Below are 115,343 nucleotides of genomic sequence, written 5' to 3'. Positions count from 1 at the left end.
GGATGGACGAGTGCATCGACATCGTCCGCGGGCTGACGGCGGGCGGGTATTTCGAGTTCCACGGGCAGTTCTTCGATCTTCCACCCATCAAGATCGCCCCGGTGCCGAGCGAGCCTATCCCGATTCTCGTCGGTGGGCACAGCAAGGCGGCCCTGCGGCGCGCGGCGCAGCGGGGCGACGGCTGGATGCACGCCGGCGGCGACCCGGTGGAGCTGGATCGGTTGCTCGGCGAGCTCGACGCGCTGCGCGCGGAGTACGGCACGCGCAAGGATTTCGAGGTGCATGTGATCTCGATGGACGGGTTCACGGTGGACGGGGTGAAGCGGCTGGAGGACAAGGGCGTCACCGATGTGATCGTCGGTTTCCGCTACCCCTATACCCGGGAGCCGGACACCGAGAGCTTGGAGACCAAGATCTCGCATCTGTCGCGGTTCGCGGAGAAGGTGATCGCCCGGCTGGGTTGACCGACTCGACGGGCCGGGCGGGCTCGCTGCCCGGCACCACCGGATGTGCCGTCGGGCCGGTGCGCGATGATCATCGTTAGTACGGGAAAGGAAAACGATGACCACCACCGCGCCCTACGCCTTCGACAGCGACACCGCGAGCACCTCGATCGGCGACCATGTCTACGAACTGGAGCTGACCGACCGCTGGAACACCCCTGCGGGCACCGCCAACGGCGGTTATCTGCTGGCGGTCTGTCTGCAGGCGTTGCGCGGTGAGGTGCCGCAGCCCGATCTTCTGTCGGTGTCGGCGCACTACCTGCGCCCCGGCACGCCGGGTCCGGCGCGGGTGGTGACCGAGACGGCGCGGATCGGGCGGCGGACCGGGACCGGCGCGGCGACGCTGTTGCGCGACGACAAGGAGATCATCCGGGTGCTTGCCACGTTCTCCGATCTGGCGGCGGCCGAAGGGCAGACGATCGAGCTCGGTGTCGCACCGGAGTTGCCTGCCCCGCAGGACTGTGTCGACCCGGTCGCGGGGCGGAACAAGGTCGCCAAGACGGGGATCGGTGAGCGGGTCGAGTTCCGGATGCCGGCGTTGCGCGGCTTCTGGGGCGGCGAGCTGGGCCGGGCGACGACCTGGGAGTTCTGGATGCGCTTCACCGACGGTCGCGACGCGGACCCGATCGCGCTCGCGGCGCTGGTCGATGCCGCTCCCCCGGTCATCTTCGATCATGGTGTCCGCGCTTCGTCGACCATCGAGTTGACCGCGCACATCCGCAGGCGTCCCGCGCCCGGGTGGCTGGCCTGCCGGGTGACCACCAAGCATCTGGTGAACGGCTTCCACGAGGAGGATTTCGAACTCTGGGACAGCACAGGCGTTCTGGTCGCCCAGTCCCGGCAGCTTGCTATCGTGCCGTGAGCCGGTCGGGGGCTCGGCGCGGCAGCGCGGGCGTCGAATGCCGTGGTCAGCGCGTCGTCGTGCCCTAGTGTTGGCCCATGACTGACTCTCCGATCGCGGATCTGTCGACGGCGGACAAGGCGGCACTCGGTAGCGGGGCGGATTTCTGGACCACGAAGTCCGTGGGGGAGATCGAGTCGGTCACGATGACCGACGGTCCGCACGGCGTGCGCAGACAGGTCGGCGCCACCGACCATCTCGGCCTGTCCGAGAGCCTGCCCGCGACGTGTTTCCCGCCCGCGGTCGGGCTGGCGCAGGGCTGGGACGCCGAGTTGGTGCGCCGGGTCGCGGTGGCGTTGGGGCACGAGGCGCGGGCGGCGGCGGTGGATGTGTTGCTCGGGCCGGGGGTGAACATCAAGCGCGATCCGCGGGGCGGTCGGAATTTCGAGTATTACTCCGAGGACCCGCTGCTCACCGGGGTGCTGGGGGCGGCGTGGGTGCAGGGGTTGCAGAGCACCGGGGTGGGGGCGTCGTTGAAGCATTTCGCGGCCAACAATGCCGAGCACGATCGGATGCGGTCGAGTTCGGATGTCGACGCGCGGCCGTTGCGGGAGATCTATCTGCGAGCGTTCGCGCATATCGTGCGGACGGCGCGGCCGTGGACGGTGATGTGCTCCTACAACCGGATCAACGGGGTGCACGCTTGCGAGGACCGGTGGCTGCTGACCGAGGTGTTGCGTGGCGAGTGGGGCTTCGACGGGGTGGTCGTCAGCGACTGGGGCGCGGTCACCGATCGGGTGCGGGCGGTGCGGGCCGGGCTGGATCTGGAGATGCCCGGTAGCGGGGGCGCCTCCGATGCGCGGGTCGTCTCGGCGGTCGAGGCGGGTGTGCTTGACCCGGCGGATCTGGATCGGGCGGCGGAGCGGATGGCGGTGCTGGCCGAGCGGGTGCGGCAGGGCAGGCAACTCCACGTCCCGGAGGTGGACGTGGCGGCTCATCACGCGCTGGCGCGGGAGGTGGCGGGGCGGTGCGTGGTGTTGCTGAAGAACGATCGTGAGTTGTTGCCGTTGTCGGCGGGTAGTGCGCTGGCGGTGGTGGGTGAGTTTGCCGAGTCGCCGCGCTATCAGGGTGGTGGCAGTTCGCATGTGAACGCGGCGCGGCTGGATGTGCCGTTGGAGGAGATCCGCGCTCATGCGGGGCCGGGGTCGGTCACCTATGCGCGCGGTTTCACCACCGATGGGACCGGGGACGCGGACGCGTTGCGGGTCGAGGCGGTGGCGGTGGCTTCCGAAGCGGCCGTGGCGGTGGTGTTTCTGGGGTTGGCGGCGAATCAGGAGTCGGAGGGGTTCGATCGCACCGACATCGAGTTGCCCGCCGATCAGTTGCGGCTGCTGACCGAGGTGGTCCGGGTGCAGCCGCGAACGGTGGTGGTGCTCGCGCACGGCGGGATGTTGCGGCTCGAGCCCGTGGCAGCGCAGGCACAGGCGATTCTGGATGGCGGACTGCTGGGGCAGGCAGGTGGCGGTGGTCTGGCGGATGTGTTGTTCGGGGTGGTGAATCCGTCGGGGCGGCTGGCGGAGACCGCGCCCAGGCGTCTGCAGGACACTCCGGCGTTCCTGAACTTCCCCGGCGAGCATTCGCGAGTGCGCTACGGCGAGGGGCTGTTCGTCGGCTATCGGTGGTACGACGCGCGCGAGATGGAAGTGTGTTTCCCGTTCGGACACGGGTTGTCCTACACCTCCTTCGACTACAGCGAGTTGACGGTGGATTCGGATGCGGTGGGCTGGGTGGTGGAGGTGACCGTCACCAATACCGGTTCCTGGGACGGCCGGGAGGTCGTTCAGGTCTATGTCGGACTGCCGGGGTCGTCGGTGGTGCGACCGGTGCGGGTGCTGGCCGGGTTCGCGACCGTGGACGTGGCGGCGGGGACGAGCGTGCGGGTGGCGGTGCCCATTCGGCGCGAGGATCTGGCGTATTGGGATCCGCGCCTGGATCGGTGGGTGGTCGAGGGCGGTGAGTACGAGGTGTTCGTCGGGGCGTCGAGCCGTGATCTGCGTGGCAGAGCGCGCGTGCCGGTCGCCGGCGACGAGGTGCGGGTGCCGGTGACGCTGGATTCCACGCTGGGTGAGGCGCTGGCCGATCCGAAGGCGGCCGAAGCGCTGGGCAAGGTCGCGGCGGGGATGGGAGCGATGCTCGGCGGCGGTAGCGCTCTCGGTGTCGACTTGCTGCGGATGTTGGAGTCGATTCCGTTGCGCAGGCTGGCCAATTTCGGGGTGGACGCCGAGGAACTCGACCGGCTGCTGGCCGAGTCGTGATCCGGTGATGGCGGAGGGTCGGCGGCGGCCGCGTCAGCGTCGGTCACGAGACACCGTGGCCACACTGCTGGAGGCGGCCGCGCAGATGTTCTCGCGGGAGGGGCTGTCGACGACGACGAACCGGATCGCCGAACGTGCCGGGTTGTCGGTGGGCACGCTGTATCAGTACTTCCCGAACAAGCAGGCGCTGTTGCGGGCGCTGGCGCGGCGGCACGTCGGCGAGGTGACAGTCGTATTGGAGGTGGTGTTCGCCGAGTTGCGGGCTACCGAGCCCGGGTTCGAGGAGTCGGTGCGGGCGATCATCGAGGCCGTGGTGGAGGTGCATCGGGATCGGCCCGGGTTGCACGCGCTGTTGCATCGGGTGGTCACGCCGCTGGTGCCGGTGGAGGTCGAGGAGATGCGGGTGTTGGAGAATCGGCTGGTCACGGAGGTCGCGTTCCATCTGGACCGGTGCGGGCGCGGCGAGCCGGAAGTGGACCACACCGCGCGCACCGTGGTGCATCTGGTCGACGCGCATCTGCATCGGGTGTCGATGGTTCATCGGCTCGATGTGGAGGAGTTGGTGGCGCTGGTCGACCGACTGACCCGGTGACCGCTCAGGGGATGGTCGCGGCGGCGACCGCGCGCAGGGTGTCGAGCATTCGGGTGAGACCGGGTTCCTCGATCGGGAAGTGGCCGCAGTTCTCCAGCATGATCGCTTCGTGCGGGGCGGCGATGCGGGCGAGGAATCGCAGGCTCAGCTCCGGGGGTGTCCATCGGTCCGCGGCGGGGTGGACGAGGGTGACCGGGGTGGTGGTGGTCTCCGGTGGGGTGTGCTGGAAGGTCAGGTAGTCGTGGAGGAAGCCCAAGGGCACTCGCACGCCGCCGCCCTTGGGGTCGCGGGCGCAGTGGCGGGACAGGGCTGGGTCGGCACTCATGTTCGCCATGTCGGCGAGCCAGCGCACGGGGAGTCGGAGGTCTGCGGCGGGGCCGAGGGCGCGCATGAGGGTCGGGGCGTGCTCTCCGATCCAGGACCAGCGGGCCGCGGCCCGGCGGGCAGCGGGATCGGCGGGGTCGAGCAGGCAGGTGGCGACGACGTGGGCGACCCGTCCACTGCGGGCTGCGGCTTCGTAGGCGAGCATGCCGCCCATGCTGGCGCCGAGCAGAATCAGGGGACGGTCGTCGTTGTCGGTTTCGGCACGGACGAAGGCGGTGAGCAGGTCTATCCAGTCGCGATAGCGGACCTTGCGGGGTGCGAGCTCACGGGTGTCGCCGTAGAGGGGCAGGTCGATGGCGAGGATTTCGGCTTCGTTCCGCTCGGAGAGTGCCAGGTACGGCCACATCAGTCCGGCGTGCCCGCCGGCGCCGTGCACGGCCAGTGCGCGGAGGGGGGCCGTCGGGCTGCTTCGCCGGGCGATGTGGATGTCGGCTCCGCGCCACGACCAGAAGGTGGACTCCGGTGCGGGGAGCGTTTCGTAGCGGTAGGGGGCAGGAAAGAACTGTGCGTAGGACAGGTGATCCATGCCTTCGAGCCTGCGGCGACACGAGCCGGTGCACAACTCGCGTTCGACGGGTGGCGGCCCGCCGGTCCCGTGTGCGTCTACCTGGGGGTTCTCGGTTCCGGCTCGGTTGTCCGTGAGATTGCTCGAGTTTCGCACCCTCCAGGTGTCGGATCGGCTGGTGGGCATCACATCGACGGTGGCCTGGTGAGCGGGCGGGTGCGCGGCGCGAACGTGTGTCGCGCCGGGCGCGGCGTGCGAGGGGCTCGGCGGTGGTGAGCGGTAGGCTCGCGCCGGTGAAGGCGCATACCGAGGATCCGAGGAGCAGCACCGGCCACAGCGACCGATCCGACAGCGCGCCCGCTCTCCAGTCTCACGCCGAAATCGACGGCACCGCACAGGAATTCCTTGCCGCTGCGGGCGAGACCTGGGCTGATCTGGCTACTCTCGACCCGCGTTCGCGGCGGATCGTCGACGCCGCACGCGACAGCTTCGCGGAGGTGGGGTTCGAGGAGACCACCATGGTCGGCATCGCCGAACTCGCCGGGGTCGGGGTTGCCACGGTGTATCGGCGGTTCGGGACCAAGTCGGCGCTGGTGCGTTTCGCGCTGATGGCCGAGTCGCAGCGCGTCGGGGTGATCATGGCCGAGGCGGTGCATCGGTCGGTGGGGCCGGTGAGTGCGCTGGCGGAGATGTTCGCGGCCTTCGTCAGCGAGGCCCGCTCGCCTCGCCTGCTGACCCGCAGTCTGCGGGTGTCCTCGGCCGCGGGTGAGCTGACCAGCTTCCTCACCGGCGACGAGTTCATCGCGCAGGGGCGGACGCTGGTGGCCCGGTTCCTCTCGCACTGGCAGCGGCGAGGCGAACTGGGGTACTTCGACACCGAGGTGGTCGCCGAACTGTTCGTCCGGCTGACCATGTCGTTCATCTCCAACCCGCGCGGGGTGCTGCCGCTGGACGACGCCGCGGCGGCCAAGCAGTTCGCACGCCGATTCCTGGCGCCGCTGCTGTTCCCGCACCCCGGCAGTCGCTGAGGTCGGCGCGGGGAGCGCGCGTTGTCCCGGTCGGTGACGAAGATGTGTTAGCGAGGCGCCTACCGGGCTATTCATCAGGCATTGCGGCGGGGGCGGTGTCGGCTTCGCGTACTCGTCGGGCCGACACCGGCAGAACGAGCCGGGTATCGCGGGAAAGCGTGCCCGGCTCGGCAATATTCGCACTACTCTGAGTTACAGGTACCGGTAACCGAACGGGAGGTCGCGTGCCCAGCACCACCGACGATGCGGTCGTACAACTCCTCGCCCAGGAAGGCGGCGGCGCCGCACTGGACCAGGTCTTCGCCATGACCGGGGCCGCGGGCGTGATCGGCGCGCTGTTGCTGTGGATCGGCTACCTGCACCGCACCCGGCGCATCACCTGGCTGGGATCGGTGGCCGACCGGCTGGGCGAGAGCATGAACCGGCCCGGCTGGGTGGCCCTGCCGTTGCTGCTGTTCCTGCTGACCATCGTCACCGCGCTCATCGGCTTCATCTGGGACGTCAGCCTGCACATCGGCAACGGCCGTGACGAGGGGCCGCTGGCAAACCCCGCGCACTACTTCATCCTCGTCGGCCTGTTCTTCCTCTTCACCGCGGGCATGACCGCGATCGTGCTGCCGCTGGACGAGAAGCCCGGGCCGGCGGCCGTGCGGATCACCCGCACCTGGCACGCGCCCGTCGGCGGCATCCTGCTCGCGGCGACGGGTCTGTACGCGCTGATCGGCTTCCCGCTCGACGACATCTGGCACCGCATCTTCGGCCAGGACGTCACGCTGTGGGGACCCACCCATCTCATGCTCATCGGCGGTGCGGGACTGTCCCTGGTCGCGGTGCTGCTGCTGGAGTACGAGGGCAGCCGCAACAAGCCCCGCCCCGACGAGCCCGACCTGTGGCGTGTGCGCGTCCAGCGCGTCTTCGCCTTCGGCGGTCTGCTCATCGGCCTGTCGGTCTTCCAGGTCGAATACGACTTCGGCGTCCAGCAGTTCCCGCTGGTGCTGCAACCGCTGCTCATCACCGCCGCCGCCACCGTCACCCTGGTCGCCGCCCGGATCGTCCTCGGTCGCGGCGGCACCCTGGCGGTGGTCGCGTTCGCGATGGTGGTTCGGGGACTGGTCGCCTACCTCGTCGCCGGACCGATCATCGATGCCCCGCGCAATGTCTTCCCCCTGTATCTCGGGGCCGCGGTCGTGGTCGAACTCCTCGCGCTGCTGCCGCTGCACCGCAACCGGATCTGGTGGGGCGCGCTGGCCGGCTTCGGGATCGCCACGGTCGGTCTGTGGATCGAATCGCGCTGGGTAGAGGCGGTCTATCTCAATCCGTGGCCGACGGCGATGTGGCCGGAACTGCTCGCCATGGCCGTACCGACCGGAATTCTCGGCGGCGTGGTCGGCGGAATGCTCGGTGTGGTGCTGCGCGGCGAGCAGCTTCCCCGGCCCCCCGTGCGGCGCGCGGTCATGGTTGCCGCGGTCCTCGTGCTGGGCGCCGCGACCGCCAACGGACTGATGGTCAGCGTGCCCGAGAATGCCTCGGCCACGGTCGCCCTGCGCGACACGACACCGGTGGGCGGCGGACGCGCGGTCGTGGCCGATGTCCGCCTGCAACCGGCCGACCTGGTGAGCGAGGACCCCGAGTGGGTGCAGATCCTGGCCTGGCAGGGCGGTGTCGGCGCCGACGACGCGGGGAGCGGACTGGTCATCGACCAACTCACCCGCGTCGGCGAGGGCCACTACCTGTCCACCCGCCCGGTCCCGGTGGACGGGACCTGGAAGACCATCCTGCGCGTGCACGACGGCCGCACCTACACCGCGCTGCCGATCTACATGGCCGCCGATCCCGGCATCGGCGCCGAGGAGACGCCCGCGCTGGCCGAATTCCAGCGTCAGTTCATCCCCGAGATCTCTGTGCTGCAACGCGAACGCTCCTTCGACCATCCGGCCTGGCTGTTCGCCGCGGCCTCGCTGGTGGTGCTGCTGTGCAGCCTGGCGTTGGTCTGGGGGTTGTCGTGGGGTGCGGCGCGGATCAACGACCGGTATCTCGCCGTCTCGTCACCCGGGGGAACCGAGCCGGCCGGTACCCCGGCGAGTGCCCGTACCGGCGGCCCCGGAGGCGGCACGGACGAGGCCGAACTGTCCGCGTCGGACCACTCCGGAGCCAGGCACCGCAGGTCCGGTGACAGCGGGGCGGGCGAGCGGTGACCGCCGGCCTCCCCGAGGTCGACCTGCTCGCCGACCACTCGGTGCTGCTGGCGATCCCCGCGTTCCTCCCCGCGATCGCGCTGGTCGCCGTCATCGTGGTGATCGCCGTGCGTGACCGCCGCGCCGAGGCCAGGGAGCACGGCGAGACCACCCGCGACGATTCTCCGCGCGAACGAGAGGAGAACCGATGACCCGCAGGTCCGGCCGATTCACACCGGCCCGATCCGCGCCGGCGGCACTCGTCCTCGCCGCACTCGTCACCGCGACATGCCTGCTCGCCGGCTGCGGCGGCGACAGTTCCTCGGCCGAGGAGTCCGCCCTCGCCGAGGCCACGGCCGCCGATCACAGCGAGGACGCCGTGACCGTCGACATCCGGATCGCGGGCGGCACGGTCACCCCGGTCAACGCGCAGGCCGAGGCGCACGTGGGCCGGCCGGTCACCCTCGTGGTCGACAGCGACGTCGACGACGAGGTGCACGTCCACGGCACGCCCGAACACACCTTCACGGTGCGGGCGGGCACGGACCAGCGCTTCACCTTCGCTGTCGATGTGCCCGGACGAGTGGATGTCGAACTGCACCGGGCGAACGTGACGGTCACGACCATCTACGTGCGCCCTTGACCCTGCTCGCCCACGGCATCGGCGGAGCCGCCGATCTGCCCATCCCGTTCGCCTATGCCGTCATCGGCGCAGCCTGGGCACTGACGTTCTCCTTCGCGATCCTCGCCGTCGCCTGGCGGGAACCGCGCCTGGACCCGGACTCACCCGGCATCGCCCTCCCCCGAGCGCTTCGCGCCTTCTGCGACCGCACCGCCGTACGCACGATCCTCGGAACGCTCGGCGTACTGGTCACAGCGTCGGCACTGGTGATCGGGCTGTTCGGAGATCAGGATCCGGCTCGCAACGCGCTGCCCGGCATGGTCTACATCTATCTGTGGGTCGGCGTGATGATCGCGTCGCTGGTCGTGGGCCCGGTGTGGAAGATCGTCTCGCCGGTGCGGGCGATCCACCGGCTGGGTTGCCGGATCGCCGGTCGCGACCCCGCGGCCGGGCTGGTGGCCTACCCGGCGTCGTGGGGGATGCGGCCCGCCGCGCTGGGATTGCTGAGTTTCGTGTGGCTCGAATTGGCCTCGCCCGAACCGGGTTCGGTGTTCGCCGTGACGTTGTGGCTGCTCGGTTATGTCGTGGTGGGTCTGGCGGGCCTGACGGTGTTCGGGACGGTGTGGGCCGAGCGCGGCGATCCACTGGAGGTCTACAGCTCCGTGATGGCGCGGCTGAGTCCGATGGCACGGCGGACGTCCGGGACGCTGGTTCTGCGGTCCCCGCTGAACAATCTGGCGGGCACCCCGGCGGTAGCGGGCATGGTCGCGGTGACCGCGACACTGCTCGGATCGACCGCGTTCGACAGCCTCTCGGCCTCGGTGGGCTGGCGCGATCTGGTGCTCGACCTCGGCGGCACGTCGATTCCGGCGCGGACGCTGATCCACACGGCGGGTCTGCTGGCGATCATCGGGATCGTGGCCGGGGTGTTCACCCTCGCCGCCCGCGCAACCGGCGGCGTGTCCCGCGACGAGCGCGGGCTGCTGCCGATCCGATTGGCGCACAGCCTGATCCCGGTCGTCGCCGGTTACGTCGTCGCGCACTACCTGAGCTTTCTGGTGGAAAAGGGACAGGCGACGTTGATCCTGCTGGCCGACCCGTTCGGTCTCGGCTGGTCGCTGCCCGGCCTCGGCGGCTGGGACGTGCAGTACGTGCTGTCCACCCATCCGGCGGCTCTGGGGTCGATCAAGGTGGCGGCGGTGCTGGCCGGGCACATCCTGGGCGTCACCGCCGCGCACGACCGGTGCCTGGAGCTGTTGCCTCCCCGACACCGGCTGACCGGTCAGCTCGCGTTGATGCTGACGATGGTCGGATTCACTTTCACGGGCCTGTATCTGCTGTTCTGACCCGTTCGGCACGTGGGATCTCGCACATCGGCACGCCCGCGAAACGAACATCGACTCCCCGACCGGGGATCAGTGCGCCGCGGGTGCGGTGATCAGCGGGATCTGCGCGGCGGTCAGGATGCCCGGCGCCGCGGCGACCACCGCGGGCACCGCGTTCACGATCCGCATGGCGGTGCCGACCAGGGTGGCGTAGTTGTGGTCGCCGTTGCGGCTGGAGGCCACCAGATCCAGCGCGTAGGACGGCTCGCCGGTGATCCGCACCTGGTAGCAGCCCTCCGGGTGGGTGGGCTGCGGCCACTGCGGGCACAGGTCCGAGCGCAGCCGGGTGACATGCTCGAGCACCGTGACCGCTCGGTCTCCCACCATGCCGCGCACCTCGAAGCGCAGTGCGGCGGCGCTGCCCGCCGCGATGTGCCCGGTCGCGATGTCGAAGGACTCCGGCGCGGGCGCGCGCTCGTAGGTTTCGGTGACCGCGTCCAGTTCGACCCCGATCCCGGCGGCCAGCTGGCGCACCACGCTGCCCCAGGCCAGCGAGAGCACGCCGGGCTGCAACAGCACGGGTGTCTCCTCCAGCGGACGGCCGAAGCCCATGATGTCCATCATGACCGCGCGGTTGTCATAGCTGGCGTAGTCGACGATCTCCAGGCAACGCACCTGCTCCACCGACAGGCAGGTGCCGGTGAGTGCCAGCGGCAGCAGGTCGTTGGCGAAACCGGGATCGATGCCGTTGACCCACAGCGTGGATCCGCCCGCGGCCGCGGCTTCCTCGACAGGACGCAGCAGTTCGTCCGGCAGCACGCCGTAGGGGTACTGGAAGAAGACCGGCGCGCAGGCCACCACATCGATTCCGGCACGCAGGATGCTCGCGAGTTCCTGCACCGCCTCGAACAGGCGGTTGTCGGTCATGACGCAGTAGACGACGCAGTCCGGTCGCGCCGCGAGCAGCGCGTCGGTGTCGGTCGTCGCCGCGACGCCGACCGGGTCGGGTAGGCCGGCCAGGGTGGCGGCGTCCACCCCGGCCTTGGCATCGGAGCTGACCCGCACGCCGACGAGGTCGAGGTCGGGGTGGACGAGGATGCCGGCCAGGGCGTGCCGCCCCACATTGCCGGTACCGAAGAGTGCTACGCGAATTGTCATGTCACAGATCCGGGATCGGGAGTTCGAGGTTGGGTGCGATCAGTCCGCCGTCGGCCTCCAACACCTTGCCGGTGAGGTAGGCGCCCGCGGGCGAGGCCAGGTAGACGGCGGCCGCGGCGATGTCCTCCGGGGCGCCGAGCCTGCGCAGCGGAGTGCGCTTTTCGAGCTCGCCACGCATCCCGGGATCGTCGGCGACGATCTCGAGGGCCGAGGTGTGGATGGCGCCGGGCGCGATGGCGTTCACCCGGATTCGCGGGTTCAGGTCCAGCGCGGCCAGCCGGGTGTAATGCGCGAGCGCGGCCTTCGCGGTGCCGTAGGCGGCGAAGGCGCGGCCGGGGAGTCTGCCCATGGCCGAGGTGATGTTGATGATCGACCCGCTGCCCGCGCCGGCCAGGATGTGCGGCACGGCGGCGCGGGTGAGCGCGTGCGCGGTGCCGACATTGAAGTCGAACGCCGCCGTCAGGGCCTTCGGGGTCAGATCCAGCAGCGGAGTGGGCGGGGCTCCGCCGACGTTGTTGACCACGATGTCCAGCCGGCCGAACCGGGCGGCCGCGGCGTCGGCGAGCGCGGCCACAGCGTCCAGATCGCGCAGATCCGCCGCGACCACGTGGGCCTGCCTGCCTGCCTCGGTGACCTGCTGGGCCACTGCCTGCAACTGGTCCTCGGTGCGTGCCGAGATCAGCACGTCCGCACCCGCCTCCGCGAAGGCGAGGGCGATGGCGGCACCCAGACCGCGGCCCGCACCGGTGACGACGGCGACCTTGCCGTCCAACCGGAACCGATCGAGAATCATGCCCCTCCTCGGTGTCGATAACACTGATGTCGAATATTCGACAGATGATTGACTAATATTCGACATGGTACGAACCAATGCGTGCGAAACACAAGGGATCGCGCGCAATTCGCCTCCGGAGGTCACCGTGGATCGCTCGCCCTCGCCACCCACCCGGCGGGTGCTGGATGTGCTCACCCTGCTGGCCGACGCCCACGAACCGCTGCCGGTGGCCGCGGTGGCCGACCGGCTCGGGCTGGCCCGCGCCACGGTGACCGCCATCCTGGCCGAACTGGACGCTGCGGGCTGGGCACAGCGCGACGCCGAACGCCGCTACCGGCTCGGGCCCGCCCCCGCGGCACTGCTCGGCGGCCCTGCGCCGGAGGGCCCCCCGAAAGCCGCGGTCGCCGACGCGCTCGCCACCCTGGTGGCCCGCACCGGCGCCGGCGCCACCCTGAGCCGGGTGGACAGCGACGGCCTCACAGTGCTGGCGGTGCGCCACGGACCGAACCGCGACATCACCGGAGTTCCCCTGGGACATCGCATTCCGGTCCGCTACCCGGCGGGCGCGGCGGTACTGCCGTGGCGTCCGGAGGCCGAACTGCGGCGCTGGCTGGCCGGCGCGCCGGATGCCGCACGATCGGGCGCCGCCGCCCTGCCCGCGCTGGTCCGGGAGCGCGGGGTCGCGGTGTTCGGACCGCGCCCCGAAGACGCCGATACCGTGGAACTGCTGGCCGATCTGCTCACCGCGCTAGGACCGCAGATGCTCGAGCCGCGCTTGCGCACCCGGACCCTGCGTAGCCTGAGCGAGCTCACCGCGCGGCCGTACACCGCCGACGACCTGGACTCACCGGATCCGCTGCCGCTCAGCTACCTGGCGGCGCCGGTGTTCGACGAAGGTGTGGCGACGCACGAGGTGCAATTGGGGCCGTTGCGCTCGGCGGCGACGCGCGCGGAGCGCGACGAGTACGTGGCGGCGACCACGGCCGCGGCGCAACAGATCAGCGCGGCAATCGCATCCTGAGCATCGGCCACCCCGATCCCGGCGATCGATCCGGTCGCAGTCGCAGTCGCCCCCTGGAGCGATGAATTCTCCCCACGCGCGCCGTCCACAGTGACATGAAGACCACACATGTTCTGGAAATCGCTGCGGTCGACCTCGTCTACGACGTGCGAGGCCCGCTGCCCACCGCGGATGGGCTCCCACCGCTGATGATGATCGGCCAGCCCATGGACGCCACGGGCTTCCGAGCCCTGGCCGACCGATTCCCCGATCGCACCGTCGTCACCTACGACCCGCGTGGGCTCGGCCGCAGCAAGCGCAAGGACGACCGGATCGACCATACGCCGTCGACGCAGGCCGAGGATGTGCACGAGGTCATCGCGGCCCTCGGCGCGGGTCCTGTGGAGATGTTCGCCAGCAGCGGCGGCGCGGTCACCGCACTGGCTCTGGTGGCCGCCCACCCGGGCGACGTGACGACACTGGTGGCACACGAGCCGCCGATGCTCCCGCTGCTCCCCGACGCCGCGGCCGCCGAGCGCGCCTTCGCCGAGGTACGCGATGCCTACCAGGCCAAGGGCTTCGGTGCCGGAATGGCCGCCTTCCTCGTGATGACATCGTGGCAGGGCGAGTTCACCGAGGACTATTTCGCCCAGCCTGCCGCGGATCCGGCCATGTTCGGGATGCCGACGGAGGACGACGGCTCCCGTGACGACCCGCTGTTGTCCGACCGCTCCCGCGCTGTGAGCGGCTACCACCCCGACATCGCGGCGCTGGCCGCGGCGCCGACCCGGGTGGTGATCGCGGTCGGCGAGGAAACCGGGAACACCCTGACCGCTCGGACCTCGCACGCGGCCGCCGCGCTGCTCGGACAGCAGGCCACCGTGTTCCCCAGCCACCACGGCGGTTTCATGGACGGCGAGTTCGGCTATCCGGGGCAGCCCGACGCGTTTGCCCGGACTCTGCGAGAGGTACTGAGCGCGGCCCGCTGACCGCTGGGCCGGCCCAGATCGGCCGACGGACCGAGTTCAGCCGTGTTCGGTCAGGTCACGATGGTGTCCGAACACGGGCCGGTCACCACCGTCGACCGGCCCGGTCACGCTCGGCCCGGGAATACGCACTCACGGCGTCTTCGTTGCCGTTCGCGTGGCAGACCTGCTGTTCGACGCCTGAGCCGACGCCTCCTCGACCAGCTCGGCCGGGGTGGCGGGCGCCTCGGCCAGTTCCACTTCGATGTCGGTGATCGCCTCGTCCTGTACCTGCGGGCGGTCTCCTGCCTGCGGGCGCATCGGATCGTCGGCGGGATCGATGTCGATCGTGGTGCGCAGCGGGCGGTTCGGCAGCACCAGCGTCGCGAGCAATGCGACGAAGGTGGCGACCGCGGCGAACAGGAACAGCCGTCCCGTGGCGTCACCGTAGGCGGCCCGGATGACCGCGAGTACCGGTTCGGGCAGTGCCTTCATATCGAGGTTGCCGCCACCGGAGGAACCCGCGGGCACCCCCAGCTTCGCCAGGCCGTCGGCCGAGAGGTCCGCGACGCGGGTCGCCAGCACCGAACCCAGCACCGACACACCGATCGCGCCGCCGAAGGTCCGGAAGAAGGCGACACTGCTCGAGGCCGCACCGATGTTCTGCACGCTGACGGTGTTCTGCACGGCCAGCACGAGATTCTGCATCATCATGCCGGTGCCCATGCCGACGATGGTGATGTAGATGCCCACCAGCCACAGGTCGGTGGCGTGGTCGATGGTCGCCAGCAGCGAGAAGCCCACCACCATGAGCGCCGCGCCCGCGATCACGAAGCCCTTCCACTTGCCGAAGCGGGTGATCAGCTGACCGGATACCACCGAGGCGACCAGCATGCCGCCCACCATCGGGATGGTCAGGATGCCCGCGACGGTCGGCGAGTAGGCCCGCGCGGTCTGGTAGTACTGCCCCAGGAAGGTGGTGGCGCCGAACATGCCGATGCCGACGGCGATGGAGGCGATGATGGCCAGGCCGGTGGTCCGCTCGGTGACGATCTTCAGCGGGATGATCGGGGCCTTCGCCCGCGATTCCACCCACACCGTGGCAGCCAGCAGCAGCAGGCCCGCACCGACGTAGAGCGCGGTCTCCTTCGACACCCAGCCGTAGTAGCCCGCCTTACCCGCGAACGACACCCAGATCAGCAGCACCGACACACCCGCGGTGAGCAGCGTCGCGCCCAGCCAGTCGATAGAGACGTCCTGCTTGCGCTCGGTGGGCAGCCGCAGCGTGCGTTGCAGCAGCAACAGCGCGATCACGGCCAGCGGCACGCAGACGAAGAAGGTCCAGCGCCAGCCCAGCGGGCTGTCGACGATCACGCCGCCCAGGATCGGGCCGCCGGACATCGACACGGCCATGACCGCGCCCATGTAGCCGGAGTAGCGGCCGCGCTCACGCGGGGCGACGATCGAGCCGATGATGGCGACCACCAACGCGGTCAGACCGCCCATGCCGATGCCCTGGATCACCCGGGCCACCAGCAACAGATCGACATTGTGCGCGCAGCCCGCCAACACCGAACCCGCCACGAAGATGACGATCGAGGACTGGACGAGCAGCTTCTTGTTGAACAGGTCGGCGAGCTTGCCCCAGATCGGGGTCGAGGCCGCGTTCGCCAGCAGCGCCGTGGTGATCACCCAGGCGTAGGCGGTCTGCGAACCCTGCAGATCGCCGATGATGGTCGGCAGCGCGTTCGCGACGATGGTGGTGCTGAGCAACGCGGTGAAAAGCGCGGCCAGCAGACCCGTCATCGCCTCGAGCACTTCGCGATGGGTCATCGCGGCGGGATCGGATCGTCTCACCGTCTCCACTGAACTAGACATCTACTTCCTGACTTTCTTTCGTCACCGGCCTGCCCTCGCCCGCGAGGGTGCGGTGTGCGTGCTCTGTCTGTGCGTGCTCGAACTGCGCATACTCGGTCAACGAGGTTCTGAGCTTGTGCATCGCCGCGCAGGCGCGTTCCGCGTCGGCCTCGTCCCATTCGGCGAGAATCGCTTGCAGCCCCTGCGCACGGGAGGCGCTGATGCGCGCGAGCAGCGCGCGCCCGGAGTCGGTGACCCGGATCAGGGTGGCGCGTCCGTCACTGGGATCGGGCGAACGCGCGATATAGCCCGCGGCGACCAGTTCGGTGACGTGCCTGCTCAGCGCGGAGGCACTGATGCACAGATCGACCGCCAGATCGCCCTGCCGACACGATTCGCGAGCATCGAGGGTGCCGAGCACCCCGATCGCACCGGGTAGCAGCATGCTCTCGTCGGGATGCGTCAGCGCACCCCGTACAGCCCGGCCGATCAGATAGAACTCCTTGATCAGATTCCGGGCTGTTTCGGTCGACACCGACATCGGTGACCTCCACGGATTGATTGGTTGCAGTAAGCAACTATATTTTAGTTGCTTTCGCTAATCAAATAGTTCATAACGGACATCACACGACCGCCCCGTCGCTCATTGAGCGACGGGGCGGCGACAAGCAGAAAGGCGGCGGGCGAGGCCGGCGCGCCGGTCAGCGACCGGTGAATCGGGGCGGGCGCTTGTCGAGCATCGCGGCGACCGCCTCGTGATGATCCTCGGTGGTGTGCGCGATCGCCTGCATGGCCGCGGACAGCTCCAGCAGCGACTCGAGGCGCTGATGCTGCCCCTCACGGATCAGTCGCTTGGTCATCCGCAACACGTGCGGCGGGTTCACCGCGACCCGCGCGGCCAGCGCCAGAGCGGTGGCGAGCAACTCCTCCCCCGGCACCACCCGAGACACCAGACCCCATTCGAGCGCGGTGGCCGCGTCGATGGCATCACCGGTGAAGGCCATCTCACTGGCCCTGGCCATGCCGATCGCGCGCGGCAGCAACCAGGCGCCGCCGTCGCCGGGGATCAGCCCGACCTTGACGAAGCTCTCCGCGAAGACGGCTTTGTCGGCGGCGATGCGCATGTCGCACATCAGCGCGAGATCACAGCCCGCGCCGATGGCCGGGCCGTTGACCGCGGCGATGGTCGGGATCTCACAGTCGTACAACGCCTTCGGGATGCGCTGGATGCCGTGCCGATAGCCGGGACGCAGATCGGCAGGCCCGCCGCCGAACATGCCCGCGCGATCACGCATGTGCTTGATGTTGCCGCCGGAGGAGAACGCCGGGCCCGCGCCGGTGAGGATCGCCACCCGCACCTCCGGGTCGGCCTCGGCCGTGGCGATCGCCGCCTCCAGCGCCTCGATCGTCTCCGGCTCGGAGATCGGATTGCGCGCGGACGGATTGTTCAACGTCCACACCACGATCGCGCCGTGACGTTTGACGAGGACGGGCTCATTCATGGGCACCCCTACCGGTTCGGCCTGCCTGCGGATACGCGCCCGGCGACCGGCGCTCCCGGCCCCGCGGCCGCGTCAGGATAACGCGCAGGCGCCGTGTCACCCGGTCGCATGGGCCTCACCAGGGCTGCTCGGCGTCCGGCGACTCGGTGTGGTCATCCGCGGAGCCGGCACGAACATCCGGGCGCGGCCAGGGGCGCTGATCCAAGCGCTCGAGCCCGGTGTTGAACCGGCGCAGGTAGTCGGCGAAGGCCGCGACGTCCTCCGGGGACCAGTCCGCGAGGGCGCGACCCAACGCCCGGATATTGCGCGCCCGCACCTCCTCGAGCCGGGCCGTGCCCTCGTCGGTGATGCGGAACTTGCGGGCCAGCCCGCCGTCGGGGTCGGGAATCCGCTCGATCAGGCCCGCACCCATCATGGCGGTGGTCTGGCGGTGCAGAGTGGAGGTGTCCAGGCCGAACGCGTCGCTGAGCTCGCCGACCGACATCGGCCCCTGCATCCGCACCCGATGCAGCACGATGTAGGCGCTGCGATCGAGCAGGCCGCCCCGGCGCGAGATGCCGGCCAGGCTGTGGCGACCGAGCAGCATCGTCTCGAACTCGACCGCATCGGTGGGCGCGCCCGTGGATGTACCGGCCGCCGCATGCCCCACCACCCTGCCGCCTCTCCCCTCGGCGTCGTTGCTCGCGTGATCGCTCACGGCGTCGTCCGACACCGCGCCGTCCTCGCTCGGGCCGCCTCCCATCTGCACCTTCCCTGCCGTGTCGTATCCGGATGTATCGTCGCGCACCACACCGCCGCGCGTCGCGCTTTCCTGCTGCGCGCCACCGGGGTTCGAGTATCTCGCTCTCGGTCCACACACCTCCGCCGCGTTCCCGCCGAGCGGACCGGCAGACGACCGGGGCCCGCGCGAGCCACGACGCACGAGCGCCAGGCCGGCCGAGATTACGCCCGCTGCCCCCGGTTACGCCATTCACCAGCCATTTTGCACTATGCAATTCGTGTGTATCCTGCATCGGTCGCGTCTACGCGCACGCTCGGCTCGTCGTGAGGAGATCCCGGTGCCCCCAGCAACCCACGGGCGCAGCGAATTCGTCGTCGCCGCGCTCGCCGCGGGCGGGATCGTCGCCGCGCTGATGCAGACCCTGGTCGTGCCCCTCATCGGTGAACTGCCACGCATCCTGAACACCTCCGCGTCCAACGCCTCGTGGGTGATCACGGTGACCCTGCTGGTCGGCGCGGTGGCCACACCGATCACCGGTCGCCTCGGCGATCTCTACGGCAAGAAGCGCTTGCTGCTGATCTGTGCGATCCCGCTGTTCATCGGCCCCCTGGTATGCGCGGCCTCCTCGTCGGTGCTGCCGATGATCGTCGGCCGCGGACTGCAGGGCATCGGCGCGGGCATCATCCCGCTGGGCATCAGCGTCATGCGCGACGCACTGCCCGCCGAACGCCTGGGCAGCTCCATCGCGGTGATGAGCGCCTCGCTGGGGATCGGCGGCGCGCTCGGCCTGCCGATCTCGGCCGCGGTCGTGCAGTACACCAGCTGGCGGATCATGTTCCTCGGCGTCGCTGTGCTGGTCGCGATCGTCGCCGCGGGTGTGTGGTTCCTGGTGCCGAACGCGGAGCCGAAGGGCATCGGCGGTTTCGACCCGCTCGGCGCGCTCGGCATCGGCATCACCCTGGTGTGCCTGCTGCTGGCGGTGTCCAAGGGCGGCGACTGGGGCTGGACCGGCACCGTCACCCTGAGCCTGTTCGCGGTCGCCGCCGTAGCCCTGGTCTGCTGGCTGTGGTGGGAACTGCGCCTGGACGACCCGCTGATCGACCTGCGGGTCGCCGCGCGACGCCCGGTCCTGCTGACCAATGTCGCCTCGGTCGTGATCGGCTTCGGCATGTACGCGCAAGCGCTGATCCTGCCGCAACTGCTGCAGCTGCCCACCGCGACCGGATACGGGCTCGGGCAGTCCATGCCGGCGATGGGTCTGTGGATGTTCCCCGGTGGTCTGGTCATGATGGCCGTCTCGCCGATCGGCGCCCGCGTCTCGGCGCGCTACGGCCCGAAGATCACCCTCATCGCAGGCAGCCTGGTGATCGCGCTCGGCTACGGCATCTCGATGTTCCTCATGGGCTCCGCGCCCGGCCTGCTGGTGGTGACATGCGTGTCCAGCGCGGGCGTCGGCCTGGCCTACGGCGCGATGCCCGCTTTGATCATGTCCTCGGTGCCGCTGTCGGAGACCGCCTCGGCCAACAGCGTCAACACCCTCATGCGCTCGATCGGCACCACCACCTCGGCCGCGGTGATCGGCGTGGTACTCGCGCAGATGACCACGCAGTTCGCCGGGCACACCATCCCGACCGAGGCCGGCTTCCGCACCGGTCTGCTGCTCGGCTGCGGTGTCGCCGTGGTCGCGGCGCTGGTCGCCGTGGGAATCCCCAGCCGTCGCGCGACCGTAGCGGCCGCCCCTGCGCACACCGGCGAACCCGCTCCCAGCCGGGCCTGACGACGCGCCCGCCCTCGGTTCAACGTTTCGCCAACCCTCGCCGGGCATAGTGAGCCGCATCACGGTCACGCACCGTGGATGCATCCGGACTCAGCGAGGAGTGACCCGCCATGATCTATGCCAAGCCGGGAACCGAGGGCAGCGTCGCCGACTACGCCGCCCGCTACGACAACTTCATCGGCGGCGACTGGAAGCCGCCGGTGGAGGGACGCTACTTCGAGAATTCCTCGCCGGTCGACGGTCAGGTGTTCACCGAGGTCGCCCGTTCCTCGGCCGCCGACGTCGAGCTGGCTCTCGACGCCGCGCACGGCGCCGCCGACGCCTGGGGAGCCACCTCGGCGAGCGAGCGCGCCAACATCCTCAACAAGATCGCCGACCGGATCGAGGCCAACCTCGAATCCCTCGCCGTGGCCGAGACCTGGGAGAACGGCAAGCCGGTCCGCGAGACCCTGGCCGCCGACCTGCCGCTGGCCGTCGATCACTTCCGGTACTTCGCCGGAGCGGTGCGCGCCCAGGAAGGCGGCATCAGCGAGGTCGACAGCGACACGATCGCCTACCACTTCCACGAGCCGCTCGGCGTGGTCGGCCAGATCATCCCGTGGAACTTCCCGATCCTGATGGCCACCTGGAAGCTGGCCCCGGCGCTGGCCGCCGGTAACGCGGTGGTGCTCAAGCCCGCCGAGCAGACCCCGGCCTCCATCCTGAAGGTCGTCGAATTGATCGCCGACCTGCTGCCGCCCGGCGTGCTCAACGTGGTCAACGGTTTCGGTATCGAGACCGGCAAGCCGCTGGCGTCGAGCCCGCGAGTGGCGAAGGTCGCCTTCACCGGCGAGACCACCACGGGCAGGCTGATCATGCAGTACGCCAGTGAGAACATCATCCCGGTCACCCTCGAGCTCGGCGGCAAGAGCCCCAACATCTTCCTGCCCGACGTGACCGCCGCCGACGACGCCTACCTCGACAAGGCCGTCGAAGGTTTCGTGATGTTCGCGCTCAACCAGGGCGAGGTCTGCACCTGTCCCTCGCGCGCGCTGATCCACTCCTCCATCTACGACGAGTTCATGGCCCGCTGCGTCGAGCGCACCAAGGCCATCGTCAGCGGAAACCCGCTCGACGACGCCACCATGATCGGTGCCCAGGCCAGCAACGACCAGTACGAGAAGATCCTGTCCTACATCGACATCGGCCGCCAGGAAGGGGCGGAGATCCTCACCGGCGGCGGGCCGCGCAAGGTCGACAACCTCGAGGGCGGCTACTACGTCGAGCCGACCATTTTCAAGGGCCGCAACGACATGCGCATCTTCCAGGAGGAGATCTTCGGCCCGGTCGTCTCGGTCACCACCTTCGACACCGTCGAGGAGGCCATCTCGATCGCCAACGACACCCTCTACGGCCTGGGCGCGGGCGTGTGGACGCGCGACATGAACACCGCCTACCGGCTCGGACGCGCCATCAAGGCAGGCCGGGTGTGGACCAACTGCTACCACGCCTACCCCGCGCACGCGGCCTTCGGCGGCTACAAGAAGTCCGGCATCGGCCGGGAGAACCACAAGATGATGCTCGACCACTACCAGCAGACCAAGAACCTGCTGGTGAGCTACTCGCCGGACAAGCTCGGATTCTTCTGATGCCCGAACGCATCGAGCGGGTCGCGTTGACCGAGGCCGCGACCGAACTGCTGACGCGGCTGACCGCACAGCACGGCCCGCTCATGTTCCACCAGTCCGGCGGATGCTGCGACGGCAGCGCGCCGATGTGCTACCCGCGCGGAGAGTTCCGCGTCGGCGCCTCCGACGTGCTGCTCGGTGAGGTGGGCGGCGACATCCCGTTCTGGATGAGCGCCGACCAGTACGAGTACTGGAAACACACCCATCTCACCGTCGACGTGGTGCCCGGCCGCGGCAGCGGATTCTCGGTGGAGGCGCCCGAGGGTGTGCGCTTCCTCCTGCGCTCGCGGCTGCTCACCGACGACGAGGTCGAACATCTGGCGGACCAGCCGCCGTCCACCGGCGCGGGTTACGTGGCCGGCTGAGCGCTCAGCGCCGGCGGACCACCGTGATCGGGCACTCCACGGTGTGGATCAGCGCGTTGCTGGTCGAGCCGAGCAGCATGCCGGTGAAGCCGCCGCGGCCGTGACTGCCCACCACCACCTGCTGCGCGTCCGCGGAGGCGTCCAGCATCGAACGCACCGGACGGTTCGCCACCACGATCCGGCGAACCTCCACATCCGGGTAACGTTCGGCGTACCCCGCCAGCCGTTCCGCCAGCAGCGCCTCCTCGTCGGCGGCGATGGCCTCCCAGTCGACGATGCCGAGCTCCAGGCTGTTGGTGTCGCTCCAGGAATGCAGCGCGATCAGCCCGACGCCGCGCCTGCTCGCCTCCTCGAAGGCGTAATCGACCGCGTCCACGCTGTTCTCGGTGCCGTCGACACCCACCAGGATCGGCTTGCCCGCCCACTGGTCGGCGCCCGCCGCGGTCTCGTGCACGACGGTGACCGGGCACTGCGCGTGCCGGGTCACCGCGGTGCTCACCGAACCGAGCAGCCCGCGCCGGAACGCCCCGAGCCCCCGTGAGCCGACCACGATCATCCTGACCCGCTCCGAGTAGGCCAGCAGCGAGGGAATGATGAAGTCGAACGTCGCCTCGGTGGTGATCTTCAGGTCGGCCGGGGCGGATACCGCGAGCTGCCCGCGCACCTCGGCGACCAGGCGCTCACCTTCGGCCTGCAGCAACTCCAGCTCGGTCACCGGCAGGGTGAGGCCGGTACCGTAGCCGGTGCTCACCGCCACCGAGGTGAGCAGATGCAGCGTGCTGCCGTGCAGCGCCGCCTCGGCCGCGGCCCACACCGCCGCCTGGCGCGAACTCTCCGAACCGTCCACCGCGGCGACAACCACCGGTTCGATCGACTTCTCCCGTGTCTCGGCCACCTCGGGTCCCTTCCGTTCCAACGTGTCTGTCCGGGAAACGTCCCGGCCGTGTCCTGCCAGCATGCCCCATCTCGGCCCCGCCGTCGGGCAGCGCCCCGAAGCGAATCACACCGGCGGCACCCACGGCTCACGGCCCGACGAACACCACGGACCAGTGTGCGCAATGCACAGGCAACAGTAATGCAATCGGTCGGCAACCGGCTTCTGATGATCTCTGCGAATGTACGAATCCTGCTGCAGCCCATACGATATCGCGCACGTGCTCAGAGCCCGCTACGGTCTGCCGGTCGACCTCGAAAGCCACCGGCCGACGCTCGTCTGCGGGGCACGCGTCGGGGCGATCGACATCCCCGCGCAGATGGCTGTCCCGGTACTCGACGCACTGACGACCGCCGCGACGACCGAAGAGATATCCGCGCCGGTGATCCGCAATCCGCGTGACACCGTGTGGACTTTCCTGATCCGGCCGGTCGGCCCGATCACCGCGGCACAGCAGCGACACCTCGCCGAATGCGGGATCACCGTGCGGGCGCGCGGACGCCGGGTGATCCTGCCGGTCACCGACAGCGGATTCGGATGGCGCTGGGTCGGCGAACCCACTCCCGGCCGACTGCGGCTACCCCAGCGGGCGACGATCCTGGCAACGATCGATCGGATGGGCGGCGCCGACGAGGATCGCCGCCCACCCGATCACGTCAGGCTCCGTGCTTGCGGCGGCGGAACTCCTCGGCGATGAGACGCAGACACGTATCGTGCTCGGTCTCACCGGGATGAGCCTCGCGCCGCAGCCGCAACATGGCCTGCGGCAAACCGATGCCCAGCTCACTCGACAGCCGCACGGCATCGACCTTCGGCATTTCTGATCCTCCACGAACTTGTTTGAATTAGAACAGCAACCGTCTCTTCGTACCCGAGAGCGACCTCGGCGAACCCTCGAAAACATCTCGATCACATGAAGGTCGTTCGCGGGCCGGGCGGCAGGAGCGAGGAGAGTCTACGACCACGCCGAAACCCTTCCGCACCGGCCCGTCCCCAAGGGCGACAGCGTTTCCCGAAACCGCCCGATCGCCCGCGGGGGCACCATAGAGGGATGGGTGAGATTCGCATCGGAACCTCGGGCTGGGTGTACCCGCCCTGGCGCGGCGTGTTCTATCCCGAAGGCCTACCGCACAAGAACGAATTGGCCTATTTGGCCGAACGCTTGGACAGCGTCGAGATCAACGGATCGTTCTATTCCCTGCAGCGACCGTCGAGTTACCGACGCTGGGCCGAGCAGACCCCACCGGATTTCCGCTTCGCCGTCAAGGGAAGCCGCTTCATCACCCACATGAAACGCCTGCGCGACGGCCAGGGCCCACTCGCCAACTTCCTCGCCTCCGGCGTCCTGGCCCTCGAGGAGAAGCTCGGCCCCATCCTGTGGCAACTGCCGCCGACCTTCCGCTACGACCCCGCGGCGCTCGCCGGCTTCTTTCGAGCCCTGCCGCGCAGCACCGCGCACGCCGCCGAGATCGCCACCCATCACGACCACCGCGTGGAACACCCGTACACCACCGTCGGCGCCGATCGTCCGATGCGGCACGCGCTGGAGATCAGGCACCCCAGCTTCGAGACCACGCAATTCTGCGATCTGTTGCGCGAGCACCGGATCGGCCTCGTGGTAGCCGACACAGCGGGCGAATACCCCCTCATCGAAGAGGTCACCGCCGATTTCGTCTACGTGCGACTACACGGTCACGAGGAGCTGTACGTCAGCGGATACACCGAGGAAGGGCTGGACATGTGGGCCCGCAAGATCGAGCACTGGGCCGAGAACAACGACGTGTACGCCTATTTCGACAACGACGCCAAGGTGATGGCGCCCCGCGACGCGCTCGCCCTCCGGGAACGACTCGCCGGTTGACAGGCCCCTCCCCTTCCTTGCTCGGTTGGACGGTGTTCGCGGCGACGGTTCTCGCCCACACCGGGCTGGAAATACATAGTTGGATGGCAATATCTCCATATCGGCACTAAATATGAGTCATTGCGGTGACTCACCCTGGTAACTACTCCGCAATCGCCCTCGCCTACCTTGCGAAGGGCGGGTGAACGAACTCGCGCCAACGAGAAGGGACCTCGCCGTGGACCTCGCACACATGCCGCGCTCGTTCGGAGCCACCCTGCCCGACTGGGTGTTCGACGAGCTGGCCCACTCCCCTACCCCACTGCGCACCGACGCGGAGCGCATGGACTTGGCGCTGCGACTGGCCGCGCGCAACCCCCTCGAGGGTTCCGGCGGACCGTTCGCCGCGCTCGTCGTCGACTCTCCCACCGGCGAGATCGTGGCCGCGGGCGTGAATCTCGTCCTGTCCAGTGGGCTTTCCGCCGCGCACGCCGAAGTCACCGCGCTCTCGCTCGCTCAGACCCGCGTCGGCGACTGGGATCTCGGGGCCGCGGGCGCCCCCGACCGCGAGCTCGTCGTGAACTGGCGACCGTGTGCCCAGTGCTACGGGGCGGTCCTGTGGTCGGGCGTGAAACGCCTGGTCATCGCCGGGGAAGGCCCCGAGGTGGAGCAGCTCACCGGCTTCGACGAAGGCCCGATGCGCGAGGACTGGGCCGAACAGTTGCGCCGCCGCGGCATCGAGGTCGTCGTCGGCGTGCAACGCGAGCAGGCCGTGTCGATGTTCGCCGATTACGGGCGCATGGCACTCGAACGCGGCCTCACCGTCTACAACGCCCGCGGCGGCGTCTGATCGCCTACGGCGATCAGGTCCAGAGCACCGCGATCATGACGTTGACGATGCCGAGGCCGCCCGCGGCGTGGGTCATCCAGGGAACGTCCTTGCCCTTCTTGGCGTCCGCGTGTCCGATCTCGGCGAAGGCGGCGACCACGAGGGAGATGACCAACTTGGTGCCGATCTTGGCCATGTCGGGGTCCTTGCCGAGCGAGTCGATCGACTCGGCCAAGCCGACGAGGATCACGCCGGTGACGATCTGAAGGCGCGCGCCCCACACCATCACCTCGTTCACCTTGGGCTGCCCGGCGGCATAACCGCCGATCAACGCCGCGAGGCCGAGGAAGTGGGTGACGACGATCAAGTTGTAGACGACATCCATGGGACCAGAGACTAATGGATCACCACCGTGTCTACTACGTTCAGTAGTGAATTCGTCGCGTCGTTTCGGTGACCAACGGATCGAGCACGACAAGGCCTGAGGCGCAGCAGGATACCTCGGCGCGGTAGCCTGCCTCGGTGCCGGCCGGGGACCGTTCGCCGGACGTCGAGTTGCCGAGGAAGTGGCCGATGCTTCGCCTGAAGACACGTCTGGCTTCGCTCGCGGCCGCGCTGTTCACGGTGGCCGGGCCGGGACCGGCTGCGGCCGCGCCTGCCCTGCCCGCCGTACCCGATGTGGGACCGGCGGGGACCGCGATGATGCACGGTGATCTCGCCTCCACCGATTCCACTCCACATCCGGGTCCGGGGCCCGGCGCCCGGCCGGCGGCGTGGTCGATCCCCGGCGGCGTGTGCGGCGCGACCTTCCTGACCTCCGAGGGCCGGCCGGTGTCGCTGTGCACCGCCGTCGTGGGGCGCGACCCGCTCACGGTGGTCGCGCCCACGGTCGTGATGTTCGACCCGGTCTCGGCGCAACCCGTCGCATCGCTGCAACTGACCAAAGGTGGCCTGCTGGGCGGGATCTACGGCTATCTCGACAGCCGCGACCGGGTGGTGGTCGCCGACGGATCGGGAGCGATCGTGCGGGTCGCGCACCATCGGGATGCCGATGGCGGGACGAGGCTGTTCGTGGACGGACGCATCGACCTGGCCGCGCACCTTTCCGCCGATGACACGGTCACCGGCGTGGCCCCGGATTACCAGGGCCGAATCTGGTTCGCCACGACCGGCGGCGTGATCGGGACCGTCGACGCGGACGGCCGGATCGGCCGCACCCGATTGCCCGACGGGGAGAAACTCACCAACGGCCTGAGCATTCGCCCCGGGGGCGCCTCGGTGCTGACCAGCCGCGCGCTCTACGAGATGGCCGCCGACGACACGGGTGTCCCGCAGATCGTGTGGCGGCGGGACTACGACGCGGGAACCACCCGCAAGCCCGGTCAGCTCGCCGCCGGATCGGGCACCACCCCGACCTATTTCGGGCCGGACGGCGACGGCTGGGTGGCGATCGTCGACGACGCCGAGCCGCCCCAGCTGATCGTCCACCGCACCACCGACGGATCGATCGTGTGCCGTATGCCGGCGTTCGGCAGGTCCGGACAGGGCACCGAGAATTCGCCGATGGCGTGGGGGAACTCGCTGATCGTTCCCAGCACCTACGGTTTCGGCTATCCCCCGAACGCTACCGACGGACCCAGCGATCCGCCGCACGCCGTCTTCACCGGCGGTATGACGCGCATCGATGTCTCCGAGAGCGGTTGCGGGCGGGTGTGGGAAAGCGACGACCGGATGGCCACTCTGCCGAAGCTCTCCCGCGCCGACGGATCGATCCACGCGCTGGCCTATGGTCCGATTCCCGCGCAGGGCGGTGTGCAGCAGGTCGGACCGATCTACTACAGCGCTGTCGATTTCGACACCGGGCAGCGGCGCGCACACGAGCAGGTGGGTTTCGCGCCGCTCGACGAACCGTTGCAGCTCACCGGCACGATCGGATCCGACGGGTCGTTCTGGCAGGGCACCTTCGGGCGGATGCTGAAGATCGTGCCGGAGCGTTCCGTGGGAGCGTCGCAGAGCGCGGGGTGAGCATCGCGGCCATCGCCTCCTTCCCCTGTGCGTGCTCCTCGGGTTGTCCCCGCGGGCGGGCGAGGGGTCAGTCCGCGCCGAGAGCGGCGGCGATCAGCGGCCAGGAGCGGCGGAAGTCCTCCGCCCAGTAGGCCCAGGTGTGCGTGCCGCTGGGACGCAGTTCGAGCGTGGCCGGAATGTTCAACGCGCGCAGCCGGTCCGACAACTGGCGAGCACAGTCGGCGGCGATGGTTTCCAGCGCTCCGCCGATCACCAGTTGGTCGGCGAATTTCTGTGGGTCGCCGTCGGTTCCGGGCGCGTCGAGGGTGTCGTGTTCGCCCGGCAGGCCGGAACCGGCGGACAGATACACGGCGGTGCCGCGCAACTCCTCGGCACGCAAGTAGGGGTCGTTGGCTGCCCACCGGGGGTCCTGTGGCGGTCCCCAGAGGTTGTCCGGGTCGCCACCGCGGATGCGGACCACAGTGTTCACGATCGCGCGTCCGCGCATGTCGCTGGTTCTGGCGCAGCCGCTGTAGGCGCCGATCGCCCGGTAGAGGCCCGGTGCGCCCATGGCGAGCTGGAAGACCGAGGTTCCGGCCATCGAGATTCCCGCGATCGCATTGGCTCCGTTGCCGTGGAAGGCGCTGTCGACGAGCGGCGGCAGTTCTCGGGTCAGGAATGTCGCCCACCGTTGGACGCCCAGCGCCGGGTCCTCGGCGTGCCAGTCGGCGAAATAGCTGGCCTCACCGCCGAGCGGCATCACCAGGTTGACCTGCTCATCGGCGAGAAACGTTGTCACATCGGTCTTCTCGAACCAGTTGCCGCCGTCTTCGCCGCCGGAGATCCCGTTGAGCAGATACACCGTCGGTGCGGGAAGCCGCGGGTCGGGGGCGCTGCGGACACGCACCCGGACGCCGGTGTCCATCGCCGCGGAGTACACGTCGAGTTCGTACTCGCGGCCGGAGTCGAGCACGGTCGCCCGGGAGATGTGCGCGGAAGCTGTTCCGGCGTCGCGACGGACGCCGGAATCGACGGTGTCGGTCGGGCCCGCGACGGCGGGCGTCCCCGTCCCGAACACCACCCCGAGGGCGACGGTGAGAGCCAGGAGCATGCGAACGCGAGGGTCGACCACCCGTCGGAATGTAACGCACCCCGTCCCGGCGCACGAGCGTTCCGGTAGGACCCGGAGTCAGCGCACCACGACCATCGGGCATGCCACGATGTGCAGCAGCGCATTGCTGGTGGAGCCGAGCTGCATGCCGGCGAACCCGCCTCGGCCGCGACTTCCGACGACCAGCAACTGCGCCTGTCTCGCGGCCTCGCGCAGGGCGCGGACCGGGCGGTCGGACACCACGATCCGACGAATCGTCACCTCCGGATAGTCCTGTCCGTACCCGGCCATTCGCTCGGCCAGCACCGCCTCCTCCGCGGTCCGGATCGCCTCCCAGTCGGCTGGAAGGGCGACGGTGCTGGTGTCGCACCAGGAGTGCACCGCGACCAGTTCGACCTCGCGGCGAGCGGCTTCCTCGATGGCGAAATCCACCGCCGCCACACTGTGCGGGCTGCCGTCCACGCCGACGACCACCGGCGCCCGGTGCAAGGCCTCGTCGTCGACGGACCGGTCGGGGATCACCGCCACCGGGCACTTCGCGTGCCGCACCACCGCCGTCGTCACGGATCCGAGCAGGCCGGGCAGGTACGCGCCCGTCCCCCGGCTGCCCAGCGCGATCATGCGCGCCGTGGCCGAGCGCTCCAGCAGGGTGGGGATCACCAGGTCCGCGCAGACCTCGGTGCTGATGTCCAGCTCGGCGTCCACCGCCTCGCGCGCGATCCGCGCGGCCGCGGCGACCAGGCCCTCGCCGTCCACGCGCAGGCGTTCCCGATCGGCCGCCGACAGGAGGCGCGCCGGTCCCGCGCAGTCGTCGATCGAGTTGAGCACGCGCAAAGGGGCGTCGTGTAGTGCGGCGGTCACCGCGGCCCAGGCGGCCGCCTGCCGCGAACTCGGTGAGCCGTCCACCGCCACCAGGATCGGCGCGTGCCCCGGAGTCTCCCGTGCGCTCATACCTTCTCCCATCACGGCTCCTCATCGAACTCGCCTGCTCGCTCGGCCGGGTCGATCGGCTCGGTCCCGCCGGTAGGTCTGGTCACCCCGGGGCCTGTGGTCGAGTCTGCCGCAGTCCGGGGTGTGGCTGCCAGGGACCTCCCCCTTCCCACGATCCGGATCCGATTCCGCCGACCGAGGTTTCGCCGCACCGTTCGCGGCTAGATTCCGGACATGTCCATCGACTGCTCGAGCGTCGTCCCCGGTTCCCGTGACGAGGTCTTCGCCTGGCACGCCAGGCCGGGCGCTTTCACCCGGCTGGCGCCGCCCTGGCAGCCGGTCACACCGATCGCCGAAGCGGATTCACTCGCCGACGGTCGCGCCGTGCTCGGGCTGCCCGGCGGATTGCGCTGGGTGGCCGAGCACGACCCCACCGGCTACGACCCGCCGCGGCGGTTCGTGGATGCCGTGGCCGCCGACGGACTCGCCTCGGCACCGGTCGCACGGTTGCTGCACTGGCGGCACATCCACGAGTTCGAGCAGGTCGACGCCGACCACACCCGCGTGATCGACCGCGTCGACACCTCGATCCCGGCCGTCGCGCTGCGCTCGATGTTCGACTACCGCTACCGCCAGCTCAGCGGCGACCTGCTCGCCCATCGCCGGGCGTCCGAGCACGGCCTCGCCCCGCTGACGGTCGCGGTCACCGGCGCGTCCGGACTGGTCGGCACCGCGCTCTGCGCGTTCCTCGGCACCGGCGGGCATCGGGTGCTGCGCCTGGTACGTCACACCCCGAGCGGTCCCGGCGAACGCCGCTGGGATCCCGATGCCCCCGATGCCGGCCTGCTCGACGGCGTGGACGCGGTGGTGCACCTGGCGGGCGCGACCATCGCGGGGCGCTTCACCGAGGAACACAAACGTGCCGTCGCCGACAGCCGGATCGAGCCCACCCGCGCCCTCGCCGAGCTCGCCGCCCGTACCGGCGTGTCCCGCTTCGTCAGCGCCTCGGCCATCGGCTACTACGGCTACGACCGGGGACAGGAGACCCTCACCGAGGACGCCGAGCGCGGCCACGGTTTCCTCGCCGATCTCGTCACCGACTGGGAAGCGGCGACCCGTCCCGCCGAGGAGGCGGGAATCCGCACGGTGCGGGTCCGCACGGGCATCGTCCTCTCGCCACGCGGCGGCACCCTGCGCCTGCTGCGACCGCTGTTCGGCGCCGGTCTGGGCGGGCGGATCGGCAGCGGCGAGCAGTGGTTCTCCTGGATCGGGCTCGACGACATGGTCGACATCTACCACCGTGCCCTCTGGGACGACACGCTGTCCGGACCGGTCAATGCGGTCGCCCCGAACCCGGTGCGCAACAGCGAGTTCACCCGTGTGCTGGCACGGGTCATGCATCGCCCGGCCCTGCTCCCGGTGCCCGGCTTCGGACCCGCGCTGCTGTTGGGCACTGAAGGCGCGCGCGAGCTCGCCGCCGCCGATCAGCGCGTGCTGCCCAGCCGGCTGGTCGCCGCCGGGCACTCGTTCCGGCATCCGGAACTCGAGGACGCGCTGCGTCACATGCTCGGTCGAACGGGGAGCTGAGACAGAGCCCGACCTCACCCCGCCCGATCTACGACGCCGGGTAGTATGCATGGCGTGCGGACGGCGGTTCACGAGGGAGCAGCGGCGGCGCGCGGTGCGCTCGTCGGGGCGGCCGCCGGAGCCGTCAGCCTGGCTGCCCATCCGCTCGGCGGCGGGACCGTTCATCTCTCGCAGGCGGCGCTCGTCCAATTGATCGGCGCGTGCGCGGCCGTCGGTGTCGCCGCGGGGTCGCGGCGGGGCCGGGTCGGCCGGGTCGAACTGGTGGCGTTGCTGGCCGCCGGGCAGGGCATCGGTCACGCGGCACTGACCGTCGGCCACCCGCATTCCGCGCACCTGACGCCCGCCATGGTGGTCGCCCATCTGGTGGCGATGCTGTGCGCGGCGCTGCTGATCCGGGGGGCGGAGGCCGGACTTCTCGCGGCCGCGTCCAGCGTGCGCCGCGCCTTGGCCGCGCTTGCCGGCGTGTTTCGGTGGCAGTACGCGCCGGTCGTGCTCGTCGGCGCGGAGCCGGCGGTCCGATCCGGGCGGTTGCTGTCCGGTGGAGCGGGGACCCGCGGACCTCCGCGGCGACGTTGAGTTCTTCTCGATGAAGGACGAGGCCGCCGGCGCGTCGTAGTGGCCGGATCGTGCGCCCGTCTTCATGCCATCGACGCCCGTTGCGCGTCGTCACCTTTCACGGATGCCCTCACCGGCGCCTGCGCGGTCCTGCCACGCGGGACGCCAGCGCCCCTGCCACGCGGGACGCCTGTGCGTCGTGCCACACCTGAACTCGAACGGAGTCCCCTCCCATGATCAAGCGATCCCTGCACCGTCGCGTCGCCGGCCTCGCCGTCGTCGCGATCGCCCCCTTTCTGCTCAACGCCTGCTCCGGCGACAGCTCGCCCGCCGATACCCCCGCGGCCGAGGAAGTCACCATCGAGGACCAGTGGATCAAGGCCGCCGACAGCGGTATGTCCGCCGCTTTCGGCGTGCTCACCAATGCCGGCGACAGCGAACTGACCATCGTGTCGGCCACCAGCCCGGCCTCCGAACGCGTGGAACTCCACGAGGTCGTGGTGGACGCGTCCGGCGTCACCACCATGCGCGAGAAGGACGGCGGCTTCGTCGTGCCCGCGGGCAGCACCTTGACGCTGGCGCCCGGTCGCGAACACATCATGTTCATGGGCCTCAACGGCCCGCTGCGCACCGGTTCGGAAGTGCCGGTGACGCTGTCCTTCGGCGACGGCTCGACCACGACGTTCACCGCGCAGGTCCGCGACTTCGCGGGCAACCAGGAGAATTACGTGCCCAATTCCGGTCACGGCGCCCCGGCGGCTCCGGCGACCCCTGATGACGGTGCCTGAGCGCGAACAGGCGCGGGGCTGGTCACGACGGCGGCTGCTGGGAGCGGGCGCCGTCGCGGCAGGTGCGGCAGGCGCTGCCGGGCTCGGGGCGGGAGCTCTCGCGCGCGGAAGCAGCGAGAGCGCGGCGCCCTCGGCTGCGGCGACCGAACCGTTCCACGGCGAGCACCAAGCCGGGATCGCCACCCGGCCGCAGCGTCATGCCACCTTCCTGGCCGTCGACCTGCGCCCCGGCCTCGACCGCGACGACATCATCGGCCTGCTGAAGATCTGGACGGTCGATGCCGCTCGCCTGACCGGGGGCGAACCCGCCCTCGCCGACACCGAACCGGAACTGGCGGCCCGCCCCGCGCGGCTCACCATCACGGTCGGTTTCGGCCCGGGGGTGTTCACCGCCGCCGGGCTCGATCACCACCGGCCCGCCTGGTTGGGACCACTGCCGCCGTTCTCCATCGACCGGCTCGATCCGGCGTGGTGCGACGGCGACCTGCTCCTCCAGGTCTGCGCCGAGGAAGCCACCACCGTCGCCCACGCGGTCCGGGTGCTCTCCCGCAGCGTCACCTCCCTGGTCACCGTGCGCTGGGTGCAACGCGGCTTCCGCGACGCCGAGCCCGGCCGGACCCCACGCAATCTCATGGGGCAAGTCGACGGAACGGTCAACCCCGCGCCCGGCGTGGAATTCGACCGGCTGGTGTGGGACGACGGTTCGGCGACCCCGTGGCTGGCAGGCGGCACCTCACTGGTGCTGCGCCGCATCGCGATGAACCTCGACACCTGGGACCAGATCGACCCGGCCGGACGCGAACTCACCATCGGCCGCACGCTCGCCACCGGCGCCCCGCTGACCGGCACGAACGAGTTCGACGACCCCGACCTGGCCGCTGTCGACTCGTTAGGCATCCCGGTCATTCCACCGTCGTCACACGTCGCACGTGCCAGGCGCACCCACCCCGGCGAGCAGTTCCTGCGACGCGGCTACAACTACGACGACGCGCCCGGCCCGGGCCAGATCTCCAACTCCGGCCAGCTGTTCACCGCCTACCAGCGCGACCTGCACACCCAATTTCTCCCCGTGCAGGCACGCCTGGCGGAGTTCGACGCCCTCAACGAGTGGACGACCCCCATCGGGTCCGCGGTGTTCGCACTGCCTCCGGGCGTGCGAGAGCCGGGCGGGTACCTCGGACAGACCCTCTTCGAGACCTGACCGAGGCGGGTGGTCGGCACCTCTCCTCACCGCCCGGCCACCCCGCGCGCTCGGCTCTGCCGTCTGTCGATGGGCGGCTCCGGTCCGATCCGGTGACGAATCGGACCGATCATCGTCGACTGCTGTGCGCGGCGACGCCGCACCGACGCGCTCGGCCGGGACCGGTCCGAGGCAGGTCAGCTGCCGATCGGAGTTCGGGGTGCGAGCAATTCGGCCGCCCCGCGGCACCAGCCGTCGAGCACCCGCGCGACGGGTTCGACGGCGGTGACCAACCCGACGCCCTGCCCCGCGTCGACCGGCAGCACCCGGGGATCGTCGGCGGCGATCCCGGCACGCAGGGTGTCCCGGGCGCCCGCGTCGGCGCGCAAGGCGTCTTCGTGTCCGGTCCAGGCGGTGACGAAATCGTTGCGCAGCACCCGCGACGGGAAATGGGCAGGCCACGGGTAGCCCAGGGCGACGTCGACAGCGGTGGTCACCACGGTGTCGGCGCCGTCGGCGGCGAGCATCGCCTGGCGACCGGTGGCCGACAGCGAGGATTCGGCGCACGCCGCCAGGGCGGTGCCGATCCACGCGCCGCCCGCACCGGCGGCGAGCACCGCGGCCAGGCTCGCGGCGGAACCGATCCCACCCGCGGCCAGCACCGGGATGTCGACGGCGGCGAGCACCGCGTCCAGCAGCGGCACGGTGGCCATCTCGATCGCGCCGTGTCCGCCGCCCTCGAGCCCGCGGGCGACGAGGACCTCGACTCCGGCGTCGGCGGCACGACGGGCGTGGTCGGCGGTGAACACCTGGGTCGCGGTGCGGATGCCGTGCTCCCGTACGCGCGCGGCCCAGGACAGGTCCTCGCCGAAGGAGATCGCGATCAGCGCGGGGCGGGCAGCGATGGCAATCTCCAGCAACTCGGGGCGACGAGCGACGACCCAGTCGACGAGGCCGATGCCGAACGGGCCGGTGACCGGCTCGGTGTGGGCGAGTTCGCGGCGCAGGGCATCGCCTGTCGCGGCGCTGCCCATGCCGATCATGCCGAGTCCGCCCGCCGCGGTGACCGCCGCGGCCAGCCGGCCTCCGGCCACCCCGCCCATGGGTGCGTTCACGACCGGAACGCGCAGGCCGAGCGCACGCGACCACGGCGTGACGAGGGCCGGTTCGACGGCGGAGCCTGGCGGGAACTGTGCGGTCTCATCAGCGATCGGCATGGCTCCATGCCAACACAGCCGGGATCGACCGAGGTGAGCGGGTCCGACTGCCCCCAGCGGCACCGCGAATGTGTGACAGAACACGAATCCGGGTTCACTTTCGGCTATTGTCCTGTACCAGAGCAACCGCTCGACGGGACATCGACGACGCCGGCCCGGCCGTGCTTCGTCGTATCCCGGCTAGGCCAGGCGGTCACGGCAACGGACCGCTCGTTCCTGCGAGGAGCAGCATGTATCCCGGCGCACACGTCGACCGTTTCCCGGACAAGCCCGCGGTGGTCATGGCCGAATCCGGCGAGACGCTGACCTATCGGGAGCTGGAGGACAACTCGATCCGGCTCGCGCGGCACCTGCGCGAAGCGGGGCTGCGCAAGGGCGACCACCTGGCGCTGGTGTCGGGCAACGACCCGAAGATCTACGAGGTCTACTGGGCCGCATTGCGATCCGGGCTTTACATCACCGCCGTCAACTGGCACCTGTCCCCCGCCGAGATCGCCTACATCGTCGACGATTGCGGAGCGAAGGCGCTGATCGTGTCGGCCGATCTGTCCGAGGCCGCGCAGGCGATCGTCGAGCAGACCCCGAAGGTCGAACTCCGCATCGCCTACGGCGGCGAGGTCCCCGGCCACACCTGCTACGAAGACGCGCTGGCCGCGTCCTCGGCCGAGCCGATGGAAGACCAGCCGCGCGGCACCGACATGCTGTACTCCTCGGGCACCACCGGCAGGCCGAAGGGCATCAAACAGCCGCTGCCGGAACGCCAGGTCGGCGACGCACCCGGCGACACCTACACCGCGATCTTCGGTCCGATGTACGGATTCGACACCGAGACCGTGTACCTCTCGCCCGCGCCGCTGTATCACGCCGCGCCGCTGCGGTTCGGCGGCGTCGTGCACGCCCTGGGCGGCACGCTGGTCGTGATGGAGAAGTTCGATGCCGAGAAGGCGCTGGCGACCATCGAGAAGTTCTCGGTGACCCACAGCCAGTGGGTGCCGACCATGTTCGTGCGCATGCTCAAGCTCGACGAGTCGGTGCGCAACCGCTACGACGTGTCCAGCCTGAAGGTGGCCGTGCACGCCGCGGCGCCGTGCCCGGTCGAGGTCAAGCGCGCGATGATCGACTGGTGGGGCCCGGTGCTGCACGAGTACTACGCCTCCACCGAGGCCAACGGCGTCACCTTCATCGACAGCGAGCAGTGGCTGCGCAAGCAGGGTTCGGTCGGCAGGGCGGGCCTCGGCGTCATCCGCATCTGCGGAGACGACGGTGCGGAGCTGCCGGTCGGCGAGATCGGCACCGTGTACTTCGAGCGCGAGGTGGCGCCGTTCGCCTACCACAACGATCCGGCCAAGACCGCCGAGGCGGCTCACCCGGAGCATCCGACGTGGACCACCACCGGCGACATCGGCTACGTCGATGACGAGGGCTACCTGTTCCTCACCGATCGCAAGGCTTTCATGATCATCTCCGGCGGCGTGAACATCTACCCGCAGGAGATCGAGGACGCGCTCGCGCTGCACCCGAAGGTGTTGGACGTGGCCGTGATCGGCGTGCCCGACGAGGAGATGGGTGAGTCGGTGAAGGCGGTCGTGCAGGCGGCGCCCGGCGTCGAGACCGGACCGGAGCTGGCGAGCGAACTGCGCGATTTCCTGCGTGAGCGGATCGCCCACTACAAGGTCCCCCGCAGCTTCGACTTCGCCGAGGATCTGCCGCGCACACCCACCGGCAAGCTGGTCAAGGGCAAGCTGCGCGCCCAGTACGTCTGAGAGTCCCCCGCTCGGGAGCGGCGTCTGCCGGACGCGGCTCCCGAGCCCTTCTCCCGCACTTCGCGTTACACGGGATTCGGTGGCACCCGAAGCGCGTCGTCGAGCCTCTTGGCGTCCCTGCGGACCCCGATCGCGGTGACGATCTCGGTCACACCGAGCACGATCAGCCAGATACCAGCCACCAGGGTCAGGGTGGCGATCGAACTGACCGGCCAGATCACCAGGATCACGCCGGCGATGATGGTCAGCACACCGAACAGGCCCTGCCAGCCGCGCCCCGGCAGGGTGGGCTCGGACACCACGGCCACCATCAGCGCGACGCCGCGGAACAGCCAGCCGATGCCGATCCACAGGCCCAGCAGCAGGATCGAGGTCAGCTCGTCGCGGAAACAGAACACGCCGACCACGATCGAGAGTGCGCCGCTGAGGAAGTACAGCACCCGCATGCCCGCGGTCTTGGTCGCACCGAAGGCCGACACCAACTGCAGCGCACCGGAGACCACCAGATAGATGCCGAACAGGATGCCGGCCACCAGCAGCGTCTTACCGGGCCACACGAGTACGACGATGCCCACGAGCACCGAGATCACACCGGTCACGAGAATCGCCTGCCACGCCGATCTGGCAAGCGTCTGGACCGGCCCGTCCACCACGTTTTCGGTTGTCATGGCAAGATGCTATTCCCGGTCCGCGGGATTTCCGCGGACCTTCGGCGGCACGTCAGGTGCGGGCTGTTCTCTACCGCCCCGGTCTCTACCGCCCCTGGGCGTTGATGTTCACCATCCAGCCGATACCGAAACGGTCCAGGCACATACCGAACTCGTCGCCCCACATCTGCTTCTCCAGCGGGACCGTGACGACACCACCGGCGCTGAGCTTGTCCCACCAGCCGCGCAGTTCGTCGGCGTCCGCACCGCTGAGGCTGATCGTGACCCTGCTGCCTTCGGAGAACTCCATGTCCGGCGGGGTGTCGGAGGCCATCACAGTGAACCCGTCGGGGGTCTCGAGCCGGCCGTGCATCACCAGCGACCCGAGATCACCCGGCGCGTCCCCGGCCTCGCCGAAGGTGTGGATGCTCAGGTCTCCGCCGAGGACATCTCGGTAGAACTCGAGCGCTTGCCTGGCCTCGGTGCGGAAGCTGATATAGGGGTTGAGTTTGCTCACCATGAGAACACTCCTCGTCGTGTGAATTTCCGGCTGGGAGTACATCTAGCGGGGAGAACACCGGCCCGTACGGCCCGAACAGACGATACTGCGCGCGGCGCGCAGTGGGATCGATAACGCCACACCCCCACAACGTTTATCGCCGCGACGCCAGGGGAAGTCCTCATCCAGTGACTCTCGCCGCGTGCGCCGAAGCCGGCCGCGGGTGGACGAGTCGGGGACCACGGACCGAAGGCTGCTAGGAGAGACGAAGGTGGCGGAACTACTCGTGCTTCAGGCACGCGGGCTGGGCGCTCTGCTCACCGCGGTCCCGGCGCTGCGCGCGCTGCGGAGAGCCGAGCCGAGTCACCGCATCGTGCTGGCCGCGCCACAACGGCTCAAGCCGATCGTCGACCTCATCTCCTCGGTCGACGCCCTGCTGCCGACCTCGTCGCCCGACGTACTGCGCTGGGATGCCCCCGCGCCCGCGCTCGCGGTGAACCTGCACGGACCGGGCCCGGAGAGTATCGCCGCCTTGACACGGACCGGCGCGAACCGGGTCCTCACCTACCGTCACCCCGCCTCGCCCGAGGTCGACGGTCCGCGGTGGCAGCCCGACGTGCACTACACCGAGCGCTGGTGTCATCTGCTCGAGTACGACGGCATCGTCGCCGACCGCCGCAATCTCGGGTTGGTGCCGCCGGTCGCCACGACCAGCCATCGCGACTGCGTCGTCGTCCATGTCGGTGCGGGCGCGCCCGCACGCCGCTGGCCTGCCGAGCGCTTCGCCGCAGTCGTGCGGCATCTGCTGGTCCAAGGCCGGGACGTGGTGCTCACCGGCGACGAGTTCGAACGCGACATCGCCCTCGGCGTCGCCGCCCGCGCCGGGCTGGCCAAGGACCGGGTGCTGGCGGGGACCCAGAACCTCATCGAACTCGCCGCGACCGTCGCCGAGGCCTCGCTGGTCGTCAGCGGCGACACCGGCATCGCGCATCTGGCGACCGCCTTCGGCACCCGCACCGTGCTGCTGTTCGGTCCGACCCCGCCACGCTGCGCCGGACCCCCGCCGCACCTGCTCGGCAGGCACGCGGTGCTGTGGGCGGGCCGGCACGGCGACCCCCTCGCCGACACCCCCGACCCCGGCCTGCTCGCCATCGAGGTGCCCGAGGTGGTGGACGCCGTCGACCAGCAACTCACCCGCCGCACCTGGCCCGGCACCGCCTCCGCGCCCCGGCGCCCCGCAGGCTGTCGCCGAGTCGGCTGACCGGCCCGCAGTTCATTCTGGCCCGAGTTCGGGCTTCGCCTCCGCGAGCGCCGCCGAATAGGCCGCCAGCGCACTCGGCCAGAATTGCTCGAGATAGTCGCGGACATCCCCCAGCCCCCTCGGATCCAAGCTGTACATCCGGCGATTGCCGAGCGGACGCCGCATGACCAGCCGCGCGGCACGCAGGACTTTCAAATGCTGGGACACCGCCGAGCTGCTCACCCGCGCGATGGCCGCGAGTTCGCCGACCGAGTGCGGGCCGAGCGCGAGCGTCTCGAACAGGGCCCGCCGGGTGGGGTCGGCGAGCGCCTCGAGGGCGCGAACTCCGTTAGTCAGCACTTCAACAGTCTGCTCACCCCGGCGCGATTCTTCAAGATCGCCCTATTACAGCATCGGCCCAGGTTGTCAATGCAGCCACGGCGTGCCTTAACCACTTCGTTATCCGATGTGGCCGCCTTTGCGGCGTTGTGAAGGTAACCACAGGATTGCGGGCGGCGGCGAGACCTGTCGTACGTTCATCGGCATGTCCGTGACCGATTTGTTATCAACCTTCCGGCCGAGCACCGCCCGATCGCGTCGTCGTGTCACGGGCCGTGCGCTGGCCCTGACCGCCGCCCTCGGCGTGTCGCTCACCGTCGTCAACGCGGTCGGACCGGACGAGACCGGCACCGCCTCGGCCGCCGCGATCGCCGACACCAACCGCGAGGTCGTCGACGCCGAGGGGAACATGGTCGAGTTCACCGCCTTCACCCCGCGCGAAGCCCAGATGCCGCAGATCGTGCCCGAGGCCGTGCTGTGGGAACAGCACCGCCTCGCTGTCGAAGCGGCGCGGCCGAAGACCGTCCGCCCGGTCGCGGGCGTGCTCACCTCGACTTTCGGCGCGCGCTGGGGCGCCATGCACGCCGGCCTCGACTTCGGCGACCCGATCGGCGCCCCCATCGCGGCGGTCACCGACGGCGTCGTCATCGAGGCGGGCCCGGCCAGCGGATTCGGGCTGTGGGTCCGCGTCCAACAGGACGACGGCACCGTCGGCGTCTACGGCCACATGAACGACATCCTGGTCTCCGTCGGCCAGCCGGTCCGCGCGGGCGACGTGATCGCCACCGTGGGCAATCGCGGTTACTCCACCGGCCCGCACCTGCACTTCGAGGTGCACGTGCCCGGCATCGGCCCGATCGACCCGGCCGGCTGGCTGGGCGCGCGCGGCATCGACGTGCACCACTGAGGTGGTCATCCACCGGCGACGCGCTCTCCGCTAGCGCAGTCGTTCCGCCTCCCGGGTGAGTTTCATCAGCGTGACGCTCAGCTCGTGCAGTTCGTCGGTGCCGGCTCCCTCCTCGATCGCCGTCGCGATGTCCTCGGCGGCACAGCGGGCCGCGAACCAGCGGTCGGCCAGATCGGCGGCCTCCTGAGCACTGAGGATCACCGAATCCTCCGGAATGCCGGTACCTTTCACGCTGTTGCGGTGCTCGTAGGCACGCTGCCTGCACGATTGACGGCAATAGCGGCGCCGGCGTCCCGACTCGGACTCCACGATCTCCCGCCCGCACCACAGGCAGGCCAGCAAGCGCCGCGTCATGGGCCATGAGACTAGTGCGTCACACGCGGATTCGCGCGCGGACCCCATCACCGGTGTCCGCGACGGCACGTGTCGGCGACGGCCGCGAGCAGCCCCGGCCCTGCCACCGACTAGGATGGAACGGTTCTCCGATCGCCGGATCGGGAACGAAGACGCGGATTCGGGCGTTGTCCTTACAGGCATACACAGGGACACTCGGACATACAGGGAGAGGCACACCATGGCAGATCGCGTACTCCGGGGCAGTCGGCTCGGAGCGGTGAGCTACGAGACCGACCGCGACCACGACCTCGCTCCGCGCCGCATCGCCAGGTACCGGACCGACAACGGCGAAGAGTTCGACGTTCCCTTCGCCGACGACGCGGAGATCCCGCCCACCTGGCTGTGCCGCAACGGCCAGGAAGGCGCCCTGCTCGAAGGCAGCACTCAGGAAGCCAAGAAGGTCAAGCCGCCGCGCACCCACTGGGACATGCTGCTCGAGCGCCGCAGCAAGGAAGAGCTCGAGGAGTTGCTCAAGGAGCGCCTCGACCTGCTCAAGACCCGCCGCCGCGGCTGACCCTTCGCGACGAACCGAGAAAGGCCGTTCCCCCGACTCCGGGGGAACGGCCTTTCTCGTACGCGCGAAAGCTGTGCGGCTCTAACGGCTGGCGACCTTGCGGTAGCGCAGCAGGGCCAGCGGCATGGCGACCGCCAGGATCGCCACCGAGCACAGCACGGCGTACTCGACGCAGTGCTCGGCGGGCCAGCCGGTGGGCTGGGCGAAGAACGGCGGCGCACCGTTCTCGAAGAGCTTCCGCCCCGACGCGGCCACCGCCGTGATCGGATTCCATTCCGCGATCACCCGAAGCGGACCGGGCAGCGCGGCGGCGGAGATGAACGCCGAGGAGATGAAGGTCAGCGGGAACAGCCAGATCAGACCCGCGCTCTGGGCCACCTCCACATTGGGTGAGAGCAGCCCGGTCAGCGCGCCGACCCAGGACATGGCGAAGGCGAACAGCAGAATGATGCCGAAGGCCAGTGCCGCGTCGGCGATCGAGCCGTTGATGCGCCAGCCGACGATGTAGCCGCAACCGACCATGACCGCCAAGCTGAGGACGCTGACCACCAGGTCGGACAGGGTACGGCCCATCAGCACCGCCATCCGCGACATCGGCAGCGCGCGCATCCGGTCGATGATGCCCTTCTGCAGGTCGCCTGCCAGGCCGACGGTGGTGAAGGCGGCGCTGAAGGCGACGGTCTGGGTGAAGATGCCCGCGAGCAGGAACTCCCGATACTGGCTGCCGCCCAGGGAGGCGCCGAAGATGTAGGCGAACAGGAACACGAACATCAGCGGCTGGATGGTGGCGGTGACCAGCAGGGTCGGTACCCGCAGGATGGTCAGCAGATTGCGGTGCGCGACGATGGCGCTGTCCCTGACGAACCGGAATCTCGGCGAGTATTCCACCGCCACCGGGCTTTTCGTCGGGGGTGTGGGCGCGATGTCGTCCGGGGCCAGTTCGGCGGCGGTGGTCACGACAGGATCTCCTCGGGGACGTCGTCGGTTTCCGGTTCGGCATCGCCGGTGGCGGGGCTGCCGGTGAGGGACAGGAACACGTCGTCGAGACTGGGCCGGTGCACGCTCGCGTCGAGCACGCACACGCCCGCATCGTCGAGCCTGCGCAGTGCCTCGACCATGGTCCGGGTGCCGTCGCCGACCACCACCGAGACCTCCTCGCCGCCGGGTTCGTGCCGGGGCTCGCCCAGCCCGACCTCGCCGAGCACGGTCAGCGCGGGCGTCGCGTCCTGGCCCGCTGCCAGGGTCACGGTGAGCCGGTCACCGCCGATGGCGGACTTCAGCTCCTCCGCCGAACCGCGCGCGATGACCCGGCCGTGGTCGATCACCACGATCCGGTCGGCCAGCACGTCGGCTTCCTCGAGGTACTGGGTGGTGAGCAGGACGGTGGTGCCGTCCTCGACGAGTTCGCCGATGACCCGCCACATGTCGAGCCTGCCGCGCGGGTCCAGGCCGGTGGTCGGCTCGTCGAGCACCACCACCGGCGGCCGGGTGACCAGCGCGCCCGCCAGATCGAGGCGGCGCGCCATACCACCGGAGTAGGTGCCCGCCCTGCGGTCGGCGGCCTCCTCGAGGCCGAGTTCGGCCAGCAGCATCCTGGCGCGCTCGGTGGACTCCTGCCTGCTCATGCCGTAGAGCCGGGCGACCATGCGCAGATTCTCGAAGCCGGTGAGATTGGCGTCGATCGCCGCGTACTGGCCGGACAGGCCGATGCGGGGCCGGGCCGCGGCAGGATCGCGCAGCACGTCGACACCCGCCACGCGCACCGTGCCCGCGCTGGGGCGCAGCAGGGTGGTGACGATCCGGACGGTGGTGGTCTTGCCCGCGCCGTTGGGACCGAGCAGGCCCATCACCGTGCCGGCCGGGATCTCCAGGTCGACCCCGTCGAGCACGCGCGTCTTGCCGTAGTTCTTGACCAGTCCGCGCACTTCCACAGCCATGCTCATCTGCGCCCGCCTTCGTCCCGGCGCACGCCGGTGGCCTCACTCACCAGAGTTCTCCTTCGTCGGAATCACTGCTCGGTCGGAATCACTGCTCGGTCGGGCCCGTAGCCGTCCAGATGACCGCGCAGCAGCGGGCCGATCCGGTCGAGCGCTTCGGGGGTGGTCATCGCCGCGTGCGAGCACGGCACCGCGTGCTCGTGCACCCGGCCGGCGACGAACGGCTGCCAGGCCGCCGCGCGACGGTCGGGGTCGGCGAGGTTGATCTCGTCGGCGGCGGCGTGGAAGAACACCAGATCACCGTCGAAGACGCGGGGCCGGAAACCGTGCGCGAGCACCGTGCCGGTGGCGTACTCGCGGAACAGACCGCGCAGCTGGTCGTCGGTGAGCGCCGCGAACGGTCCCGGCTGAGCTCGCAGCAGTCGCGTCGCCTGGTCGGCGTCGAGGTCGGGGCCCGCCTGGTCGCCGAGGTCGACGCCGAACTCGGCGAGGATCTCGGCCGCCGAGGGCATCGCCCGGTCCAGCCAGCGATCGGTCAGCCGGTGGCTGTCGAGCATGGCCAGGGTCGCCACCTCGTCGCCGTCTTCGCGCAGGCGCACGGCGATCTCGTGGGCGATGAGACCGCCCAGCGACCAGCCGGCCAGATGGTAAGGGCCCTGCGGCTGCATCGAGCGGATGACGGCGACGTAGTGCTCGGCCGCCTCGTCCATCGACGTGAACCCCGCGGTCCCGGTGACGTGCGGGGATTGCAGACCGAACACCGGCAGGTCCGAGGGCAGGTGGGCGAGCAGCCCGGCGTAGCACCAGGACAATCCGACACCGGGCGGCACGCAGAACAGCGCGGGCCTGGCGCCGCCGGAACGCAACGGCAGCACCGGCGCCAGCGCCGCGGTGACCGCGGCGGCGGGATCGGCGTCGGACAGCTTGGCCGCCACCGCCGCGGGAGTGGCGTCGGCGAACATGACCTGCACCGGCATGTCGATGCCCAGGGCGCGCAGTTCCGCGACGACCTTGGTGGCCAGCAGCGAGTTGCCGCCGAGTTCGAAGAACCCGTCGTCCACGCCGACCCGCTCGACGCCGAGCACCGAGGCGTAGGCCGCGCACAGGGCCGCTTCGACGGCCGTACCGGGCGCCCGGTACTCGACCGCTCCGGTGAACACCGGCTCCGGCAGCCGTGTGCGGTCCATCTTGCCGGTGGGACCGAGCGGCACCTCGTCGATGAGCATGATCGCTTGCGGGACCATGTAATTGGGCACGAGCGCCGCCGTGTGCGCGGTCAGTTCCCTGGCGGTGACCTCGTTGCCGGGGTGCGGTTTCACATACGTCACCAGCGCGGTGCTGCCCGCCGCGGTCTTGTGCCCGAAGGTCGTCGACATCGCCACCGCCGGATGCTTGGCCAGCGCGGCGTCGATCTCGCCGAGTTCGATGCGGAAACCGCGGATCTTGACCTGATCGTCCACCCGCCCGATGTATTCGACGTCGCCGGGCGAGGCGGGCCGCCAGCGCACCAGATCGCCGGTGCGGTACATCCGCTCACCGGGCTTGCCGTAGGGGTTGGCCACGAACCGCTGCGCGGTCAGGCCGGGCTGGTTCAGGTAGCCGCGAGCCAGGGCGTTGCCGGACAGGTGCAGTTCGCCGGTCACGCCGACCGGGCAGGGGTGCAGTCGCCGGTCGAGAATGCTCGCGCCGACACCGCGGATCGGACCGCCGATGGTGATCGGGCCGTGCGGGATCAGCGGCTGCGACATCAGCGTGACGATGGTGGTCTCGGTCGGCCCGTACACGTTGTGGAGGTTGCGGCCCACGGACCACCGGTTGGCCATGTCCGGCGGCAGTGCCTCCCCGCCGGCCAGCACGTGCCGCAGGTCGGTGATCCGCTCCGGGTCCACGGTGCCCAGCGCGGAGGTGGTGATGAACGCGTGGGTGATCTCCTCCTCGACGAGAGTGCGGGTCAGCTCCGTCCCGCCGACCACACCGGTCGGTGCGATCACCAGGGTGGCCGCGCCACCGAGAGCGAACAGCAGGTCCAGCATCACCGCGTCGAAGCTGGGGGTCGCGAAGTTGAGCACCCGGTCGGCGGGGCGCACGTCGTACCGCTGCGCGCATTCGGCCGCGAAATTCGACAGACCGCCGTGGGAGACCACCACGCCCTTGGGCTTGCCGGTCGAACCGGAGGTGTAGATGACGTAGGCCGGGTTGTCCATGCGCAGCGGACCGCGCCGGTCGCGCTGCGTGATCGGGGCCGGTGAGGCGGCCAGCACCGCGGTACGGAAATCGTTGTCGTCCAGCAGGATCCAGCCCGACTCGGCGGGCAGGGCCGCGCGGCTCTCGGCGAGCGTGAGACCGAGCGCGGCGCCGGAGTCGGCCAGCATGTGCGCGATCCGGTCGGGCGGGTACAGCGGATCGACCGGAACGAAGGCCGCACCCGCCTTGGCCACCGCCAGCATGGCGGCGATCGCCTCGACCGATCGGGTGAACCCCAGGGCCACCAGAGTCTCCGGTCCGGCGCCTGCCTCGATCAGCACCCGTGCCAGTCGGTTGGTCCAACGGTCCAGCGCCTCGTAGGTGACCTCGGTGCCGTCGCTGCACAACGCCACCGCGAGCGGGTCGTGCGCGGCCGCCGCGGCGAACACCTCGGGGAAGGTGATCGGCCGGTCGGCCGCGGCGCCGCGCACCTCCGCCAGGCCGGACCATTCGACCGGGTCGAGCAGCTGCAGGTCGCCGACGTGGGTGGCCGGGCCGGTGGCGATTCCCGCGATCAGCCTGCGCAGGCGCTTGCCGAGCGCACGGGCCGTCGACTCGTCGAACAGATCGCCGGCGTAGGTCACCGCGAGGGTGATTCCGTCGGGTTCGCGCAGCGGGGTGTGCGACTCGGTGAGGGTGAACTGCAGGTCGAACTTGGCGATTCCGGTGTCGATGTCCTCGGCCTCGATGCGCAGGCCGGGCAGTTCCAGTACCCGTACCGGATGGTCGCGCACCGAGAGCATCACCTGGAACAGCGGGTGATGCGATTGTGAGCGCGCCGGGTTGAGCACCTCCACCAGCCGCTCGAACGGCAGGTCGGCGTGGGCGAAGGCGTCGAGGTCGGTCTCGCGGACCTCGCGCAGCAGGTCGGTGAAGCGCGCGTCGGGATCGATCCGGGTGCGCAGCACGAGAGTGTTGACGAACATGCCGATCATCCGGTCCAGCGCCGGATGGCCCCGTCCGGCGATGGCGGTGCCGACGGTGATGTCGTCGGCGCCGGTCATCCGGTGCAGCAGCACCGCGAGCGCCGCGTGCAGGATCATGAACATGCTGACGTTGTTGGCCACGGCCACCCGGTGCAGTTCACGGTGGGTGAACGCGTCGATCGCGCATTCGACGGTGCCGCCCCGATAGGACGGGACCGGCGGGCGCGGCCGGTCGGCGGGCACCGACAGCAGCTCCGGGCTGCCGTCGAGGGTGCGCGCCCAGTAGTCGAGCTGACGGCTCAGCGGCGAGGACGGATCGTCCTCGGTGCCGAGCGTGTCCTGTTGCCACAGCGTGTAATCCGCGTATTGCAGCTCCGGCTCGGGCCAGTCGGCCTCGCGTCCGGCGCAGGCCGCGCGATAGGCCGCGGCGACGTCGGCGGCCAGCGGTTCCAGCGACCAGCCGTCGATGGCGATGTGGTGCACCACGAGCACCAGCACGTTCCGGGTGGCCGTGGCGGGGGTGGCCACTGCCAGTTCCGCCGCGTCGGCGAGGGTGATCAGCGCCGCGCGCAACGGCGGGGCCACGGCCAGGTCGAAGCCGCCCGCCGCGAACCCCCGCACGGTGGCGGCCACCTCGTCCTCGGTGACCGTGGCGGTGTAGAGCGTGACGGCGGCCTCGGCGGGGTCGAGCACCACCTGGACAGGCCCGCCGTCGATCTCCGGGTACACCGTGCGCAGCGACTCGTGGCGGCGTTGCACCTCGTGCAGTGCCGCGACCAGCGCGGGCAGTTCGAGCTTGCCGTGCAGCCGCAACACGACCGGGACGTTGTAGGCGCCCGCGGTGCCCTCGGCTCCGGGCGCGCCCGCGTTGAACCGGTCCAGGAACCACAGCCTGCGCTGGGCGGCCGAGAGCGGGATACGCTCGGGCCGTTCGCGTTTGCCGGGTGCGGGCCGTTCCTGTCCCGGTTCGGAACCGATGCGGGCGTCGAGAGCGGTGGCCAGCCCGGCGACGGTCGGTGCGGCGAAGACGCCGCGCACCTCCAGCCGGACGCCGGTGGCCGCGGCCAGCCTCGCGACCAGCTGGGTGGCCAGCAGCGAGGTGCCGCCGATCTCGAAGAAGTTGTCGTCGGCGCGGATACCTTCGGTGCCGAGCAGGTCGCCCATTACCGCGGCGACCAGGCGTTCGGTGCCGGTCTCGGGTTCGCGGCCCGCGCTCGCGGCGAGCAGGACCGGTTCCGGCAGGGCGGCGCGGTCCAATTTGCCCACCGGGGTGAGCGGGATCTCGTCGAGCACCGTGATGCTCGCGGGCACCATGTGCCCGGGCAGGTGTTCGGCGACGTGGGCGCGGACCTGCGCCACATCCAGGTCGGTGTCGCCGCCCACCGGGTGCACGAACGACACCAGCCGGTCGGCCCCGTTGATCCGGCGCACCTCGGTGTGCGCGAATCGGATCCGGGGATGGGTGGTGAGCGTGGCGTCGATCTCGCCGAGCTCGATGCGGAACCCGCGCATCTTCACCTGGAAGTCGCTTCGGCCCAGATAGACCAGCGACTGCTCGGCCGTCCAGCGAACCACGTCGCCGGTGCGGTACATGCGGGTGCCGGGCGCGCCGTACGGGTCGGCGACGAATCGGGAGGCGGTGAGCCCGAAGCGGTCCAGATAGCCTGCCGCCACGCCGGGACCGCCGAGATAGAGCTCGCCCGCGACGCCGACCGGCACCGGTCGCAACCGTTCGTCCAGCACGACGGCGTGCGCGCCGCGCACCAGCGTGCCGATGGTGATCTGCTCCCCCGCCACCAGCGGCGCGGAAATGGTTGCCACGATGGTCGTCTCGGTGGGGCCGTAGGCGTTGAGCATCCGCCGTCCGTGCGCCCAGCGCGCCACCAATTCGGGACCGAGCGCCTCGCCGCCGACCATCAGATCGCGCAGATCCGGCAGAGCCCACCGGTCGCGGTCGATGGTCGCCATGGCGGCGGTGGTGATGAAGGCGTGGGTGACGCGCTCGCGCTCGAGCAGTTCGGCCAGTTCGTCGCCGCCGTAGATCTGCGGCGGGCAGATGACCATGGTGGCGGCCGGGCCAAGCGCCATCAGCAGGTCGAGCACGGAGGCGTCGAAGCTCGGAGTGGCGAAATGCAGGATGCGCGAGGTGCCGTCGCTGCCCATCCGGTCGCGCAGTTCGTCGGCGAAGTCCGCCAGCCCGGCCTGGGTGACCGCGACGCCCTTGGGGGTGCCGGTGGAACCGGAGGTGTAGACGAGGTAGGCGAGGTCCGCGCCGAGAGTCGGCCGGGTCTGCTCGTCCCCGGCGATCGGGTGGCTGGGGTACCCGTCCAGCTCGGCGCGCGAGCGCGGGTCGTCGAGCAGCAGCCAGCCGGTCGGGGCGCAGTCCCGCAATTCGCGGGCGTGAGCGGTGGTGGTGAGGCCGAACGTGCTGCCGGAGTCGGTGAGCATGTAGCGCACCCGATCGGCGGGGTAGTTCGGGTCCACCGGCACGAACGCCGCGCCGGATTTGGCGACGGCCAGCATGGTGAGCACGGAATCGATCGAGCGGGTCAGCCCGAGCGCGACCCGGTCCCCCGGGCCGAGTCCGCGGGCGATCAGCGCGCGAGCCAGGCGGTTGGCGCGCCGATCCACCTCGGCGTAGGTCAGCTCGATCCCGTCCACGACCGAGACGAGCGCGACGCGGGTCCCACCGCGGCGCACCGCGTCGGCGAAATACGCCGCCAGTGTGCACACCTCGCGCGTCGTCGCGCCGCCCGGCGCCGCCGGCACACCCACGTCCCGGAGCGCGACCGCACCGGCATCGGCACCGGCCGCGAGGTCACCGGAGTCGGCATCGGTGAACTCGGCATCGGTGAACTCGGCAGGGGTGACCTCGGCAGGGGTGAACTCGGCACCGGTGAACTCGGTATCGACGAACTCGGCGCCGAGCAGCGGAGCGTCCGCGATCCCGGCGGTGCGTGCCCCCCACGCCGGGCTGAAGTGGAGGCGCTCGATGTCGGTTCGGACGTCGATGTCGCGGATCAGTACCTGCGGGTCTGCGCAGACGGCGGCCAGTACGCGTTGGAAACGGCCGGCCAGGGTGTGGACGGTCTCGGCGTCGAAGAGTTCGGTGGCGTAGACGAAGGCGAAGGCGGGATCGGTGCCCGCGCCGGCGGTGACCCGCAGCTCGAGGTCGAATTTGACGGCCGCGATGTCGAGTTCCTCGGCCCGTAGTTCCAGGCCGGGCAGCCGCAGCGCGGGCGCGGGGCCGTCCTGGACGGTCAGGGCCACCTGCACGACCGGTCGCTGCGCGCCGGAGCCCGCGGCCCGGCCGATCTCCTCCACAACCCGCTCGAACGGCACGTCGGCGTTGGCGATGGCGGCCAGCTCGTTGTCGCGATCCGCGCGCACCAGCTCGGCGAAGGACGCGTCCGGGTTCACCTGTGAGCGCAGCACCAGGGTGTTGACGAACATGCCGACCAGCTCGTCCAGCGCGGTGTCGGTGCGGCCGGCCACGGGGGTGCCGATCACGATGTCCCGCCCGCCGGTGACCGCGCGCAGCAGCACGGCCAGCGCCGACCGCATCAGCATGAACAGGCTCACCCCCTGTTCCCGCGCCATGGCGGCCGACGCGGCGCGTAGATCCTCCGGCACGGTGAATTCCACTGTGCCGGAACGATAGTGGCCGTCCTCCGGTCGTGGGCGGTCGTACGGCAGCGGCAGTTCTTCCGGCAATTCGGCGAGCTCTTCACGCCAGTAGGCCAGCTGGGCGCCCGCCGCGCTGGTGGGATCGGAGGCGTCACCGAGGCAGGCGCGCTGCCACAGCCCGAAGTCGGCGTACTGCACCGGAAGCGGCGTCCACGCCGGAGCGATGCCGTCGCGGCGAGCCTGGTAGGCGGTGACCAGGTCGCGGGTCAGCGGCGCCAGCGACCAGCCGTCGGCGGCGATGTGGTGCAGCACGATGCCGAGCAGGTAGCGGTCGGCTCCGGTGCGCAGCAGCATGATGCGCAGCGGGGTGTCGGTGGCCAGGTCGAAGCCGGTGCGGGCGAAGGCGGTCAGGCGTTCGCCCGCGGTGTCGGGATGGGCGTCGGCGAACCGGGTCTCGGGCAGGGCGTCGGCGGCACCGAGCACCACCTGGTGGGCTCCCGCGCCGTCTTCCGGGTACACCGTGCGCAGCACCTCGTGCCGTTCGATGATGTCGGTGAGCGCGGCGCGCAGGGCGCCGAGGTCGAGCGGCCCGTCGATCCGCAAGGTGAAAGCGATGTTGTAGGCGCTGGATTCGGGTGCGTACCGGTTCAGGAACCACAGCCGTTGCTGGGGCAGCGACAGCGGCAGGCGGGCCGGGCGCGGATCGGCCGCGGTCAGCGGAATCCGATGGGTGCGCGGGGCGGTGGCCAGCCGGGCGGCGACGTCCGCGACGGTGGGGGCTTCGAAGATCTCGCGCACCGGCAGTTCCGCGCCGAACTCGGCGTGCAGTGCGGCGGTCAGCCGGGTGGCCAGCAGTGAGGTGCCGCCGAGGTCGAAGAAGCTGTCCTCCGCGCCGGGCACCGGACGGCCGAGCACCTGCTCGAAGACCGCCGCCACCCGGCGTTCGGCATCGGTGCGCGGGGCCCGGGTCGGTCCGGCCGCGGTGAATTCCGGGGCGGGCAGCGCTTTGCGGTCCAGCTTGCCCGAGGGCGTCGTCGGCACCTGGTCGAGCACCACGATCGCCGCGGGCACCATGTAGCCGGGCAGCCGGTCGCGGACGGTGGCCCGGACGTCGGCGGCGTCGAGGGGTGCGCCGCCGGGTTCGCCTGTCACATAGGCGGCCAGGCGCGGGTGACCGTGTTCGTCGGTGTGTACCACGGTGAGCGCGAAGGCGACGCCGAGATGGGCGCGCAGCGCGTGGTCGATCTCGTGCAGTTCGATGCGGAAACCGCGGATTTTGACCTGGTCGTCGGCGCGGCCGAGGAAGCGCAGCGCGCCCGCGGCGTCGGTGACCACCAGATCGCCGGTGCGGTACATGCGTTCGCCGCGCCTGCCGAGCGGATTGGCCGGGAAGCGTTGCGCGGTCAGGCCGTTGCGGCCCAGATAGCAGCGGGCCAGGCCGGGGCCGGACAGGTAGAGCTCGCCCGGCGTGCCCGGCGGGACCGGCCGCAGCCGGGCGTCGAGCACGAACAGCCGCATCCCGCGCACCGGCCTGCCCAGCGGCACCGGCTGCCCGGCGGCCATCGGATCCGACGCGGTCGCGGCCACCGTGGCCTCGGACGGGCCGTACATGTTGTGCATGCGGTGGCGGGCGGTCCAGGTGGTGACCAGGTCCTGCGAGCATGCCTCGCCGCCGACGACGACCGTCGAGAGATCGGGCAGATCCTCCGCGGGCACCGTGGCCAGCGCCGCCGGGGTGACGAAGGCGTGCGTCACCCGCTCGGCGCGCAGCAGATCGGCCAGTTCCCGGCCGCCGTAGATGCCCGCGGGCGCGATGACCATCGTCGCGCCCGCCGCGAAGGCGAGCAGCAGCTCGAGCACCGAGGCGTCGAAACTCGGGGAGGAGAAATGCAGCGTGCGTGACCCCACGGCGATACCGAACAGGTGGACCTGCTCGTGCGCGAGCGAGGCCAGTCCCGCGTGCGTGACCACCACGGCCTTCGGCGTGCCGGTCGACCCGGAGGTGTAGATGAGGTACGCCGGGTGCGCGACCCGCAGCGGGAGCAGCCGATCGGCGTCGGTGAGCGGGTGGGCGGAGTGACGGGCGCATTCGGCCGTGAACTCCGCCGAGCCGAGCACCAGCCAGTCGGATGCGGTCCGCGCGTGCCTGCCACGCGCGGCCGTGGGCCAGGCGGGCAGAGCCGTCACGGATTCCGACAGGGTCAGGCCGAGCAGCGCGCCGGAATCGGCGAGCATGTGGGCGATGCGTTCGGGCGGGTAGCCGGGGTCGACGGGCACATAGGCCGCACCGGTCTTGGCCACGGCCCAGATGGCGGTGATCGCGTCGAGTCCGCGGGGCATGGCGACCGCGACGACCGTCTCCGGCGCCGCCCCGTGCGCGATGAGCGCGCGGGCCAAGCGGTTGGAGCGTGCGTCGAGCTCGGCGTAGCTGGTGCTGCGATATTCGGGATATTCGGAATACTCGGGATATTCGGGATATTCGGGATTTTCGGCCCGCGGCTCGAGGTGGCGCACGGCGACGGCGTCGGGCACCCGCTCGGCGGTCTCGGACAGCAAGCGCGCCAGGGTGGTCGGCGGGTCCGCCGGGGCCGCGGTCAGTGGCGCGAGGTTGGCGAACTCGCGTGCGTCGAGCAGTTCGATGTCACCGACCGGCACAGCGGGCGCGGCCGAGGCGGTTTCCAGCACGGTGACGAACCGGCGCGCGAACGCCTCGACCGTGTCGTGGTCGAACACGTCGGTGGCGTAGACGAATTCGGCGTCCAGCGAACCGTCGGGCCGTCCGTCGTGCACCTCCAGATGCAGGTCGAACTTGGCGATGTCGGCGGCCACCTCGAGGACTTCGGCGGTGACCCCGGGCAGCTCGATCCGCAGCTCGGGCGTGTGGTCGTAGGACAGCATCACCTGGAACAGCGGATGCCTGCCGGTGGAGCGTTCCGGGTTGACCGCCTCGACGAGCCGCTCGAACGGCACGTCGGCGTTGGCGAAGGCGTCGAGATCTACGTCGCGCACGACCTCGAGCACCCGCTCGAACCCGGCGGCCTGGTCCACCTCGGTGCGCAGCACCAGCGTGTTCACGAACATGCCGACCAGCTCGTCGAGCGCCGGATCCGAGCGGCCCGCGATCGGGGTGCCGATGGCGATATCGGTGCTCGCGCACAACCGCGACAACAGCGTCGCCAGCGCGGCGTGCAGGACCATGAACAGGCTGACCCCGCGGCCGGCGGCGAGTTCGTACGCGGCGGAGCGGATGTCGGCAGCGATGGCGAACCGGACCCGGGCGGCCCCGGCCTGCCTGCGCAGCGGGCGCGGGCGGTCCAGCGGCAGGTCGAGCTGGTCGGGCAGGCCGTCCAGCGCGGACCGCCAGTACGCCAGCTGACGATTCAGCCCGCTGCCCGCGTCGCCCTCGGCGCCCAGCAGCGCGTGCTGCCAGAGCGTGAAGTCGGCGTACTGCACCGGAAGCGGCGTCCACTGCGGCGCACTGCCCTGGGATCGCGCCGTGACCGCGGCCATCAGGTCGCGGGCGAGAGGGGCGATCGACCAGCCGTCACCGCTGATGTGGTGCAGCACGATCAGGAAGACGTGCTGACGGGGGCCGGTCGACCACAACGCCACCCGCACCGGCGCCTGGTTGCGCAGATCGAAACCGTACCCGGCGAATTCGGCGGCCAACGCGGTGACGTCGGCACCGGAGGCGTCGATCGGGTCGAGGGTGAGCGGGATGTCCTCGGCCCGGTGGATCAACTGGTAGGGACCGTCCGGTCCCTCCGGGAAGGTGGTGCGCAGGCTCTCGTGCCGGTCGATGACATCGATCAGACCGGCACGCAGCGCGGCCTGGTCGAGCGGTCCGTCCAGACGAAGTCCCAGCGGCATGTTGTAGGCGGCCGCGTGCTCGGCGAACCGGTTCAGGATCCACAGCCGCTGCTGGGCGGGCGAGAGCGGGATGTGCGCCGGGCGGCTGACCGGTGCCAGACGCGGCGGCGCCTCCTCCGGCACGCCGTCGGCGAAGCGCTCGGCCAAGGCGGCCACGGTGGGAGATTCGAACAGGTCGCGGATGGTCGGTCCGAGGCCGAGTTCGGCGGTGATCCGGGCGACCGCGCGGGCCGCGCTCAGCGAATTGCCGCCGAGCTCGAAGAATCCGTCCGCCACACCGACGTCGTCGAGACCGAGCACGTCGGCGAAGATCTCCGCCAGCATCTGCTCGGTCGCCGTCCGTGGCCGGGTCTCGGCGGTCGAACGCACCGGACGTTCCGGCGGCGCGGGCAGCGCCTTGCGATCGATCTTGCCGTTGGCGTTGAGCGGCAGCTCGGCCAACTGCACCAGCACGGACGGCACCATGTAGCCGGGCAGGGCGCGGCGCAGTCCGGCGAGGATGTCGTCGGTGTCGAGCACGGGGACGGCGGCGTCCTGGGAAGCGACGAGGTAGGCGACGAGTTCGTCGCCGCTGCGGCCGGGACGCGCGACGCACACCGCGCGCGCGATCCGGCTGTCGTCGAGCAGCACGGCCTCGATCTCGCCCAGTTCCAGTCGCTGGCCGCGGATCTTCACCTGGAAGTCGGTGCGGCCCAGGTAGTCCAGCGCGCCGGGCGCGCCGGGCCCGGTGTCCTGGCGCCAACGCGCCAGGTCCCCGGTGCGATACATCCGGGCACCGGGGACGAAGGGATCGGCGACGAAACGGTCTGCGGTGAGCACGGGTCTGCCCAGGTAGCCGCGGGCCAGCTGCACGCCGGCCAGGTACAGCTCGCCGGTGACGCCGGGTGGGACGGGACGCAGGTGCGGGTCGAGCACATAGGTACGGGTGTTCCAGATGGGCGAGCCGATCGGCACGGTCGCGATGCCCGGTGGGCACGGCCAGGCGGTCACGTCGACGGCGGCCTCGGTCGGCCCGTACAGGTTGTGCAGGTAGGGACCGGTGTCACGACCCGCGCCGAGCGCGGCGTGGAAGGCGGTGACCGTGGCGGCGGGCAACGCTTCCCCACTGCAGAACACCCGCCGCAGTACCCGGCAATCGCGCACGTCGGTGTCGGTGACGAACACCGAGAGCATGGACGGTACGAAGTGAGCCGTGGTGACGCGCTTCTCGGTGATGACGCGGGCCAGGTAGGATGGATCGCGGTGACCGTCGGGCGCGGCCACGACGAGGCGCGCGCCGACCTGGAGGGGCCAGAAGAATTCCCACACCGAGACGTCGAAGGTGGCCGGAGTCTTCTGCAGGACGGCATCGGTCTCGTCGAGTGGGTATTCGTGCTGCATCCAGCGCAGCCGGTTGACGATGGCTGCGTGGCTGATGCCCACGCCCTTGGGCTTGCCGGTGGAACCGGAGGTGAACAGCACGTAGGCCAGATGCTGCGGGTGCAGCGGCGCCGTCCGCTCCGCGTCGGTGATCGGGGACGGGTCGTAGCGCGTCGAGGCCGCCGCGTCGACGCGCAGGACGGGGGTGCGGGCGGGCGGCTCCAGATCGTCGCCGCCGGCGACCAGCACGCAGACCGGTGCGGCTTGATCGAGGATGCCGTCGCGGCGCTCGGCGGGGTGATCCGGGTCCAGCGGCAGGTAGACCGCACCGGTCTTGACGATCGCGTACATGCCGACCACCAGGTCGATGCCGCGCGGCAGGCACAGCGCGACCACGGTCTCCGGACCGGCGCCGCGCTCGATCAGCAGCCGGGCCAGGCGATTGGTCCGCTGGTCGAACTCGGCGTAGGTGAGGGTGGTGTCCTCGAAGTCGAGGGCGATCGCTTCGGGGCACCGCGCGGCGCACTCGGTGAACAGCGAGACCAGAGTGGCCTCCGGCACCGCGACCTCGGTGTCGTTCCAGGCCCGCACCACCAGATCGCGTTCCCCCGCGGTGATCGCCTGCAGTTCGCGTACCGTCGCGTCGCGAGCGGCGGTCAGGAAGCGAGCCAGGTAGTCCAGGAAGCGCTCGTGATGCGCGGTGACCTCACGCTCGGCGTAGAGCAGCCGGTTGGCCTCGAAGTCGAGGTGGGTGCCGCCTTCACCGTTGTAGATGTTGACCGACAGGTCCTCGACCGGGCCGGTGGACAGCACGTGCAGTTCCCCGGCCAGGCTGCCGAAGCGCAGTTCGTTGTTGAACAGCATGATGTTGACCATCGGGCCGAAGAACCCGCGGGTGTTGGCCGAGTAGCCGCAATCGCGGCGGATGTCCTCGTGCCGGTACCGCTGGTGGCGTAGCGCGCCGGTGATCTCCAGTTCGGCCGCGCGCACGATGTCGCCGACGGTGGTGGCGGCGCCGAAACCGAACCGCAGCGGCACCACGTTCGACAGCACGCCCGCCGAGCGCCGCAGGGCGACGGTGGTGCGGGCGGCGACCGGGAGGCTGAGCACCACGTCCGGATCGCCGGTCACCGAGTGCACATAGCCGGCGAGGGCGGCGACCAGCAGCGTCGAGGTGGTGGACCCGAGCTCGTCGGCCGCGCTGCCGAGCGCGGCGGCCAACTCGTCGGCGAGCAGCCCCTGGGCCAGCCGCCTGCCCGGATCCGGCATCGGACCCGCCGCGACCGTGGACAGGCTGATCGGCTCACCGGCGCCTTGCATGTGCTCGCTCCAGTAGGCGCGGTCACGGTCGTGCCTGCTGGTCCGGTGGTAGGCGCACTCCTCGGCGTAGATCTCGGCCAGCGAGGTCGCGCGCGAGACGCTGGGTTCGGTGTGGTTCTCCAGCGCGGTGTAGATCTCGGCGGTACGCGCCACACCGGACATCGCCGCGTAGCCGTCGATCAGGATGTGGTGGGCGCGGGCATACCAGAGATACTGGCTGTCGCCGATACGCAGGATGATGTTCGTGACCAGCGGGTCGTTCTCGATGTCGATCGGTGAGGCGGCGTGTTCGCTCATCCAGCGCATCGCCGCCGCGCGGGGATCGGGCCGGTCGCGCAGATCCACCCGCCCCCAGCCGGGCCTGCGGGACGGGTCGACGACCTGCCGGGGCGTCCCATCGATCTCGACCACCCGCAGGTAGGCCGACTGGTTCTCCGCGCCGCATCGCTCGACCGCGTAGAGCAGCCTGCCGACATCGAGATCGCCGTGGATCTCGACGTACTGCGCGATCGTCAGCGGTACGTCGGGACGAATGCGCTGGGCATACCAGAGCGCGGTCTGCGCAGGTGAGAGATCGAACAGCCGATCGGAGAGATCCCGGTCCGAGAGCTGCCGGGCCAAGCCACTCGAATTGCAGTCGACGCGATCGGTGGCCAACGAACTCATCAATCACTCCATTCTTCCGCGGCTGACTCCGAGGCCCCCGAGCATCGGACGGCCCTCGCACGCACGCGTGGAGGGCCGCAGGACGTGATACACGCCTTGGATTCGGAGCCCGTACGCGGGCGGATTGCCGAGAGGCCCAAATTGTCGGTCGTTCGCACGACTCGAAGCAGACTGCGCCAGCGATGAATTCAGGGCCGATCCGTCGGCCGATTCGCCGTAAGTTGTTGCGCAGCAGGAACTACCGGACGAACATCGTCGCTCGACGGCGACATCGGCCGAGAAAACCGACGGCCGACCGACGGCTGTTCACCCGAAATCAGACACCGCCGGGCAAACCTGGCGCGCATCGGTGCCGCAGGCACCCTCTTCCGTGTCAGGCGGATTTCGCGCCCTGATCGGGGCTGCCGGTGCGCTCCGCGATGTTGTTCCGGCGACGGAGGGCGACAGCGAACAGGACCGCGCCTGCGGTCAGTGCCACGGCGAGCAGTTCGGGGAGGCCGCCGAGCCGGGTGGCCGGGGTCGTCTCCGAACGCAGCGGCAGGGTGGCTACCAGGGCTGCGGGCACGAACAGCTCGCTGGACTGCTCGATCGCGCCGTCGGCGGTGACGATGGCGCTGACTCCGGAAGTGGCGGCGACGACCAGCGCGCGGCCGTGTTCGACCGCCCGCACCCGCGACATGGCCAGCTGCTGATAGGTCATCTCGCTGTCGCCGAAGGTGGCGTTGTTGGTGGGCACGGTGAGCAGCTGCGCCCCCGAGGCCAGCGAATCGCGGAACGCCCGGTCGAAAGCGACCTCGTAGCAGGTGGCCACGCCGATCTGCGCGCCCCCGGCCCGGACGGTGCCGTCACCATCGCCCGGCACGAAATATCCGGCGCGATCGGCGTATTCGGAGAACAGCCGGAAGAACGAGCGCATCGGCAGGTACTCGCCGAAGGGCTGGACGATCTTCTTGTCGTGACGTTCCCGCGGCCCGGCCGCGCCGTCCCACACGATGACCGAATTCGTCGTGGTGCGATCGCCGTTGATCAGCACCGCGCCGACCAGGATGGGCGCGCCGATGCGCTCGGAGGCCCTGGTGATGAGTTCGGCCGCGTCGGCATTGCGCAGCGGGTCGATGTCGGAGGAGTTCTCCGGCCAGACGACCACCTCGGGGCGGCGCATCTCGCCCGCGTCGACCTGATCGGCCAGCTCCTCGGTGCGACGCACGTGGTTGTCGAGGACGGCGCGACGCTGGGCGTTGAAGTCCAGACCCAGTCGCGGCACGCTGCCCTGGACGGCGGCGACCGTGATCGAATCGTCCCCGTCGGCCGCCTCGGGCAGCGCGGATCGCAGCAACAGCCCCGCCCCGGGCAGCGCGACGACCAGCACGGCGATCAGCGCCGCACGGCGCTGCCATCCCCGGCGTCCGGCGGCCGACTCCTGCCCCGCGGCGGCCCGGCCGCGCACCGGGGGCGCCAGATCCCGCGCGAGCGCGACCAACGCGCACCCGACCAACGCGACGACGAACCCGATCAGCGGCGCGCCGCCCACCGCGGCCCACGCCAGGAACCACCCGTCGGCCTGCCCGAATGCCAGCCGCCCCCAGGGAAATCCGCCGAACGGAAAGCTCGACCGCATCCATTCGACGCTCACCCACGCCAGCGCCACCCACACCGGCCACCCCGGCAGCCGAGCGAGCAACCGCGTCAGCACGCCGAACACGCCGATATAGCCGGCACAGACGGCCGACAGCGCCAGCCACGGGACCGGCCCCACGTAGATCCCGGTCCACGGCAGCAGCGGCAGAAAGAACCCAAGTCCCGTCAGAAACCCGTAGCCGAAGCCGCCGCGCAGCCGCGCACCGCCGCGCAGTACCGCGACGAGCACCGCGATCCCCACCGGCGCGAGGAGCCAGTACGGGCGCGGCGGGAAGCTGCCGAATATCAGCAGACCGGCCACGATCGCCGCGACCGATTTCCACAGCACGGGCCATCGCGACAGCGTCGCCCACACCGGGCTTCTGCCCGAATCCGCGCCATCAGCCTGTGCCGCGCTCTCGCCCGCGTCCACAGCACCCGTGACGGCGCCTGCTCGTCCTCGGCTCTCGTGCGTACTCGCCGCCGCGCCGACCCCCGCATTCGCCGCCGCCGCGCCATGGCCTGCGCCTGCCCCTGCCGGACGCCCGCCCCCATCGGCAGCGGTCGTGTCCGCGCTCGCTTGCGCCGTGCGCGGTCTCTCCGCACCGGCCGCATGCGCATCCGGCGAACTCGTGCGGGCATACGCCGCTACCGGTGCGGCACTGTCCGGCGCCGGGCGCGCGGACGCGGTGGGCTCCGCAGCGCCCCTCGCCGGGTTCCCGCGAGCGTCCGCTTCCCGGCGCTGTTCACCCATGTTCATGCCTCGTAGATGGTGACGCCCGCGCGAACCGTGCGCAGGCAGCGCGGCAGCGGCGAATCGGCGTCCAGCGCGGGCAGGCCCGGCACCCGGGAGCGCGGGTCGGTGGACCAGCGCTGCACCGAGGCGGTGGAGGCGGCGACCACCAGTTCGTCGGCCTCCCAGACGGCGTAGTCGGCGGGTGCGCCGGGGACCAGGGTGCCCGCGACGCCGTCCCTGACGCCGCCCGCGCGCCAGGCGCCCCTGGTGGCCGCGGCGAACGCGGCGCGCGGGGAGATCCCGTGTTCGGGGGTGCGATGCAGGGCCGCCGCGCGGACCGCCGCCCACGGATTCATGTCGGTGACCGGGGCGTCGGAGCCGATGGCCAGCGAGATCCCGGCCGAGGCCATCGCGGCGTAGGGGTTGAGACCGGCGGCGCGCTTGTCGCCGAGGCGAGCGGCGTACATGCCGTCCGGTCCGCCCCAGGCAGCGTCGAAAGCAGGCTGCACGGAGGCGATCACGCCCCAGCGGGCAAGCTTCTCGATCTGCTCGGCATCGATCATCTCGGCGTGTTCGACGCGGTGGCCGCGCGCGGCCACCGCGGGGCCGCCCAGCGTTCGGACCGCCTGCTCGAATCCGGCGACGACGGCGTCCATACCCGCGTCACCGATGACGTGGAATCCGGCCTGGATACCCGCCTCGGTGCACGCGCGCACATGCGCACCGATCGCGTCGGCGTCCAGATAGCTCGCGCCGGTGCCCGGCGCGTCGGTATAGGGCTCGCGCAGCCACGCGGTGCGCGAGCCGAGAGAGCCGTCGACGAACAGATCCCCGCCGAGCGCGTGCGCACCGGTGGCCACGAGCAGTTCGCGGGCCTGGCCTGCCGTGCGCACCGCTTCGCCCCAGTACGCCCGCACCGCCACGCCGTGCTCGAAGTCGAGCAGTTCGCGCAGATCGTCCGGACCCGCGATCTCCGGGCCCGCGCATTCGTGCACCGCGACGATGCCGTGCGCGGCCGCCGCGTCGAGGGCGGCGCGGCGGGCGCGGTCACGGCGGGCGCGATCGAGGCCGGCCAGGGCGGCGGCGCGCACCAGATGATGCGCTCGGGCGCGCAGCGGCTCACCCGGTGTGTAGCCGGGTGTCGCGGGCGGCACCGCGTCCAGCAGGGCGGTGGAGACGGCGGCGGAGTGGGCGTCCACCCGGGACAGATACACCCGCTTCCCCGCGCCCGCGGCGGCGTCGAGTTCCTCGGCGGAGGGGGCGCGGCGTTCCGGCCAGCGGGTCTCGTCCCAGCCCGAACCCAGGACGGTCGTCTCCGAGTGCGCGGCGGCGAACTCGGCGACCGCGCGCAGGCACTCGGCCAGCGAGCGGGTGCCCGACAGATCGAGCCCGGTCAGGCGCAGGCCGTAGGCGGTGAGGTGGATGTGCGGCTCCACGAAGGCGGGGGCCACGAAGGCGCCGTCCAGATCGATGATCTCCGCGTCCGGGTGCAGCGCCCGCCCCGGCTGCTCGGCGCCCAGCCACACCACCGTGCCGTCGGTGACCGCCATGGCGGTCGCGTCCGGGGAACTCGAGCTGTAGAAGCGGCCACCGATGAGCAACTGGGTTCGCACGGCTGTCCAGTCTGCCGTATGGCCCGCGGCCACCGTGTTCCGGTCGGCGCCTGGCAGGCGTGACCGGTGTCCTCAGGCCGGGTCGATGGCGCGAGGGCCGACGCCGTGACCGTCGTCGTACCACTGTCGCACGACCATCCCGTCCACCACATCGCCGTCCGTATCGATCACCACGCCCCGATAGCGGGTCTGTCCGACCAGCCCGCCGACCCTGCGAGCGGCGAGGGCGGTCACCGCCGGCCGTACCAGCGCACGGGTGAACGGGACCAGCAGGAGCAGCCCCGCCACCGAGGTCACCAGGCCGGGCACGAACATGAGCACCGCGCCCAGCGCCACCAGCACGCCGTCCGCGACCGCGGTCCCCGGCCTCACCTCACCCCGGCCCACCCGCCGGAACTGCTCGAACACCCGTCGGCCCTGCGCGCCCACCAGCGCCATGCCGATCGCGGAGCCCGCGATGAGCAACAGGATGGTCGCGACGACGCCGATCCACTGGGCGACGGCCACCAGGGCGGCGATCTCGACGACGACGTAGAGCACGAACAACAGGGCGGGCATGGGCGGTCCTTCCGTTCTGGTCACCCTCGGCAGCGACGCGCTGCCCGGTGACCGCTGACTACTTCAACGGGCACCGGCCCGTCCTGGTTCCCGCACGTGCGGATGAGCGACACGCCCGGTAGCCCTGCCGGGGCGGTCGGCAGGTCCTATCGTGGGGGGCATGACTGCTGAGGCGCGCAGCACCGGCGGGGCCGGAGAGCCTCCGGTCCGGCTCTCGCAGGAGCTCACGGCGCTGCCGGATCTGCGGCACGGCCGCCCCCGCGCCGGGCCCGAGCGCGTGCGGCGTCCGGTGTATGTGGATCTGCTGCCGCCGTGCAACGCACGCTGCCCGGCCGGTGAGAACATCCAGGCCTGGCTGGCGCACGCGAAGGCAGGCCGGTTCGAGCAGGCCTGGCGGCAGCTGGTGGACGACAATCCGTTCGCCGCCATCCACGGCCGCGTGTGCTACCACCCGTGCGAATCCGTGTGCAACCGCGGCCGTCTCGACGAGGCGGTATCCATCCATGCGGTCGAACGCTTCCTCGGCGACCAGGCCCGCGAGCACGGCTGGACGTTCACCCCGCCGCCGGTCCGCAGCGGCCGTCGCGTCCTGGTGGTCGGCGCGGGCCCCAGCGGCTTGTCGGCCGCCTATCATCTCGCGCGCCGCGGCCACGACGTCGAAATCCGTGATGCCGGAGCCGAACCCGGCGGAATGATGCGCTACGGCATCCCCGCCTACCGGCTGCCCCGGGACGTGCTCGACACCGAGATCGGGCGTCTCGCCGCCCTGGGCGTGCGCTTCACGCTCGATCACCGGGTCGAAGATCTCGCCGCCGAACGGGACGAGGGCGGTTTCGCCGCGGCGTTCGTCGCCGTGGGCGCGCATCTGTCCAAACGCGTCGACATCCCCGACTGCGACGCCGCGACGATGGTCGACGCGGTGTCGTTCCTCCGTCGCGTCGCGTCCGGCGAGCGGCCCGACGTGGGCACGCATGTGGCGGTCTACGGCGGCGGGAACACCGCCATGGATGCCGCCCGGGTCGCCCGCCGTCTCGGCGCGCAGGACACCGTCATCCTCTACCGACGCACCCGCGATCAGATGCCCGCCCACGCGGAGGAGGCCGAGGACGCCGAACGCGAAGGCGTACGGATCAATTGGCTGCGGACGATCACCGCGTTCGACGGCCCTGAACTGCAGGTGGAGGTCATGGAACTCGACGAGTCCGGTCGTCCCCGGCCGACCGGACGCCTCGAGACTCTGACCGCGGACACGGTGATCATGGCGATCGGGCAGCAGACCGAGTCGACGTTCCTGCGGACGCTGCCCGGCGTCGAGTTCGACCGTGACGACAGCGTGCGGGTGAACGAGTCGCTGATGACCGGATGCCCCGGCATCTTCGCCGGCGGCGACATGGTGCCCGGCGAACGCACCGTGACCGCGGGGGTCGGGCACGGCAAGAAGGCCGCCCACCATATCGACGCCTGGCTGCGTGGCACGTCCGACGCCCGGCCTGCCAAGCATCCGATCGCGACATTCGATCAGCTGCACCTGTGGTACTTCACCGACGCCGACCGGCGTGCCCAGCCCGAACTGCCCGCCGAGCAGCGCACGGCCGGGTTCGACGAGGTGGTCGGCGGTCTCTCGCCGCAGGCCGCGACATTCGAGGCGGGCCGGTGCCTGTCGTGCGGGAACTGTTTCGAATGCGACGGTTGCCTCGGGGCGTGCCCGGAGGATGCGATCGTGAAACTCGGCGCAGGCCACGGCTACCGCTACGACTACGACAAGTGCACCGGCTGCGCGGAGTGCTTCGAGCAGTGCCCGGTCCATGCCATCGAGATGTTCCCGGAGCCGACATGACACGTGCGACGGTCGACGGCAACGAGGCCACCGCCTCGGTGGCCTACCGGCTCAACGAGGTGTGCTGTATCTATCCGATCACGCCCTCGTCGACGATGGCAGAGCTCGCCGACGAATGGTCCAGCGCCGGACGGCCCAATCTGTGGGGCACGGTGCCGACCGTGGTGGAGATGCAGAGCGAGGGCGGGGCGGCGGGCGCGCTGCACGGCGCCCTGCAGGGTGGGGCGCTGGCGACGACGTTCACCGCCTCACAGGGCCTGCTGCTGATGATTCCGAACATGTACAAGATCGCCGGCGAGCTGACCTCGGCGGTCATGCACGTCGCGGCCCGGTCCCTGGCCACGCAGGGACTGTCGATCTTCGGCGACCATTCCGACGTGATGGCGGTGCGCCAGACCGGATTCGCCCTGCTCGCTTCGGCCTCGGTGCAGGAGGCCCACGATCTGGCGCTGGTGGCGCAGGCCGCCACCCTGCGCACCCGGGTGCCGTTCCTGCACTTCTTCGACGGCTTCCGCACCTCGCACGAACTCAACACCATCGAGACCCTCTCCGACGGCGACCTGCGTGCCCTGGTGCCCGAGGGGCTCGTCCGCGATCACCGTGGACGCGCGCTGTCGCCGCAACGCCCTTTCATCCGGGGCACCGCCCAGAACCCGGACACCTACTTCCAGGCGCGGGAGACGGTCAACCCGTTCTATGCCCGGGTTCCGGCGGTGGTCGACGAACTGATGGCCCAGCTCGGGCAGCGCACCGGACGCGACATGCGCGTCGTCGACTACACCGGCCATCCCGAGGCGGAGCGGGTGCTGGTGCTGATGGGCTCGGGAGCGCAGACCGCCGCCGAAACGGTGCGTGTGCTCGCCGAGTCCGGGGAGAAGGTCGGGGCGGTGCAGGTGCGGCTGTATCGGCCGTTTCCCGCCGAAGCGCTGCTCGCCGCCCTGCCCGCGACGGTGCGCACGATCGGGGTGCTCGACCGCACCAAGGAACCGGGCTCGTTCGGGGAGCCGCTGTATCTCGATGTCGTCGCCGCCCTGGCCGAGGCGTACGCCACCGGGCGGCGGGCGCATCTGCCGCGGGTCTGCGGCGGCCGTTACGGGCTCTCGTCGAAGGAGTTCACCCCCGCCATGGTGGCCGGGGTGTTCGCCGAACTCGCTCGCGAGCACCCGCGCAGCCGGTTCACCGTCGGCATCGACGACGACGTGTCGGGCACGAGCATCGTCTACGATCCCGGGTTCGATCTCGAGGCCGACGACACGGTGCGGGCGGTGTTCTTCGGTCTCGGCTCCGACGGCACCGTCGGCGCCAACAAGAACACCGTCAAGATCCTGGGCGCGCGGGAAGACCTGCACGCCCAGGCCTACTTCGTCTACGACTCCAAGAAGTCCGGCTCACAGACCGTCTCGCACCTGCGTTTCGGGCCACGCCCGATCCGGGCGCCGTATCTGATCGGCCGGGCCGATTTCGTGGGCTGCCACCAGTTCCGGTTTCTCGAGAAGGTCGACGTGCTCGGCCGCGCCGCGGACGGCGCCTCGCTGCTGCTGAACTGCCGGTATCCGGCCGACAAGGTGTGGGACGCCCTGCCGCGGCAGGTCCAGCGGCAGATCCTCGACAAGCGCCTGACCGTCTACGCGGTCGACGCCGGCCGCATCGCCCGCCGGGTCGGCTTGGCCGGGCGGATCAACGTGGTGCTGCAGACCTGCTTCTTCGCGATCTCGAACGTGCTCCCCCGGGCGGAGGCGCTCGCCCGGATCAAGGACGCCGTCGCCGCCACCTATGCCGACCACGGCGCCGACGTGGTGCGGCGCGAACTCGAGGCGGTCGATCTGGCCGTCGAATCCCTGCACCGGATCGCCGTCCCGGACCGGGTGAGCAGCACCGCCGTGCCCGCCCCGCTCGTGCCCGACGACGCGCCCGAATTCGTGCGCACCGTGACCGCGGAGATGATGGCGGGCCGCGGCGACGCGTTGCCCGTCAGCGCGTTGCCGGTCGACGGCAGCTACCCCAGCGGAACCACTGCCTACGAGAAGCGCAACATCTCCGAACTCGTCGCCGCCTGGGATCCGGACACCTGCATCCAGTGCGGCAACTGCGGTTTCGTCTGCCCGCACAGCGTGATCCGCACCAAGTTCTACGACGAGGGCCGGCTCACCGGCGCCCCGCCTGCCTTCCCGTCGGCCCCGCTCGGGGCCGTCGGTCTGCCGCAGGCCCGCTACAGCCTGCAGGTCTACGTCGAGGCCTGCACCGGCTGCGGCCTGTGCGTCGAGGCCTGTCCCGCGCTCACTCCCGGCACCCCACCCGCCAAGGCCATCAATCTCACCCCCCGCGAACCCCGGGTGGCCACCGAGCGGGAGAACATCGCGTTCTTCGAATCCCTGCCCGCGGTCAACCGCTCCCGCGTCGACTTCGGGACCGTCCGCGGCACCCAGTTCCTCGAGCCGCTGTTCGAGTTCCCCGGCGCCTGCGCGGGCTGTGGGGAAACCCCGTATCTGAAGCTGCTCTCGCAGCTGTTCGGCGACCGGGCGATGATCGCCAACGCCACGGGCTGCTCGTCCATCTACGGCGCCAATCTGCCCACCACCCCGTGGACGACCGACGCGGACGGGCGCGGACCCGCCTGGTCCAATTCGCTGTTCGAGGACAACGCCGAATTCGGGCTCGGGTTGCGGCTCGCCGCCGACGAACACACCGACCTCGCCCGGCGCCGTCTGACCGAGCTGCGGGACGTGATCGGGCCCGCTCTCGTCGACGACATCCTGACCGCGCCGCAACTGCGCGAGTCCGAGCTGCGCGCCCAACGGGAGCGGGTGGCCGAACTCGACACCCTGCTCGCACAGCTCGATCCGGCGCTGACCGCCGACCTGCGCAGTGTGCTCGATCATCTGGTGCGGCGCAGCGTGTGGATCGTCGGGGGTGACGGCTGGGCTTACGACATCGGCGCGGGCGGACTCGACCACGTTCTGGCCGGCGGCCGCAACGTCAATATCCTGGTCCTCGACACCGAGGTGTACTCCAACACCGGCGGGCAGATGTCCAAGGCCACCCCGCTCGGCGCGATCGCGAAGTTCGCCGCCGCGGGCAAGACCGTACCGATGAAGGATCTCGCGTTGCAGGCTATCGCGTACGGCAACGTCTACGTCGCCCGCGTCGCGATGGGCGCCGATGCCCAGCACACATTGCAGGCGATGCGCGAAGCCGAGGCCTACGAGGGCCCCTCGCTGGTGATCGCCTACAGCCAGTGCATCGCGCACGGCATCGACATGCGTCAGGGGATGGATCAGCAGTACCGCGCGGTGGCCAGCGGGCATTGGCCGCTGATCCGCTACGACCCGATGCTGCGGGCGGCCGGGCGGAACCCGTTCCTGCTCGACTCGCACCGCCCGCGCATCTCCCTCGACGAATACCGCAGCCGGGAACTGCGCTATCGCGCGCTGGCCAACAGCGACCCGGCCGAGTACAACCGGATCCTCGCCCTCGCCGAAGAGGCGATCGCGCAACGCTGGAGCCGCTACGAGCAGATGGCTTCCCAAGGGCCGCAACACTTCACCGCCGACGCTCGGAAGGCTCGCTGATGGACCTGTCGACGCGGTACCTGGGTCTGGCACTGCGGAATCCGCTCGTGGCGGCGGCGTCCCCGCTCTCGCGGACGGTCGAGGGCGTCCGCAGGCTCGCCGACGCGGGCGTCGGCGCGGTGGTGCTCTATTCGCTGTTCGAAGAGCAACTGATGCGCGAAGCGCAGCGCAATGCGGCATTGACCGAGCACGGTTCGCAGAGCTACGCCGAGTCCCTGTCGTATTTTCCGGAGCGAGCCGCGGAGGATCACGGCCCGCGCCGGTACCTGAGTCTGCTCGAACGCGCCGCGCGGGTCGTGCCGATTCCGGTGATCGGCAGCCTCAACGGCGTCACCCCGGGCGGCTGGACCGGTCATGCCAGGTCCATGCAGGACGCCGGCGCGGCCGCGATCGAGCTGAACATCTACTTCCTGCCAGGTGATCCGCACATCAGCGGAAGGGACGTCGAGCAACGACACCTCGACGTCCTGGCCCGGGTCAAGGACGCCGTCACCGTGCCGGTGGTGGTCAAGATCAGCCCCTATTTCAGTTCTGTCGCGGAAATGGCGCTGCGTCTCGACGAGGCGGGCGCCGACGGGCTGGTGCTGTTCAACCGGTTCCTGCAGCCGGGCATCGACTGCGAGACCCGCACCGTCGTCCCGGACATCCAGTTGTCCACCGCGGCCGAATCCCGCCTGCCGCTGACCTGGATCTCCCTGCTGCGCGGGCGGATCGACGCCGCACTCGCCGGCAGCGGAGGAGTCGAGGACGGCGCCGACGTCGTCGGGTACCTACTGGCCGGGGCCGATGTCGTGCAGTCGGCGTCGGCGCTGTTGCGCCATGGTCCCGAGTACGCCGCCGTCCTGCTCGACACCCTGTGTCAGTGGATGCGCCGCAAGGAGTACCGCGGCGTCGACGAGTTCCGGGGGTTGCTCGCCGTGCCCCCCGGCGCGAACGGGACGAGCCGCGGGCGTGACGACTATGTCAGCGCGCTGCGCGATGCCGACACCCGCGCGTACGGCATCCTCTGAGTCACGCACCCGGTACCCGGAGTCGCCGCCGACCGTCATGATCGACCGGCCCCTTCCTGCCCTGATCGTGGCATCGCGCGGGTGCGCGGGTCCTCAACCTCCGGGTCGCACCAGTCCGGTTTCGTAGGCGAGGACCACCGCCTGGACCCGATCGCGCAGACCGAGCTTGGTCAGGACCCGTCCGACATGGGTCTTCACCGTGGCCTCGGACAGGAACAGTTCGGCGGCGATCTCGGCGTTGGAGCGGCCCGCGGCGATCTGCTCGAGTACTTCGCGTTCGCGGGCGGTGAGCGCGTCCAGGATCGAGGGGTCGCGCATGCCGGCGGGGTCGGCGGCCACCATGCGGTCCAGCAGGCGTTTGGTCACCTTGGGTGAGACCACCGCGTCCCCGGCCGCGACGCTGCGGACGGCCGAGATCAGATCCTCCGGCGGGGTGTCCTTGAGCAGGAACCCGCTCGCACCCGCGCGCAGCGCGCCGAGGGCGTGCTCGTCGAGGTCGAAGGTGGTCATGACCAGTACTTTGCAGCCGGTGCCCGCTTCGAGGATGCGGGTGGTCGCGGTGACTCCGTCGACCACCGGCATGCGCACGTCCATCAGCACCACGTCGGGTCGCAGTTCCCTGGTGCGGGTCAGTGCCACCGCGCCGTTGTCGGCCTCGCCGACCACCTCGATGTCGGGGTGCGCGCCGAGCACCATCTTCAAGCCCATGCGCATCAATTCCTGGTCGTCCACGACGAGTACGGTGATCGGCACCGCACCAATCTAGCCGCGCCGAAGACCGGTCGCGAACGGTCCGTCGAGCGGAGAACGGTGTCGGCGCTCGTCGTTACGCTTTCCGGTTCGATCGATCCAATCGTGGTGGGGCGCATGAACGAAGAACTCCGAATGCTCGACATCCCCGGCTTCCCCGGTGTCTCCGCCGGCGGACGGCGCACCCCGGCGCGGCCGGGGCCCAGATCGACTGTCCAGTGCGCGGGTCTTCCCGCGCCGCCGTCGGCGCGGCCGGTGTTCCGGTTGACCGAGGCCGAACGCCGTGCCACCTCGTTGGCGAGATTCGCCCGTCGCATGGTGCCGACCGCCGCGCTGGCGCGGTTGGGCCAGGCGGGCTGGCGGCTGGCCCGCCCGGTCGACGGCCTGCACGATCATCTCTACCGACCAGTCGGCGCGGACCTGCGGGTGCTGCTGCAGCTCGACGACGGGCTGGCCGCCGACGACCCGTGGGCCGATGACGAACGGGTGGTGGAGGCTGTCGAACTGTCCTCCGCGCCTCCCGCGCCCTGGTGGAGTCGCTGCGGGGACACCGTCTTCGGAGTGCTGGATCCGCTCACCGCGAGCGAGGTGCTGCGCGAACTCACCGACGCTCTGGGCTGAGCTACGCAGCCGAAGGCATTCAGCGCCAGGGCATTCCGGTCGACCCGGGATGTTCGGCGAGTTCGAGCGGGATGATCGCGCACACCCGCCAGGCGCCGCCGGGTTCCGGCCCGACGGTGAGGCTGCCGCCGAGCACGGCCACGCGCTCGCGCATACCGACCAGGCCCAGCCCGCTGCCTCCGCCCAGCCCGCTCGCGCTGGTCGACGAAGTGCCGCCCACGCTGTTCGGCTCGCCACGACGCCCGGATACGCCGCGCCCGGGCATACTCGCCCCCGGCGCCCCGGAAGGTGAGTCGGCGACCGGGGCACCGCCGGAATCGGTGACTTCGATCAGCACGTCGTGCTCGCGACGATGCACCCGCACCCATGCCTTGGGGTGCGCGCCCGCGTGCCGCAGGGTGTTGGTCAGCGATTCCTGCACGATGCGGTGCACACCGAGGCTGACCTCGGGGGTGATGTCGTCGATCGCGCCGGTCATCTCCAACTCCACCGCGAGCCCGGTGCCGCGCATCATCGCCACCACCTTGGCGATGCCGGCCGTCCCGTGCTGGGGCAGTTCGCCCGGCGCGTGCTCGGTGCGCAGCAGTTCCACCGTGCGGCGCAGTTCGCGCAGGGCGTCGCGGCCGGTGGCGGCGATGACGCCGAGGGACCGTTCGGCGGCGTCGGGGTCACGGCGCAGCGCGAAGCGGGCGCCGTCGGCCTGGACGATGATCACCGACACCGCGTGCGCGACCACGTCGTGCAGTTCCCGCGCGATCCGGGTGCGCTCGGCGGCGACAGCTTCGTGGGTGCGTCGGCGCAGTTCGTCGTCGGCCACCGCCAGGCGCGCGGCGACCTCGGCGTCGTAGGCGTGTCTGGCGCCGTTGAATTCGGCCAGTGTCCAGCACAGCGCGTAGTAGACCGCCACGAACGCCAGTGTGGTGGTGGTCGGCTGATGCAGCAGCGCCATCGCCAGCAGCGAATCCACCGCCAGCGCCACCAGCAGGATCAGTCCCTCGCGCCTGCCCACGTAGGCGACCAGGGTGTAGAGCATCACGCCCAGGCCGAGCAGCGCCGGGTGCTGGACGGCATCGTCGAGCAGATATCCCAGCAGCGTCGTGCCGATCGCGAGCGCCACCATGGCCGCCGACATCGACCGGGGATACCGCCGCCGCAGCGCGATCGGCAGCGGGAGCAGGCCCGCGAGCACCAGATAGACCGCGGGCTGAACGGCCGCGCCGATGGCGGTCAGGTCGAACACCAGCAGGCCCAGCGCCAGCATCGAATCCGCCACCAGAGGCTTGCCGCGCAGCCAGAGACTGAACTGTCGCACCGTCCCAGCCTAGGGGCGCGGTCGGTGGCGCGGATTCATCGGATGTCTGGTTGGCTGGAGCGCGTGGATCTCACGGACTGGCTCGTTCTCCTGACCGCCGCAGGTGCGGCGGGCTGGGTGGACGCCGTGGTCGGCGGCGGCGGGCTCATCATTCTGCCGACGCTGTTCCTGGTGTCGCCGGGCATCGCGCCCGCGACGGCGCTGGGCACCAACAAGTTCGCCGCGGTCGCGGGAACCACCGCCTCGGTGCTGACCTTCGCGCGCAAGGTCCCGATGAACTGGAAGCTGCTGCTGCCCGCGGCGACCCTCGCCGCAGGCGCGTCTGCCGCGGGCGCGGCGGCGGTCTCGCTGATCGACAAGGACCTGTTCATCCCGATCGTGATGGTGGTCCTGGTCGCGGTCGCCGTCTTCGTGACCGCGCGGCCGTCGGTCGGCATCACACTGGCGACCGACCCGCCGACTCGCCGCAAGACGATCCTGGTGGTGCTGTTGGCGGCCGGTCTGATCGGCGCCTATGACGGTCTGCTCGGACCGGGGACCGGGACGTTCCTGATCATCACCTTCGCCACGCTGCTCGGTACCGAGTTCGTGCGCGCCGCGGCGATGGCCAAGGTGATCAACTGCGGCTCCAATGTCGGTGCGCTGATCTTCTTCGGCCTCACCGGGCACATCCTGTTCGCGCTCGGCGCGGGGATGGCGGTGGCCAATGTGCTGGGCGCGATCGCGGGCTCGCGGATGGCGCTGCGCAAGGGCGCGGAGTTCGTCCGGATCGTGCTGCTGGTCGTGGTGGTCGTGATGGTGGTCCGGCTGGGCTGGCAGCAGTTCGGCTGAGTTCCGCTCATGCGGTCGCCGGGGCGGAACCGGTAGCGTGGCCGAGGTGAGCACCGCGATTTCCGAGGGCCGGGCAGGCCGGGCCGTCGACGCCGAATTCCGTGCGCTACCCCTCGGTGCGCTCGCCGAGGCCGCGCTCGCCGCGGCCAGGGCTGCGGGCGCCGAACACGCCGATCTGCGCGTGCACCGGTTGCGCACCCAGTCCATCCGACTGCGCGACGGGCGCGTCGAGGCGGTCACCGACAGCACCGACCTCGGTTTCGCGGTGCGCGTGATCGTCGACGGCACCTGGGGTTTCGCCTCGCATGCCGCCCTGTCCCCGCAGCACGCGGCCGCGGTGGCCCGGCAGGCCGTCGAGGTCGCGACAGCCCTGCGCGAGCTCAATCGCGACCGCGTGGAGTTGGCGGCCGAACCTCGTTACGACGATGTGGAATGGGTGTCCGGCTACGACATCGACCCGTTCGAGGTGCCGACCGCGCACAAGGTCGGGCTGCTGCAGGACTATTCGGAGCGCCTGGCCGCCGCCGACGGGGTCGATCACGTCACCGCGGGCGTGCTGCAGGTCAAGGAACAGACCTACTACGCCGACACCACCGGGACGATCGTCACCCAGCAGCGGGTGCGCGTGCACCCGGAACTCGAGGCGACCACTGTCGATTCGGCCGCCGGTGTCTTCGAGACCATGCGCACGCTCGCCGCGCCCGCAGGCCGCGGCTGGGAGTACGTGACCGGGGCGGACGGCGTCTGGAACTGGGACGACGAACTCGCCCGCATCCCCGGGTGGCTGGCCGAGAAGGTGAAAGCGCCCACGGTCGTCGCGGGCCCCACCGATCTCGTCGTCGACCCGACGAATCTGTGGCTGACCATCCACGAATCCATCGGCCACGCCACCGAGTACGACCGCGCCATCGGCTACGAATCCGCCTACGCGGGCACCTCCTTCGCCACCCCCGACAAGCTCGGCACCCTGCGCTACGGCACCCCGATCATGCAGGTCACCGGTGACCGCACCGAGCCGTTCGGCCTGGCCACCGTCGGCTACGACGACGAGGGCGTGGCCGGGCAGCGCTGGGATCTGGTGCGTGACGGTGTGCTCGTCGGCTACCAGCTCGACCGCGCCTTCGCCCCGCGCCTGGGACTCGAGCGCTCCAACGGCTGCTCCTACGCTGATTCCGCGCACCACGTGCCTATCCAGCGGATGGCCAATGTGTCGCTGGCCGCCGATCCGGAGAACGACACCAGCACCGAGGAGCTGATCTCGCGGGTCGAGGACGGTCTCTACATCGTCGGCGACAAATCGTGGTCGATCGACATGCAGCGCTACAACTTCCAGTTCACCGGTCAGCGGTTCTTCCGTATCCGCAACGGCGAGCTGGCCGGGCAGGTGCGCGATGTCGCCTACCAGGCCACCACCACCGACTTCTGGGGCGCGATGGAAGCCGTCGGCGGCCCCTCGACCTGGCGGCTCGGCGGTGCGTTCAACTGCGGTAAGGCCCAGCCCGGTCAGGTCGCCGCGGTCAGCCACGGCTGCCCGTCGATCCTGGTGCGCGGCATCAATGTTCTGAACACCCGGACGGAGGCAGGTCGGTGAGCGCACTGGGGGTGCCCGCGGGCGAGGTGGTCGAGCGGGCGCTGGCCGCGTCCCGGGCCGACGAGGCGATCGTGCTGGTCACCGACGCGCACGAGGCGTCGTTGCGCTGGGCGGGCAATTCGATGACCACCAACGGCGTCTCGGTGTCGCGGCAGTGGGCGGTGGTGTCGATCTTCCGTGACGGCCGGGACGGCGCGCGCGTCGGCAGCGTCGGCTCCACCAGCGTCGATCCGGCCGAAATCGAGACCGTGGTGCGGGCCGCCGAAGAGGCCGCGCGGACCGCCGAACCCGCGAAGGACGCCGCGCCGCTGCTCGAGGCCGACGGCCCCGCGCCGGACTGGGCGGGCGAACCGGGCAGCACCGGTATCGAGGTGTTCACCGAGTTGGCGCGCGGGCTGGCCCGCGGATTCGACGGCGCCGACCGGCTCTACGGTTTCGCCCATCACCGGGTCCACACCACCTGGCTCGGCTCCTCCACCGGGTTGCGCAGGCGGTTCGTCCAGCCCACCGGATCGCTGGAGATCAACGGAAAGCGCGGTCCCGACGGCGATCCGGCCAGCGCGTGGGTCGGGGTGGGCACGCCCGATTTCACCGATGTGGACGTCGCCGGATTGCTCGGGGAGTTGTCGCGGCGACTGGATTGGGCGGCGAAGAAGGTCGAGCTGCCCGCCGGGCGCTACGAGACGATCCTGCCGCCCTCGGCGGTGGCCGATCTGATGATCTCGCTGATGTGGTCGATGGAGGCCCGTGGCGCGTACGAGGGGCACAATGCCTTCGCCAAGCCGGGCGGCGGCACCAGGATCGGGGAGCGGCTCACCGATCTGCCGCTCACGCTCTACTCCGACCCGGCCGCCGAGCATCTGCGGCACCGGCCGTTCGTCGCGACCTCCGCGTCCTCGGACACGCTGTCGGTCTTCGACAACGGCCTGCTCGCCGAGCGGGTGGACTGGGTGCGCGAGGGCGTGGTCCACGCCCTGGCCCAATCCCGTGCCACCGCAGCCGAATTCGGGTCCGTCACCACGATCCCCGGAGAGAACCTGCTGCTCACCGGAGGCTCGTCGGCGAGCGTCGACGATCTGGTCGCGAGCACCGAACGGGGCCTGCTGCTCACCACCCTGTGGTACATCCGCGAAGTGGATCCGGCCACCCTGCTGCTGACCGGGCTCACCCGCGACGGCGTCTATCTGGTGGAGGACGGGCGGGTCACCGCCGAGGTCAACAACTTCCGGTTCAACGAGAGCCCACTGGATCTGCTGCGCCGGGTGAGCGAAGCGGGCGCGACCGAGCTGACGCTGCCACGGGAATGGTCGGACTGGTTCACCCGGACCGCCATGCCGCCGTTGCGGATTCCCGACTTCCACATGTCCTCGGTGAGCCGGGCCACCTGAGCCCGTCCCCCGGCGGGACTCAGAAAGGCCTGCTCACCTCGTAGACACCGTCGGCGCTGGTGATGGTCACCGACACCGACTTCGGCTCGCCGTCGACCGTCACCGCGCAGACGAACTGCGCGCCGACCACGATCGCCTGACCCGCCGGGCAGGTCGCCGCACCGATGCCGGTGAGACTGTAGGAGTCGGTCAGGACCGTCACCACCCCGCTCTGCACAGCGGCCTGATCGAGGACGCCGGTCTCGGGGGCGAGGGTGGTGACCGCGGGCGCCTCGGTGGCGACGGTGATCTCGAGCGGTGCGGGAATCTGACCGGCGGGCGCGGCGGCCACCGGCGAGGACGTGACCGTAGTCCGCGGGGCGTCGCTCATCGCGCTCTCCCGCAGATTCACCACCACCAGTCCGGCGATCACCCCGGCCACCGCGATGGCGACCGCCGCCACGATGGCGGCGACCAGCACGGAAGCCCAACCGCCGTCGGTGTGCTCGGGTTCGGGCGCTTCGGCGACCGGGTAGGGCTGAGAAGCCCTCGGTGGCCGCGTCGGTGCTGTCATGAACGATCCCTCCCGCCGGGGCAGGGACGCGACATCATGTCCGCCTGGGGACCACCCCGGTTATGCCCGTCGAAGAATAGCCGACACCCCGGTGAACGGCGGCTCCTGGGCCGGAATCTCCGTGCCCGGCTTGCCGATTCCCTCCCCCGCGGACCGGAAGCGGGGTCAGACAGCGGGTGTGATCTCGATGCCCACCGTCCCGGCCTTGCCGCGACGGATATTGCTGCCCACCAGCGCCACCCACGCGAGCAGCTTGTATTTGCGCTTGAGCAGGGTGCGGACCTCTTCGGTGCCCGCGGCGTCGAGTACCCGGCCGGTCCCCTCGATCACCGGACCGCTCAGCTTCTTTCCTCGCGCGTCGCACGCCTGCACCCGGACCGCCGGATCACGCCGCAGCCGCTTGACCTTCCAACTGTCGGTGACCGTCCACACGTAGAGCTTTCCCTGGTCGGCCGCCGCCCACACCGGCGTACCGACCGGCGTACCGTCCTTGCGGAAGGTCGTCAGCATCACGTAGTCGGCAGTTCCGGCTTCCCCGAACGCATTCGTCATGTCCGCAGCCTAGGTCGTCGTGGCGAGCCCGGCCACGCTCCAGGTTGTCCGCCGTCCCCGGTGAGCCGCAGTCAGTCGCCCAGTGCGTACTCGCCTGCCTCCAGGCGGGCCAGCAGACCGCCGGTCCAGCCGGTGAGATTGTCGAAGACGCCGCTCCACAGTTCGAGCAGATCGGTCGCGTGCGGAGTTTCGTAGCGGCCGGGGAATTGCGGGATCATGGCGAGCAGTTCCTCGCGCACCGCCGCGGCATTGCGCTGTTGCTCACGCAAGAGGTCGATCACCTGCGCACGGGGCAGCGCGTCCATGAACGCGATGCCCGCGCCCAGTTCTTCCATATCGATGCTCACCAGCGCCTGATCCATGAGTCGCCGGAACTCGGTCTCGCCGTCGGGGGTGAGCTCGTACAGCGTCCGCGCCGGGCCCTCGTCGCTGCGCTCGCTCCCCGCCTCGCGCAGCTTGCCTTCGGCGCTCAACTGCTTGAGCGCGTGATAGATCGAGCCGGGCTTGGCGTTGGTCCACGTCTCGGCCCGCCACGACAACAGTTCCCGTCGCACGGCGTATCCGTGCGCGGGCCCCTGGCTGCGCAGGACTCCGAGGACGAGCAGGCGTACCACGGACACGGCGGCTCCCTTCTGGTAGCCCTCGATGCTAGTCGAACTTGACTTCCGCAGGACCGGGCGTAGGTTGGTAATCAAATTTGACTACCAGCCGAAAGGCGTCAGTCCCGATGACCGACTCCCCCGTCCCCATTCTCCGGACCTCGAACTCGCGCGCCACGCTCGACTTCTACCGAGCGCTCGGCTACACGGTCACCCACGAGCAGACCAAGCCCTACGTCTATCTGGGTGTGGAACTGGCGGGCTGCGACCTGCATTTCAGTCCACCCCCGAAAGGCACGGTCACACCGTCGGAATCGGTCTACTGCCTGGTCATGGTCGACGACGTCGCCGCGCGGCACCGGGCCTTCACCGAGGCCATGCGAGGCGCCTACGGCAAGGTACTGACGAAGGGGTACCCGCGGATCACCCGATTCCGCCCCGGGCAGTCCCGGTTCAGCCTCATCGATCCCGACGGCAACACGCTCATGTTCATCCAGCGCGACGAACCGATGGACGTCGAATACGGCGGCGCCGCCGACCTCAGCGGCCTGGCCAAGGTGATCGACAATGCGCGCATCCTGCGGGATTTCAAGGTCGACGACAAGGCCGCCGGGCGAGTGCTCGAGGTCGGGCTCGGCCGTTTCCACGAGATCGCACCCGCCGTGGACAGAGCCAAGGCCCTGGCGATGCTGGCCGAAATCGCGATCGCGGCGGGCGATTCCGCGCGGGCCGAGCGGTTGCGCGCCGAGGCCACGGCGCTTCCGCTGTCCGACGAGCAGCGCACCGCCGTGGCCGAGGAACTGCGGGCGGGCGAGGAATTGGCGCGCTGGCTCGGTGACAAGGGTGAGTCGTTCACCGGACACGCCGAGTGACTTTGACATCTCCCGGTGCCCATCCACTAGCGTCGCGGCAGGACACGGACTCTGCGATCCATTCGGAGACCACGGCGATTCCGGTGATCGGCGTCGCCGACGACGAGCGTAGCGGCATCCAGCATGCCGTCGGGGAGAGGCACCGTACCGGCGGCCGACGAAGGGGATAACCCGTGGGCAGCAGCGATTTCGCGTATACCGGGTGCGACAACCTGGAGGCGATGACCAAGGCGGTCAACTACAACACTTTCCTGGTCGACACAGTCGACAAACATCTCACCTTCCCCGACATCCCAGCCGATATGCGGGTATTGGATTTCGGCGCGGGCTCGGGCACTTACGCCGACATGCTTTCCGAGCGGGGGATCAGCCCCGAATGCCTCGAACCCGACGAAGAACTGCAGCACATCCTGCGGTCGAAGGGCTACAAGGTCGTCGACTACGACGAGGCGCAGCCCAGCGAGACCGAACAGTACAGCCTCATCTACACCTTCAACGTTCTCGAGCACATCAAGAACGATCAGGCCGCCTCCGAGCAGCTGGCGACACTGCTGCGACCCGGTGGCAAGCTGGTCGTCTACGTACCCGCGCTGGAGATCCTGTACAGCACCATGGACGCCAAAGTGGGGCATTACCGCCGCTATCGGCGCACCCAACTGAACCGGATCCTGCGCAACGCCGGCCTCGAGATCGTCGAATCGCGATACTGCGACCCCATCGGCTTCTTCGCGACCCTGGCCTACAAGGTGCTCGGCTCCGCCGACGGCACCCTCGACCCCCGATCCGTCGAACTCTACGATCGCGCGATCTTCCCGCTCAGCAAGGCACTGCAGATCCTGACGGGCAAGTTCTTCGGCAAGAACGTCATAGTCGTCGCCACCAAGCCCTGAACCGCACTCGCGGCTTCACCGCTACGGCACGGCGCGGCGGACCAGGCAGGCCGCCCCCGCGGCGAGGTCGATCTCATCCCGCGGCGGCGCCCCGTCCGAGGGCGCCTCGCGGTGCATGAGCGTCGTCATCCGCTGCTCGAACTCGATGTGCTTGGAGCCCTGGAACGCCGCGGTCACCTCCTCGAAGCCGGCCGCGGCCACCGGGGCTCCCCCGCGGGGCCTACTCCAGGTCAGGAAGCGCGAGCCGGTGAGCCGGTTCCAGACGACCTCGGCAACGGCGAGCGCGATCAACAGCAGGGCGAGACCGGGAACGGTCATCGCGACGAGCAGGCCCATGCCGACATCCTAGGTACCGATGTCGGCAAGATCATCAGCTCTGGGGATCCGGCGAGTGAGGACAACCGGCCCGTTTTCGGTGATCGCCACGGTGTGTTCGGTGTGGGCCGTCCTGGAACCGTCGGCCGAACGCACCGTCCAGCCGTCCGCGTCGTCGATGTAGACACGGCCGGTGGTGCGGGCGAACCACGGTTCCAGCGCCAGCGTCAAGCCGGGACGCAGCCGCAGGCCACGGCCCGCGCGACCGGTGTTGGACACGTGCGGATCCTCGTGCATGGTGCGACCGAGCCCGTGCCCGCCGAACTCGGTGTTGACCGGATATCCGTAGGCGGCGGCCACCGCGCCGATGGCCGCGGAGATATCACCGATCCGGTTCCCCGGCACGGCCGCGTCGATCCCCGCCGCCAGCGCCTCCTCGGTCGCCCGTACGAGCCTGAGGTCCTCCTCGGCGGCGGTGCCGACGATCGTGGTGATCGCGGCATCGGCCACCCAGCCGTCGATGGACACGGCCAGATCCATCGTCAGCACATCGCCGTCGTGCAGCCGGTAGTCGAACGGCATTCCGTGCAGCACCGCGTCGTTCACCGCCAGACACACGGTGTTGCCGAACGGTCCGCGCCCGAACGAGGGCGCGTAGTCGACGTAGCACGAGACCGCACCGCGCTCCCGGATCCGTTCTCGCACATACGCTTCCAGGTCGAGAAGATTCACTCCGACCTGTGCCCGCTCGCGCAGCTCGGCGAGCACGTCGGCGACGAACGCCCCCGTCACCGCCATCCGCTCGATCTCCCGCGGGGTCTTCAACTCGAGCATGTCACGCCCTCCAAACCGGTATTTTAATACCACCGTAGCCGAATCGGTATTTTAATACCAGCCGAGCGATTGCGGGTGCGTCGTCGCGCCGCCTACCCTGGTCGGCATGGTCCGTCTCCCGTTGACACCCGCCCAGATCGAGGCTGGTCGCCGCCTCGGCGGCAGGCTGCGGGCCGCCCGCGCCGACCGCGACCTCACCGATGTCGCCACCGCCGCGGGCATCTCGCCGGAGACATTGCGCAAGATCGAGACCGGCCGCCTGCCCTCCCCCGCCTTCGGCACCGTCGTCGCCCTCAGTCAGACGCTCGACCTGCCCCTCGACGAGCTCGCCGAGGTGTGGCGTTCGGCCGGGCTGGCCGAGTCGGCCTAGCGATCCGCCCGCCCGCGCCCGCGCGCCGGGATGGGTGAACTCGGCCACAAAGACAACCACCCGACTGATCGGTCGGAAATCGACTCCTTAGTTTGGACGTATGTCCGACAAGAGCGAGATCGCTGCCTACTTCCGGCGCGTCGGTCCCCAGCGCTTCGTCCCCACCGCGCACGCGACCGGTGCATGGACCGCCGACGAGCAGCATTTCGCCCCGGTTGCCGGGCTGCTCATCCACGAGATCCAGCGCATGCGAGCCGACGAGCAGCGTCCCGCGATGGACCTGAGCCGGATCACCTTCGACATCCTCGGCCGGGTGCCGGTCGGCGAATTCGATGTCGCGGTCCAAGTCGTACGACCGGGCCGGACCATCGAACTGGTCGAGGCCACCGCCGTCGCCGCCGGTCGCGCCGTCGTCACGGCACGCGCCTGGCTCATGAGCAGCGGCGACACCGCGAGCGTGGCAGGCGGCGCGCTCGACCCGCTCCCCGCGCCCGAATCCCGGCCGCGCTGGGCGATGGACTCGTTGTGGCCGGGCGGGTTCATCGCCTCTCTCGACGTCCGCACCGTCGGCGAGTACCGCCCCGGACGCGCCGCCGCCTGGATTTCCACGGAGCTGGATCTGGTCGAGGGCGAGCCTTCGGACACGGTCACCTCGTATATCACTCTCGTCGACACGGCCAACGGCATCGCCGCCAGGGAGAAGCCGTCGGAGTGGATGTTCCCGAACCTCGATCTGAGCATCCACCTGCACCGGCAGCCGGAAGGCCGCTGGGTCGGCCTGGACACCGCCGTCGTCTTCGGCGGTACGGGACAGGGGCTCACCACCACGATCCTGCATGACGTCGCCGGTCCCGTCGGTTACGCCCAGCAGATCCTGACCGTGCGTCCGCAGTCGGCCGATTGGCCGCCGACGCGCTGAGCTCTGCCCGGTAGGACGATCCGTTGCCCGGGGAGGGTGAGGCAAGTAGCGTCCTGGCGTCTCCGACCGGAAGGATGTGTCCAGCCGGTACCGTGAAGACCTCTCCATGGACGAGAAGACCGCGCGCGGGCACGCGAACATCGCGACGTCCCTGAACCGCCTCAGCGCCTGAGCGCGAACACCCGCCCTACGACGACCGCGCTCGAGCGAGCAGCTCGGCGGTCACGGTGTCCAGCCGCATCGCGCGCGGCGGATCGAAATCTCTGCCGGTCAACGGGACTCGCCGATTGCGGAACCAGGCCGAGACCGGCGCGGCGGGCGGCCCGTCGAGCAACTCGACCAGCGACGGCACCGTCTCCTCCACTGAACGCGCGAACACGGTGGCCAGCCCCTTGGTCAGCACGCGCTGGGCCGTGGGCAGCGGATCGGCCATGGCGGTGCGGACGAAGCCGGGATTGAACAGGACGTACCGCACGTTCGTCCCCGGATGGCGGGCCGGATACGCGACAGCCAGCAGATCGTTGCAGCGGGAGGCCTGCATGGCGGCGCGGCGACCGCGATAGTCGCGGACGAATTGAAGGTCGTCCCATCGGATCTTGCCGGGGAGCCCGCCGGAACCGGCCAGGCTCAGCACGACCGGTACGGTGGCGCGCTCGAGCTGGGCGGCGAGTTCGTGGCCGAGCACGTAGCGGCTGAGATAGTTCAGCGCGAAGGTGAATTCGAGGCCGTCCCCGGTCTCGACCCGGGTGGGCTGGAACCGTTGCGCCCCGAAGACCAGTCCGTCGAGCGTGGAGGTCCACGCGCCGACCTCCACGACGGCGGCCCGCATACCCGTGAGGGTGCTCAGATCGGCGCGCACGAAATGGGCACGGTCGGCCGCGCCGATCGAGGTTGCCGAGGCAAGGAACCGCTGCCCCTTCTCGGCGCCGCTGGCGATGGCGACGACCCGATCACCGCGGCCGAGCAAGTGCAGCGCGAGGCCGCGGCCGATGCCATCGGTGCCACCGGCGATGACATAGCTTCGACGATGTATATCCCTTGTATCACAAAGGTTTTCGACTTCCATGACCCGACGGTAGGAGCGACTCGAACGACAAGTCAACTATTGATGACTTAGGGTGACTCCGTGACTCCCCGATCCGGCCGCCGCCGGGACCGCGCCGCCACCCGGACAGCCCTGCTGGACGCCGCCCGCCGCCGCTTCGCCCGCCAAGGGTTCGACAGCACCGGCGTGCGGGAGATCGCCGCCGACGTAGGCGTCGACCCCGCACTGGTGTTCCGCTACTTCGGCTCCAAGAAGCAGCTCTACGCCGAGGCGATCCACATGGAGATCCCCACCGGGCTGGCCGCCGACCGCCACCGCCCCGTGGCGCATCTGGCCGACCAGTTGCTGCGCGACGTCGTCTTCGCCGACCAGTCGGAGTACGGCGGTGAGCACCCGTTGCTGGCCATGCTCCGCTCAGCCAACCGCGACGAGATCCGCGACCAGCTGCGCACCCACCTCTGCGAGGATTACCTCGACGCCGTCGCCGACCGCATCCCCACACCCGACGCCGCGCTGCGCGCCGAACTCGTCGGTGCGCTGCTGCTCGGCCTCGGTGTCATGCGATCGGTGATCGAAACCCCCGCACTCACCGAGGCACCGTTCGAACACACCCGGGTTCTCACCGCCAGAATGATCATCGCCCTCACCAGCTGAAGGGAGATACCGATCATGCGCGAACTCCACGAACTGCCGTACGCCGCCTACCTCGGTCCTCTCGGCGAGGACCCGCTCCCCGAAGCCGATTACGACTGCGTCCGGCTCGAGAGCGCCGAATACAAGGAGATCGACCTCCGCAATGTGCGGTTCGCCGAGTCGGCTCTGGCCGATCTCGTGTTCGCCGGGGGCGATCTCGCGCACACCAGGTTCACCGATGTCTGGCTGAACCACGTCGACATGACCGCGACCTCGCTGGCGGAGACGACATGGCTGGACGCCGAGATCGGCGGCAGCGCCTGGATCGCTGACCCTGAACAAGACGACGATGACGAAGGTCGACTTCCGCGGCACGCAGGCGCTGAGCATCGCCCAGGGAATCGAGTCGTTGCGCGGCGCGACGGTCGACCACGGGCAGCTGATGGAACTGGCGCCCTCGTTCGCGGCGGCGCTGGGCCTCACCGTGACCGACTGACCGACTTCTCGCGTCCCGTGCCCGGCTACCGCGCTGCCATGCCGGCTCATGCGAGCATGAAGGGCAACTGTGGGTTCGCCGGCGGGCGATCCCGTGGATCGAATGTCGAGGAGCCCGCATGGCTGCCCGTGATTTTCGTGCCCTGATACCGCGTGCGGACGTGATCGCCGAGCGATTGCCCCGAGCGTCGGCCGTCGTCGTCGGGCTGCTGGCAGTGCTCGTCGGACTGCTGCTCATGGTCCGCCCACTGACCGCGCTGACCGCGCTGGCGCTCCTGATCGCGGCGGCTTGCGTAGTGACCGGCGTGGGCGAGCTGGTCTTGCCGCGCTGTGCGGGCCGGCTCGCCACGGCGCTCGCACTGGGCTGGGTGCTGACAGGTGTGCTCGTGGTGGTCCAGATGGGGTCCGCGATCGACCTGCTCCCGCGATTCGTCGCGGCGGCACTGGTGATCGGCGGTGCGATCCGAGCGGCGGGTGTCCGCGCCGGAACACTCGATGACCGGGTGATCGCCGGAATGCTCGCCGCCGCCGAGATCGTGCTCGGCGTGGTGGCCTGGCTCTGGCCGGATGTGACGTTGCTGGTGGTGGCGGTGCTGTTCGGCATCCGCACGGTGACACTCGGTGCGGGACTGCTGTGGGCGGCCAGGCCGAGTCAGCGGGCGATTCCCGCGACTCCGGCGACTCCGGCAACTCCAGGGACTCCAGGGACTCCGGCGGCTCCGGCGGCTCCGGCGGCTCCGGCCACGCTCGCGCGGGTCGGCCGGGTGGTGGCGGCGGGGCTGGCGCTGGCGCTGGCGATCGCGGTGGCCGTGGTGAGCGCACATCTGCGGGCCTCGTCGCCGCGGACGGAGGATTTCTACTCCGCGCCCGACAGCGTGCCCGCCGAATCCGGTGTGTTGCTGCGCGCCGAGCCGTTCGCCCGCGGCGATATTCCGGCCGAGGCGCGGGCGTGGCGCATTCTCTATTCGACGGTGGACGCCCACGGGTCGGCCGCGCTGTCCAGCGGTCTGGTCCTGGTGCCGCGCGATGCCCCGGCCGGGCCGCTGCCGGTAGTCGCCTGGGCGCACGGCACCACCGGTTTCGCCACCGGATGCGCCCCGACGCTGTTGCCCGAACCGCTGGCCGCGGGCGCCCTGCCCGCGCTGCCCCAACTGCTGGCCGAAGGATGGGCGCTGGTCGCCACCGACTACACCGGCCTGGGCACTGCCGGACCGCACCCCTACCTGATCGGTCACGGCGAGGGGACCTCGGTGCTCGATGCCGTGCGCGCCGCCAGGCAACTGCCCGACATCGACCTCGACGACCGCACCGTGGTGTGGGGACATTCCCAGGGCGGCCACGCCGCACTGTGGACCGGCGTCCTCGCCCCCGGTTACGCGCCCGACGCGAACGTCGTCGGTGTCGCGGCCATGGCGCCGGCCGCCGACGGTCCCGGCCTGGTGCGGCACCTGCCGAACGTGGCGGGCGGCACGGTCTTCGGCTCCTACGTGATCGCCGCCTACACCGCCATCTACCCGGACGTGAACGTCGACCACTACATCATTCCGGCCGCCCGCACCCTGGTCCGCGACATGAGCACCCGCTGCCTGGCCGAACCCGGCGTCCTCGTCTCGGTGCTCAGCGCGATGTCCATCGACCGCGATCGTCCGATCTTCGCCAGGGACCCCCTCGACGGACCGTTCGGCGACCGCCTGCGCGAAAACGTCCCGGCGGGCGAGCTCACCGTTCCGCTGCTGCTCGCCCAGGGCGGCGCCGATTCACTCATCACCCCGGATGTTCAGCGGGCCTACGCGAGCGACCGGTGCGCCGCGGGCTGGAACATCGACTACCGCATCTATCACGGCCGCGACCACCTCGGCGTCGTGGCCGCGGACTCCCCGCTCGTCCCCGAACTCATCACCTGGACCCGTGCCCGCTTCGCCGACAGGCCGCAGATACCGAATTGCCCGGGCTGACAGTGCCGCCCGCCCGCCGACGCGGTGGAGGCGCCGACCACCGGGCGATCGCCTACCGCCTACCGGCTACCGGCTACCGGCTACCGGCTACCGGCTACCGGCTACCGGCTACCGGCCACTAGATACCAGCCACCGGCTACCGGCCACTAGATACCAGCCACCGGGGTCGAATGTCCGACCGGGCAACCTCGCGCAGGCACCGGGCCGACGCGGACGGGCCTACTCCAGCTCGCCCTCGGTCTCCAGGTACACCTGCCGCAACCGCTCCAGCGTCTCCTGCTCCGGCGCCGACCACATGCCGCGCTCGGCCGCCTCGAGCAGTCGTTCGGCGATCCCGTGCAGTGCCCACGGATTCGACTGCTCCATGAACTTGCGGTTGGTCTCGTCGAAGACGTAGCTCTCGCTGAGCTTCTCGTACATCCAGTCGGCGACCACATCGGTGGTGGCGTCGTAACCGAACAGGTAGTCGACGGTGGCGGCCATCTCGAAGGCGCCCTTGTAGCCGTGGCGGCGCATGGCCTCCAGCCAGCGCGGGTTGACCACACGGGCGCGGAAGACGCGGGTGGTCTCCTCCGAGAGGGTGCGGGTGCGCACGGCGTCGGGGCGGGTGCTGTCGCCGATGTAGGCCTCCGGGTTCTTGCCGGTCAGCGCGCGGACGGTCGCGACCATGCCGCCGTGGTACTGGAAGTAGTCGTCGGAGTCGGCGATGTCGTGTTCGCGGGTGTCGGTGTTCTTGGCCGCCACCGCGATCCGGCGGTAGGCGGTGCGCATGTCGTCGGCGGCGGGCGCGCCGTCGAGGTCACGGCCGTAGGCGTAACCGCCCCAGGCCGTGTAGACCTGCGCGAGGTCCTCGTCGCCGCGCCAGCTCTTGGAGTCGATGAGCTGGAGCAGGCCCGCGCCGTAGGTGCCCGGCTTGGAGCCGAAGATGCGGGTGGTGGCGCGGCGTTCGTCGCCGTGCTCGGACAGGTCCGAGAGGGTGTGCGCGCGCACGTAGTTCGATTCGGCGGGCTCGTCGAGACCGGCGACGAGGCGGACCGCGTCGTCGAGCAGGGCGAGCACGTGGGGGAACGCGTCGCGGAAGAAGCCGCTGATACGCACGGTGACGTCGATGCGCGGGCGGCCCAGTTCCTCGAGCGAGATCACCTCGAGGGTGGTCACGCGACGGCTCGCCTCGTCCCACACCGGCCGCACGCCCAGCAGCGCGAGCACTTCGGCGATGTCGTCGCCGGAGGTCCGCATGGCCGAGGTGCCCCACACCGACAGTCCCACCGAGCGCGGGTATTCGCCCTGGTCGTCGAGGTAGCGGCGCAGCAGCGAATCGGCCATCGCCTGACCGGTCTCCCAGGCCAGCCGCGACGGCACGGCCTTCGGATCGACGGAGTAGAAGTTGCGTCCGGTGGGCAGCACATTGATCAGGCCGCGCAGCGGGGAGCCGCTGGGACCGGCGGGGATGAAGCCGCCGTTCAGCGCGTGCAGCACCCGCTCGATCTCGATGCTGGTGCCGCGCAGGCGGGGCACCACCTCGGTGGCGGCGAAACGCAGGACGGCGCCCACGGATGCACGGTCACCGCCCTGGTCGCCGAACAACTGACCGGCGAAGCGTTCGACCAAGCCGTCGACCGCGTCGGGCGACCAGTCCGCCGCCTGCAGGGCGATCAGCAGTTCCCGCGCACGCGCCTCCACGGCATCGACCCGCTCGCGCGACTCCGATCCGGATTCGTTCAGCCCCAGCGCTTCCCGCAGACCCGGGACCGACTGCTCGCCGCCCCAGAGCTGACGTGCGCGCAGCATCGCCAGCACCAGGTCGACTTCCGACTCACCGACCGGCGCCTGGCCGAGCACGTGCAGGCCGTCGCGGATCTGCACGTCCTTGATCTCGCACAGCCAGCCGTCGACGTGCAGCAGCATGTCGTCGAAGGTGTCCTCGTCGGGACGTTCCGCGAGGCCGAGGTCGTGGTCCATCTCGGCCGCGCGCATCAGCGTCCAGATCTGCTGGCGGATGGCGGGCAGCTTGGCCGGGTCCAGAGCGGAGATATTGGCGTGCTCGTCGAGCAACTGCTCGAGGCGGGAGATGTCGCCGTAGCTCTCGGCGCGCGCCATCGGCGGAATGAGGTGGTCGACCAGGGTGGCGTGCGCGCGGCGCTTGGCCTGGGTGCCCTCGCCGGGGTCGTTGACCAGGAACGGGTAGATCAGCGGCAGATCGCCGAGGGCGGCGTCGGTGCCGCAGGCCGCGGACATGCCGAGGGTCTTGCCGGGCAGCCATTCCAGATTGCCGTGCTTGCCGATGTGCACCATCGCGTCGGCGCCGAATCCGCCCTGCTCGGCGGGGACGGCCAGCCAACGGTAGGCGGCCAGGTAGTGGTGGCTCGGCGGCAGGTCGGGGTCGTGGTAGATGGCGACCGGGTTCTCGCCGAAGCCCCGGGGCGGCTGGACCATCAGCACCACATTGCCGAAACGCAGTGCGGCGATGACGATCTCGCCGTTCGGATCGGCCGAGCGGTCCACATAGAGCTCGCCGGGCGGCGGGCCCCACGCCTCGATCACGGCTTCGCGCAGCTCGGCGGGCAGGGTGTCGAACCACGCGGTGTAGGTCTGCGCGCCGATGCGGATGGGGTTGCCCTCGAGTTGTTCGGCGGTCAGCCAGTCGGGGTCCTGGCCGCCCGCGGCGATGAGGGCGTGCATGAGCGCGTCGCCGTCGTGTTCCTCGAGGCCGGGCACGTCGCCCGCTTCGCCGAGGTCGTACCCGGCGCGGCGCAGTTCGTGCAGCAGGGCGATGGTGCTGGCGGGGGTGTCCAGGCCGACGGCGTTGCCGATGCGGGCGTGCTTGGTGGGGTAGGCCGAGAGCATGAGCGCCAGGCGCTTGCCGGCGGCGGGGATGTGGCGCAGGCGCGCGTGGCGCACGGCGATACCGGCGACGCGGGCGGCGCGCTCGGGATCGGGCACGTAGGTCGACAGACCGTCGTCGTCGAATTCCTTGAACGAGAACGGCACCGTGATGATGCGGCCGTCGAACTCGGGCACCGCGACCTGAGTGGCCACGTCGAGCGGGGACAGGCCGTCGTCGTTGTCGTCCCACTGGGCACGGGAGCCGGTGAGGCACAGGCCCTGCAGGATCGGCACGTCCAGCGCGGCGAGCGCGGCCACGTCCCAGACTTCGTCGTCGCCGCCCGCCGAGGCGGTGGCGGGCTTGGTACCACCCGCGGCGAGCACGGTCACGACCAATGCGTCGGCCTGGCCGAGCGTGGCGAGCAGTTCCGGTTCGGCGGTGCGCAGCGAGGCGCAGTACAGCGGCACGGGGCGCGCGCCCGCGTCCTCGACGGCCCGGCAGAGGGCATCGATGTAGCCGGTGTTGCCGGCGAGGTGCTGGGCGCGGTAATAGACGACGCCGACCGTCGGTACGCCCTCGACCGGCTCCGGGTAGCGGGCCTCGCGCGCGAGTTCACCCCAGCTGGGCAGTTGCACCGGCGGCGCGAAGCCGTGGCCGGTGAGCAGCACGGTGTCGGACAGGAAGTGGTGCAGCTCGCGCAGATTGTCCGCGCCGCCCGCGGCGAGGTAGTTGTGCGCGTCGGCCGCGACGCCGCCGGGCACGGTCGAGCACTCCATCAGTTCGGCATCGGGGGCGATCTCACCGCCCAGCGCCACCATCGGCACACCGCTGTCGCGCAGCGCGTCGAGCCCGTCCTCCCAGGCGCGCTTGCCGCCGAGAATGCGCACGATCACCAGATCCGCGCCGTCGAGCAGGCCGGGCAGGTCCTCCACCAGCAGCCTGGCCGGGTTGCCGAGGCGGTAGCCCGCGCCGCTGGCGCGTGCGCTGAGCAGATCGGTGTCGGACGTGGACAGCAGCAGAATCACGAATGACCTTCCTCGGGTGGCGCGCCCATCGGGGTGTGGTGCTCGCCGGAGAGGGTCTGGCTGTTCACAGTGGCGCGACCGCACCGGAATTCCACCGGTTTCCTCGACGCCCGCCGAGCACCGGGGATGCTACCCGGCAGGGCTCACCACCCGGCGTGCGGCTCCGGCTCCGCCGATACGACCGCCGCGCACACCGTGTGCCGCCTCCCTGCTCGGCCGATACGGGAGGTCGTCGCGTTGCCCCACCTCGGGGATGTCGCTGCCTGCTCGGCGGAGGTCACTGTCTCCTTCGCGGACGTCACTGCCCGTACCCTGGGCATGTCATGACGCGAACAACTCCCGATTCCTGCCCCGGCGTGCTGCGCCTGCATCAGGCCGCCGACGGTCCGCTGGCGCGCGTACGGGTGCCCGGCGGCGTCCTGTCCCCGGATCAGCTGCGCGCGCTGGCCGAGGCCGCGACCGACCTGGGCGACGGCGCGATCGAACTGACCTCCCGCGGCAACGCGCAACTGCGCCGGGTGCGGGACGCGGGCGAACTGACCGCACGCCTCGAGGCCGTGGGACTGCTGCCCAGCCGCACCCACGAGCGGGTCCGCAACATCCTCGCCTCGCCGCTGTCGGGCCGGGTCGGCGGCCTGGCCGACGTGCGTCCGCTCGCCCCCGCCCTCGACGCCCGGATCCAGGCCGATCCCCGGCTCGCGGACCTGCCCGGCCGGGTGCTGTTCACCGCCGACGACGGGCGCGGCGATGTCAGCGGGCTCGGTCCCGACATCGGCGTGCAGGCGACCGGCGAAGAATTCGCCCTGTTGCTCGCCGGCGCCGACACCGGCATCCGGCTCGCCCCCGCCGACACGGTCGAGGTCATGCTCGCCGCCGCCCACGGCTTCCTCGAGCTGAGCTCCGGTCAGTGGCGGCTGCACGAAATCCCCGACGGCACACCACGACTGATCGACCTGCTCGGCCTGTCCCCCACCGCCGACCCGCTCGCCACCGGCGCCGCCCCGGAGTCCCCGATCGGCTGGCTGCCCCAGGACGACGGAGCCGTGGCGCTGGGCGCGGGCGTCCCGCTCGGCTCGATGCCCGCACGGACCGCCGAATTCCTGGCCGCGGTGGAACGCCCCGTCATCCTCACCCCGTGGCGCGGCGTCGTACTCGCCGATCTCGACGAATGGACCGCCGAGCAGGTCGTGCGCGTCCTCGCCCCGATGGGCCTGGTCTTCGACGCCGAATCCCCGTGGCTGCTGGTCAGCGCGTGCGCGGGCCGCCCCGGCTGCGCGAAGTCCCATACCGATGTGCGGGCCGATGTCGCCGCCGCGATCGATGCGGGCCGGGTCCTGCCCGGCGGCGCGGGCACGACCACCCCGGGTTTCTCGCTGTCCGCCCGGGAGCTGACGGTCGTGGGCCGCCAGCACTGGTCCGGATGCGATCGGCACTGTGGTCGCCCCCGAGGGCCGGTCGTCGAGGTGACGGCGAGCCCCGGCGGATACCGCGTCGACGAGCCGCCGGCCTGACCAGGGCCTGATCAGCCGAGGCCGAGTCTGCGGATGGATTCCTCTCGCATCTGGACTTTGCGTATCTTGCCCGTCACCGTCATCGGGAATTCGTCGACGATCAGGACGTACCGCGGCACCTTGTAGTGGGCCAGCTTGCCTGCCGAGAACTCGCGCAGAGCGTCCGCGTCGAGGCCGCCCGCGTCGGGGCGCAACCGGATCCACGCGCACAGTTCCTCGCCGTACCTGCGGTCGGGCACCCCGACGACCTGGACATCGTCGATGTCGGGGTGGGTGTAGAGGAACTCCTCGATCTCGCGGGGATAGATGTTCTCGCCACCGCGGATCACCATGTCTTTGATCCGGCCGACGATCACGCAGTACCCGTCCTCGCGCATCACCGCGAGATCGCCGGTGTGCATCCACCCGTCGGCGTCGATGGCCTCGGCCGTCTTGGCGGGGTCGTTCCAGTATCCGAGCATCACCGAATAGCCACGGGTGCAGAACTCGCCCGGGACACCGCGCTCGACGGTGGCGCCCGAGTCCGGGTCGATGATCTTGATCTCGACATGGGGGTGCACGGTGCCGATCGTGGCGGTGCGCCGGTCGAGGTCGTCATCGATGTGGGTCTGGGTGGAGACCGGGCTGGTCTCGGTCATGCCGTAGCAGATCGAGATCTCGGTCAGGTTCATGTCGTCGACACAGCGCTTCATGACCTCGACCGGGCAGGGCGAGCCGGCCATGATGCCGGTGCGCAGCGAGGACAGGTCGTAGGTGTCGAAGTCGGCGACGCCCAGCATGGCGATGAACATGGTGGGCACGCCGTAGACCGCGGTGCACCGTTCGTCCTGGACCGCGCGAAGGGTGAGCTCCGGGTCGAATCCGGGTGCCGGGATCACCATCGTCGTGCCGTGGGTGACGCAGCCGAGGTTGCCCATGACCATGCCGAAGCAGTGGTAGAACGGCACCGGGATGCACACGCGATCCTCACACGTGAAGGCGAGGGTCTCGCCGGTGAAGTAGCCGTTGTTGAGGATGTTGCGGTGGCTGAGCGTGGCGCCTTTCGGGAAACCGGTGGTGCCCGAGGTGTATTGGATGTTGATCGGGTCGTCCGGCGTGAGGATCGCGGCGTGTTCGGCGAGGGTCCGTGGCGTGATGGCGGCGCCGGCGGCGACGAGATCGTCCCAGTCGCCGGTGTCGATGAAGACCACATGCTCGAGCATCGGTGTCCGGGGCCGGGACTGTTCGATCATCGCGCGGTAGTCGCTGCCTTTGAAGCTGGTCGTGGCGAGCAGCAGACGGAGTCCGGACTGTTCGGCGGCATAGACGTATTCGTGGGTTCGGTAGGCGGGATTGATATTGACCAGGACAGCACCGATCTCGGCGGTGGCGAACTGGATGATCGTCCATTCGGCGCAGTTGGGCGCCCAGATGCCGACTCGGTCGCCTCGGGTGATGCCGACGGCCAGTAGCCCGCGGGCCACGAGGTCGACCGCCTCGTCGAGCTGGTTCCACGTCCAGCGCCGGCCGGTCGCGACCTCGACGAGCGCTTCCCGGTCGCCGTAGGTGGCGACGGTGCGTTCGAAGCAGGTCCCGATGGTCTCTTCGAGCAGGGGGATGGTCGTGTCACCCCGGGCGTAGGAGGCCTGGGCGGAAGGGGTCATCGTGGTCATGGCGTTCTCCGAGACGAAGCGAGTCGGGTGGGGCGGCTCCGGCACCGACACTACGGGTCGGCGCCGGAGCCCGGGATCAGGCGAGGAAGGTGTTGATCGACTTCTGCTCGGTGTAGGCATCGATCGCCGCGGCGCCCAGCTCGCGGCCCCAGCCGGACTGCTTGTAACCGCCGAAGGGCAGAGCGGCGTCGAAGGCGTTGTGCGCGTTGATCCACACCGTGCCCGCCTTGATCTGGCGTGCGGTGCGATGAGCCTTCGACACATCGCTGGTCCACACCGAGGCCGCCAGCCCGTAGGGGGTGTCGTTGGCGGCCGCGGCGACGCCTTGTTCGGCGTTGAACGGGGTCGCCACCACCACCGGGCCGAAGATCTCCTCGCGGTACACGCTGAACGAGGTCTCGACGTCGACGAACACCGTCGGTTCGACGAAGTAGCCGCTGTCGCCGTGGCGGCGGCCGCCGGTCAGCGCCCGCGCGCCTGAGCGCAACCCGGCGTCGACATAACCCATGACCCGGTCGAGCTGGGTCTGCGACACCAGCGGGCCGATGTCGGTGGCCGGGTCCAGACCCGAGCCGATCCTGCTGGCCGCGGCGACCTCGGCGACGCCCTGGGTGAACTCCTCGAAGATCTTGTCCTCCACCAGCAGCCGGGTGCCGCTGGTACAGGCCTGGCCGTGGTTGAACAGGAACCCCGAGGCCGTGCCGGGGATCGCGAGATCCAGGTCGGCGTCGGCGAAGACGATCTGCGGGCTCTTGCCGCCGAGCTCGAGGCTGACCTTCTTCAGGTTGCCCTTGGCGGCGTCGACGATGAGCTTGCCCACCTCGGTGGAGCCGGTGAAGGCGATCTTGTCGACATCGTCGTGGGCGGCCAGCGCGGCACCGGCGTCGCCGTAGCCGGTGACGACGTTGAACACGCCGTCGGGCAGGCCGACCTCGGCCAGGATCTCGGCCAGGCGCAGCGCGGTGAGCGGGGTGTCCTCGGCGGGTTTGAGCACGACGGTGTTGCCGGTCGCCAGGGCCACCGGAACCTTGAACGCGGCCATCAACAGCGGGAAGTTCCACGGGATGATCGCCCCGCACACGCCGACCGGCTCACGCAGGGTGTAGGCGTGCCACTGGGTGCCCGGAGCCCACGGCACCGACACCGGGATGGTGCGGCCCTCGATCTTGGTGGCCCATCCGGCGTAGTACTCGAACAGCTCGGCGACCCAGGTCATGTCGACCGCCTGGGCGACAGCGGCGGACTTGCCGTTGTCGAGCGATTCCAGCTGTGCCAGTTCCTCGGCATGGGCGTAGATCGCCTCGCCCGCGCGGAACAGCAGACGCTGGCGCTGCGCCGGTGTCCACAGCGCCCACTCACCCTCGAACGCCGTCCGTGCCGCGCGCACGGCGCGGTCGACATCGACGGCTTCGGCGTGGGCGACCTCGGTCAGCACCTGCCCGGTGGCGGGATCGCGGGTCTGGAACGTGCGGCCGGAGGCCGCTTCGACCCAGCGGCCGCCGATGAACAGCTTCTTCGGGGTCGACAGCCAGTCACGGACCTGCGGCAGCACCGGGGTCGTGGTGGGCTCGAGTACTTCGGTCATCGTGTTTCCTCCGTATCAGGAGTGGTCGTGCACGAGCACGCCACGGATGTTCTGGCCGTTGAGCAGGTCGTCGTAGCCCTGATTGACCTGTTCGAGGCTGTAGGTGCGGGTGATGAGTTCGTCGAGCTTCAGATCACCGCTCTGATAGAGACCGAGGATTCTGGGGATGTCCACGGTCGGGTTGCAGTCGCCGAAGAGGCTGCCGCGCAGCTCTTTCCGGAACAGCGTCATGATCGATCCCGGCAGCTGGATGTTGATCTCGTCGAGCTTGTTGAGCCCGGTCAGCACGACCTTGCCGCCCTTGCCGACAGCATCGAAACCGGCGCGCACGATCTCGGCTGTCACCAGGTCCGGGATCAGGATGGCCGCGTCCGCGCCCTGTCCGCGGGTCAGGTCGTTGATCGCGACCAGTGCCGCACCGGCGTCGGCGAAGGCGTGCGTGGCGCCGAGTTCGAGGGCTCGCTCGCGTTTGTTGTGCAGCGGGTCGACCGCGACGACATACCGCGCGCCGGCGAAACGCGCGCCTTGCACCGCGTTGATGCCGAGCCCGCCGATACCGAACACGACCACGACGTCACCGGGCTTGACCTCGGCGGTGTTGACCGCCGATCCCCAACCGCTGGGCACACCGCAGCCCACCAGCACCGCCTTGTCCAGCGGCAGATCATCGTCGACCTTCACACAGGAGTTCTGGTGGATCACCCCGTACTGGCTGAACGTGCCCAGCATGCACATCGCCCCGTACTCACCGGCCGGTCCCCGCAGCGGGAAGCGGCCACCGGGCAGATAGCCCTCGAGGATGGTGGCGCCCATATCGCAGATCGACTGCTGGCCGTTGGAGCAATAGCGACAGGTGCCGCAGTTCGGAATGAACGAGCACACCACGTGGTCACCGGGCGCCACCCGGGTCACGCCGGGCCCGACCTCTTCGATGATGCCCGCGCCCTCGTGCCCGAGCACCATCGGCAGCCGCGCTTCGAGGTCACCGTGGGCGATATGGACATCGGAGTGGCACAGCCCGCCGTAGAGGTACCTGATCAGCACCTCTCCTTCGCGAGGCTTGTCGAGTTCGAGCTCTTCGATCTCGATCGGTTTGCCGGGCTGATAGACGACCGCAGCCTTGGTCTTCATGGCGGGTTCTCCTGATCCTCGTCGATGCGCCGCGTCTGGCGTGACGGGAACCACAGTCGCAAGGCCGGGCTCTTTCCACTGTTCAGAAGTTGAACAATCGTGACCCCGGTCACGGTTGCTACGGTTGACCCGGGCAAGTCGATGGAAACGGAGTGAGCGCGGTGGTGAATCCGGTCAGGAGTGAGGCCAGACGAGAACCGATCGCCGCGTCCTGGCACCGGGCGACGATGGCCGGTCTCGAACCCGGCTCCGCGCTGGACACCATCACCTACACCGATATCGACGACGCCAGCCCGCTCATGGCCGCGGCCGCGGTGGTGCTCGACGACCTCAACCAGCGACTCGAGGGCACCGACTTCACCACCCTGGTCGTCGACCGGGAAGGCCGCGTCGCGCACCGATGGTGCGGTAACCGCGGTGCCCGCGAGGCGTTCGACAACCTCGGCGTCGATGTCGGCGCTTCCCTGCTCGAAGAGGTGGTCGGCACCACCGCGCCGGGCGTGGTCCTGGAGACCCGCACCAGCATCGCCGTCAACGGCGACGAGCACTTCGCCGTTCCGCTGCGGCGCCTGAGCTGCTACGGCCACCCGATCTTCCACCCCACGACCCGCCGGATCGAGGGCGTGCTGGACCTGTCGGCAGTGGTCCAGGAGGCCAGCCCCCTGCTGCCGCCACTGGTCGCCCGCGCGGTCGCCGACATCGAGCAGCGTCTGCTCGACGGTTCCCGCACTTCGGACAAGGAACTGCTCGCCGCGTTCCAAGCCGCGGGCACCCGCCGCCGCGCGGTGCTGGCCATCGGCCGTGACCTGCTCATGTCCAACCAAGCCGCGGCCGATCTGCTCGGCGCCACCGACTTCGCGTTGCTGCGCATGATGGCGGCGGATGTGCGCCGTAGCTCGGTCATCGACCTGACGCTGGAATCCGGGCTGGCCGTGCGCGTCGAAGCCACACGCGTCGGCGGCCCGGCCGGGGGCACCCTGCTCAACGTCGAACCGAAGGAACAGGCGAGCATCGTCTACTCCCGCGCGGCGCTCGAGCCCGGCGATCCGCTGCTGGTGGCAGGCCCACCGGGATCAGGGCGTTCGCACACCGCGCGAGAACACGCCACCGAGCAACCGGTCACCGTCCTGACCGCCGCCAGCGCCTTGCTCGACGGCAGCGACGCGTGGGCCCGCGACTTCGCCGCCCTGGTACGCGCCCGGCAGGGCACGGTCTGCATCGACGGACTGGACCTGTTGTCGGACAACCTGATCGATCTCGTCGCCACCCACGTCGCCGACCGGCAGATGCCGCGGGTCGTGCTGGTCACCGGCGCCGTGGAAACCCTCACCGGCCGCGCCGCCGCGCTGGCCGCGGAATGCACCGACCGGATCGAACTCGCGCCGCTGAGCAACCGCCGGGGCGAGATCCCGGCCCTGGTCGCCGCCATGCTGCGCGACGCGGGCGCCGACAGCTCGCTGCACTTCACTCCCGGCGCCCTGACGGCACTGTCGGCCCACAACTGGCCCGGTAACCTCCGCGAACTACGCGCGGTCATCACCGAGGTCATCCGGCACCGGCGCACCGGCGCCGTCGTGCTCAACGACCTACCCGAGGCCTACCGCACGCAGCAGCCGATCCGGAAACTGGCGCCCATCGACCGCGCGGAACGTGACGTCATCGTCGAGGCCCTGCGCACATTCGAGGGCAACAAGGTCAAGACCGCCCAGGCCCTCGGCATTTCGCGAACCACGCTCTACGCGAAGATGCGCGCGTTGCGCATCACCGTCTACTGACCGTGCTCACCGGTGAGACCCACGGGTGAGCGATGCGACGGGCGCCCGGCTCGCTCTCGCGCCAGATCGACGGCGCGCGGAATACGGCCCCCGGCAGAGCCGGTCGAGTGCGCCCGCCTGCCGGTCCCACGCGCACCGGCCGATCCGGTGCGCGCAGGCGCGCCTCAGCCCTGCGGTGTCGGAACGACGATCAGCTCGGCGACATTCACCCGGCCCGGCACGCCGACCGCGTAGGCGATGGCGTCGGCGATGTCGTCGGCGACAAGTGGTTCCAGCCCCGCCCGCATCTCGGCGAGCCCGGCCAACTGCTCGGCGTCGCTCATGCCGTCGCCGAGTTCGGTAGTGACGAAGCCGGGTTCGACGTTCTTCACCCGCACACCGCGCGGCCCGAATTCGGACCGCAGGTTCCGGGTCAGGTGGGCGACCGCGGCTTTGGTCGCGGTATAGACGCTGTAGTTGGGGAACACTCCGTGTCCGGCGATCGAGCCGACCAGCACCAGGTCGGCCGGCGCGCGATCATTCGCCGTCGCGAGCAGATCGTCGATGAAGGCCCTTGCGGTGTAGAGCAATCCGGTGACATTGGTGGCCACCATCTGATCCCACTCGTCGGTATGGGCGAGTTCGAAGGGCGCGCCGAGCATGACACCCGCGTTCGCGACGACGAGGTCGATCTGACCGAACGCGGCGCGCACCGTCGTCGCCGCGTCGGTCACCGACCGCTGGTCGGTGACGTCGGCGACCACGGCCAGCGTGTCGCCCCCGATGCTCTCGGCCAAGAGCTCGAGCCGATCCTTGCGCCGACCGAGCAACGCCACCTTCGCGCCGTCGACGGCCAGTCTGCGCGCTGTCGCCGCGCCGATTCCACTGGATGCTCCGGTGACCACGGCCACCCTGCCTGCGATGTTGTTCGTCATGACGGCAAACGAACCCGCTCGTCGGCGAACTCACCCTCGCCTACGAGACCTTTGCCGTGAACGGCGCACCCGGCCAGACGCTGGTCGTCCACCACGCCGAGCCGGGCTCGGACACCGCGCAGGCGCTGAGTCTGCTCGGCAGCATGGCAGCGGAGTCCCGCACGCCGAACGAACAGGTGAATTCACGCACCGACGGGTTCACTCCGGCGACGACATGAGCCGGTCGTGGCGCTGGACGAACTCCAGCACCCGACGCGTCACCTGCTCGGGGATCTGGTTCAGAATGCCGTGTCCCACTTCGGGATAGATCTCGGTCTCGGCTTCCGGGAAGTGTTCGGCCAGCCGGCGCACTGCGGCCTCGGGATCGGCCACGATCGTCTCGGCTCCGAAGATCACCAACGTCGCGACGGTGATCGACCGGATCTCCTCGTCGGTCAGCAGCCGCGCCCAGCCGATCTTCATGCGATAGCTCAACGCCTCTTTGGCATAGGCCGTTTCGAGATCGTCGAGCCTCACCCCGGGCGTCAGCCACTCCGCGATCCGGCGCATGTTCTCGTCGGACTTGCCCCGCATCCCGAAGGACAGCATCTTCACCAGCACCCGCCACGACGGTTTAACGAACACCCCACCGGGTTCGATCAACGTGACACTGTCCAGCCTGCTCGCATCGTGCAGCGCGACCGCGCCGGCATGCCAGGCGCCGTGCGAATAGCCGACCACATGGGCACGCTCGACGCCGAGCCCGTCGAGCACCTCGTCGAGCCAGACCGCGAAATCCGCCTCCCGCCGCAACGGTGCGGTCTGCACGCTGCGTCCGGCGGTCCCGATGGTGTCCGGGGCGTAGACAACCCGGTCGCTCCCGAACTGCGCGGCGACATCGCGCCAGTACAGACCGCTGCCGCCGATCGGATGCAGCAGCACGATCGGCGTCCGCGAACCGCTCCCCCACCGGTGCACATGCGTCGGCCCGAACGAGGTCGGCACGTCGACCGTCTGCGTCGGCACCGACCACGACGCCGCCAATGCCTCGTAGGCGCGCATGTACCGCTCCAGCGCCGCGTCGTTCCTGAACCGTCCGATACCGGCCATGTGGCGGCCTCCCCTCGACTTGTTGATACCAACGTACCATCCAATTGGTAAGCCCGTACCAACAACGATGACGCTCGCCGAGGGCCCGGGAACTCGCGGCTGTTCACCGCCGCCGCCACGGCGGGCCGACGAATCTCGTTTCGACCGTGCTATTTCCGAGCCGACATGGGCGTGGTCGACCGGCCGTGGGAGATCGGACCCCGCGCACGGCGGATACCGGCCACCGGCCTGGACGGAACCGCCCACAACTGGCGCTGCCCGCCGATTGCCGCTGCGGCGCCCGCACACTCGAGCCGTGCCCGGACCGGCCGAGGGCGCCCGTTAGGGTGGAACGCATGTCCGACCTGCGTGCCAGCTACCTCACCGACGGGGCCGAGATCTATCGGCGCTCGTTCGCGACCATCCGCGCCGAGGCCGATCTGAGCGGTTTCCCGGCGGATGTCGCGCAGGTGGTGGTGCGGATGATCCACGGCTGTGGGCAGGTCGACCTGGCCGGCGACATCGCCTTCTCCCCTGGCGTGATCGCGGCCGCGCGAGCGGCATTGCGCGACGGCGCGCCGATTCTGTGCGACGCGAACATGGTTGCCTCCGGCGTCACCCGCAAGCGTCTGCCCGCCGACAACGAGGTCGTCTGCCTGCTGCGCGACCCGCGCGTGCCGGAACTGGCCGCCTCGATCGGCAACACCCGTTCGGCGGCGGCGCTGGAGCTGTGGCGCGACCGGCTCGACGGCGCGGTCGTCGCCATCGGCAACGCCCCGACCGCGCTGTTCCACCTGCTCGACATGCTCGACGCGGGCGCACCCCGCCCGGCGGCGGTGCTGGGCATCCCGGTCGGATTCGTGGGGGCGGCGGAGTCCAAGCAGGCGCTCATCGAATACGGCGGCGTCGAATATCTGACCGTACGCGGCAGGCGCGGCGGCAGCGCCATCACCGCCTCGGCACTGAATGCGATTGCGAGCGAACAAGAATGAGCAGCGAAGTGGTTGCCGCGGGCAAGTTGTGGGGCGTCGGGCTCGGTCCGGGCGATCCCGAACTGGTGACGGTCAAGGCAGCACGGATCATCACCGAGGCCGATGTCATCGCCTTCCACAGCGCACGGCACGGGCGCAGCATCTCGCGCGGGATCGCCGCGCCGTACATGCGTCCGGGACAGCTCGAGGAACACCTGGTCTACCCGGTGACCACCGAGACCACCGACCACCCCGGCGGCTACCAGGGCGCGATCGACGAGTTCTACGCCGAGGCCGCCGAACGCCTCGCCGCCCACCTGAGCGCGGGCCGCTCGGTCGCCCTGCTGGCCGCGGGCGACCCGCTGTTCTACAGCTCCTACATGCACATGCACCGCCGCCTCGCCGACCGGTTCGACGCCGAGATCATCCCCGGCATCACCTCGGTCAGCGCGGCCTCCGCGGCGCTGGGCACCCCGCTGGTCGAAGGTGAACAGGTCCTCACCGTGCTGCCCGGCACGATGCCCACCGAGGAACTTACCCGCCGTCTGCGCGATACCGACGCCGCGGCCATCATGAAACTCGGCCGTACCTACCCCGGCGTGCGCCAGGCCCTCGCCGACGCAGGCCGGCTCGACGATGCCTACTACATCGAGCGCGCCAGCAGCACCCGCGAGCGCGTGCTCACCGCGGCCGAAGTCGACGACGCCGACGTGCCCTACTTCTCCATCACCCTGGTCCCCGGACCCCGCCCGACCACCCCGCTGCCCCGGGTCCGATCCGTTCGCGCGGAGCAACCCGGCCCGGCCGCAGCAGGTGCTCGAACCGAGGGCGCGCAGTCCACGGCTGCGCAGGCGGAGCCGCAAACGACGACGGCGACCGGCGAAGTGGTCGTGGTCGGCCTGGGCCCCGGCAGCCGGGACTGGACAACACCCGAGGTGCGCGAAGCTCTTGCCGAGGCAACAGATCTCGTCGGCTACACGACCTACATCGATCGGGTGCCGGTGCGGCCCGGCCAGCGCAGGCACGCCAGCGACAATCGGGTCGAATCCGAGCGCGCGGCGATGGCGCTGGACCTCGCGCTGCGCGGGGCGAAGGTCGCGGTGGTGTCCTCCGGCGATCCGGGCGTCTTCGCGATGGCCGCGGCGGTGCTGGAAGAATCGGCGGACCCGCGGTGGCGGGCGGTGCCGGTGCGGGTGCTGCCCGGCCTGACCGCCGCGAACGCGGTGGCCAGCCGGGTCGGCGCGCCGCTCGGCCACGACTACGCGATGATCTCGCTGTCGGATCGGCTCAAGCCCTGGGAGGTCGTGGCGCGCAGGCTCGCCGCGGTCGCGGCGGCCGACATGGCGATCGCGATCTACAACCCGGCCTCCTCGCAGCGCACCTGGCAGGTCGGCGCCATGCGGGATCTGCTGCTCGAGCATCGCGCACCGGACACCCCGGTGGTGCTCGGCCGCGATGTCGGCGGACCGACCGAGAGCGTTCGGGTGGTGCGGCTGGCCGAACTGGACCCGGCCGAGGTCGACATGCGCACGCTGCTGATCATCGGCGCGACGACCACGGCGGTGGTGGAAACCGATCACGGCACCCGCGTCTACACCTCGCGCCGCTACAGCTCCGCCGAGGCCCCTTCCCCGATCCGGTAATATTCCACTATGGAATATCGGATCGAGTTCTGACCGAAGGGAGTGAGCTGTGCCCGAAACCGCGACCGCACGCAAGTCGCTGAACTCCACGGCGGCCTCGCTGCTGGGCTTCCTACACGAAGGGCCGATGTCCGGCTGGGATCTGGTCACCCTCGCCCAGGACCGGATCGGCGACTTCTGGACCATCACCCAGAGCCAGGTCTACCGCGAACTGGCCGCCATGGCCGCCCACGGTCTGGTCGAGAAAGGCGAGGCCGGTGCCCGCGACCGCACGCCCTACCACCTGACCGACGCCGGCCGCGAGGCATTCCTGGAGTGGGTCGTGCGCGACCCGGGCGCCGAGACCATCCGCGTCCCGCTGCTGCTGAGCATGCACTTCGGCGAGCACATCACCCCCGAGCGCCTGGCCGTCATCATCGCCGCCAACCGCGAGATCCACCGGGACCGCCTGGCCCGCTACCTCGCCGACGAGGACAAGGACATGCCCGCGCACCAGCGCGCGACCCTCGAATTCGGTGTCGGCTACGAACGCGCGGTGCTCGCCTGGTTCGACCGGCTCCCCGAGATTCTGGGCCACTGAGCCCCGCGCGGGACGTGGCCGCTCTCCACAGGGCGACCGCTCGCGCCGCCGATTTCGATCGTCGGCGCCGAGACGGTTCGGGCAGGCGTCAGACCGCGATATCCGACGACAGCCATGTCCACGCTTCGTCGGCACTTCCGACCACCGCTGTCGAAGCAGATACCGGCGGCCGGTCGATCATGACGACCGGGATGCCCAGTTCCCTGGCGGCGTCGAGTTTCGCCTCGGTCTGATCGCCGCCGCTGTTCTTGGTCACCAGGACATCGATGGCATGGCGCGACAGCAGCGCGATCTCGTCGGCCACGGAGAACGGGCCGCGCGCGAGCAGCAGCTGGTGGCGGGGCGGAACGGACGCGGTGGGCGGGTCGATGGCGCGGATCAGGAACCAGGGCTCGGTCAGTCCGGCGAAAGCGCCGACACCCTGACGGCCGATGGTCAGGAATACCCGCGAAAAGCCCGCGCCGACGATTCGGGCGGCCGCGTCGAGGTCGGGGACCGGGATCCAGTGATCACCGGGAGCGGCGGTCCAGGCGGGACGCAGCAGGCGCAACAGCGGCACGGCCGCGGCAGTGGCCGCGCGCGAGGCGTTGGCGCCGATGGTGGCGGCGAAGGGATGGGTGGCGTCGACGACGCGGTCGATCGCATTGTCCGACAGCCATGTCCGCAGCCCCTCAGCGCCGCCGAACCCGCCGATGCGGACCTCCCCCTCGGGCAACCGAGGGTCGCGCACGCGTCCGGCGAGCGAGGAGACGATGTCGAATCCTCGCTCGCCGGACGCGATTCGGGCCAACTCCCTGGCTTCGCCGGTGCCGCCGAGTATCAGTACTCTCAGTGACCCGTCTCCCCGTGGCCCGTCACCCGGTGGACGTGTCTCACTGGCCGCTGAAGTAGGCGCTGCCGGAATCGAGCAGCGCGGGACCGCCCGCGACGAGCAGGCCGATGACGGCGCCGATGGCCGCACCCGGGATCACACCGACGACGAAACCGAACAGGCCGATCAGACCGCCGATGACGGCGCCGACGGCCGCGCCGAGCGAGGCGCGCTGCAACTCGGCGAAGAACCACTGCTGGGCGTTGATGTCCTGCACGGCGATGGCCTCACCCTGCGGGGTCAGCGTCAGCTTGCTGCCGGACTCGTCGACCGCGGCGACGAGCTGTACCTCGGTGCCGTCGGTGGCCTGACGCGCGGTCAGCGGGATACGGGTGACCTCCTCGCCCGCGTCGTTCTTCAGCGTCACCGCCGAGCCGTCGGCATCGAGGGTGAACGCGCCACCGGTGACGGTGGTGACGATGGAGCGGCCCGCGTCGGCGATGACCGCGGAGTAGTCGACACCCTTCTCGGCGCCCTCGGCGGCCAGCGGCGCCTCTTCGGTGACGGCGGGCGGGGTGGCCGGATCGGCGTAGGTGGTGCCGGAGGCGACGCCCATCGCGGCGACGGCCATCACCGCGGTGGCGGCGAACTTCTTGTACTTCATTGTTCTCCCAGAGTTCGATTTTCCGATAACGATCGGATCACGCGCTCGACCCTACCGCCGAAGCGCCGGTGTTTCACCCCGGTTGCGTCACCCGGATTTCGTCCATACCCATTGCGCCACAGGCAAGTGCGGACGCCACGCGGTGAATCCACCCAAGGGTTCGGCGCGGTAGATCTGGAATTTGCGCAATCGCCCCCCGTGCTCGCCCGCCGAGCGCACCAGCAGCGCCTCGGTCTCGGCGGTGACCGCATTCGCGACCAACCGGCCGCCCGGACGCAGCCGATCCATACAGGAATCCAGCAGTCCCTCCTGGGTGAGGCCCCCGCCGACGAATATCGCATCCGGCGTCCCGTCGGAATCGGCGGCGAGTTCGGCCATGGCTTCACCGCGCACCGTCACCTGCGGCACGCCGAGCGCTTCGGCATTCGCCGCGATTCCGGCCCGCCTGCGTTCCAGGCGCTCGAAACCGATCGCACGGCAGGAGGGGTGCGTGCGGCACCATTCGATGGCGATACTGCCCGACCCTCCGCCGATGTCCCACAGCAATTCGCCGGGCGCGGGCGCGAGTGCCGACAGCGTCAGGGCCCGAACCTCGGCCTTGGTGAGCTGACCGTCGCCGCCGAAACTCTCGTCCGGCAGACCGGGCACGCGGGTGCGCCGGGCGGCGTCCGGACTCGCCACGGTGTCGATCGCGACGATGTTCAGCGGGTCGATGGAACCGGGGTCGATGGAGCCCGCGCCGGTGGGGCGCGGGGCGATGCCGCTCGGGTCGGGACCATCCGCGGCAGCGCTGATCATCTCGCCACTCGGCCGCCCGATGTCCGACGGGATGCGTCGCTCCACACGACGCGGCTCGCCGCTGTACCGGGCGGAGCCGAGGGGCTCACCTTCCTTTCGGTCGGCACGATGCCGGCCAGGTCCATGCCGGACCACGCCGGCCTGGTCGGCCCGGGACGGCTCGTCGCGGCCGGTGCCGATCGCGGCGCTCGGGGCACGGTCGCCGGGATCGACACGGGAGGAGTCCGATTCGACCGGATCACCGGTCGTAGCTGCCAGGCGCTCGGCCGTCGCCGTGCCGATTCGTTCGGCCGGGCCGCCCAGCTGCTCCAACACGGTGAGGCGTGAGTCGCCGAAACCATTGGCGCACAACAGCTGTGCCAGTCCCACGGGGGTCGTCTCGTCCGCGCTGAGTACCAGGATGCGGCGGCCGTCGGTCAGCTCGGGCAGCACGCCCGCCAGCGGTCGGCCGACCACGCTGACCACCGGGGTGTCGGCCAGCGCCCAGCCCAAGCGGGCACAGGCCAGCGAGGCCGAGGACGGTTGCGGCAGCACCCGCAGCGCGGCCGGGCCGAACATCCGCGCCAGCGTCACGCCGATGCCGTAGAACATCGGGTCGCCGCTGGCCAGCACGCACACCCGCCGGTCGGCGTGCTCGAGCAGGATGTCGCGCAGCGCGGGAAGCAGCGGCGACGGCCACGACCGGCGCTCACCGCCGACCCGCGCGGGCAGCAGCTCCAACTGCCTGGCGGAGCCGAACACCAGGTCGGCGCCCTCGATCGCCGAGCACGCGCCTGCGCCGAGTCCCGGCCACCCGTCCGCACCGATGCCGACGACGGCGATCGGCGAACCCGGCCAGCGTGCCGCCCGATCCTCACTCGTGCCGGTCACCCTCGATCCGGCGGCACTCGGGCGGCCCGCACCGGCCACGTCCCCGCGCCGGCCACCGCTGTCGATGGTGCCGGTGCGGTTCTCGACAGTGCGTCCCTCTCCAGGACGCCCCTCAGCAGTTCGTCCGGCGGCGGTGCGTCCCGCGCCAGTGGGTCCCGCGTCGGTGCGACCCGCCTCAGTGCGTCCGGCGGCGGTGCGACCCGCCTCAGTGCGTCCGGCGGCGGTGCGACCCGCGTCAGCGGGTCCCGCGTCGGTGCGACCCGCGCCAGTGCGTCCGGCGGCGGTGCGACCCGCCTCAGTGGGTCCCGCGGCGGTGCGACCCGCCTCAGTGGGTCCCGCCTCAGTGCGACCCGCGTCAGCGCGACCCGCCTCAGCGCGACCCGAATCATCGCGACCCACAGTCATGCGCAGCCCACCCACGCGCCCCCCGCCGGCGCCCGAGCCGGACGCGGCACTCATCGGTGCGTCCGGGCTCACCGTGGCATCCGGCGCCAGACGAACCGGGGCAGCAAACGCATGACGAAGAACATCGGCTGCAACGCCCACGGCACCCACACCACCTCCGAGCGTCGGCGCAGGCCGCGCACGACTGCGTCGGCGACCTGGTCGGGGGTGCTCGACAGCGGGGCGGGGTCCATCCCCTCGGTCATCCGGCCGATGACGAAGCCGGGACGCACCAGCAGCAGCCGCACGCCGCTGCCGTGCAGCGCGTCGCCGAGGCCGCAGGCGAATCCGTCCAGGCCGGCTTTGGCGGAGCCGTAGACGTAGTTCGCGCGCCGGACACGAGCGCCCGCCACCGAACTGAACACGACGATGCGGCCGCTGCCCTGGGCGCGAAGGAGATTCGCGACGGTGGTCAGCACGCTCAGCTGAGCCACGTAGTCGGTGTGCACGATCGCGATCGCGTGTGCCGGGTCCTGTTCGGCGCGCGCCTGGTCGCCGAGGAGGCCGAAGGCGAGCACCACCACGCCGAGCGGTCCGTGCTCGGCGGCGATCTTCTCCAGCAGTGCCTGGTGACTCGCGGTGTCGTCGGCGTCGAATTCGACGGTGTGCACGGCGGCAGCTCCCGCCTCGAGCACCGCGGCGGACTCGGCGGCGAGTTCACCGCTGCGCCGAGCCGCCAGGATCACCGTCCGGCCGGGCGCCAGCCGCTGCGCGACCCGCACACCCATCTCACTGCGTCCGCCGAGCAGCAGCACCGCGCCGGCGTCGATCTCTCCCGATCCCATGCGGCCCAGTCTGTCATCCCGCCGGGACGGCGCGATGCGGGCGTCACGCGGTCGCCCGCACAGCATCGGCTACCGTCGACGGATGCCGACCACTACCGCGCAGTTGACGCCCGCCGCCATCGATTTCACCACCGAACGGCACCTGGCCACCCTCACCACGCTGCGCGCCGACGGCACCCCCCACGTGGTCGCCGTGGGATTCACCTGGGACGCCGAGGCAGGCATCGCCCGCATCATCACCAACGACGGTTCGGTGAAGGTGCGCAATGTGCGCCGCTCCGGGTACGCGGCGGTCAGCCAGGTCGACGGCCCGCGCTGGCTCACGCTGGAAGGCCCGGCCGTCGTGCTCGACGACCCGGACAGCGTCGCCGAGGCGGTTCGCCGCTACGCCGGGCGCTACCGGCAGCCCCGAGAGAATCCGACCCGCGTGGTGATCGCCATCCAGGTGGGCAAGGTGCTCTCCTCGAGCACCCTGCGCTGATCCGGCTCCACCGCCGGACATCCCGGCTCCCGGGCATCGGCCGACTTCCACCCGCGCGCGATCCCCGCAGGGGTACTCTCCGGGGAACGCCCGAATCGGCCGTCGAACGGCCCCTCACAGGCCGGTGCGACTCACAGGACCGTGAGCCCGTGCGGGCGGTTGTTCACCGACTCGCAGCCGTCCTCGGTGACGATGACGATGTCCTCGATGCGCGCGCCCCACGAGCCGCCGAAGTAGATGCCCGGCTCGATGCTGAACGCCATGCCGGGGCGCAATGGGAGCGTGTTCCCCGCGACGATGTAGGGCTCCTCGTGCACGGACAGACCGATGCCGTGCCCGGTGCGGTGCACGAATGCGTCGCCGACGCCGGCCTCGGTCAGCAGGTCGCGCGCTGCGGCGTCCACCGATTCGGCGGTCACGCCGGGGCGCACGGCGGCGACGGCGGCGGCCTGAGCCCGCTCGAGTTCGGCCAGGCGGCCGGCGATCTCCGGCGACGGCTCGCCGAGGGAATAGGTGCGGGTGCAGTCGGAGAAGTAGCCGGGTTCGACGGGGCCGCCGATGTCGACGACCACCACGTCACCACGCTCGACTCGCCGGTCCGAGACCCCGTGGTGCGGGTCGGCGCCGTGCGGTCCGCTGCCCACGATGACGAACTCGGCCCCGAGATGACCTTCCTCGATCAGCGCCGCCTCGATGTCCGCGCCGACCTCGGCCTCGGTGCGCCCGGCCTGCAGGAATTCGCCCATCCGGGCGTGCACCCGGTCGATCGCGGCGCCCGCGCGGCGCAGCGCCTCGATCTCGGCCTCGTCCTTGATCATTCGCAGTTCGCGCAGCACCGGCGTCGCGGAGGTCGGAAGCCCGGTGAACGCGGCCGCCAGCGGGACGAGATGCAGCGCGGGCATGGCATCGGCGACGGCGACCCGCGATCCGGCGTGCAGACTGGATTTCACGATCTGGTACGGATCGACCCCGTCGACCCAGTCCAGGATGCGCAGCCCGAGTTCGCCCGCGGCCGAATCGGCCAGACCGGGCAGTTCCAGTTTCGGCACCACGACGGACGGCGTCGCACCGTCGGAAGTGATGACCAGGCAGGTCAGCCGTTCGAAGGACTGGGCCGCCGAACCGATGAGGTAGCGCAGATCCGGTCCGGGAGTGATGAGCAGTGCGTCGAGGCTGGCGGTGCGCATCGCGGCCACCGCGCGCTCGAGCCGCTCTCCGTAGACATCCGCCGCGAACCTGGCATGCGTGTGCGAACTCATACCAGACGACCCTACCCGCAGCGCGGGACCGCGCCGAGCGACGAGCACGTCACGGGGCGGAATCGTCGGTCGCGGGCGGTAGCCTCTGGCGGGTGACTTCTGCTGCGATTCCTGGTGGCCCGCTGCTGTTGCTCGACGGCGCCAGTCTCTGGTTCCGCGCCTTCTATGCCATCCCCGACAAGCTCACCGCCGAGGACGGCCGCTCGGTGAACGCGGTGCGCGGTTTCACCGACATGGTGGCCTCGCTGATCACCCGCTTCGGCCCGAGCAGACTGGTGGTCGCCCTCGACCTGGACTGGCGGCCCCGGTTCCGGGTGGAGCTGGTGCCCTCCTACAAAGCGCATCGGGTGGCCGCCGAGGGACCGCCCGACGCCGAGGAGGTGCCCGATCGGCTCACCCCACAGGTCGAGATGATCCTCGAGGTGCTGGCCGCGGCGGGCATCGCCACCGGCGGCGCGATCGGTCTGGAGGCCGACGACGTGCTGGGCACCCTGGCGCACCGCGAGCGCGACGACGAGGTGGTGGTCGTCAGCGGCGACCGTGATCTGCTGCAACTGGTCCGCGACGAACCCGCCCCGCCGGTCCGGGTGTTCTACGCCGGTCGCGGCCTGGCCAAGGCCGAGCTGTTCGGCCCCGCCGAGGTCGCCGCCAAATACCATGTGCCACAGGAGAATGCCGGTCAGGCCTACGCCGATCTCGCGACGCTGCGCGGTGACGCCTCCGACGGCCTGCCCGGCGTGGCGGGCATCGGCGAGAAGTCCGCGGCGACGCTCATCTCGCGCTTCGGCTCACTGGAGGCTCTGCGCGCGGCGCTCGCCGACCCCGCGGCCGACCTCGCACCCGCCGCGCGCGCGAAACTGACTGCGGCATCGGACTATCTGGACGCGGCGGCGCCGGTGGTGCGCGTGGTCCGCGACGCGGAGATCGCACTGTCGCGCCCCGACAACCTGCCCGCCGAACCCGCCGACCTCGACCGGCTGCTGGCCCTGGCCACGGCCTACAACGCCGAGAGCCCCGTCCAGCGGCTCGTCAAAGCTCTGGCGGCGCCACGCGGCTGAGCTTCGCGGGCCTACCTGCCTGGCCGCGCATCAGATCCGGACGCACGGTCCCGCAGCCACGAACCGGGTGCGCGGCCATCGTGAGCAGCGCGCCTCGGAGGCCGGGTGGGGGCATCGCGACGGGAGGACCGCGGCCGGTCCGGAAACAAGCGAGCCCGCGCGATGTTTCGCGCGGGCTCGTCCCACCCCCATATCGGACCGGGCGAGGGTCACCGATCGACCGGCCGGGAAATCACTAGCTGGGGCGGCCGACCTCGTAGGTGCCGTCCTCCTTGGTGACCTTGATATTGACCTTCTTGTCCTCGCCGTTGACCTTCAGCGTGCACTGGAAGGTGTTGTCGATCTCCACCTTCTGATCCGCGGGGCAGGAGACGTCGGCGACGTCGGTGATGCCGTAGGAATCCTTCAGCACCGACGAGACGCCGTTCTGCACGGCATTCTGGTCCAGCTTGTCGGTGGCGGTGAGCAACAGCACCAGCGTGACGATGCCGCCGAGAACGAGCACGCCGACCACGGCCAAGCCGATGATCAGGCCGGTTTTGCCACCGGAGCGCGGCGGCTGCTGACCGGGCGGGGTCCACTGCTGCTGGGGCTGCGCCTGACCGGGCGTCGGTCCCCAGGGCTGCTGCTGCGGCTGACCGGGCGGGGTCCACTGCTGCTGCGGGTGCGACTGACCGGGCGTCTGGCCCCACGGCTGCTGCGGCTGACCGCCGGTCTGGCCCCACGGCTGCTGCGGTTGCCCCGGCGTCTGGCCCCATTGCTGCTGAGCTTGATTCGGGTCGGCCCACTGCGGGGTCGGCTGGGCGGGCTGCGGCGTCTGCCCACCCCACTGCTGGGTCGGGCCCGCGGCGCCGGGCGGCTGCTGGCCACCCCACACCTGGGTGGGATCGTTGCGTCCCTCCCCCGCTTCGTTCGGTCCAAACGGGCCGCTCATTGGTTGCCTCCACTCGCATCGTTACTCATACGGTAGCCCCCCGACAGCGTCTGGTCGTACAGCACGACAGCTCCGCCACAGTCGGTACGCGAAAGAAATCAAATCACAGACGAATCCACTACGCGGCGTCCACCGCCACGACACCCCGCCTGATCGCGCGCACCGCCTTGGCCGCCGTGGAAGCCACTTCGGTGTCGTCGGCGGTGTTGTGGATCTGGTCGAGCAGGTCGATCACCTGCCTGCACCAGCGGACGAAATCGCCCGCCGACAGCGGCGTGCCCTGGTCGCCGCCCGCCAGCAACGCCTCGGCCAATCCGTCTCCGCGTGCCCAGAGGTGGACGCCGGTGATGAATCCGAGATCCGGCTCCCTGGTGGGCGGCAGTTTGTGCCTGGCCTCGTCGCTGCGCAGCTCGCCCCAGATGTCGACGGTCGCGCCGACGGCCCGCTTGATCGGCTGCGTCGGACCCGCCGGACCGAGATAGCCGCCTTCCTGCCTGGATTCGTAGACCAGGATCGACACCACCGCGGCCAGCTCGGCCGGACCGAGTCCGCGCCACACGCCACGGCGCAGGCATTCGGCCACCACCAGATCGCTCTCGGCGTAGATGCGCGCGAGCCTGCGCCCGTCGGCGGTGACCTCGCCCTCGTGCACGAACCCGCGTTCCTCGAGCAGGCCGAGGATGCGGTCGAAGGTGCGCGCCAGCGAGTTCGTGGTGGCGGCAACCTTCTGGCGCATGCTCTCGGTCTCGCGCAGGATCCGGTTGTAGCGTTCGCCGACGCGGCTCATCTGTTCGCGATCCGGACGCTTGTGCGCCGGATGCGCCCGCAGGGTGCGCCGCAGCGTGTCGAGTTCACGATCCTCGGCGGCCTCGGAGCGCTTGCCTCTGCGCGCGTGCCCCGGCGCGCTGATGCCGGTGCTGCGCAAAGCCGAGGCGAGGTCGCGGCGGGTGCGGGCAGTGCGGTGATCGACCCGGCGCGGCAACCGCATGTGCCCGAGCGTCTCGGCGGGCACCGGGAAGTCGTGCACCGAGACCCTGCCCGCCCACTTGTCCTCGGTGAGCACCAGCGGACGTGGGTCATTGGGCGTGGCATCGGGTTCCAACACCACTGCCAGGCCCATCCGGCGGCCGGACTGGATCGCCACCACATCGCCGCGACGCAGCGAGGTCAGCGCCTGCACCGCCTGCCCCCGGCGGTCGGCCCGGCTCTGCTGGAGCAACTGGCGCTCGCGCTGCTTGATCCGCTCACGCAGCGCGATGTACTCCAGGAACCCGCCTTCGGCCCCGCCGAGCTGATCGCGCAGACCCCGCAACTGTCCTTCGTTGCGTTCGATGCCGCGCACCAGCCCGACGACCGAGCGGTCGGCCTGGAACTGCGCGAAGGACCGCTCGAGCAGCGCCCGCGCCTCCGCCGCGCCCATCCGGTCGATCAGATTGATCGACATGTTGTAGCCGGGCTTGAAGGAACTGCGCAGCGGATAGGTGCGGGTGGACGCCAGACCGGCCACGGCGCTGGTGTCGACCTCGGGTTGCCAGAGCACCACCGCGTGGCCCTCGACGTCGATGCCGCGCCGTCCGGCCCGGCCGGTCAGCTGGGTGTACTCACCCGGGGTCAGTTCGGCGTGCGATTCGCCGTTGAACTTCACCAGCCGCTCGAGCACCACGGTCCGGGCGGGCATGTTGATGCCCAGGGCGAGGGTCTCGGTGGCGAACACGGCGCGGACCAGGCCGCGCACGAACAGTTCCTCGACGGTGTGCCGGAACGCGGGCAGCATGCCCGCGTGGTGGGCGGCCAGGCCGCGGTGCAGCGCCTCGCGCCACTCCCAGTAACCGAGCACCTCGAGATCACCCTTGGGCAGGTCGCCGGTGTGCTTCTCGATCACCGCGTCGATCTCGTCGGCGTCGGCGGGCCTGCTCAGATCCAGCCGCGACCGCAGGCACTGAGCCAGCGCGCCGTCGCAGCCCGCGCGGCTGAAGATGAAGGTGATCGCGGGCAGCAGCCCTTCCTCGTCCAGCTTGGCCAGCACCTCGGGGCGCGGCAGCGGGCGGAAGTTGCGCCGGGGGCCGCCGCGGCCGCGCGGCCCGCCGCCCCAGCTCTCCGCCCGGTCCGCGACCTCGCGATGCTTGATGTAGCGGACCAGTTCCTCGTCGACGATCACCTTCTGCGCACTCGAGTCGGTGTCGAACAGATCGAACATGCGCCGCCCGACCATGACGTGCTGCCACAGCGGCACCGGCCTGGTCTCGTCCACCACCACGGTGGTGTCGCCGCGCACCGTCCCCATCCAGGCGCCGAACTCCTCGGCATTGCTGACCGTGGCCGAGAGACTGACCAACCGCACGTCCTCGGACAGGTGCAGGATGACCTCTTCCCACACCGCGCCACGGAACCTGTCGGCCAAAAAGTGCACCTCGTCCATGACCACATACGACAGCCCGCGCAGCGAATCGGAGGAGGCGTAGAGCATGTTGCGCAGCACCTCGGTGGTCATCACCACCACCGGCGCGTCCGGATTGATCGACTGGTCGCCGGTGAGCAGGCCGACGCGCTCGCGGCCGTAGCGGGCGGTGAGGTCGGCGAACTTCTGATTGGACAGCGCTTTGATCGGCGTGGTGTAGAAGCACTTGCCGCCCGCGGCCAAGGCCAGATGCACCGCGAACTCGCCGACCACGGTCTTGCCCGCGCCGGTCGGCGCGCAGACCAGCACCCCGTGCCCGTCCTCGAGAGCCGCGCAGGCCTCACGCTGGAAGGGATCGAGGGTGAAGCTCAGCGCGGCGGAGAATTCGTCCAGCTCGCTCGTTCGCGACCCCAGGTTTTTCACCAGTCCGAGGGTATCGGAGGACGCCGACACCGGTCGCCCGGATTTCGCGGCGATGCCCCCGTGTGCGGGCCGGATAGCTGTGGCCGTTCCGCACCCTCCCCGAAAGCATGTCCCCTTACCTGGCTGTGTGCAGCGCCCCTTGGTAGCGCGCACACCGGCTTCATCGACAGGCGATGCGAGCTTCGCCCCAGGTGGTAGCCGCGATAGGATGGCTGTGCATGAAGATCGGGAGAGCGGGGTGTGATTGATGAAACGGCATGCGGTTTCCGGAAAGCCAGTGGACAGGGATGCGATCAAGCGGTCGGTTGTGCGGTCGACCAAGGCATCGGCGCACCTCGAGCGGCGGAGCCTACCTACCGGTTACGTGCGTTCAGACGCAGTGAAGCGGTTCTTGGCAGACCGCCGCCGGACGGCTTGATGACCTTCGCTCCCGGCTATGGCGAGACGCCTGTGCCCGAAGACGACGCCGCTTCGCTGCTTCCTACTGTTCGTGAGGCGCTAGGCAACCAGCTTGTCAAAGCAGCCGTATACGACCTGGAGCAGGCGATTCAGGACGAGGTAGCCGAGGAGCGCTTCGTCGAGGTCATCGGCGGAAATCTCGTGGTCGAAGAACTGCTGACCGACTATTTTCTTCGCGATCTACACCGTCGGCTCTATGGTGATGTCTGGACTTGGGCCGGCACTTACCGACATCGAGAGCTGAACATCGGAGTCGCTCCAGAGCAGATCGCAGTCGAGCTGCGGGGTTCGCTGGATACCATCCTCTACCGCTGGCAGCACACCGCTGATTGGACAGGGCGCGAACTCGGCATCGCGGCGCATGCCGAGACTGTCCGAATCCACCCGTTCACCGACGGAAACGGCAGAACCACCCGCCTACTCGCCGACCTGGTCTTCTTGGCGGCTCAGAACACGGACGTGCCAGAACTGTATGACTGGCACCTGGACAAGTGTCGGTACATCGAACTTCTGCGCGAGTACGACGTTCACCGGGACCCGCGTGAACTCGCTGCCTTCGTCGGCACCCGGCGACTGGGCGAATGACCTGATTGCCGGGTCCGCCGAATAGAACAGCGCCTGCCGGGCCGGTCGAAATCTGCGTGCGCTAACCGCTCGCCGCCGCCTGCCCGGGTAGTGCCGTGGCGCGGATGTTCTCGACCACCGCCACGATCCGATCCACCTCATCCTCGGAAAAGATGTCCTCCGGCCCCGCCGGCGCCACCGACTTGAACGGCGGCTCGTAGAGCGCGCCAACCTCGATCACCCCGTTCTTGGTGATGTAGTCGATGAGCAGCTTCAGGAAGTGCAGCTGATTCGCGGTGAGGGTGCGACCGGCATGGAACTCGTCGAACGCGGCCGTGGCGGCGGTGGCGTCGAGCCCGCTGAGCGAGCGCAGGAACAAGCCGAGCCCGCCGTGCTTCTCGGCCGCGTGCTCGACGTCCTCGGCGGTCCCGAAACCGTTGTCGAGGAAAACCCGCTGCAATTCACCGAGATCGGCCGAAGTGATCTGCTTGTTGCGCAACAGCTTCTGCACCGCCAGCTCGTTCTCGTGGCTGCGCAGATAGGTGCGGACCTTCGACTCGAAGCGCGCCATGCCCTTGCCGCCACCGGGCAGCACCGCCATCTCGACGTCGATCACCTCGCCCAGCTCGTCCCGGAAATCGGTATACAGCGGATTCTGCGCATCCTTGGGCGGAATGTATCCGACCAGTCCCCTCAGTCGCCGACGCAGCGTTTCCAGCATGGGAATCGTCACGTCTTCCCACCACGCGTCACCGGCCACGTCCTCGAGGAACGCGTGCCGCTGCCGGATGGCGGTGATGCTGTTCAAACTCGGATCCAGCAGCGAGCTCGCAACCTCCTGGACCTTCTCCCGCAGCCCGTCGTAGGCCGGGTCACCCGCGAGATGCGCCAACTGCAGCCGATAGGCGAGCAGGTCGAACCGCTTGGCCGCCGGGCCGGTATCGTCGGCGGCGAACTGGGTGGGCAACCCGGCCAGATTGCCGACTTCGACCCGGATCTCCGGTGTGACGACGTCCCAGCTGCCCGGCTCGGAGAACTTCTCGACGTAGCGCAGTTCCTTGCGCACCTCGACGTTCTGCTGGTTCATGTTCGCGACTTCCACCCGCAGCCGTTCGGCGAGCTGCCACCGCACGTCCGGCAGGCTCGCCGGTTCGCCCTCCGGGATCTCGGCGGGCCTGCTCCCCGGCGCGTGCACCTGGTCGATATCGCGCACCAGGTCCGCACGGGCCGCGAACACCTTCTCGCTCATCGACGTCTGCGTGCGCCCTTCGGCGGTCGGCAGATCCTGGTTGAAGTACTCGACGTTCTGACACAGGTCGAACACCAGGAACCGTTCCTTGTCCTGGTTCGGCGCGTACAGATCCGGGCACAGCCGGGTGCCGCGCCCGATCATCTGCCAGTACTTGGTGCTGGTGCGCACCGCTTTCGCGAACACCAGATTCGCCACCGCGGGCACGTCGATGCCGGTGTCGAGCATGTCCACCGAGACAGCGATATGCGGCGCCTTCTCCGGGTTCTCGAACTTGCCGATGAGGATCTGCGCGTAGCTGCCCTGCGCATGGGTGATCATCTCTATGAAGTCGCCCGGGTAGTCGGGATACAGCACCCGGAACCGCTGCACGATCAGCTCGGCATGCCGGTTGTTGCGCGCGAAGATGATCGTCTTGCCGATCCGTTCCCCATCGGCGACCCGGTCCCCCTGCTCCATCAGCACGAGCAGCATCTGGTCGATGGTGTCGTGGTTGAACAGGAACTGGTTGAGCGCGTGCGCGTCGACCGATTCGGGAATGTCCTCGTCGTCACGCCATTCCAGCTCTTCCCAGTACTCCTTCTCCGCCTCCGACAGCTCGGCGTAGCGGATACCGGTGCGCAGGAACTTCAGCGGCACCTCTTTCGCCAGCGCTGGGACCAGATAACCCTCCTGCACCGCCTGTTCCAGGTCG

General features: G+C 70.2%; 92 protein-coding genes and 2 pseudogenes (2 of these 94 cut by a window edge). 49 read left to right on the top strand and 45 right to left on the bottom strand.

What is annotated here, in order from left to right; genetic code table 11:
• From NS3_RS09015 to NS3_RS09000, 4 genes are all read left to right on the top strand, one after another.
• Positions 1-464 carry the 3' portion of a TIGR03619 family F420-dependent LLM class oxidoreductase gene (locus tag NS3_RS09015; protein WP_067856630.1) on the top strand. 409 nt of this gene lie to the left of the window's left edge, so 464 of the gene's 873 nt are visible here — the last part of the coding sequence; the start codon falls outside the window, past its left edge; it ends in the stop codon at positions 462-464.
• 97 nt (positions 465-561) lie between these two features.
• A complete protein-coding gene (locus tag NS3_RS09010; RefSeq protein ID WP_067856626.1) occupies positions 562-1,365 on the top strand; it encodes a thioesterase family protein in 804 nt (267 codons plus the stop codon).
• A 77-nt stretch (positions 1,366-1,442) separates the two neighbouring features.
• Entirely contained in the window at positions 1,443-3,659 is a 2,217-nt protein-coding gene (locus tag NS3_RS09005; RefSeq protein WP_067856623.1) for a glycoside hydrolase family 3 C-terminal domain-containing protein, read from the top strand.
• 55 nt (positions 3,660-3,714) lie between these two features.
• Positions 3,715-4,251: a TetR/AcrR family transcriptional regulator gene (locus tag NS3_RS09000; RefSeq protein ID WP_307609508.1), complete on the top strand. Its 537-nt coding sequence runs from the start codon at positions 3,715-3,717 to the stop codon at positions 4,249-4,251.
• A 4-nt stretch (positions 4,252-4,255) separates the two neighbouring features.
• Here the strand turns inward: NS3_RS09000 and NS3_RS08995 are convergent, their stop codons facing one another.
• Positions 4,256-5,161, bottom strand: a complete 906-nt coding sequence (locus NS3_RS08995) for an alpha/beta hydrolase (protein WP_067856898.1) — start codon at positions 5,159-5,161, stop codon at positions 4,256-4,258.
• A gap of 413 nt (positions 5,162-5,574) precedes the next feature.
• Between NS3_RS08995 and NS3_RS08990 the strand changes: the two genes are divergently transcribed.
• The 5 genes and pseudogenes from NS3_RS08990 to NS3_RS08970 all read left to right on the top strand — a co-directional run bounded on the left by NS3_RS08990 (position 5,575) and on the right by NS3_RS08970 (position 10,310).
• Positions 5,575-6,168, top strand: coding sequence for a TetR/AcrR family transcriptional regulator (locus NS3_RS08990; RefSeq protein WP_067856895.1), 594 nt, complete (start codon positions 5,575-5,577; stop codon positions 6,166-6,168).
• A 305-nt stretch (positions 6,169-6,473) separates the two neighbouring features.
• Positions 6,474-8,270: pseudogene (locus NS3_RS08985) on the top strand (hypothetical protein); the annotation flags it as partial.
• Positions 8,271-8,359: 89 nt separating this feature from the next.
• On the top strand, positions 8,360-8,554 hold the full coding sequence (locus tag NS3_RS08980) for a hypothetical protein (RefSeq protein ID WP_067856617.1): 195 nt from the start codon (positions 8,360-8,362) through the stop codon (positions 8,552-8,554).
• Positions 8,551-8,985, top strand: coding sequence for a hypothetical protein (locus NS3_RS08975; RefSeq protein WP_067856614.1), 435 nt, complete (start codon positions 8,551-8,553; stop codon positions 8,983-8,985). The genes NS3_RS08980 and NS3_RS08975 overlap by 4 nt, the downstream gene beginning before the upstream one ends.
• Positions 8,982-10,310, top strand: coding sequence for a hypothetical protein (locus NS3_RS08970; protein ID WP_067856611.1), 1,329 nt, complete (start codon positions 8,982-8,984; stop codon positions 10,308-10,310). The genes NS3_RS08975 and NS3_RS08970 overlap by 4 nt, the downstream gene beginning before the upstream one ends.
• A gap of 69 nt (positions 10,311-10,379) precedes the next feature.
• On the opposite strand, the gene NS3_RS08965 is transcribed toward NS3_RS08970, so the two are convergent.
• Entirely contained in the window at positions 10,380-11,447 is a 1,068-nt protein-coding gene (locus NS3_RS08965) for an NAD(P)H-dependent amine dehydrogenase family protein (RefSeq protein WP_067856608.1), read from the bottom strand.
• A gap of 1 nt (position 11,448) precedes the next feature.
• A complete protein-coding gene (locus NS3_RS08960) occupies positions 11,449-12,240 on the bottom strand; it encodes an SDR family oxidoreductase (protein ID WP_067856605.1) in 792 nt (263 codons plus the stop codon).
• 127 nt (positions 12,241-12,367) lie between these two features.
• Between NS3_RS08960 and NS3_RS08955 the strand changes: the two genes are divergently transcribed.
• Both NS3_RS08955 and NS3_RS08950 read left to right on the top strand, forming a co-directional pair.
• On the top strand, positions 12,368-13,243 hold the full coding sequence (locus tag NS3_RS08955) for a helix-turn-helix domain-containing protein (RefSeq protein WP_245649529.1): 876 nt from the start codon (positions 12,368-12,370) through the stop codon (positions 13,241-13,243).
• A 95-nt stretch (positions 13,244-13,338) separates the two neighbouring features.
• Positions 13,339-14,211, top strand: coding sequence for an alpha/beta fold hydrolase (locus NS3_RS08950; protein ID WP_067856602.1), 873 nt, complete (start codon positions 13,339-13,341; stop codon positions 14,209-14,211).
• A 129-nt stretch (positions 14,212-14,340) separates the two neighbouring features.
• Here the strand turns inward: NS3_RS08950 and NS3_RS08945 are convergent, their stop codons facing one another.
• The 4 genes from NS3_RS08945 to NS3_RS08930 all read right to left on the bottom strand — a co-directional run bounded on the left by NS3_RS08945 (position 14,341) and on the right by NS3_RS08930 (position 18,288).
• On the bottom strand, positions 14,341-16,020 hold the full coding sequence (locus tag NS3_RS08945) for an MDR family MFS transporter (RefSeq protein ID WP_157101252.1): 1,680 nt from the start codon (positions 16,018-16,020) through the stop codon (positions 14,341-14,343).
• A gap of 37 nt (positions 16,021-16,057) precedes the next feature.
• Positions 16,058-16,585: a MarR family winged helix-turn-helix transcriptional regulator gene (locus NS3_RS08940; protein ID WP_067856595.1), complete on the bottom strand. Its 528-nt coding sequence runs from the start codon at positions 16,583-16,585 to the stop codon at positions 16,058-16,060.
• Between the two features lie 160 nt (positions 16,586-16,745).
• Positions 16,746-17,546, bottom strand: coding sequence for a crotonase/enoyl-CoA hydratase family protein (locus tag NS3_RS08935; RefSeq protein ID WP_067856592.1), 801 nt, complete (start codon positions 17,544-17,546; stop codon positions 16,746-16,748).
• 115 nt (positions 17,547-17,661) lie between these two features.
• Positions 17,662-18,288 (bottom strand): MarR family winged helix-turn-helix transcriptional regulator, encoded by a 627-nt coding sequence (locus NS3_RS08930; protein WP_307609502.1) that lies wholly within the window; start codon positions 18,286-18,288, stop codon positions 17,662-17,664.
• A 391-nt stretch (positions 18,289-18,679) separates the two neighbouring features.
• On the opposite strand from NS3_RS08930, the gene NS3_RS08925 reads away from it, so the two are divergent.
• From NS3_RS08925 to NS3_RS08915, 3 genes are all read left to right on the top strand, one after another.
• Positions 18,680-20,044, top strand: coding sequence for an MFS transporter (locus NS3_RS08925; RefSeq protein ID WP_245649535.1), 1,365 nt, complete (start codon positions 18,680-18,682; stop codon positions 20,042-20,044).
• 110 nt (positions 20,045-20,154) lie between these two features.
• On the top strand, positions 20,155-21,672 hold the full coding sequence (adh, locus tag NS3_RS08920; RefSeq protein ID WP_067856586.1) for an aldehyde dehydrogenase: 1,518 nt from the start codon (positions 20,155-20,157) through the stop codon (positions 21,670-21,672).
• Positions 21,672-22,076 (top strand): DUF779 domain-containing protein, encoded by a 405-nt coding sequence (locus NS3_RS08915; protein WP_067856583.1) that lies wholly within the window; start codon positions 21,672-21,674, stop codon positions 22,074-22,076. The genes adh and NS3_RS08915 overlap by 1 nt, the downstream gene beginning before the upstream one ends.
• A 4-nt stretch (positions 22,077-22,080) precedes the next feature.
• On the opposite strand, the gene NS3_RS08910 is transcribed toward NS3_RS08915, so the two are convergent.
• A complete protein-coding gene (locus tag NS3_RS08910; RefSeq protein ID WP_067856580.1) occupies positions 22,081-22,971 on the bottom strand; it encodes a universal stress protein in 891 nt (296 codons plus the stop codon).
• A gap of 259 nt (positions 22,972-23,230) precedes the next feature.
• On the opposite strand from NS3_RS08910, the gene NS3_RS08905 reads away from it, so the two are divergent.
• Positions 23,231-23,707, top strand: coding sequence for a hypothetical protein (locus tag NS3_RS08905; protein ID WP_157101243.1), 477 nt, complete (start codon positions 23,231-23,233; stop codon positions 23,705-23,707).
• On the opposite strand, the gene NS3_RS28955 is transcribed toward NS3_RS08905, so the two are convergent.
• Positions 23,667-23,828 (bottom strand): hypothetical protein, encoded by a 162-nt coding sequence (locus tag NS3_RS28955; RefSeq protein WP_157101242.1) that lies wholly within the window; start codon positions 23,826-23,828, stop codon positions 23,667-23,669. The genes NS3_RS08905 and NS3_RS28955 overlap by 41 nt on opposite strands.
• A 233-nt stretch (positions 23,829-24,061) precedes the next feature.
• On the opposite strand from NS3_RS28955, the gene NS3_RS08900 reads away from it, so the two are divergent.
• Entirely contained in the window at positions 24,062-24,871 is an 810-nt protein-coding gene (locus NS3_RS08900) for a DUF72 domain-containing protein (protein ID WP_067856568.1), read from the top strand.
• A 217-nt stretch (positions 24,872-25,088) separates the two neighbouring features.
• Positions 25,089-25,700 carry a nucleoside deaminase gene (locus tag NS3_RS08895; protein WP_218018204.1) on the top strand — a complete coding sequence of 204 codons (612 nt, stop codon included), beginning with the start codon at positions 25,089-25,091 and terminating at the stop codon, positions 25,698-25,700.
• Between the two features lie 13 nt (positions 25,701-25,713).
• Here NS3_RS08895 and NS3_RS08890 read toward each other — a convergent pair whose 3' ends face one another.
• Entirely contained in the window at positions 25,714-26,064 is a 351-nt protein-coding gene (locus tag NS3_RS08890) for a hypothetical protein (protein ID WP_067856565.1), read from the bottom strand.
• Positions 26,065-26,252: 188 nt separating this feature from the next.
• Here NS3_RS08890 and NS3_RS08885 point away from each other — a divergent pair, with 188 nt between their 5' ends.
• Positions 26,253-27,704, top strand: coding sequence for an SMP-30/gluconolactonase/LRE family protein (locus tag NS3_RS08885; protein WP_067856881.1), 1,452 nt, complete (start codon positions 26,253-26,255; stop codon positions 27,702-27,704).
• 67 nt (positions 27,705-27,771) lie between these two features.
• Here NS3_RS08885 and NS3_RS08880 read toward each other — a convergent pair whose 3' ends face one another.
• Positions 27,772-28,815, bottom strand: coding sequence for an alpha/beta hydrolase (locus NS3_RS08880; RefSeq protein WP_245649528.1), 1,044 nt, complete (start codon positions 28,813-28,815; stop codon positions 27,772-27,774).
• 57 nt (positions 28,816-28,872) lie between these two features.
• Entirely contained in the window at positions 28,873-29,745 is an 873-nt protein-coding gene (locus NS3_RS08875) for a universal stress protein (RefSeq protein WP_067856558.1), read from the bottom strand.
• Between the two features lie 213 nt (positions 29,746-29,958).
• Here NS3_RS08875 and NS3_RS08870 point away from each other — a divergent pair, with 213 nt between their 5' ends.
• The 4 genes from NS3_RS08870 to NS3_RS08855 all read left to right on the top strand — a co-directional run bounded on the left by NS3_RS08870 (position 29,959) and on the right by NS3_RS08855 (position 33,855).
• Positions 29,959-31,311, top strand: a complete 1,353-nt coding sequence (locus tag NS3_RS08870; protein WP_067856556.1) for a TIGR01777 family oxidoreductase — start codon at positions 29,959-29,961, stop codon at positions 31,309-31,311.
• A 54-nt stretch (positions 31,312-31,365) separates the two neighbouring features.
• Entirely contained in the window at positions 31,366-31,887 is a 522-nt protein-coding gene (locus tag NS3_RS08865) for a hypothetical protein (protein WP_245649527.1), read from the top strand.
• A gap of 212 nt (positions 31,888-32,099) precedes the next feature.
• Entirely contained in the window at positions 32,100-32,654 is a 555-nt protein-coding gene (locus tag NS3_RS08860) for a copper chaperone PCu(A)C (protein WP_067856550.1), read from the top strand.
• On the top strand, positions 32,641-33,855 hold the full coding sequence (locus NS3_RS08855) for a Dyp-type peroxidase (RefSeq protein WP_067856548.1): 1,215 nt from the start codon (positions 32,641-32,643) through the stop codon (positions 33,853-33,855). The genes NS3_RS08860 and NS3_RS08855 overlap by 14 nt, the downstream gene beginning before the upstream one ends.
• A 176-nt stretch (positions 33,856-34,031) precedes the next feature.
• Here the strand turns inward: NS3_RS08855 and NS3_RS08850 are convergent, their stop codons facing one another.
• The gene (locus NS3_RS08850) at positions 34,032-35,051 is read right to left on the bottom strand and encodes an NAD(P)H-dependent flavin oxidoreductase (RefSeq protein WP_067856545.1); all 1,020 of its coding nucleotides are present in this window, start codon (positions 35,049-35,051) and stop codon (positions 34,032-34,034) included.
• Between the two features lie 230 nt (positions 35,052-35,281).
• Here NS3_RS08850 and NS3_RS08845 point away from each other — a divergent pair, with 230 nt between their 5' ends.
• A complete protein-coding gene (locus tag NS3_RS08845; protein ID WP_067856542.1) occupies positions 35,282-36,814 on the top strand; it encodes an acyl-CoA synthetase in 1,533 nt (510 codons plus the stop codon).
• 65 nt (positions 36,815-36,879) lie between these two features.
• On the opposite strand, the gene NS3_RS08840 is transcribed toward NS3_RS08845, so the two are convergent.
• Both NS3_RS08840 and NS3_RS08835 read right to left on the bottom strand, forming a co-directional pair.
• Positions 36,880-37,482, bottom strand: a complete 603-nt coding sequence (locus NS3_RS08840; RefSeq protein WP_067856539.1) for an HdeD family acid-resistance protein — start codon at positions 37,480-37,482, stop codon at positions 36,880-36,882.
• 85 nt (positions 37,483-37,567) lie between these two features.
• Positions 37,568-37,981, bottom strand: a complete 414-nt coding sequence (locus tag NS3_RS08835) for a VOC family protein (RefSeq protein WP_067856536.1) — start codon at positions 37,979-37,981, stop codon at positions 37,568-37,570.
• 250 nt (positions 37,982-38,231) lie between these two features.
• Between NS3_RS08835 and NS3_RS08830 the strand changes: the two genes are divergently transcribed.
• Positions 38,232-39,221: a glycosyltransferase family 9 protein gene (locus NS3_RS08830; protein ID WP_067856533.1), complete on the top strand. Its 990-nt coding sequence runs from the start codon at positions 38,232-38,234 to the stop codon at positions 39,219-39,221.
• Positions 39,222-39,233: 12 nt separating this feature from the next.
• On the opposite strand, the gene NS3_RS08825 is transcribed toward NS3_RS08830, so the two are convergent.
• Entirely contained in the window at positions 39,234-39,560 is a 327-nt protein-coding gene (locus NS3_RS08825) for an ArsR/SmtB family transcription factor (protein ID WP_067856530.1), read from the bottom strand.
• Between the two features lie 184 nt (positions 39,561-39,744).
• On the opposite strand from NS3_RS08825, the gene NS3_RS08820 reads away from it, so the two are divergent.
• Positions 39,745-40,446, top strand: coding sequence for a M23 family metallopeptidase (locus NS3_RS08820; RefSeq protein WP_067856527.1), 702 nt, complete (start codon positions 39,745-39,747; stop codon positions 40,444-40,446).
• Between the two features lie 30 nt (positions 40,447-40,476).
• Here the strand turns inward: NS3_RS08820 and NS3_RS08815 are convergent, their stop codons facing one another.
• Positions 40,477-40,800 (bottom strand): hypothetical protein, encoded by a 324-nt coding sequence (locus tag NS3_RS08815; protein ID WP_067856524.1) that lies wholly within the window; start codon positions 40,798-40,800, stop codon positions 40,477-40,479.
• A 220-nt stretch (positions 40,801-41,020) separates the two neighbouring features.
• Between NS3_RS08815 and NS3_RS08810 the strand changes: the two genes are divergently transcribed.
• On the top strand, positions 41,021-41,356 hold the full coding sequence (locus tag NS3_RS08810; RefSeq protein WP_067856521.1) for an RNA polymerase-binding protein RbpA: 336 nt from the start codon (positions 41,021-41,023) through the stop codon (positions 41,354-41,356).
• An 81-nt stretch (positions 41,357-41,437) separates the two neighbouring features.
• Here NS3_RS08810 and NS3_RS08805 read toward each other — a convergent pair whose 3' ends face one another.
• The 6 genes from NS3_RS08805 to NS3_RS08780 all read right to left on the bottom strand — a co-directional run bounded on the left by NS3_RS08805 (position 41,438) and on the right by NS3_RS08780 (position 61,829).
• Positions 41,438-42,250 carry an ABC transporter permease gene (locus NS3_RS08805; protein WP_067856878.1) on the bottom strand — a complete coding sequence of 271 codons (813 nt, stop codon included), beginning with the start codon at positions 42,248-42,250 and terminating at the stop codon, positions 41,438-41,440.
• A gap of 59 nt (positions 42,251-42,309) precedes the next feature.
• Positions 42,310-43,299, bottom strand: a complete 990-nt coding sequence (locus NS3_RS08800) for an ATP-binding cassette domain-containing protein (RefSeq protein ID WP_067856518.1) — start codon at positions 43,297-43,299, stop codon at positions 42,310-42,312.
• 65 nt (positions 43,300-43,364) lie between these two features.
• Positions 43,365-57,305 (bottom strand): non-ribosomal peptide synthetase, encoded by a 13,941-nt coding sequence (locus tag NS3_RS29970; protein ID WP_245649526.1) that lies wholly within the window; start codon positions 57,303-57,305, stop codon positions 43,365-43,367.
• Positions 57,306-57,678: 373 nt separating this feature from the next.
• Complete coding sequence (lnt, locus tag NS3_RS08790) at positions 57,679-59,271, bottom strand: apolipoprotein N-acyltransferase (RefSeq protein ID WP_245649525.1); 1,593 nt, start codon at positions 59,269-59,271, stop codon at positions 57,679-57,681.
• Between the two features lie 407 nt (positions 59,272-59,678).
• Entirely contained in the window at positions 59,679-61,271 is a 1,593-nt protein-coding gene (locus tag NS3_RS08785; RefSeq protein ID WP_067856509.1) for an amidohydrolase, read from the bottom strand.
• 72 nt (positions 61,272-61,343) lie between these two features.
• Positions 61,344-61,829, bottom strand: a complete 486-nt coding sequence (locus NS3_RS08780) for an FxsA family protein (RefSeq protein WP_067856506.1) — start codon at positions 61,827-61,829, stop codon at positions 61,344-61,346.
• A 160-nt stretch (positions 61,830-61,989) separates the two neighbouring features.
• Between NS3_RS08780 and NS3_RS08775 the strand changes: the two genes are divergently transcribed.
• Genes NS3_RS08775 through NS3_RS08765 form a run of 3 tightly spaced genes read left to right on the top strand, consistent with a single transcriptional unit; the run spans position 61,990 to position 68,245 of the window.
• Positions 61,990-63,666 (top strand): NAD(P)-binding protein, encoded by a 1,677-nt coding sequence (locus NS3_RS08775; RefSeq protein ID WP_067856503.1) that lies wholly within the window; start codon positions 61,990-61,992, stop codon positions 63,664-63,666.
• On the top strand, positions 63,663-67,235 hold the full coding sequence (gene nifJ, locus NS3_RS08770) for a pyruvate:ferredoxin (flavodoxin) oxidoreductase (RefSeq protein ID WP_067856501.1): 3,573 nt from the start codon (positions 63,663-63,665) through the stop codon (positions 67,233-67,235). Before NS3_RS08775 ends, nifJ begins: the two co-directional genes overlap by 4 nt.
• Complete coding sequence (locus tag NS3_RS08765) at positions 67,235-68,245, top strand: dihydroorotate dehydrogenase-like protein (RefSeq protein ID WP_067856497.1); 1,011 nt, start codon at positions 67,235-67,237, stop codon at positions 68,243-68,245. Before nifJ ends, NS3_RS08765 begins: the two co-directional genes overlap by 1 nt.
• Before the next feature lie 93 nt (positions 68,246-68,338).
• Here the strand turns inward: NS3_RS08765 and NS3_RS08760 are convergent, their stop codons facing one another.
• Complete coding sequence (locus tag NS3_RS08760; protein WP_067856494.1) at positions 68,339-68,998, bottom strand: response regulator; 660 nt, start codon at positions 68,996-68,998, stop codon at positions 68,339-68,341.
• 114 nt (positions 68,999-69,112) lie between these two features.
• On the opposite strand from NS3_RS08760, the gene NS3_RS08755 reads away from it, so the two are divergent.
• Entirely contained in the window at positions 69,113-69,616 is a 504-nt protein-coding gene (locus NS3_RS08755; RefSeq protein ID WP_067856491.1) for a DUF4132 domain-containing protein, read from the top strand.
• Positions 69,617-69,635: 19 nt separating this feature from the next.
• Here the strand turns inward: NS3_RS08755 and NS3_RS08750 are convergent, their stop codons facing one another.
• The gene (locus tag NS3_RS08750) at positions 69,636-70,928 is read right to left on the bottom strand and encodes a sensor histidine kinase (protein ID WP_067856486.1); all 1,293 of its coding nucleotides are present in this window, start codon (positions 70,926-70,928) and stop codon (positions 69,636-69,638) included.
• Between the two features lie 42 nt (positions 70,929-70,970).
• On the opposite strand from NS3_RS08750, the gene NS3_RS08745 reads away from it, so the two are divergent.
• Genes NS3_RS08745 through NS3_RS08735 form a run of 3 tightly spaced genes read left to right on the top strand, consistent with a single transcriptional unit; the run spans position 70,971 to position 74,738 of the window.
• Positions 70,971-71,759, top strand: a complete 789-nt coding sequence (locus NS3_RS08745) for a TSUP family transporter (protein ID WP_373865288.1) — start codon at positions 70,971-70,973, stop codon at positions 71,757-71,759.
• A 46-nt stretch (positions 71,760-71,805) separates the two neighbouring features.
• The gene (locus NS3_RS08740; protein WP_245649524.1) at positions 71,806-73,350 is read left to right on the top strand and encodes a TldD/PmbA family protein; all 1,545 of its coding nucleotides are present in this window, start codon (positions 71,806-71,808) and stop codon (positions 73,348-73,350) included.
• The gene (locus tag NS3_RS08735) at positions 73,347-74,738 is read left to right on the top strand and encodes a metallopeptidase TldD-related protein (RefSeq protein ID WP_174550447.1); all 1,392 of its coding nucleotides are present in this window, start codon (positions 73,347-73,349) and stop codon (positions 74,736-74,738) included. The genes NS3_RS08740 and NS3_RS08735 overlap by 4 nt, the downstream gene beginning before the upstream one ends.
• 19 nt (positions 74,739-74,757) lie before the next feature.
• Here NS3_RS08735 and NS3_RS08730 read toward each other — a convergent pair whose 3' ends face one another.
• The 3 genes from NS3_RS08730 to NS3_RS08720 form a co-directional block, all read right to left on the bottom strand.
• A complete protein-coding gene (locus tag NS3_RS08730) occupies positions 74,758-75,291 on the bottom strand; it encodes a DUF4333 domain-containing protein (RefSeq protein ID WP_084495188.1) in 534 nt (177 codons plus the stop codon).
• Positions 75,292-75,456: 165 nt separating this feature from the next.
• Positions 75,457-75,843, bottom strand: coding sequence for a PPOX class F420-dependent oxidoreductase (locus NS3_RS08725; RefSeq protein WP_067856473.1), 387 nt, complete (start codon positions 75,841-75,843; stop codon positions 75,457-75,459).
• A gap of 71 nt (positions 75,844-75,914) precedes the next feature.
• Positions 75,915-76,463 carry a PadR family transcriptional regulator gene (locus tag NS3_RS08720; RefSeq protein ID WP_067856469.1) on the bottom strand — a complete coding sequence of 183 codons (549 nt, stop codon included), beginning with the start codon at positions 76,461-76,463 and terminating at the stop codon, positions 75,915-75,917.
• Positions 76,464-76,570: 107 nt separating this feature from the next.
• On the opposite strand from NS3_RS08720, the gene NS3_RS08715 reads away from it, so the two are divergent.
• Both NS3_RS08715 and NS3_RS08710 read left to right on the top strand, forming a co-directional pair.
• Entirely contained in the window at positions 76,571-77,314 is a 744-nt protein-coding gene (locus NS3_RS08715; protein ID WP_067856466.1) for a DUF8817 family protein, read from the top strand.
• A 173-nt stretch (positions 77,315-77,487) separates the two neighbouring features.
• Complete coding sequence (locus NS3_RS08710; protein WP_067856463.1) at positions 77,488-78,204, top strand: class I SAM-dependent methyltransferase; 717 nt, start codon at positions 77,488-77,490, stop codon at positions 78,202-78,204.
• Positions 78,205-78,225: 21 nt separating this feature from the next.
• Here the strand turns inward: NS3_RS08710 and NS3_RS08705 are convergent, their stop codons facing one another.
• On the bottom strand, positions 78,226-78,540 hold the full coding sequence (locus tag NS3_RS08705) for a DUF6191 domain-containing protein (protein ID WP_067856460.1): 315 nt from the start codon (positions 78,538-78,540) through the stop codon (positions 78,226-78,228).
• Between the two features lie 9 nt (positions 78,541-78,549).
• A complete protein-coding gene (gene map, locus NS3_RS08700; RefSeq protein WP_067856457.1) occupies positions 78,550-79,353 on the bottom strand; it encodes a type I methionyl aminopeptidase in 804 nt (267 codons plus the stop codon).
• 106 nt (positions 79,354-79,459) lie between these two features.
• Here map and NS3_RS08695 point away from each other — a divergent pair, with 106 nt between their 5' ends.
• Complete coding sequence (locus NS3_RS08695; protein WP_067856454.1) at positions 79,460-79,723, top strand: helix-turn-helix transcriptional regulator; 264 nt, start codon at positions 79,460-79,462, stop codon at positions 79,721-79,723.
• Between the two features lie 100 nt (positions 79,724-79,823).
• The gene (locus NS3_RS08690; protein ID WP_067856451.1) at positions 79,824-80,642 is read left to right on the top strand and encodes a thioesterase family protein; all 819 of its coding nucleotides are present in this window, start codon (positions 79,824-79,826) and stop codon (positions 80,640-80,642) included.
• Positions 80,643-80,829: 187 nt separating this feature from the next.
• Here the strand turns inward: NS3_RS08690 and NS3_RS08685 are convergent, their stop codons facing one another.
• Positions 80,830-81,708, bottom strand: a complete 879-nt coding sequence (locus NS3_RS08685) for an SDR family NAD(P)-dependent oxidoreductase (RefSeq protein ID WP_084495186.1) — start codon at positions 81,706-81,708, stop codon at positions 80,830-80,832.
• A gap of 60 nt (positions 81,709-81,768) precedes the next feature.
• On the opposite strand from NS3_RS08685, the gene NS3_RS08680 reads away from it, so the two are divergent.
• The 3 genes from NS3_RS08680 to NS3_RS08670 all read left to right on the top strand — a co-directional run bounded on the left by NS3_RS08680 (position 81,769) and on the right by NS3_RS08670 (position 84,770).
• A complete protein-coding gene (locus tag NS3_RS08680; RefSeq protein WP_067856446.1) occupies positions 81,769-82,341 on the top strand; it encodes a TetR/AcrR family transcriptional regulator in 573 nt (190 codons plus the stop codon).
• Between the two features lie 328 nt (positions 82,342-82,669).
• A complete protein-coding gene (locus NS3_RS29755; protein ID WP_157101241.1) occupies positions 82,670-82,816 on the top strand; it encodes a hypothetical protein in 147 nt (48 codons plus the stop codon).
• Between the two features lie 118 nt (positions 82,817-82,934).
• Positions 82,935-84,770, top strand: coding sequence for a lipase family protein (locus tag NS3_RS08670; protein WP_067856439.1), 1,836 nt, complete (start codon positions 82,935-82,937; stop codon positions 84,768-84,770).
• A 219-nt stretch (positions 84,771-84,989) separates the two neighbouring features.
• Here the strand turns inward: NS3_RS08670 and cobN are convergent, their stop codons facing one another.
• Positions 84,990-88,622, bottom strand: a complete 3,633-nt coding sequence (cobN, locus tag NS3_RS08665) for a cobaltochelatase subunit CobN (protein WP_067856435.1) — start codon at positions 88,620-88,622, stop codon at positions 84,990-84,992.
• 323 nt (positions 88,623-88,945) lie between these two features.
• Between cobN and cobG the strand changes: the two genes are divergently transcribed.
• Positions 88,946-90,133 (top strand): precorrin-3B synthase, encoded by a 1,188-nt coding sequence (gene cobG / locus NS3_RS08655; protein WP_067856430.1) that lies wholly within the window; start codon positions 88,946-88,948, stop codon positions 90,131-90,133.
• An 11-nt stretch (positions 90,134-90,144) separates the two neighbouring features.
• Here the strand turns inward: cobG and NS3_RS08650 are convergent, their stop codons facing one another.
• The 3 genes from NS3_RS08650 to NS3_RS08640 form a co-directional block, all read right to left on the bottom strand.
• A complete protein-coding gene (locus NS3_RS08650; RefSeq protein WP_281205180.1) occupies positions 90,145-91,785 on the bottom strand; it encodes an AMP-binding protein in 1,641 nt (546 codons plus the stop codon).
• Between the two features lie 76 nt (positions 91,786-91,861).
• Positions 91,862-93,370, bottom strand: coding sequence for an aldehyde dehydrogenase family protein (locus NS3_RS08645; RefSeq protein ID WP_067856427.1), 1,509 nt, complete (start codon positions 93,368-93,370; stop codon positions 91,862-91,864).
• A 15-nt stretch (positions 93,371-93,385) separates the two neighbouring features.
• Entirely contained in the window at positions 93,386-94,501 is a 1,116-nt protein-coding gene (locus tag NS3_RS08640) for an NDMA-dependent alcohol dehydrogenase (protein ID WP_067856424.1), read from the bottom strand.
• 152 nt (positions 94,502-94,653) lie between these two features.
• Between NS3_RS08640 and NS3_RS08635 the strand changes: the two genes are divergently transcribed.
• Positions 94,654-96,276 carry a sigma-54-dependent Fis family transcriptional regulator gene (locus NS3_RS08635; RefSeq protein ID WP_245649523.1) on the top strand — a complete coding sequence of 541 codons (1,623 nt, stop codon included), beginning with the start codon at positions 94,654-94,656 and terminating at the stop codon, positions 96,274-96,276.
• Between the two features lie 164 nt (positions 96,277-96,440).
• On the opposite strand, the gene NS3_RS08630 is transcribed toward NS3_RS08635, so the two are convergent.
• Positions 96,441-97,190, bottom strand: a complete 750-nt coding sequence (locus NS3_RS08630; RefSeq protein WP_067856420.1) for an SDR family oxidoreductase — start codon at positions 97,188-97,190, stop codon at positions 96,441-96,443.
• 20 nt (positions 97,191-97,210) lie between these two features.
• Here NS3_RS08630 and NS3_RS29480 point away from each other — a divergent pair.
• Positions 97,211-97,408 (top strand): annotated as a pseudogene (locus tag NS3_RS29480) (MmyB family transcriptional regulator); the annotation flags it as partial.
• Here NS3_RS29480 and NS3_RS08625 read toward each other — a convergent pair.
• Positions 97,389-98,279: an alpha/beta fold hydrolase gene (locus NS3_RS08625; protein WP_067856417.1), complete on the bottom strand. Its 891-nt coding sequence runs from the start codon at positions 98,277-98,279 to the stop codon at positions 97,389-97,391. The pseudogene NS3_RS29480 and the gene NS3_RS08625 overlap by 20 nt on opposite strands.
• A gap of 335 nt (positions 98,280-98,614) precedes the next feature.
• Between NS3_RS08625 and NS3_RS08620 the strand changes: the two genes are divergently transcribed.
• From NS3_RS08620 to NS3_RS08610, 3 genes are read left to right on the top strand one after another with little or no spacing between them, the layout of a single operon-like run.
• On the top strand, positions 98,615-99,250 hold the full coding sequence (locus NS3_RS08620; protein WP_067856866.1) for a precorrin-8X methylmutase: 636 nt from the start codon (positions 98,615-98,617) through the stop codon (positions 99,248-99,250).
• A complete protein-coding gene (locus tag NS3_RS08615; protein ID WP_067856415.1) occupies positions 99,247-100,872 on the top strand; it encodes a precorrin-2 C(20)-methyltransferase in 1,626 nt (541 codons plus the stop codon). Before NS3_RS08620 ends, NS3_RS08615 begins: the two co-directional genes overlap by 4 nt.
• Positions 100,873-100,921: 49 nt before the next feature.
• Entirely contained in the window at positions 100,922-101,452 is a 531-nt protein-coding gene (locus NS3_RS08610) for a PadR family transcriptional regulator (RefSeq protein WP_067856412.1), read from the top strand.
• 88 nt (positions 101,453-101,540) lie between these two features.
• On the opposite strand, the gene NS3_RS08605 is transcribed toward NS3_RS08610, so the two are convergent.
• The 4 genes from NS3_RS08605 to dprE2 all read right to left on the bottom strand — a co-directional run bounded on the left by NS3_RS08605 (position 101,541) and on the right by dprE2 (position 105,824).
• On the bottom strand, positions 101,541-102,284 hold the full coding sequence (locus NS3_RS08605; RefSeq protein WP_067856864.1) for a cobalt-precorrin-6A reductase: 744 nt from the start codon (positions 102,282-102,284) through the stop codon (positions 101,541-101,543).
• Between the two features lie 40 nt (positions 102,285-102,324).
• Complete coding sequence (locus NS3_RS08600) at positions 102,325-102,927, bottom strand: DUF8020 domain-containing protein (RefSeq protein ID WP_067856409.1); 603 nt, start codon at positions 102,925-102,927, stop codon at positions 102,325-102,327.
• An 87-nt stretch (positions 102,928-103,014) separates the two neighbouring features.
• Positions 103,015-104,595, bottom strand: coding sequence for a precorrin-6y C5,15-methyltransferase (decarboxylating) subunit CbiE (gene cbiE, locus NS3_RS29965; RefSeq protein WP_157101240.1), 1,581 nt, complete (start codon positions 104,593-104,595; stop codon positions 103,015-103,017).
• A gap of 473 nt (positions 104,596-105,068) precedes the next feature.
• A complete protein-coding gene (dprE2, locus tag NS3_RS08585) occupies positions 105,069-105,824 on the bottom strand; it encodes a decaprenylphospho-beta-D-erythro-pentofuranosid-2-ulose 2-reductase (protein ID WP_067856406.1) in 756 nt (251 codons plus the stop codon).
• Positions 105,825-105,906: 82 nt separating this feature from the next.
• On the opposite strand from dprE2, the gene NS3_RS08580 reads away from it, so the two are divergent.
• Positions 105,907-106,305: a PPOX class F420-dependent oxidoreductase gene (locus tag NS3_RS08580; protein WP_067856403.1), complete on the top strand. Its 399-nt coding sequence runs from the start codon at positions 105,907-105,909 to the stop codon at positions 106,303-106,305.
• 131 nt (positions 106,306-106,436) lie between these two features.
• Here NS3_RS08580 and NS3_RS08575 read toward each other — a convergent pair whose 3' ends face one another.
• A complete protein-coding gene (locus NS3_RS08575; protein ID WP_067856400.1) occupies positions 106,437-107,564 on the bottom strand; it encodes a M24 family metallopeptidase in 1,128 nt (375 codons plus the stop codon).
• Between the two features lie 92 nt (positions 107,565-107,656).
• Between NS3_RS08575 and NS3_RS08570 the strand changes: the two genes are divergently transcribed.
• Positions 107,657-108,622, top strand: a complete 966-nt coding sequence (locus NS3_RS08570) for a 5'-3' exonuclease (RefSeq protein ID WP_067856396.1) — start codon at positions 107,657-107,659, stop codon at positions 108,620-108,622.
• Between the two features lie 235 nt (positions 108,623-108,857).
• Here the strand turns inward: NS3_RS08570 and NS3_RS08565 are convergent, their stop codons facing one another.
• Both NS3_RS08565 and NS3_RS08560 read right to left on the bottom strand, forming a co-directional pair.
• Complete coding sequence (locus NS3_RS08565; protein ID WP_067856394.1) at positions 108,858-109,556, bottom strand: DUF4333 domain-containing protein; 699 nt, start codon at positions 109,554-109,556, stop codon at positions 108,858-108,860.
• A 118-nt stretch (positions 109,557-109,674) separates the two neighbouring features.
• Complete coding sequence (locus NS3_RS08560; RefSeq protein ID WP_245649521.1) at positions 109,675-112,377, bottom strand: DEAD/DEAH box helicase; 2,703 nt, start codon at positions 112,375-112,377, stop codon at positions 109,675-109,677.
• A 240-nt stretch (positions 112,378-112,617) separates the two neighbouring features.
• Here NS3_RS08560 and NS3_RS08555 point away from each other — a divergent pair, with 240 nt between their 5' ends.
• Entirely contained in the window at positions 112,618-113,421 is an 804-nt protein-coding gene (locus NS3_RS08555) for a Fic family protein (RefSeq protein ID WP_245649520.1), read from the top strand.
• Between the two features lie 61 nt (positions 113,422-113,482).
• Here the strand turns inward: NS3_RS08555 and NS3_RS08550 are convergent, their stop codons facing one another.
• Positions 113,483-115,343, bottom strand: the 3' portion of a protein-coding gene (locus NS3_RS08550) for a DEAD/DEAH box helicase family protein (RefSeq protein ID WP_067856389.1). Its footprint extends 1,598 nt past the window's final position; only the last 1,861 of its 3,459 coding nucleotides appear in the window; its start codon lies off the right edge, out of view; its stop codon occupies positions 113,483-113,485.

It is taken from the genome of Nocardia shimofusensis NBRC 100134 (assembly GCF_001613125.1).
Classification (GTDB): domain Bacteria; phylum Actinomycetota; class Actinomycetes; order Mycobacteriales; family Mycobacteriaceae; genus Nocardia; species Nocardia shimofusensis.
The sequence above is the reverse complement of the archived record's forward strand: the minus strand, read 5'-3'. Positions and strand labels throughout refer to the sequence as shown.

Coding starts and splice junctions, on each gene's coding strand:
- NS3_RS08630 (WP_067856420.1), bottom strand. CDS start 97,190: ATGACGAACAACATCGCAGGCAGGGTGGCCGTGGTCACCGGAGCATCC.
- NS3_RS08580 (WP_067856403.1), top strand. CDS start 105,907: ATGCCGACCACTACCGCGCAGTTGACGCCCGCCGCCATCGATTTCACC.
- NS3_RS08705 (WP_067856460.1), bottom strand. CDS start 78,540: ATGGGCCTGCTCGTCGCGATGACCGTTCCCGGTCTCGCCCTGCTGTTG.
- NS3_RS08620 (WP_067856866.1), top strand. CDS start 98,615: ATGTCCGACCTGCGTGCCAGCTACCTCACCGACGGGGCCGAGATCTAT.
- NS3_RS08890 (WP_067856565.1), bottom strand. CDS start 26,064: ATGGATGTCGTCTACAACTTGATCGTCGTCACCCACTTCCTCGGCCTC.
- NS3_RS08625 (WP_067856417.1), bottom strand. CDS start 98,279: ATGGCCGGTATCGGACGGTTCAGGAACGACGCGGCGCTGGAGCGGTAC.
- NS3_RS08810 (WP_067856521.1), top strand. CDS start 41,021: ATGGCAGATCGCGTACTCCGGGGCAGTCGGCTCGGAGCGGTGAGCTAC.
- NS3_RS08815 (WP_067856524.1), bottom strand. CDS start 40,800: ATGACGCGGCGCTTGCTGGCCTGCCTGTGGTGCGGGCGGGAGATCGTG.
- NS3_RS09005 (WP_067856623.1), top strand. CDS start 1,443: ATGACTGACTCTCCGATCGCGGATCTGTCGACGGCGGACAAGGCGGCA.
- NS3_RS08685 (WP_084495186.1), bottom strand. CDS start 81,708: ATGGAAGTCGAAAACCTTTGTGATACAAGGGATATACATCGTCGAAGC.
- NS3_RS29755 (WP_157101241.1), top strand. CDS start 82,670: ATGACGAAGGTCGACTTCCGCGGCACGCAGGCGCTGAGCATCGCCCAG.
- NS3_RS08935 (WP_067856592.1), bottom strand. CDS start 17,546: ATGAATGAGCCCGTCCTCGTCAAACGTCACGGCGCGATCGTGGTGTGG.
- NS3_RS08940 (WP_067856595.1), bottom strand. CDS start 16,585: ATGTCGGTGTCGACCGAAACAGCCCGGAATCTGATCAAGGAGTTCTAT.
- NS3_RS08860 (WP_067856550.1), top strand. CDS start 32,100: ATGATCAAGCGATCCCTGCACCGTCGCGTCGCCGGCCTCGCCGTCGTC.
- NS3_RS08835 (WP_067856536.1), bottom strand. CDS start 37,981: ATGGTGAGCAAACTCAACCCCTATATCAGCTTCCGCACCGAGGCCAGG.
- NS3_RS08645 (WP_067856427.1), bottom strand. CDS start 93,370: ATGACCGAAGTACTCGAGCCCACCACGACCCCGGTGCTGCCGCAGGTC.
- NS3_RS08755 (WP_067856491.1), top strand. CDS start 69,113: ATGAACGAAGAACTCCGAATGCTCGACATCCCCGGCTTCCCCGGTGTC.
- NS3_RS08575 (WP_067856400.1), bottom strand. CDS start 107,564: ATGAGTTCGCACACGCATGCCAGGTTCGCGGCGGATGTCTACGGAGAG.
- NS3_RS09010 (WP_067856626.1), top strand. CDS start 562: ATGACCACCACCGCGCCCTACGCCTTCGACAGCGACACCGCGAGCACC.
- NS3_RS08690 (WP_067856451.1), top strand. CDS start 79,824: ATGTCCGACAAGAGCGAGATCGCTGCCTACTTCCGGCGCGTCGGTCCC.
- NS3_RS08875 (WP_067856558.1), bottom strand. CDS start 29,745: ATGAGCGCACGGGAGACTCCGGGGCACGCGCCGATCCTGGTGGCGGTG.
- NS3_RS08850 (WP_067856545.1), bottom strand. CDS start 35,051: ATGCCGATCGCTGATGAGACCGCACAGTTCCCGCCAGGCTCCGCCGTC.
- nifJ (WP_067856501.1), top strand. CDS start 63,663: ATGACACGTGCGACGGTCGACGGCAACGAGGCCACCGCCTCGGTGGCC.
- NS3_RS08600 (WP_067856409.1), bottom strand. CDS start 102,927: ATGAAGTACAAGAAGTTCGCCGCCACCGCGGTGATGGCCGTCGCCGCG.
- NS3_RS29970 (WP_245649526.1), bottom strand. CDS start 57,305: ATGAGTTCGTTGGCCACCGATCGCGTCGACTGCAATTCGAGTGGCTTG.
- NS3_RS08930 (WP_307609502.1), bottom strand. CDS start 18,288: ATGGGAGGCGGCCCGAGCGAGGACGGCGCGGTGTCGGACGACGCCGTG.
- NS3_RS08800 (WP_067856518.1), bottom strand. CDS start 43,299: ATGAGCATGGCTGTGGAAGTGCGCGGACTGGTCAAGAACTACGGCAAG.
- NS3_RS08995 (WP_067856898.1), bottom strand. CDS start 5,161: ATGGATCACCTGTCCTACGCACAGTTCTTTCCTGCCCCCTACCGCTAC.
- NS3_RS08965 (WP_067856608.1), bottom strand. CDS start 11,447: ATGACAATTCGCGTAGCACTCTTCGGTACCGGCAATGTGGGGCGGCAC.
- NS3_RS08650 (WP_281205180.1), bottom strand. CDS start 91,785: ATGACCACGATGACCCCTTCCGCCCAGGCCTCCTACGCCCGGGGTGAC.
- NS3_RS08925 (WP_245649535.1), top strand. CDS start 18,680: ATGCAGACCCTGGTCGTGCCCCTCATCGGTGAACTGCCACGCATCCTG.
- dprE2 (WP_067856406.1), bottom strand. CDS start 105,824: ATGGGATCGGGAGAGATCGACGCCGGCGCGGTGCTGCTGCTCGGCGGA.
- NS3_RS08615 (WP_067856415.1), top strand. CDS start 99,247: ATGAGCAGCGAAGTGGTTGCCGCGGGCAAGTTGTGGGGCGTCGGGCTC.
- NS3_RS08765 (WP_067856497.1), top strand. CDS start 67,235: ATGGACCTGTCGACGCGGTACCTGGGTCTGGCACTGCGGAATCCGCTC.
- NS3_RS08900 (WP_067856568.1), top strand. CDS start 24,062: ATGGGTGAGATTCGCATCGGAACCTCGGGCTGGGTGTACCCGCCCTGG.
- NS3_RS28955 (WP_157101242.1), bottom strand. CDS start 23,828: ATGCCGAAGGTCGATGCCGTGCGGCTGTCGAGTGAGCTGGGCATCGGT.
- NS3_RS08745 (WP_373865288.1), top strand. CDS start 70,971: ATGTCTGGTTGGCTGGAGCGCGTGGATCTCACGGACTGGCTCGTTCTC.
- NS3_RS08730 (WP_084495188.1), bottom strand. CDS start 75,291: ATGACAGCACCGACGCGGCCACCGAGGGCTTCTCAGCCCTACCCGGTC.
- NS3_RS08915 (WP_067856583.1), top strand. CDS start 21,672: ATGCCCGAACGCATCGAGCGGGTCGCGTTGACCGAGGCCGCGACCGAA.
- NS3_RS08780 (WP_067856506.1), bottom strand. CDS start 61,829: ATGCCCGCCCTGTTGTTCGTGCTCTACGTCGTCGTCGAGATCGCCGCC.
- NS3_RS08565 (WP_067856394.1), bottom strand. CDS start 109,556: ATGAGCGGCCCGTTTGGACCGAACGAAGCGGGGGAGGGACGCAACGAT.
- adh (WP_067856586.1), top strand. CDS start 20,155: ATGATCTATGCCAAGCCGGGAACCGAGGGCAGCGTCGCCGACTACGCC.
- NS3_RS08715 (WP_067856466.1), top strand. CDS start 76,571: ATGACCGACTCCCCCGTCCCCATTCTCCGGACCTCGAACTCGCGCGCC.
- NS3_RS08670 (WP_067856439.1), top strand. CDS start 82,935: ATGGCTGCCCGTGATTTTCGTGCCCTGATACCGCGTGCGGACGTGATC.
- NS3_RS08885 (WP_067856881.1), top strand. CDS start 26,253: ATGCTTCGCCTGAAGACACGTCTGGCTTCGCTCGCGGCCGCGCTGTTC.
- NS3_RS08950 (WP_067856602.1), top strand. CDS start 13,339: ATGAAGACCACACATGTTCTGGAAATCGCTGCGGTCGACCTCGTCTAC.
- NS3_RS08975 (WP_067856614.1), top strand. CDS start 8,551: ATGACCCGCAGGTCCGGCCGATTCACACCGGCCCGATCCGCGCCGGCG.
- NS3_RS08725 (WP_067856473.1), bottom strand. CDS start 75,843: ATGACGAATGCGTTCGGGGAAGCCGGAACTGCCGACTACGTGATGCTG.
- cobG (WP_067856430.1), top strand. CDS start 88,946: ATGACGCGAACAACTCCCGATTCCTGCCCCGGCGTGCTGCGCCTGCAT.
- NS3_RS08855 (WP_067856548.1), top strand. CDS start 32,641: ATGACGGTGCCTGAGCGCGAACAGGCGCGGGGCTGGTCACGACGGCGG.
- NS3_RS08640 (WP_067856424.1), bottom strand. CDS start 94,501: ATGAAGACCAAGGCTGCGGTCGTCTATCAGCCCGGCAAACCGATCGAG.
- NS3_RS08695 (WP_067856454.1), top strand. CDS start 79,460: ATGGTCCGTCTCCCGTTGACACCCGCCCAGATCGAGGCTGGTCGCCGC.
- NS3_RS08820 (WP_067856527.1), top strand. CDS start 39,745: ATGTCCGTGACCGATTTGTTATCAACCTTCCGGCCGAGCACCGCCCGA.
- NS3_RS08870 (WP_067856556.1), top strand. CDS start 29,959: ATGTCCATCGACTGCTCGAGCGTCGTCCCCGGTTCCCGTGACGAGGTC.
- NS3_RS08840 (WP_067856539.1), bottom strand. CDS start 37,482: ATGACAACCGAAAACGTGGTGGACGGGCCGGTCCAGACGCTTGCCAGA.
- map (WP_067856457.1), bottom strand. CDS start 79,353: ATGCTCGAGTTGAAGACCCCGCGGGAGATCGAGCGGATGGCGGTGACG.
- NS3_RS08845 (WP_067856542.1), top strand. CDS start 35,282: ATGTATCCCGGCGCACACGTCGACCGTTTCCCGGACAAGCCCGCGGTG.
- NS3_RS08960 (WP_067856605.1), bottom strand. CDS start 12,240: ATGATTCTCGATCGGTTCCGGTTGGACGGCAAGGTCGCCGTCGTCACC.
- NS3_RS08945 (WP_157101252.1), bottom strand. CDS start 16,020: ATGACCCATCGCGAAGTGCTCGAGGCGATGACGGGTCTGCTGGCCGCG.
- NS3_RS08775 (WP_067856503.1), top strand. CDS start 61,990: ATGACTGCTGAGGCGCGCAGCACCGGCGGGGCCGGAGAGCCTCCGGTC.